Source organism: Algiphilus sp., assembly GCF_023145115.1.
Lineage (GTDB): Bacteria > Pseudomonadota > Gammaproteobacteria > Nevskiales > Nevskiaceae > Algiphilus.
The window spans coordinates 112,204-203,616 of the sequence record NZ_JAGLEJ010000040.1 but is presented as its reverse complement, the minus strand read 5'-3'; the positions used below and the strand labels follow the sequence as shown (position 1 = coordinate 203,616).

The following is a 91,413-nucleotide window of genomic DNA, read 5'->3' as shown; positions in this document are numbered from 1 at the left end:
CACCACGTCGTGGGACACGACCCGGCCTCGGCGTGTTCGCGCGTGGCTTCGGTCAGTCGTGCGCGCAGGCCCTCGGGCCCGGCATGCCAGGTCCGGTGCCGGAATCCCGCGACCGCCGGAACCGCCGCGTCCTTGCCGGGCCAGAGGGCTTCGAGTGGCTGCGCGATTGCTTCCATGCCGCGCGACAGCGCCGCCAGATAGGGCTGAACGCGCGCCACGTAGCGCTGCCGGAAGACCGTGTGCAGGACGCGTGCGCGTGGCGTCGGGCGTGCCTGCGGGCAGAGGCGGTCGGTATCGACCGCCGCGAGCATCGCCGCGGCAGCTTCCAGTGCCGCGAGACTGACCTGGGCCGATTCGATCCAGGCGCCGCCGTAGGGTCGGCGTTCGAGTCCCTGGTAGGCATCCGAGAACGCCGCCTGCGCCGCATCCATCTCGCCGGCATGCGCCGCGTTGCGCGCACGCACCAGCGTGCGCAGCGATGCCGCCGGATCGGCCTGCTGCACGGCCTCAGGCGTGAGCCCGCGCGCCGACGGGCTCCACCAGCCGGCGAAGGCCCCGGCACCGAAGGTGGCATTCCACGCCTGTGCCTCCAGCGCCGGCCGTTTCTGCGCCACGAGCTCGTCCAGGCGCGCCGCCAGCTCCGGTTCCCGCTTGGCATCGAGGCGCTGCCGGCAGGATTCCAGGCGCCGCAGCACGCGCCCGCCATTGGCGAAGTGGGTGGCGGCGTCCGCGTGCCGGCCGAGGATGCTGTTGCGCTCGGCGATCAGCTCGGCGACGTCGCAGCGCGCCAGCTCGAACAGCTCCAGCACGCCGCCGCGTACCGCCGGCACCGCACGGCGCCGCTCACGGGCGCGCGGGTAGCGCAGGGGTGGCGCGACCACCGCCGCGAGCTCGGGCGCATCGGCATCGATGACGTTCCCCAGCCGCCAGAGATAGTCCGCATACAGCGGGGTCGGTGGCTCGCCGCCGCAACCCGCCACCAGTGCCGCCAGCAGCATTGCCGTCCTGCGCATGCCGCGATGGTAGGTCAGCCGCGCTGCGGTGCGGCGATGGTTGCAGGGCTGTCGCAGGGGCGCGGGGCGACGGCGGAGGGGGCGCCGTGCCCACGAAAAAGGCCCCGGTGCCGCAGCACCGGGGCCTGATCGTCCGGCCGGGGTCGTGCGTCAGCCGGCGTCGGCGCTGCCGCCCTCGCCGTCACCGCCGTTCTCGGCGGCCTTGACCTCGATCAGCTCGACCTCGAAGACCAGGGTCTCGTTGGGGCCGATGCGGTTGCCCGCGCCCTGATCGCCGTAGGCGAGCTCCGGCGGGATGACGAGGCGGGCCTTGCCGCCTTCCTTCATCATCTGCAGCGCCTCGGTCCAGCCCGGAATGACGTTGCCGAGCGGGAAGGTGGCCGGCTCGCCGCGGTCATAGGAGCTGTCGAAGACGGTGCCGTCGATCAGCTCGCCCTTGTAGTGGACGGTGACCGTGTCGCTCTCGGATGGCGTGGCGCCGTCGCCGGCTTCCAGCGACTCGAACTGCAGGCCGGAGTCGGTGACCTCGACGCCTTCGCGCTGCGCGTTCTCCTCGCGGTAGGTCTCGCCCTTGGCGGCAGCCTCCTTGCTCTTCTCGGCCTGCTCCTCGGCGCGCTGCTGCTGGATGCGCTGGGCGACCTCGTTCTTGATCTTCTCGCGCTCGGACTCCTCGATGGCGAGCTCGCTGCCCTCGAAGGCGTCCTTGATGCCGCGCTCGAGCGCCGCCAGGTCGACGTCCTCCTCGACCGCCTGCAGCGAGGAGCCGAGATCGACACCCACCGAGTAGCTGAAGCGTGCCGCTTCGCTCTCCAGCGATGCCGGCTCGCCGTTCGAGGCGCCGGCGCTATCGCCGTTCTGCTGCTGCGGCTGACAGGCAGCGACCATGGCGGCCGCCGCCACGGCGGTGATATGCAGTTTCCACATGATTGATGGATTCCCCGTCGTGTGTGAATGCGTCGCTACGGGCGCGAGGCGCCGACAGCGGTCCGACAGCCTACACGGAATCAATCGCGGCTGTTGCGTCGTTTCCGCGCCCTCGGCGCGCCACCAGCTGCAGGATCGTCTGCTGGATCTCGGGACTCAGGAGCTCGAGCGCCGAACGCGCCAGCGCGTGGATCTCGTGCCCCACCAGGATGCGGTCGTCGGTCTCGCGCCGGATCAGGCCCAGCCGGATGAGCGTGTCGATGTAGCCGCGGAACAGGTTGCGGTCGAAGAACTCCGGCGCCATGCGGCCCGTCAGCACCGCGATGCGCTCCGCCAGGCTGCGGCAGTCCTCCTCGAACTGCTTGCGGGCGATCGCCTCGCTGCCCGCCTCGGCCGCGAGCATCACCACGGTCATGCAGTAGCGCTCCAGCGTTTCGCCCATGACGCGCGACAGCATGCTCAGCGCCGCGAAGGTGCTGCTGGTGACCTCGGGACGCACGAGGTCGTCACCATCGCGTTGCAGGAGGTCCAGGGCGACCATGCGCGAGACGGTTTCGCTCAGGACGGCACGGCGCTGTGCATCCGGCCAGTGCAGGAAGAACTCGGTGCGCAGGAAGGGATACAGCCCCTCGGCGGCGTCGAGGACCAGCGCCTCCGGCATGCGCGAGCGGCTGCGGAACATGCTCGCGATCAGCGACGGCAGCGCGAACAGGTGCTGGATGTTGTTGCGGTAGTAGGTCAGCAGGGTGGCCTGCCGGCCCTCGGCGAGCAGGATGTCGCCCCAGGTGTGCGGGATGCGCGACAGCCGCGCGATGGGGGTGGACCAGTCCAGGATCTCGCCGGCGTCGGTGGCCGGGATGCGCATGTCGGCGGCGTAGGGCTGTGCCTGCAGCAACCGGATCAGCAGGTCGATCTGCTCGCGCAGCTCCGATTCCGCTGCCGCCTTCTGGGGAGCGGCGAGCAGCGCCACCGAGGTGAGCGCCACCGGCGAGGCCACCACCGCGGCATTGATGCGGCTCATGATCTCGTCCGCGAGTGCTGCCACCAGCGCGTTGAAGCCTTCCGGACGGCGCGGCGAAAGCGGCGTGCCGAAGCCCTCCCGCCAGCCGGTGAGCTGCTGGTCGGCGAATTCCTGCAGGCGCACCGGCTCCCCGAACCCGATGTAGGGCTTGCCGAAGGACTTGGTCAGCACCTTGGTGGCCTTGAGCAGCCCCTGGGCGGATTCCTTCTCCTTGGCGGCGCCGCGCAGCTCGCTGGCATAGGTGTTGGCCTCGGGCACGCGGTCGTAGCCCAGATAGATGGGCACCACCGCCACCTTGCGCGTGCGCTGGCGCAGCGCCGACTCGGTGATCATCGCCATCAGTCCGGTCTTGGGCTTGAGCAGTCGGCCGGTGCGCGAGCGCCCGCCCTCCGGATAGAAGCTGATCGAGTAGCCGCGCGCGATGAGCATGTCCACGTAGGCGCGGAACAGCGCCGTGTAGAGGGCGTCGCCCTTGAAGCTGCGCCGGATGTAGAAGGCGCCGCCGCGCCGCAGCAGGCCGCCGATGGGCCAGAAGTTGAGGTTGACGCCGGCGGCGATGTGCGGCGGCACGATGCCGGCCTGGTAGAGCACGTAGGAGATCAGCAGGTAGTCGAGGTGGCTGCGGTGCGAGGCCGTGAACACGATCTCGTGGGTCTGCGCGTACTGCCGCACGCGTTCCAGACCGTGCACGTCGATGCCGCGGAAGATGCGGTGGAACACCGGTGTCATCAGCCGCTCGAGGACCGACAGCGTGGTGGTCGAGTAGTTGGCCGCGATCTCCTCGGCGATGCGCCGGGCGCGCTTGCGCACCTTGCCGGCGCTCTTCTGCGTGGCGGCGATCTCCTCCTCGATGGCGTGACGCACCGGCGGCGTGCGCAGCAGGCCCTCGATGAGCACCGAGCGCCGGATCAGGCTGGGCCCCAGCGTGGCGGTCCGCATGCGCAGGAAGTGGATGTTGAACACGCGTGCGAGCTTGCGCAGCGCCCGGCGCGGTCGGGGCGTCTCGCCCATGAAGCCGCGCAGCGACACCGAGGTCGAGAAGTGCGCGAGCAGGTTGCGGCCGTTGAACAGCGCGATGAGCAGCTTGTGCACGCGGCCGGCGCCGATGCTGTCGGCGAACAGGACGCGGAACAGCGAGGTCTCCTTGTCCGGCTGGCGGCCCCAGAACAGCGATACCGGCACCAGCTGCACGTCGTAGCCGTCGCGCGCCTGGGCCTGCGCGAAGAGGTTCTCGAGCGCGTCGATGTCGCGGCCCGGCTTGAGCAGCGCCGGCAGGTACAGGAAGGTGGCGCGGTCGGCCTCGGGCAGCGCCATGCCGATGCGCTGCGGCACCGGGAGTCCGTGCGCACGGCAGATGCGCTGCAGCGCGAAGACATCCAGCCAGCTGCGCTGCGCCAGCACGTAGCACACCGGTTGCCCGGCGCCGATGCCGAGACCCTCGGGCAGCGATTCCGGTGTGCTGCGATGGCGCAGCGTCCACATCAACGGCCGGCTCAGCAGCCAGCACAGCCAGAACAGCGCGGCTTGCAGCATTCCTCCCCCTATTCCCGGTCGTGGCGCCATGCCGGCGGGCCACGGTCGCCAATGATGCGCGCGTCGTCGCGTGGCTGCAGCGCTATCCTGCCCGCGCATCCGCCACGGAACCCCGCATGACGCAGCGCCACGCTCCGCCGCCACCGGCCGTCGATCCGGCCCGCATCGCCGCCTCGCGCCGCTTCGCGCGCCGCATGGCATGGCTGCTCGACGGCAGCATCCCGCTGCCGCTGGTGGGCTGGCGCATCGGCATCCAGCCGATCATCTCGCTGATACCGGTGGTGGGCGACGCCGCCGGTTTTGTCATGACCCTCGCCATCATCGGCGAAGCCGCCCGCATGCGCGCGCCGCCGCGGCTGCTCGCGCGCATGGCCGGCTATGCCGTGCTCGATCTCTTCGTCGGTCTGGTGCCGGTGGCCGGCGACGCGGTCGATTTCGTGCTGCGCGCCAACACCCGCAACTGCGCGTTGCTGGAGCGCCATCTCGACGATCTCGAGGGCGTGCAGCGCGAGCCGTCGTGGAGGCGCTGGCTGGAGCTGGCGCTGCTGGCCGGCGGGCTGGTGCTGGCGCTGTGGCTGGCCTGGCGCGCCGGTGTCGCCCTGATGGCGCTGCTGTTCGGGTAGCGCGGCGCTACAGGCCGAGCTGCTGCGCCATGGCCGCCGCCTCGGTGCGGCGGTGCACGCCCAGCTTTCCGTAGATCGCCTTGAGGTGGTACTTCACCGTGTTCTGCGAGATGCGGATGTGCTCGGCGATCTCGCCGTTGGAGCGCCCCGCGCACAGCAGGCGCAGCACCGTTCGCTCGCGCTCGGTCAGCGGCTCGGCGAACACCGGTCGCGGCGGCAGCGGCGCGATGTCGCGGCGCGGCGTGCGCCGCTGCTCGGCGTGGTAGCCGCGGCTGACCGCTTCACCGACCTGGTCGAAGTGCTGCAGGAAGAAGAGCGAGACCTTGGAAAGCAGTTCGTCGCGCACACCGTCGTGCTCGTGGCTGAGCGCGACGAGCTGCTCCCAGAACAGCATCGAGCCCACCCGGAAGGCCTGCATGACACTGCCCAGCGGCATGCCGATGCGGCACTTGTAGGCGCCGATCCGCGCCAGCTGCTCCAGCGCCTCGGTCGGCGGCGGACGACGGTCGCGCAGCGACTGGTGCCAGACCCGCGTGCCGAGCAGGCAGTGCTCGTGGATCTCGGCCGCATCATGGCCGTGGGTCCCGTTGCGATACTCCGGAATGCCGTGCCACACCTGATCGAAGACCTGCTCGGCGGTGGTCTCGGCGTCGGCGTGGAGCGGCGCGATCAGGCGCTGCAGCTGGCGCGAGGTGGTGACCGGACGCGCCCCGGCAATGCCCGCTGCAAGCGGGCCGGCAGGCGCGGCCGGTGCGCGCTCGATGCGGAGGCGCGCTTGTGCTGGTAGGCCCATAGGTTGTCTCCCCTGGAAGGCGGCCCCTCGTGGCTCCGGCGCCGGATGGCCCGGCGCATCAACGGTGCATGGCCGGCCACGGAAGGACGCATGCATCATAGCCGCTCCCGTCGTGGTCGGCCCCGGTGGTCGAATGCAGGGAACGCTTGACAGCCGCGGCGCGGCAGCGTGGAATACTGTACAAACGTACAGTCATCCGGTCGCCTCCCCGCCATGCTCACCCGACGTCAGGCCGAGATCCTCGCCTATATCCGCCGCTGCCTCGCCGAGGAAGGGGCGCCGCCGACGCGCGCCGACATCGTGCGCGCCTTCGGCTTCGCCTCGCCCAACGCCGCCGAGACGCACCTGCGCGCGCTGGCACGCAAGGGCGTCATCGAGCTGGTGCCGGGCGCCTCGCGCGGCATCCGCCTGGCCGCCGGGCAGCGCGGGGCCGACGGCCTGCCGCTGATCGGCCGGGTCGCCGCCGGCGCGCCGGTGCTGGCGGTAGCGCACATCGAGCGGCACGTGCCGGTGGCGCCCGGGCTGTTCCGCCCGCAGCCCGACTACCTGCTGCGCGTGCACGGCGAGTCGATGCGCGATGCCGGCATTCTCGACGGCGACATCCTCGCCGTGCGCCGTGCACCGGAGGCGCGCGACGGCCAGATCGTGGTGGCACGCATCGACGACGAGGTCACCGTCAAGCGCTTCCGACGCGAGGGGTACCGCGTCCGTCTCATCGCCGAGAATCCCGACTTCGCCCCCATCGAGATCGATCTGCGCGCGCGCGAGCTCGCCATCGAGGGGCTCGCCGTGGGCGTGCTGCGGCATCTCGGGGAGGGCGCGGCATGAGCGGCAACCCCGATCCGCTGGCACCGCTGCTCGACCGGGCGCAGGTCTGGCGCGGCGGCGCCCGGGCGCGCGTGCGCGCCCAGTCCACCGGCTACCAGGGCCTCGATGCGCTGCTGCCCGGCGGCGGCTGGCCGGTGGGCGCGCTCAGCGAGATCCTGTTCGCGGGCCCCGGCTGCGGCGAGCTGCAGCTGGTCACGCCCTGGCTGGCGCGGCTCACCCGGGCCGGCGGCCGCGCCGCGCTGGTGTGCCCGCCGCTGCTGCCCTACGCGCCGGCGCTGGCGCGGGCCGGCGTGGCGCTGTCGCGGCTGCTGGTCATCACGCCCGAGTCGACCGGGTCGGCGCACTGGGCGACCGAGCAGATGCTGCGCTCGGGCGGCTTCAGCGCCGTGCTGTGCTGGCCGGGACGGCTCGACCAGCAGGATCTGCGCCGCCTGCAGCTCGCCGCCGAGACCGGCGATGCCTGCGGCCTGCTCTATCGCGACCGGCGCGCCGAGGGGCAGAGCTCGCCGGCGGCGCTGCGCCTGCTGCTGGAGGGCGCACCGGACCGTTTCACCGTCACCGTCCACAAGTGTCGCGGCGGTCACGGCGGCATGCGCTGGCGGCACGCCGCCTGAGTCCACGGTGCTCTGGCTGGCACTGGCACCGAAGCGGCTGGCGCTCGATGCGCTGACGCTGGCATCGGCCGACGGCGTCGCGGTCACCGCGCGCCATGGCAGTCGCCGGTGGGTGGTGGCCACGCGCGAGGCCCTGTTCCCGGGGGTCGAGGCCGGCGCCGTGATGGCGGCGCGCCCCGAGCTGCGCCTGATCGACGCCGACCCCCACGCCGAGATCGGGGCCATGCAGGATCTCGCCGCGGTGGCGCACGACCTGGGTGCGCCGGTGCATCTCGAGCGTCTGTCTCCCGATCCCGAGCAGCCTGCCGGCCGCGCTGCGATCTGGGTCGAGGCCGGTCGCAGCCTGCGCGTCTTCGGCGGCATCGACGGCCTGCTTGCGGCGGCGCGTGAACGCCTCGCCGAGCAGCCGCTGGCATGCGGGCTGGCGGTGGCTCCCACCCTCGAGGGCGCGGCGCTGGCGGCGCGTCTCGACAACGGCTGCGTGCTGCAGACCCGGCAGGCGCTGCGCGACTGGCTCGACGGCGTGCCGGTGCAGGCGCTGCCGCTGTCGCCGCGCGCCCGCGACGGGCTGCGCGCCTCCGGCATCCGCCGCTGCGGCGCGCTGCTGGCGCTGCCGGTCGACCAGGTGGCGCGCCGCTTCGGCAGCGAGACCACGGTGCTGCTCGATCGTCTCACCGGCCGCGCGCCCGATCCCCGGCGCGCGCATCGCCTGCCGCTGCGCTTCCGGCGCCGCCTGCGCTTCGACGGCGACATCCATCGCGTCGAAGGGCTCGGCTTCGGCCTGCAGCGCCTGCTCGGCGCCCTCGAGCGCGACCTGCGCGCGCGCGACACCGGTGCGCGCGGGGTCACCATCCTGCTGCACCACGAGGACCATCCCGACACCGTGCTCGATGTGCCGCTGAGCGCGCCGGCACGCGACGCCGGCTACTGGCTCCTGATGGCGCGCGAGCGCATGAGCCGGCTGACGCTGGCCGGTCCGGTCGAGGCCATGACCCTGGCCTGCGACGACTTCGCCCCGCTGGACGCGCCGCAGCTCGACCTCTTCGACACCGGTCGCGCCCAGACCGACGCCTGGCGGCAGACCGTCGAGCGCCTGGTGGCGCGGCTGGGCGTCGACGCCGTCTGGCGCATGGGCGTGGCCGCCGACCATCGTCCCGAGCGTGCCTGGCGGCGTCTGCCCACCGAGGGCGTCGAAGCCTCCGACGCCCTCGACGCCGAGATCCCGGTCGACCGCCCGGTATGGCTCTTCGACCCGCCGCGCCCGCTGGCGCAGCCTCCCGAGCTGATGGATGCCCCCGAGCGCATCGAGACCGGCTGGTGGGACGGCGCCGGCGTCGCCCGCGACTACTTCGCCGCGCGCAGTCCCGACGGCACCCGCATGTGGGTCTTCCAGGACCGCGCCGACCGGCAGTGGTACCTGCACGGACTGTGGGCCTGAGCGGTGGCGCGGCCCCGCGTATTCCGGCATGTCCCCCGCCTACGCCGAGCTGCACTGCCTGAGCGCGTTCTCCTTCCAGCGCGGCGCCGCGCAGCCGGGCGCGCTGGTGGAGCGCGCGCACGCGCTGGGCTACACGGCGCTGGCGCTGACCGACGAGTGCTCGCTGGCCGGGGTGGTGCGCGCCTTCGAGGCCGCCCAGCGGCTCGACATGCGGTTGATCATCGGTTCGGAGATCCGCCTCGTCGACGGCCCGCGCGTGGTGCTGCTGGCGCCCGATCACGCCGGCTACGGTGATCTCTGCCGCCTCATCACGCGCGGTCGCCGGGCCACGGCCAAGGGCAGCTACCGCCTGACGCGCGACGACCTCGCCGCGCACGCCGGCCGCCTGCTGGCCTTGTGGGTGCCGGACGAAGCGCACGCGGGCGATGCCGACGTGCGCTGGCTGAAGGGGCTGTTCGGCGACCGGCTGTGGCTGGCGCTGCATCAGTTCCGCGACGGCCTCGATGCCGGGCGGCGCGCGCGCGTGCAGCGACTGGCGCGCGCGCACGCCCTGCCCATCACGGCCGCCGGCGGCGCCCTCATGGATGTGCGCGGCAAGCGCGCGCTGGCCGATGTCATGACCGCGCTGCGCCTGCGCAAGCCGCTGGCCGGATGCGGCGCGGCGCTGGCCGCCAACGGCGAGGCGCATCTGCGCGCGCGCGACGATCTGGCGACGCTGTTCGAGGCCGACTGGCTGGCCGAGAGCGCGCGGATCGCGGCGTGCTGCGCCTTCCGGCTCTGCGATCTGCGCTACACCTATCCGCACGAGTTGGTGCCCGACGGCATGACCGCCAGCGCGCACCTGCGCGCGCTCACCGAGGCCGGCCTCCGCAAGCACTGGCCGGAGGGCGAGCCGCCCGGGGTGCGCGCGCTGATCGAGCGCGAGCTGGCCATCATCGGCGAGCTGGAGTACGAGCACTTCTTCCTCACCGTGGCCGATCTGGTGCGCTTCGCCCGGGCGCGCAACATCCTCTGCCAGGGGCGCGGCTCGGCCGCCAACTCGGTGGTCTGCTACGCCCTCGGCATCACCGCGGTCGATCCGAGCGAGACCAGCATGCTCTTCGAGCGCTTCGTGTCGAAGGAGCGCGACGAGCCGCCGGACATCGACGTCGACTTCGAGCACCAGCGGCGCGAGGAGGTCATCCAGTACGTCTACGACAAGTACGGCCGCGAGCGCGCCGCGCTGGCGGCCACGGTCATCTGCTACCGGACGAAGAGCGCGCTGCGCGACGCCGGCTTCGCGCTGGGCATCGCCCCCGAGCTGGTCGACCGTCTCGGCAAGGCCATGCACTGGCACGACCGTGCCGAGACCGTGGCCGACCGCCTGCAGGGGCTGGGCGTCGATCCGGCGCGTCCCGACATGGCGCGCTGGCTGGCGGTCACCGAGCAGCTGGTCGATCTGCCGCGGCATCTGTCCCAGCACGTCGGCGGCTTCGTCATCGCCGACCAACCGCTGCACCACCTGGTGCCGGTGGAGAACGCGGCGATGGCCGACCGCACCATCATCCAGTGGGACAAGGACGACCTCGAGGCGCTCGGCCTGCTCAAGGTGGACGTGCTGGCGCTGGGCATGCTCACCGCCATTCGCAAGACGCTGGATCTGGTCGCGCAGCGGCGCGGGCAGCCCTTCGCGCTCACCGATATCCCGAAGGCGGACCCGGCGACCTACGCCATGATCCAGCGCGGCGAGACGGTCGGCGTCTTCCAGATCGAGTCGCGCGCGCAGATGAGCATGCTGCCGCGGCTGCGGCCGGCCAGCTACTACGACCTGGTCATCCAGATCTCCATCGTGCGTCCGGGGCCGATCCAGGGCGGCATGGTGCATCCCTATCTGCGGCGCCGGCAGGGGCTGGAGACGGTCACCTATCCGAGCGCGGCGCTGGAGCGCGTGCTCGGCCGCACGCTCGGCGTGCCGCTGTTCCAGGAGCAGGTCATGCAGATCGCCATCGTCGCGGCCGGCTTCTCGCCCGGCGAGGCCGATCAGGTGCGGCGCTCGATGGCGGCCTGGAAGCGCCACGGCGGGCTCGAGCACTTTCGCGACCGGCTGATGGCCGGCATGCGCGACAACGGCTACGACGAGGCCTTCGCCGAAGCCATCTATCAGCAGATCCTGGGCTTCGGCAGCTACGGCTTTCCGGAATCGCACGCCGCCAGCTTCGCGCTGCTCGCCTACGCCTCCGCCTGGCTCAAGCGCCATCACCCGGCGGCCTTCTTCGCGGCGCTGCTCAACAGCCAGCCGATGGGCTTCTACGGCCCCGCCCAGCTGGTCGCCGAGGCGCGCCGCGGCAGCGTCACCGTCCGACCGGTCGATATCGTCGCCAGCGACTGGGACTGCACGCTGGAGGACGCCGGCGCACAGCCGGCGCTGCGCCTCGGCATGCGGCTGGTCAAGGGGCTGTCCGAGGCCGCGGCGCGTCGCATCGTCACCGCCCGCGCCGGGGGCGCCTTCGTCGATACGGCCGACCTCGTGCACCGCGCCGGTCTCGACGCGCGCGACCGCGAGGCGCTGGCGCGCGCCGACGCGCTGGCCACGATCGCCGGCCACCGCCATCAGGCGCACTGGCAGGCCGCCGGCCTGCAGCGCCTGCCCGGCCTGCTCGCCGGCCACGGCGCTCCGGAAGCGCCGCCGGCGCTACCGCCGCCGGCCGAGGGCGAGGAGATCCTGGGCGACTACAACAACACCGGGCTGAGCCTGCGCCGCCATCCGGTGGCGCTGCTGCGGTCGCGGCTGGACCGCATGGGCGTCTGTCGCGCCGGGCGCGTGGCGCAGCTCGGCGACGGCTGCGCGCTGCGCGTGGCCGGGCTGCTCATCAACCGCCAGCGCCCCGGCACCGCCAGGGGTACGGTCTTCATGACGCTGGAGGACGAGGACGCCAGCTACAACCTCATCGTCTGGGGCGAGACCTTCCGGCGCTTCCGGGCACAGGCGATGGCCGACTTCGTCATCGTGCGCGGCATGCTGCAGCGTGCCGACGGCGTCACCCACATCGTCGTGCATCACATCGAGGACCGGGCCGACTGGCTCGGTGCGCTGAGCGTGCGCTCGCGCGACTTCCACTGAGGCGCGGCGCGCTCAGCGCGCGAAGGCCAGATGCCAGCCGAGCGCGTCGCGGTCGAGCGCGAAGGCGTCGTCGCACAGCCGCTCGTGGCAGAAGCGCGACTCGCGCGCGTCGGCCGGGCGGGTGCGGAAGCCGGTCCGGCGGTTGTCGGTGACGACGGGATACAGGCGCAGCGCCTCCAGGCCTTCGTTGCCCACATCGACATGGGCGACGGCGCTGTAGGGGTGGATGCCGAAGCGCTGGTAGCGCCCCGGCGAGTTGAACACCAGATTGCCCAGCGAATAGCACACCGGCACGCCGTCGATGCACTCGATCTCGGTCAGCACGTGCGTGCCGTGGCCGACGATGAGATCGGCGCCGGCCGCCACCCAGCGCTCGGCCGAGCCCCGCATGCCGTCGGAGCGCAGTTCGTAGTCCGTGCCCCAGTGCGGGAACACGACGATGAAGGCTTCGGGATCGTCCCGCCGCAGTGTCTCGATGCGCTCGACCATGGTGGCCGCGCGGAAGGCGCCGATGCCGAAGTTGCCGGTGGCCGCGAAGTGGTTGTAGCTGCGCGCATAGCGCGAGCGGAACCGCATCCCGCCGACGACGTGCACCCGGCGCCCCGTGTCCGCCGTCAGCGTGAAGGGCTTCTGTGCGCTGTCGCGGTCGCCGGCGCCGAAGAAGCCGATGTTGCCGACGGCCAGATGGTGCATGGTGTCGAGCAGCCCGCGATCGCCGAAATCGCGGGTGTGATTGTTGGCGAGGGACACTGCCTCCACGTGCAGTCGGTGCAGCAGCGCGACCGTGCGCGCGGGATCGTCGCGTCCCAGGAACTTCTTCTTGCCCTCGAGCGGGCTCTGCTCGGCATGGGTGAGCACGGTCTCGAGGTTGACGATGTTGCGCCGCCCGGCCGCGAAGAACGGCGCCACCGGGTCCACGAAGCGTTCCGGCGCGTTTTGCAGGCGCTCCAGCGGCTCGCGCCGCTGCGGCCGTCGGGCCCAGTCCGCCAGGTAGGTGTCGCCGAGGCTGAAGTCGCCCCCGAGGCAGAGCTTCATCTATCCTTCCCCGCTCAGTCGTCGACAACGCGATCACGGCGACGCGCCCGGGCCCCGGCCGGGCGCCGAAAGACACGCAACGGAACGCGAGGCCATGAGGCTCACCGTCATTGTAACCACCTACAACTCGCCGGCCTGGCTGGAGAAGGTGCTGTGGGGCTACAGCGCCCAGGATCACGGCGACTTCGAGATCATCGTCGGCGACGACGGCTCCACCGACGAGACCGGCGCGCTGCTGACGCGCATGCGCGCCGAGACCGGCATGGACATCCGCCACGTCTGGCAGCGCGACGACGGCTTCCGCAAGTGCCGCATCCTCAACAAGGCCATCCTGCACGCGCGCAGCGAGTACCTGGTGTTCACCGACGGCGACTGCATCCCGCGCCGCGACTTCCTCGCCGAGCACGTGCGCCATGCCGCGCCCGGCCACTTCCTGTCGGGCAGCTACTGCAAGCTGCCGATGGCCACCAGCGAGGCCATCACGCGCGACGACATCCTCGCCGGCCGCTGCTTCGACATCGATTGGCTGCGCGCCCACGGCCTGCCGCGCAACCGCAAGAATCTCAAGCTGGCCGCGCCGCCCTCGCGGGCCGGGCTGCTCAACCGCCTGACCACGGCGCGCTGCAACTTCAAGGGGTCCAACGGCTCGGTCTGGCTGGCCGATGCCATGAAGGTGAACGGCTTCGACGAGCGCATGGCCTGGGGCGGGCTCGACCGCGAGTTCGGCGTGCGCCTGCGCAACGCCGGCGTCAAGCCGCGCCACGTCCGCTACAACGCCATCTGCGTGCACCTCGATCACAGTCGCGGCTACCGCGACGAGGCCATGGTGCGCGCCAACAAGCAGTGGCGCGTCGACGTGGCGCGCAGCGGGCGCATCGAGACCGACCGCGGCATCCGGCAGCTGGTCGACGACGGCTACGAGGCCGCCGCCTGATGCCCGCCATCCCATTCCCGACACCGGAGTCCGCCGCATGAGCGCCGAGTCCACCAGCAAGCGCCTCCGCCGCTTCCGCACCGGCGGAGCGGTGCTCTTCCTCGGCAGCATCCCGGTCTTCTGGCTGCTCGGGCCGGCCGCGGCCTATACCCTCGGCGTGCTCGGCGTGGCGGCCTATCTCTACGCGCGCGACCGCGTCACCCGCGAGCAGTACCGCACGCTGCGCGCCCAGCACGAGGCCGCGCTCGACGCGCGCCGGGTCATCGATCACGGCGCCTTCCCGCTGCCGCGCGCCGGCGGCTGGGCGGCTTCCTCGGATCTGCTGGCGCTGCTCGGCGAGCTGACGCTGGCGCGGCGCCCCGCGCATATCGTCGAGCTCGGCAGCGGCCTGTCGACGGTGTTCCTCGCCGAGCTGTTGCGCCGGCACGGCCGGGGCCGCATCACCAGCATCGACCACGAAGCGCACTACGCCGAGCAGACCCGCGAGCGTCTGCGCGCGCGCGGGCTGGATGACCTGGTCACGGTGGTCTGCGCCCCCATCGCCGAGCAGGCCGTCGACGGCCAGCGCTATCCCTGGTACGACGCCGGGGCGCTGGGCGATGTCACCGACATCGACCTGCTGCTGGTGGACGGGCCGCTGGCCTCCTCGGCCAGCCGCAGCCGCTATCCGGCGGTGCCGATCCTGTGGGAGAAGCTGTCGCCGCGCGCCACCATCGTCATGGACGATGCCGACCGCGCCGACGAGCGCGCCATCGTCGCGCAGTGGTCGGCGGCCTATCCGCTCGATGTCGCCTGGCACCGCCTGGAGAAGGGCGCGGCCGTGCTCACGCGGCGCGACTGAGCACGCTCAGCGGCGCAGGGTGCGGCGCACCCACAGCTCGAAGTTGTTCCGCTTCTTGAGCCAGCTCAGCCCTTCCAGCGGATCGTAGGTCCACGGCGGCGGCAGCGCGTCGTCGCGCGTGCGCAGGAACTGCTCGGCGGTGGGCAGCACCTCCGGGTCGCGCCCGCGCAGGGCCGCGATCCCGTCCCCCGTCATCTCGGCGAAGGGAAAGAAGCCGCAGGCGCGGCGCTGCTCGGCAATGCGCAGCGCGCGCGTCTTGCGCTTGCCGCGGTAGGCCGGGCCGTTGGGCAGCCACATCAGGAAGGGCGCGAACAGCGTGCCGAGGCTCTCGAAGTGCGCGGCGGCCTGGCGCTGGTTGGCGGGCTCGCCCTCGAGGAAGCGCCAGTCGTGCGCCTGCAGGCGCGACAGCTGCGTGATGGCGACGTCGGCGTAGTGGATGCCGGCGCCCTGGCGGCGCTCGGCGCGGATGTAGCTGCCCGAATCGGGGTCGAAGCGCAGGCGCTCGGGGTCGCGCCGGCGCGGCCGGCCCTTGTCGAACTGCGGCAGCAGAAAGCCCGCCCGCGGGCGCGCCGCGAAGTACTGCGCGATGGCGGCATGGTCGGTCGGCGTGACCGGCCGCACCACCTGCATGTCGTCCTGCACGAAGCAGACCGTGTCCTCGCCGTCGGCCAGACCGGCCTCGCAGGCGGCCTGCATGTTGGCGTAGAGGCCGCCGAGCTTGTGCCGCGAGTCGTGGCCGCGCACCACCACCTCGTGGTCGCGCGCGAGTGCGTCGAGCACGCGCCGGGTGGCATCGTCGGTGCTGGCGTCGTCGTAGACCGCCACGCGGCAGTCGGGCGCGCAGCGCGCGATCGAGTCCACGCAGTTGGCGAGGAACTCGGCGCGGTTGAAGGAGAAGACGTAGAACTTCACGGTCGCCGGTGGCCGGCGAGGCGCTCGCCCAGCCAGGACTTGGCGCGGCGGATGGCGCCGCGCAGCCGGCTGCTGGCGCGGTCCTCGCGGTAGCGGCCCTTGAAGACGTGGCGGATGCGGTAGACGCCCGGCACATCGATGCCGTTGCCGCCGGTGCCCAGCAGCCAGCGGAAGGCGCGATCCTCGTAGGCCTTGCAGAAGTGGTCGGCCGGCGTCTGGTAGAGGCGCAGGGTCGGACAGTAGCCGCAGGCGCGTGCAACGTCGCCGTGCGTGATCTGCATGGGGCCGGTGGCGCGCTTCAGGGTCTTGACCGCGAACTGGCTGTCGTCGATGTCCACCAGGCGCGGCTCGGCGCCGCGCACCAGCATCGGGTCGTCCTCGGCCAGCAGCGGCGTGATGCGCTCCTCGCGCGGGAAGAGCAGCGCATCCCGGCGGCCCTGCAGCGCCCGCGCCAGCGCGTCGAGACAGCCGGCGCGGAACATCACGTCGCAGTCGGTGAACCAGATCCAGTCGGCATCGGTCTGCTGCGCGGCGAGATTGCGGCCGATGCCGCGGCGGAAGAGCTGCTCCCTGGGCAGCTCGCGCCAGTTCCAGGTCACACCCGGCACGTGCTGATCGGCGAAGTAGGCGAGCAGCGCTTGCGTGCGGGTGTCCTCGGGCGCGTGGAACACGGTCATCGTGACCGCCAGCCGCTCGGGCGGGAACTGCACCAGCGAGCTGAGCTGATAGGCCAGGAAGTGGCTGTAGTTCCAGCAGTGACTGACGATCTCCAGCGTCAGCGGCCCCTCGCGCGCCGCGCGTGCCGCCGGCGGTGGCGGCGGCGCCGCGAACCAGCGCGCGGGCAGCCAGCCGCCGGCCGCGAAGCGCAGGAACCAGCTCTGCAGCTGCTGACGCCAGGCGGTCGGGATCATCGCGGCGCTCCGCACGGGATCGGCGCCGGACGGCATCGGGCAGGGGCGGCGGGGGGCGGGATCAAGCCGGGCACGGATCGCGGGGTGAAGGGGGCGGCCAATGTAGCGCAGCCGTGCGCGTGTCGGGCTGTCCTGCGCGGGTCCACGAGCTCATCGCGGTGCCGGTGCGGCATCGGCGACGGCGTCGCGCAGCGGCGCGGCCAGGGAGCGGACGGCACGCGCGGCGGCGCCGGCATCGTGCTCCGGGTTCAGGCGCGACCATTCCGGGTGCGCTCGCGCGCGCAGGACCGCGCGCCGCACGGCGTCGGAAGGCCAGCCGTCCGCGGTGACCGGCGCCAGTGCCTGCTGACTGGCGTGACCCCGCCGCAGCAGCGCGAGCAGCAGCTGCGTCTGGCGGGTCGCCAGGACGGCCAGCGTGGTGGTGTCCGTGACGATGGTCTGGCGGCCGCGCAGCCGGTCCAGCCAGTCGCGCCCGACGTTCTCGCCCGCGCCCACCAGCGCGCCCACGCCGGCGCCGACGAGTGTGCCGGCACCCAGGCTCAGTCCGCCGGTGAGGGCGTCGACGCCGAAGCCGGCGACGCCGCCCGCGGCTGCCGCCGAGCCGGTGCGGATGCCGAGCACGCGCGCGCTCTCGGGGTCGAAGGGGTCGAGCACCCAGCGGCCCTCGTGCAGCGGCAGATCGGGCGGCCGGTAGGCGCCGAGCTCGAAGGCGAAGGTGTCGAGCAGTCGGTCCACGCAGGCCTGCTCGATGCGGCACAGCTGATCGCGCAGCGCGGCGTGGGCAGCGCCGGTATCGGCCCCGGCTGCCAGACGCCGCCGCGCGCCGGCGGCGTCCACCAGCAGCTGCGCGATGGCGTGGCAGGCATCGTCGATCTGCGCACGGCGCTGCTCGGCGCGGAAGGCGTTCAGGCGCGCGATGCGCGGGCGCTCGGTCTCGATCAGCGCTGCCAGCTTCTCGAACAGGCGCGTCTCGGCGTGCAGGTCGAAGACCACGGTGTCGAATTCCGCCAGCACGTGCAGGCCGCTGCGGGCGAGCTGCGCGCGCCAGCGCTCGGGCTCGGCATCGGCGGCGGCGACGAAGTTGAGCACGGGCAGCAGCGGGCGGCCGCAGTCCGCGAGCAGGCGGAGCTCGGCGCGGTGCTTGGCCAGCACCGGCTCGCGTGCGTCGATGACGTAGAGCGCCGCGTCCACCCGCAGCATCTGGCGGAGCACCTTGGCTTCCTGCTCGAAGCGCCCCGCGTCGTGATCGCCGGCGACGAAGGCCTCGATGCGGCTCACCGGGTCCTCGGCGGGGCTGCCGTCGGGCACCAGGTATCCGGCAAGGTCGACGGCGTCCTCCAGGCCGGGTGTGTCGAAGCAGCGCAGCACCGGCTCGTCCTCCGCGAGCAGCTCGATGGCGGCGACGCCGCGCGTCGTCGCCGGGCGGTCGGACACTTCGCCGAAGCCGCTGTCGCGCGCCAGCGTGCGCAGCAGCGAGGTCTTGCCGGTGTTGGTGTGACCGACCACCGCCACCTGCATGGGGTCGCGCCGACTCACGCGTCGCCGCCTTCGGCCGGCGGCCAGACACCCAGGGTCAGTCCGGCGTGCTCGGCCAGGCGCTGCCAGTCGGCGTGCCGCGCCGGCGGCACGGGGCCGGCCAGCAGCAGCACCGCGGGAGCGCCGGCCGCGTCGCGCAGCGCTTCCACCGCGTGCCGGTTGCCGCGGTCGGGCGTGGCGGCACCGCGCACGATGATGGCGAGGCCGCGCACCGTGTCGCGCTGCAGCTCGGCCAGCGCGCGCTCGCGGCTGTCGCGGTCGTCCACCGCGCCCAGCCAGATCCAGTCGGGCGGGAGGGGGTCAGCCGGACACTCCGTCTCCAGCGCCAGCGCGTGCAGGGCACCGGCGGGCAGCGCGACGCCGGCCGGCGCGGCCGCGACCGTCTCCGGTGCGGGCGGGGCATCGACCACGCGGGCCGTGCCGTGGTCGGGCAGCAGCCGGCTGCGCAGGCGCGCGTAGCCGGGCTGGTGCAGATCGTCGCTGCTCGCGCGCAGCGCCCGTCGCGCCAGCGCCAGCGTGACCAGCAGCGCCAGGGCCCGGGGCAGCACGCCGTAGACCATCACCGCCGCCAGCAGCCAGGCCGCCCAGGCCTCGCGCGCACCGTCGGGCATCGGTGGCCGCAGCGGCAGCGACTCGGCGCCCGCGAAGCCGAGCAGCGCCGGCACCGCCGAGAGCGCGTGCGCCCAGGCTGCCAGGGTTTCCGCGTCGAGCAGCGTGGTCTCCCAGCTCAGCGCATAGCTGCGCACGCTGAGCAGGATCAGCAGGGCGGCGCCGGTGCCGAGCGTATAGCCGAGCCAGGCGGCGTGGGCCACGCTCGCCGCGATCCAGCGGCCGCCGCGACCCAGCAGCAGCAGTCGCAGCGCGTCGCCCGCCGGTGTGGCGCGGTCGTCGAAGTGACGCGCGATCAGCGCCGACAGCGCGCTCGTCGCGCCGCCTCCGCGCAGCATCGGCAGCAGCGCCAGCCACAGCAGCAGCGTCGCGAGACTGGGGCCGACCACCACCAGCAGCGCGAGCGGCAGGCTGACCGGATCGGCGCTGCCGAGGGCACCGCCGGCAGCGAGGATGCCGGCAATGCCGAAGGCTGCCACCAGCGCGCCGGTGGCGGCCATCAGCACGATGCGCGCGCGTCGCAGCCCGGCGCGCAGCGGGCCGCAGTCGGGCAGGCGTCGCGCGCGGTGCGCGATGCGCGCCTGCAGCGGCCCTCCGGCTGCACGCGCCGCGGCGTCGGCCTCCATCGAATCGGCAGGATGGCCGGCGCATTCCTCGCGCCACCGAACCAGTTCCATCAGCAGGCGGTCGGAAACGGGGATGCGGGGACGCCGGGCGAGCATGCCGCGACTATACAAAAGCGACGGCGCGATGCCGTTCCACGGCGCCCGGACGTTTTGCCGGCCGGTAATGCCGCTGCCACCGATGTTTCGGTAGTCTGCCGACAGAGGCGTGCCGGTCCGGTAGCGCGGTCCGGCCAACAAGCGATGGATCCACGAACCGGAGGCGTGCCATGCCCGCTCTCAAGATCAACGGCGAGACGCACGACGTCGCGGTCGATTCCGACACCCCGCTGCTGTGGGTGCTGCGCGACGAGCTCGGTCTCACCGGCACCAAGTACGGCTGCGGCATCGCGCAGTGCGGTGCGTGCACCGTGCACGTCGGCGGCCAGCCGATGCGCTCCTGCTCGGCCCCGTTCAGCATCGCGCAGAACCAGGAAGTCACCACCATCGAGGGCCTGTCCTCGAAGACCGCGAAGGCGGTGCAGGCGGCCTGGGTGGCGCTCGACGTCGTGCAGTGCGGCTACTGCCAGTCGGGGCAGATCATGTCCGCGGTGGCGCTGCTGGAAGGCAACCCGGCACCCAGCGACGACGATATCGACAACGCCATGGCCGGCAACATCTGCCGCTGCGCGACCTATCAGCGCATCCGCGCCGCCATCCATCGCGCCGCCGAGCAGCTCGCGGCCTGAGGAGGACGCCATGCACTTCTCCGACCCCGCCCGCATCGTCGCCGCAGAGCCTGCCGCCGCGCTCGGGCGCCGCGACTTCCTCAAGGGCACGGCCGCCGCCGGCCTCGTGCTCGGCCTGCATCTCGCGCCCGCCGGCCGCGCGCATGCCGCCGATACCGCCGACACCGCGGGCGAGGCCTTCGCACCCAACGCCTTCGTGCGCGTGTCGCCCGACAACACCGTGACCCTGGTCATCAAGCACCACGAGATGGGACAGGGCGTGACCACGGGCCTGAGCACCATCCTCGCCGAGGAGCTCGACGCCGATCTCACCGCGGTCCGCGCCGAGTACGCGCCGGCAGATGCCGAACGCTACGGCAATCTCGTCATGGGCGGCATGCAGGGCACCGGCGGGTCCACCGCCATCGCCAATTCCTGGATGCAGATGCGCAGAGCCGGCGCCACCGCCCGCGCCATGCTGGTGGCGGCCGCTGCCGAGCGCTGGGACGTCCCGGCGTCGGGCATCGTTGTCAGCAAGGGAGTCGTCAGCGCCGGCGAGCGCTCGGCCACGTTCGGCGAGCTCGCCGAGGCGGCGGCGCAGCAGGCCGTACCCGGGGAGGTCGCGCTCAAGGATCCGTCGCGCTTCGTCTACATCGGCAAGCGCGACGTGCACCGCCTCGACTCGAAGGGCAAGACCGACGGCACGGCCACCTACGGCATCGACGTGCAGCTGCCGGGCCTGCTCACCGCGGTCATCGCGCGGCCGCCGGCCTTCGGCGCCACGCTCAGGTCCTTCGATGCAGCCGAAGCGAAGAAGGTGAACGGCGTCGAGGCCGTGCTCGAGATTCCCGAGGGCGTCGCGGTGGTCGCGACCGGCATGTGGCCGGCGATCAAGGGGCGCAAGGCCCTGGAGATCGAGTGGGATCTCTCGACGGCCGGGCCGGCCTCGAGCGAGGCACTGTACGAGCAGTACGAGAAGCTGGCCGATGCGCCCGGAACCGCGGTCACCAGCTCGCAGGATACCGAGCCGGGACTGGCGGGTGCGGCGACCACGATCGAGGCCGGCTTCCGCTTCCCGTACCTCGCGCACGCGGCGATGGAGCCCATGAACGGCGTCGCGTGGCTGCGCGACGGCCGGCTCGAGACCTGGGCCGGGCACCAGTTCCCGTCCATCGATCATCCCTATGCGGCAGAGGCGGCCGGGCTCGATGTCTCGAAGGTCGAGCTGAACACGCTGATCTCCGGCGGCAGCTTCGGGCGCCGCGCCAACGGCTGGGCCGATTTCACGGTCGAGGCCGTGCACGTGGCGCGCGCGCTCAAGGAACAGCACGACCGCGAGGATCCGGTGCGCGTGCAGTGGACCCGCGAGGACGACACGCAGGCCGGTCTCTACCGGCCGCTCTACGTGCACCGTGCCCGCATCGGGCTCGACGCGGACGGCAACATCGCCGGCTGGCGGCACACCGTCGTCGGGCAGTCGATCATGGCCGCCACCGAGGCGATGGCCGGCATGATCCACAACGGCGTCGACGAGTCCTCGGTCGAGGGCGTGTCGCCGACCCCCTACGCCATCCCGGCTTTCTCGGTGGCACTGCACTCGCCCGAGCAGCCGGTGCGGCCGCTGTGGTGGCGCTCGGTGGGTCACACCCACACCGCCTATGCCATGGAAACCCTGATGGACGAGCTCGCCGAGGCCGCCGGCAGGGATCCGGTCGAATTCCGGCTGGCGCTGCTCGGGGACGCGCCGCGCGTGGCCGGTGTGCTGAAGCTGGCCGCCGACAAGGGTGGCTGGAGCGAACCAGCACCCGAGGGCCGCGCGCGCGGCATCGCCGTGCACAAGAGCTTCAGCAGCTACGTCGCCGAGGTGGCCGAGGTCAGCATGGTCGACGGCATGCCGAAGGTGCACCGCGTGACGGTTGCCGTGGACTGCGGGGTGCCGATCAATCCCGACCAGATCGCCGCGCAGATGGAGGGAGGCGTCGGCTTCGCGCTGGCCGCTGCTCTCTACGGCGAGATCGGCATCGAGGATGGCAAGGCGCAGCAGGCCAACTTCGACCGCTACCAGGTCCTGCGCATGTCCGAAATGCCGCAGGTGGACGTGCACATCGTGCCGTCGCAGGAAGCGCCCACCGGCGTCGGCGAACCGGGCGTGCCACCGCTGGCGCCGGCGGTGGCCAATGCGGTCCATCGCCTTACCGGCAAGCGGGTGCGCCGGCTGCCCTTCGCGCGCGCCGGGCTCGGGTCCGCCTGATGCCGGATTCGGCCACCAGCGGCGATCCGCCCGCGCTCACCGACTGGCCGGACTGGCCCGAGTACGGGCTGGTCGACGACCTGCTGCCGGTGCTGGAGCGCTGGTCGGCGGCGGGGCGACGCTTCGCGCTCGCGACGCTGGTGGAGATCGCGGGCGCATCGCCGCGGCCGCTGGGGGCCGAGATGGCCATCGACGAGCGCGGCGAGTGCGCCGGCTACGTCTCCGGCGGCTGCGTCGAGGCCGAGGTCGCGCGCGAAGCGCTGGGCGTGCTCGCGGATGGCGAACCCCGCCTGCTCGACTACGGCGCCGGCAGCCCGGCGCTGGACATCCAGCTCACCTGCGGCGGCCGCATCGGCATTCTGGTGCGAACGCTCGACGATGCCGCCGGCCACGTCGCGGCCCGGCGTGCCGCGCGCGACGCCCGCCGCGTGCACAGCGAGCGCCTGACGTGGGACATCGGCGGGCGCGCCGGCGTCTTCGACCAGCACTATCCGCCGCCCACGCGGCTGGTGGTGGCCGGGGGCGATCCGGTGACCCTGGCGCTGGCGCGGATGGGCACCGCGCAGGGGTTCGATGTCGTGCTGCTGCGTCCGCGCGGTCCCGAGCGTCCGCCGGCCGGCATCCCGCTGGCCGGCTATGACCGGCGCCCCGTCGAGACCGCCCTCGCCGGGCTCGCGCTGGACCCCTGGTGCGCGGTCTACACGCTGACCCACGACATCGATATCGACCACGCCGTGCTGCTGCACGCGCTGCGCTCGCCGGCCTTCTGCGTGGGCGCGCTGGGCAGTCGCAGCAAGGCGGCGGTGCGCGTCGAGCGCCTGCGCGCGGACGGGATCGACGAGGCGCGATTGTCGCGCCTGCACACCCCGGCCGGCCTGCCCATCGGCGGCAGGAGCCCGCAGCAGATCGCGCTCTCCATCGTCGCGCAGGTGGCGGCCGAGGGTGAAGCCGCGCACGCCGTGCCCGCGACCCCAGCGTGACGCGCGTCGCCGCCGTCGTGCTGGCGGGAGGCCGCGGGCGGCGCTTCCGCGGCGACAAGCTGCGCGCCGCCTTCCGCGGCCGGCCGCTGGTGCTCTGGGCGCTGGATGCTGCGGCGCGCTCGCGGGCCGCGCCGGTCATCGTGGTGACCGGGCATCGCGCAGGACCGCTGCGGCGCTGCATCCGCGCGCGCTGGCGGCACCCGGTCCGCATGGCGCACAACCGGCACCATGCCGCCGGCATGGCGAGCTCGCTGCGGCGCGGGCTGGCGGCCGTGCCGGCGGACTGCGCCGGTGCGGTGATCGTGCCGGCCGACATGCCCGGTCTGCGCGCGCGCGACATCGATGCGCTGATCGCCGCCTTCCGGCCCGGTGACGAAGCGGTGGTGCCGGTCGCCGGTGGCCGGCGCGCCAACCCGGTGCTGATCGCGCGCGCGCAGTTTCCGGCGCTGCAGCGGATGACCGGCGATCGCGGTGGTCGGGGCGTGCTGGCCGCCGCGGCCGGCGTGCGCGAGATCCCCGGACGCGCGGCGACGTTGCACGATGTCGACACGCCGGCCCAGCGCCGGCGACTCGCACGCCGCCGCTAGCGCACGGTCGCGCGGCGCGCTGCATGATGGGCGGCGTTCCCCATCGTGCGCAGGGCTCCCCCATGCAGTACTGGCTCTATCTCGCGCTGGCCATCGTCAGCGAGGTGGTCGCGACCTCGGCGCTGCGCGCCACCGACGGTTTCACGCGCCTGTGGCCGTCGCTGATCGTGGTGGTCGGTTACGGCGCCTCGTTCTACTTCCTGTCGCTGACGCTGCGCGTCATCCCGGTGGGCGTGGCCTACGCCATCTGGTGCGGCGCCGGCATGGCCCTGATCGCGCTGATCGGCTGGCTGGTGCTCGGCCAGAAGCTCGACACGGCGGCGCTGGTCGGCATCGGTTTCATCACGGTCGGGGTGGCGGTGATCTACCGCTACTCGACCACGGTGGCGCACTGAGCATGACCGCAGCGCTGGAGGCCCTGCTCGGGCGTACGCGAGCCTGCACCCTGTGCCGTGAGCGGTTGCCGCACGAGCCGCGCCCGGTCCTGCAGGCGGGAAGCGGGGCGCGCATCCTGGTCGCCGGGCAGGCGCCCGGCCGGCGCGTGCATGCCAGCAGGCGCCCCTTCGACGATCCCAGCGGCGATCGTCTGCGCGCCTGGATGGGGGTCGACCGCGCCACCTTCTGGGACGCGCGACGCGTGGCGATTCTGCCCATGGGGTTCTGCTTCCCGGGCAGCGGCGCATCCGGCGACCTGCCGCCGCGTCCCGAATGCGCCCCGGCGTGGCGCACGCCGCTGCTCGCGCTTCTGCCGGACATTTCGCTGACCCTGGTCATCGGGCGCTACGCGCAGGACTGGCATCTCGATACCGTCGGCGCATCGGTCACCGACACCGTGCGTGATTGGCGGCGCCGCTGGCCGGCGGTGGTGCCGCTGCCGCATCCCAGTCCGCGCAACAACCGCTGGCTGCGCACCAATCCGTGGTTCGAGAGCGAGGTGCTACCCCGATTGCGACAGCGGATCGCGGCGCTGCTGGCAGAGCCCGGCGTCGCTGCGTGAGCGCGCTGCCGGTCAGTGCGCGGATGCCGGGCGCGACGGTCGCCACTGCACGAGGACGACGCCCAGCGCGGTGACCGCCAGCGCCACCCAGTCGGTAGCGATGACCGCGTCGCCGAAGGCCAGCCACGCCATCACCATGGTGACCGGCGGTCCGAAGTAGAACAGGCTGGCGACGCGGGTCGCGTCGGCCAGCGCGAGCAGCCGCCACATCAGCGCGTAGGCGCCCAGCGACACCGCGAAGGTGACCCAGCCGAGCGCGGCGATGAAGGGCGGGGTCCACTGCGTCGCGAAATCCTCCATCCACCACGCCGGCAGCATCAGGGCCAGCGCGGAGCCGCCGCACTGGTAGAGCAGGAGCGTGGCCATGGGCAGAGCCTGTCCCGAGTGCGCGCGCAGCCGCTGCGCCAGACTGGCAATGGTGATGGCCACCACCGACCCGAAGGGCAGCAGATAGCCCCACACCGGCGCGTCGCCGCCCGCCTGGATGCGTGCCACCACCGCGATCGCCACCCCGCAGAAGCCGGCGGTGAGGCCGGTCCACTGCAGCGGACTGGTGCCCTCCCCGGTGACGGCGCCGGACAACGCGCCGGTGAGCAACGGCTGCAGCGCGACCACCAGCGCGACGATGCCGGCCGGTACCTCCACCGCAATCGCACCGAGCGCGCAGCCCAGCCACACCGCGTGCGCCAGTATCCCGGTCCAGGTCGCGTGCAGTGCCTCGACGCGACCCGGCCAGAGCGGGCGCACGAACAGCGCCACCCACGCCAGCAGCACCGCGGTCAGCGCGAGATAGCGCCAGAACAGGAGGGTCAGCGGCCCCGCATACGGCAGGCCGTACTCGGCACCGATGAACCCCGAGTTCCAGAGCAGGACGAAGGCGCCGGACAGGATGGCGTAGCGGGCGGCGGGCTTCATGGGGCGCGAGGATAGCCGCTGTGGCGGGTCGCGGGGGTGCGTGTCCAGACCGGCCCCGGCGCGGGGAGGGCGCACGGCGGTGCCGCGGTGCGCGATAATCCGGCTTCTTCGAGCGACCCGAGAACGGCGCGCGGCGGCCTGCAGCTCTGGCGCAGGCTGCGGAGCCATGCCGCGGGCGGCAACGGTCTGCGCATCAGGGAGGATGCGAATGTCCAGCGGATTCAAGCGCGTGGTCGTCAACCGAGCGACGCAGCGGCTGATTCCCTTCTACCGGCGCTATCCGTTCACCAGCCCGGTATCGATCTGCAGTGCGGACGATCGCGGTTGCGTGGAGTTCGAGCTCGGCTTCTTCTGCAACCGCATACCGAAGGCTGCCAACTCGTCGGTGATGACGGCGCTGGCGCACTTCAAGCGCGGTCATCCGGTGCCGTCCAAGGAAGCCAAGAAGCTGTTCCGGACGCCGGCCGCGCTGTCGCCCACGGAGGTGGCCCGTTTCGACCGGCTCTTCAAGTTCGCCATGGTGCGCAATCCCTTCGCGCGCACGCTGTCCGCCTATCTCGACAAGGTCGAGCGCAAGGCGAGGATGCACGACCGGTCCAGCCGCTTCGAGGATTTCGTGACCTACCTGGAGAACGACGGGCTCTACCGGAACGCGCACTGGGCACCGCAGACCGCGCTGCTGCTGCTGCCACCCGAGCGCTTCGACTTCTTCGGCAAGGTCGAGCGCTACGCCGAGGACTGGGCGCAGGTGCTGCGCGGGCTGCAGGGACTGGAGCCGGGCACGGCATCGACACCGGGCATCTTCGACAATGCCACCGGCGCCAACGACAAGCTCGCGCGCTACTACACGCCGGAGCTGGCCGAGCGCGTGGCGCGGCTCTATCGCGCCGACTTCGCGGCCTTCGGTTACGACGCCGGCGCGCTGCCGGTGGCGGCCGTGGCGCAAGCCGGGTAGCCGCCGGCGCACCGGTAGAATGGGGGCCTACCTCGCGGCCTCCCACCATGCAGGATTTCGACCCGCGCGTTCTCACCGCCGACCTCAACGATGCCCAGCGCGACGCGGTGACGGCGCCGCCGGCGCATCGCCTGGTGCTGGCCGGCGCCGGTTCCGGGAAGACGCGCGTGCTCACCCACCGCATCGCCTGGCTGGTCGCCGCCGAGGGGGTGTCGCCGCATTCGGTGCTGGCGGTCACCTTCACCAACAAGGCCGCCGCCGAGATGCGCGGCCGCCTCGAGGAACTGCTCGACATTCCGGTGCGCGCGCTCTGGGTCGGGACCTTCCACGGCATCGCCCACCGCATGCTGCGCCTGCACTGGAAGGATGCCGGACTGACGCAGAACTTCCAGATCCTGGATGCCGACGACCAGCTACGCCAGGTCAAGCGCGTGCTGCGCGGCCTCGACATGCCCGAGGACCGCTGGCCGCCGAAGACCGTCACCGGCTGGATCAACAAGCAGAAGGAGGACGCGCTGCGGCCCGAGGACATCGGTGACGGCGGCGACATGGCGCAGCGAATGCTGGTGCGCGCCTACAGCGCCTACCAGCGGACCTGCGACGACAACGGGCTGGTCGATTTCGCCGAGCTGCTGCTGCGCGCCTTCGAGCTGCTGCGCGACAACGCCGAGCTGCAGGCGCACTATCACGGCCGCTTCCGCCATCTGCTGGTGGACGAGTTCCAGGACACCAACACGCTGCAGTACCGCTGGCTGCGCCTGCTCGCCGGCGACGCCGGCATCGTGTTCTGCGTGGGGGACGACGATCAGTCGGTCTACTCGTGGCGAGGCGCCAGAGTCGAGAACATGACCAAGCTCCAGCGCGACTTCTCCGGTCTGGAAGTCGTGCGCCTGGAGCAGAACTACCGCTCCACCGGCGTCATCCTCAACGCCGCCAATGCGCTCATCGGCCACAACGTCGAGCGCATGGGCAAGAACCTGTGGACCGACGCCGGCGAGGGCGAGCCCATCCAGGTCTACACCGCCTTCAACGATCTCGACGAGGCCGACTTCGTGGTCGGACGCCTGGCCTCGGAGTCGGCCAGGGGGCGCGCCTATACCGAGATGGCGATCCTCTATCGCACCTCGGCGCAGTCGCGCGTGCTGGAGGAACGCCTGGTGCAGTCGCGCATTCCGTACCGCATCTACGGGGGGCTGCGCTTCTTCGAGCGCATGGAGATCCGCGACACCTTGGCCTGGATGCGGCTGCTGTCGAACCGCGACGACGACACCGCCTTCGAGCGCGCCGTCGGCACGCCGCCGCGCGGCGTCGGCGCCACCTCGATGGAGAAGCTGCGTGTCGCCGCGCGCGACGCCGGGACCAGCCTGTGGGGCGCGGCCGAGCATGCCGAGAGCGCGCTCGGGCGCACCGCCTCCAAGCTGCGCGCGTTCACGCAGCTCATCGAGCAGCTCGCCGGCGAGTCGGCGACCACGCCGCTGTCGAAGATGATCGAGCGCGTCATCGTGGTGGCCGGCCTGCGCGAGCACTACCGCAAGGAGAAGGGCGAAGCCGGCGCGGCGCGACTCGAGAACCTCGACGAGCTCATCTCGGCGGCGAAGGCCTTCGAGGGCGACGATGTCGTGCTCGAGGGCATGGATCCGCTCACCGCCTTCCTGACCCACGCCGCGCTCGAATCCGGCGAGCAGCAGGCCGGCGAAGGGACCGACTGCGTGCATCTGATGACCCTGCATTCCGCCAAGGGCCTGGAGTTTCCGCTGGTCTTCCTGGTGGGCGCCGAGGAGGGCCTGTTCCCGCACCAGCGCGCGGTCAACGAGGGCAGCCTCGAGGAGGAGCGCCGCCTCTGCTACGTCGGCATCACCCGCGCCCGGGAACAGCTCACCATCAGCCACGCCGAATCGCGCCGCCTGCACGGCGTGCCGCAGGTGTGCGCACCCAGCCGCTTCCTCCGCGAGCTGCCAGGGGAATGCGTGCAGGAGCTGCGGCCGCGGGCCGGCATCCTGAAGCCGCGACTGGCCGGTCGCTTCGCCGACTCGGCCCCCGCCCCCGCCGCCGACCGCTCGCGGCCGCTGGTGTCGGACGCGCCACCACCGTCCAGCGGGCTCTATCTGGGTGCGCGCGTGCGCCACGCGCGCTTCGGCGAGGGCACCGTCACGGCCTTCGACGGCGAGGGCGACCGCGCCCGCGTCGAGGTCGCCTTCGCCGACGGCGGCAGCAAGTGGCTGATCGCGTCGATGGCGAAGCTCGAGCCGTTGTAGGCGCGCCGCTCCTCGTGCTCCGCGTTCGGGAGGCGGGGTGGAAACGCCCCGCCGGTGCGTCACGGCGTTGCCGGCGAGCCGCATAATCGGTGCGGTCCCGTTCACGCGCATCGGCTTCCATGAACCATCCGCTATGGCTGCTCGCAGCGGTCGCTGCCGTCGTTGCCTTGATGATCTGGCAGCGCGCGCGGCGGCGCCGCGCGCTGGACGAGCAGCAGGTGGCGCGGTGGCTGGACGCCGACCTGCCCTGGCGCGCCTGGCTGGACGATGCGCAGCGCGCGCGGCATCTTGCGCACACGCGCCGGCTGGTGCGGCGCGTGCACTTCCACGGCTGCGCCGGTCAGGAGGTCGACGCGCGCATGGCGGTGACGATCGGCGGCCTTGCCGCGCTGCTGACACTGCGCGCGCGCAGCCCGATGCCGAATCTGCACGCAGTGCTGGTCTACCCCGGACCCTTCTGGGTGCCGCAGGATCGGCCCGACGAGGACGGGCTGGTGGACGACGAGGTCGAGGTGCTGCACAGCGGCCTGTCCGAGGACAACGGCCGGGTGCTGCTCTCCTGGGACGACATCCGCCAGGCGCTGGCCGGCGCCGAGCACAACGTGGCGGTGCACGAATTCGCGCATCAGCTCGACGCCCTTTCCGGTGGCGAAGGGGCGCCCGCAGGGGCTCCGGCCGAGCGCTGGTCGCAGGTCATGCACGACGCCTGGACAGCCTTCGAGCGCCATCCCTCGTCGGTGATCGATGACTATGCGCTGGAGGGGCCGGCCGAGTTCTTCGCGGTGGCCGTGGAGGCCTTCTTCCAGCGTCCGGCCGTGCTCGCCGCGGAGCACCGCGCCCTGCACGATCTGCTGGCGCGCTACTTCGGGCTGATGCCCGGGCACCTGCCCTTCGCCTAGCGCTCAGGCCACCCGCGGCAGCTCCGGTGTCGCGGGCGCCGATGGCTCCGGAGCGCCCCAGTCCTCCGGCATGAGGGGCGGCAGCCCCCACCTGGCGCGGGCGCTGTCGCAGCGCGGGTTGTGCGCGCCGGTGCCGTCCTCGTAGGAGGGCGGGAAGTCGCGGCAGACGCTGGAGCGGCGCGGATGGATCGTGCAGCGCACCGATCCGCCGATGTCGCCCATCAATGCCACGCAGCGCGGCGCGCTGCCTTCGGTGCCGCGCATGACACGCAGCTGCGGGGTCAGCTTGCGCGTCATCGCTACCGGCACGCCGTCGGGTGTGGCGTCGTCGGCCTCGGCCCAGTAGAACGAGGCGCGGAAGTGCGCACAGCAGGCGCCGCAGCGCAGGCAGGGGTGGTCAGCGCTCATCCTCGTTCGCCGATCGGGAACCGGCGGGCTGCCGGCGGAGTGCTTATAAGCCTGCCGGCGCGAGCGCGCAAGCGTTCCCCGCCGGGTGGTGCCCGGCGGGTCGGTCACTGCGGTCGGTGCTGCCGTTCCGTTGCGGAACGGGGCGTCCTGCCGGAGCGGGCAATCCGCCCTTCCCGGCCGCGGTGGCTACGAAGACGGCTTGTCGCCGGTCCAGGTCATGACGGCGCGCTGCTGGCCGCCATCGTCGACGGTGATGCTGCGCTCGACGGTCTGGTCGTCGAAGCGCGCCTCGATGGCGTAGCGGCCGGGCTGCAGGTCGGCGAAGAGCCAGGGGCCTTCCGTCGTCGTCTCCAGCACGGTCGCGCCGTCGGCATCGCGGAGGGTGACGGCAACGCCGGACACATAGGCGCTGTCGTCACGCTGCGCGTTGACGATCTTGAGCGGCCAGTCGCCGAAGCGCTCGGACATCGCCTCGCGCTCCGTCGAGCCGATGCCGCCGGTGACGAAGCGCACGTCGCCGGCGCTCTCCTGGACGGCCAGCACGTCGCCGCGGGCGGCGGTGGCGGGTTCGGCCGCCATCGCCGGAACGGCGATGGTCAGCGATGCGAGGGTGAGCAGGGAAAGCCTGTTCGTCATGATCATCTCCTGAAGCGAGCGGCACCGACGTTCAGTCGTCGACCGTGAACCCGATCTTCATCGATACCTGCCAGTGCCCGACGCGGTCGCCCTCGATGTGGCCGCGGATCTCGGTCACCTCGAACCATTTCATGTTGTGCACCGACTTCGCGGCACGGGCGACGCCCTTGCGCACAGCGTCGTCGATGCTGTCCTGGGATGAACCGACCAGCTCGGTGATCTTGTAGGTGTGGTCCTGTGCCATCGTCGTCTCCGGTTGGGATCAGTGCGGCCGGTCCGCGACCGACCGCACGGACAGTCAAACGCCGCGGGCCTGAATGCCCACTGCACGCGGATCAGACCGAGGGCCCCCAGGCCCGTGGGAAGTACTGGTAGAGCCAGGTCTCGGTCAGCGTGCGCTTGCCGTCATGGACGTGGCAGCGCAGATCCACCGGCTCGCTGCCCGCGACGCTCAGGTCGAACGCGGCCCGCCAGTGGTCGGTGCCGACGATCCTGAGCGCGTAGGGATTGGTGATCTCGCCACGCGACGCCTCGACCGCCACCGTGAGGTCATAGCGCTGCGCCATGTCGGCGAGCGGTCCGCCGGCGAAATCGATGACGAACTTGCGGCCGTCCGGATCGCGCGCCTCGTGCTGACCCGGCACGCCGGCGCGTCCGATGCGCGTGGCGCGCACCCGGGCCACCGACGGCGGATGGGGCTCGTCCGCCACCCAGTGCAGGCGGTAGTCGAAGCGCCATTCGCGGCCGGCCTCGGCGTCGGCGTCGGGGACCCAGTAGGCCACGATGTTGTCGTGGATCTCGTCGTCGGTGGGCAGCTCGACCAGCTGCACCTCGCCCCTGCCCCAGTCGCCCCTGGGCTCGATCCAGACGCCCGGGCGCCGGTCGTAGAAGACGCCGTCGTCCTGGTAGTGGTCGAAGTCGCGGTCGCGCTGCAGCAGCCCGAAGCCGCGCGGGTTGTCGTCGACGTAGCTGGTGGTCTGGACGTGCGGCGGGTTGTTCAGCGGGCGCCATATGCGTTCGCCTGCCCCGGTCCACAGTGCAAGGCCGTCGCTGTCGTGGATCTCGGGGCGCCAGTCGTCGCCGGTGCGATGGTTGGTCTCGCTGTACCAGTACATGCTGGTCAGCGGCGCGATGCCGAGCCGCGTCACGGCACGGCGCTGGAAGAGTTCAGCGCGCACGTCCATGGTGATGGCGTCGCCGCGCGCGCAGTCGAAGCGATAGGCACCGGTGACATGCTCGCCTTCCAGCAGCGCATGGATGCGGATGGCGCTGCCGTCCGAGGGCTGCTCCAGCCAGAAGGCGGTGAAGCGCGGGAACGATTCCGTCGTTCCCGGGACCGCGGTGTCCACCGCGATGCCGCGCGCGGACAGACCGTACTGCCCGAGCGGCCCCGCGCTGCGGAAGTAGCTGGCGCCCTGGAATGCAAGCCAGTCGGTCTCGCCGTCGGCATTCAGCACCCGGAAGCCGGCGAAGCCGAGGTCGTCGGGCAGCTGCTCCGACAGCCCCGTGGCCGCGGTGTCGAAGTAGCCCGGCGCATAGTGCACGCGGCGGGCGACGCCGTCCTCGACGACATGGACCGCCACCGGCTGCTTGGCGTAGCGCCCGAGGTGGAAGAAGGCCACCGGCGTGTCGCTCTCCGCCCACAGCGCGTTCCCGGAGCGGAAGGCGATCTTCTGATAGGTATCGTAGTCGATGCGGTCCAGCAGCTCGGGGACCTTTTCCGGCGACGGCCGCGCGGGTGCGGCAGCGAGGGCGCGGGCGCGCTGGCGGAGGCGCTCGAAGTCGAAGGGCCGGGCCGTGCCGAGCGTGCCGGCTTCCATTGCGGCGAGTGCGGGGCGGATCAGCGGCGCGGCCGGCAGCAGGGCGAGTGCGCGCAGCAGTGCGCGGCGATTCCGGAAAGCGGTCACGCGGGACCTCCTGCGATCGGGGCGGTTCGGATACCGGGCATTCAAGTCGAGGCAGCCTGAGCGGGGGCTGACCGGCGCCCGGCGGTCGCGACGCGCTATCCGGCCGTGCGGAAGCCCGGCGGCGGCAGGTCGCCCGGCCAGTCGGCGGCCGCCGCCTCCAGCACCTCCCGGGCGTGGCGATAGCCCGTCTCGATGGTGGCGTCCAGCGCATCCCACTGGAACATGCCCACATCCGCCACCGGCATGCGCACGAACAGGTCGGCGTGCTCGACGTTCTCCTTGAGCCGCAGGTCGCTGGTCAGCGTGGTCATGCGCATGAGGATCTCGGAGAGCTGCGGGCGCTTCGAGCGCTTGGCGTTGAGCAGCCCCTCCGGATCCGGACCATCCACGCCGGGCAGCGCGAGCTCGCCGCTGGCGCCGACGTCGCAGGCGATGACCGGGCCGCGGTCGAGCGCGTGCATGGCGTCCACCGGCACGCTGTTGACGACCGCTCCGTCCGCCAGCAGCTCCCCCCGGTAGACCACCGGCGGCGCGATGCCCGGAACCGCCATGCTCGTTCCCACCCATACCGCCAGTTCGCCGCGTCTGTGGATCTGCGGCTGGCCGCGGGTCAGATTCGTGGACACGCAGAAGAAGGGCAGCGGCAGATCCTCGATGAGCCCGTCCCCCAGTGTCCGGCGCAGCATGCCGAGGAACTTGCGGCCGCGGATCAGCGATACCCGCGGCAGCACCCAGTCGTTGAGGTGGTTCCGGGCGACGAAGGCGTCGTGACAGACATCGCGCATTTCGGCCGGTGTCAGGCCGCGCGCGTGCAGGGCGGCGATGAAGGCGCCCATGCTGGTCCCGCCCACCAGATCGATCGGGACGCCGGCCTCCTCGAGCGCCCGCAGCAGCCCGATGTGCGCGAAGCCGCGCGCGCCGCCGCCACCCAGCACGAGCCCCGTGGCGCGTCCCGCCACGTGCCGCGCCAGGCGCTGCAGTGCGCCGGCGTCGCTGCCGGGGCACTGGTGCAGGAACGCCGCGCTGCTCTCGGCGAGCAGCCGCGAGGCCGCCGACTGCTCGCCGCACGACACCAGCTCGCGCGGTGCCTCCGCGCCGGCCGTTGCCAGCGCCTGCAGCGTGTCGGTGTGCAATGGGCCGTCGCCCGCCACCAGCAGGATGCGGTCGGCCTGGCGGGCGGCGCGCAGGGTCCAGGGCTCGGGGACGCCGTCGGCGCTGAGCACGACGTGCGCGGCCTCCGATTCCCGTTCGTGCAGCCAGCCCACCAGTCTGGCGTTGGGGCTGCCCGAGTCGAAGCGCGCCTGCGCCGCGCCCGGGCCCAGGTCGCGATCGACGGCCGCCCGGTCGATCAGCGGCACGTGCCCGTCCAGCACCGCCGCGAGCGCTGCCGCGAGGCGGCGCGCGAGGCCGTTCTCGTCGGCATCCTCGGTCAGCGGCAGCACCGCCACGGCGTGCGTCCGGCTGGTGCGGCGCGTGCGTCCGGGGTCGCGCAGACGCTCGACGATCTTGCGCCAGAGGGCGCGTTCGGCGGCCTCGCTCTGGCTGATGATGCGGCGGAAGGTGACGGCGTCGAAGCGCAGCAGGAGGGTGTCGCGCAGTGCCACCGCCGCGGCCATGCGCGGCTCGCCGGTGAGCACGCCGATTTCGCCGACCAGGTCGCCGACGGCGACCTCGTGCGGGTCGTCGGCGGCGAGATCGATGCGCACGCGGCCGAGGGCGACGATGTACAGCGCATCCGGCGCTTCGCCGCGCTCGAACAGGGTCTCCCCGCCGCGCAGGCCGAGCGGCTGTGCGTGTTCCGCCAGCCGGTCGATGGCGTCCGCGGGCAGACGTCCGAGGAGCGGGGATGCGGCGATCAGGGCGCGGGAATCCATGGGCGATGCTCGCGGCGGATTGGGCGCACTATGCCACTGCCGTGCGCCGGCGCCACCACCCGGGGCACCGGCGCCGGCTGTCGCGTCAGGCGGGCTGCTTCAGCAGATGGTCGCCGTACTCGTCGCGGAGCTTGTTCTTCTGCACCTTGCCGGTGGCACCCAGCGGCAGCGAGTCGACGAAGAGCACGTCGTCCGGGGTCCACCACTTGGCGATCTTGCCCTCGAAGTGCTTGAGCAGATCCTCCTTGGTCACGCTCTGGCCTTCCTTGATCTGCACCAGCAGCAGCGGCCGCTCGTCCCACTTCTCGTGGCGGGCGGCGATGCAGGCGGCCATCGCCACTGCCGGATGGGCCATGGCGATGTTCTCGATGTCGATGGAGCCGATCCACTCGCCGCCGGACTTGATGACGTCCTTGGTGCGGTCGGTGATGGTCAGATAGCCGTCGGGATCGATGTAGCCGACGTCGCCGGTCGGGAACCAGCCGTCGACCAGCGGCGACTCGTCCTTCTTGAAGTAGCGCCCCACGACCCAGGGGCCGCGCACGTGGAGGTCGCCGGTCGACTGGCCGTCCTGCGGCATCCGGTTGCCCTTGTCGTCGACGATCTTCATTTCGACGCCGAACACCGCCCGGCCCTGCGACAGGCGGGCCTGGAACTGCTCGTCCTCGGAGAGCTGCAGGTGCTTGGCCTTGGGGTGGTTGTAGGTGCCCAGCGGCGACATCTCGGTCATGCCCCAGGCATGCTCGAGCTGGACGCCGTAGTCGTTCTTGAAGGTCTTCATCAGCGCCGGCGGGCAGGCCGAGCCGCCCACCGTCATGCGCTTGACCGTGGACAGCTTGCGGTTGTTCTGCTGGAGATGCTGCAGCACCAGAAGCCAGACCGTGGGCACGCCGGCACTGATCGTGACCTTCTCGTTCTCGAACAGCTCGCAGACGCTCTCGCCGTCGAGCTTCGCGCCCGGGAACACCAGCTTCACGCCGGCCAGCGCGCCGACATAGGGCAGGCTCCAGGCGTTGACGTGGAACATCGGCACGATGGGCAGCACCACATCGGTGGCGTCCACGCCGAAGGCGTCCGGCAGACAGGCGGCATAGGTGTGCAGCACCAGCGAGCGGTGCGAGTACAGCACGCCCTTGGGGTTGCCGGTGGTGCCCGAGGTGTAGCAGAGCGCGGCGGCGGCGTTCTCGTCCAGTTCCGGCCATTCGTAGGCCGCCGACTGTTCCTTGATGAAGTCCTCGTAGCTCACCGGGGTGACGTTCTTCATCTCCGGCATCTTGTCCGGATCGATCATCGCCACCCACTGCTGCACCGTCGGGCACTGGTCGGCGATGGCGTCGACGATGGGCGCGAAGGTGATGTCGAAGAACAGGATGCGATCCTCGGCATGGTTCACGATCCACGCCACCTGCTCGGGGTGCAGACGCGGATTGATGGTGTGCATCACCGAGCCGATGCCCGAGATCGCGTAGTAGAGCTCGAAGTGCCGATAGCCGTTCCACGCCAGGGTGGCGGCGCGCTCGCCGCGCTTCAGGCCGAAGGCTTCCAGCGCGTTCGCCATCTTCCGGATGCGCACGGCGGCCTCGGAATAGGTGTAGCGGTGGATGTCACCCTCGAGACGGCGCGAGACGATCTCGGTATCGGCGTGGTTGTAGTCGGCGTGCCTCAGCAGGGCAGAAACCAGCAGCTGGACATCCATCATCTGGCCTTGCAGCGTGCTCATCGTGGGGGCCTCCTCTCGTGCGCGATGGCGGGGCGGCCTCGGGGCCGCGTCTGCGCGGAGGATAGCGTAGTGCGGGCCGGGCGATTGCAAGGGCGGTAACCCGTGTGCCCGCGTCCGACCGTCGTCGCGCGCCCCTACTTCTTCACCCGCACCAGCATGGCGTCGCGCATGCCGTGCTCCTCCAGCCGCATCATCAGGCTGTGCACGCGCGGTGCGTCGGCAATGGGGCCGACGCGGACCCGGTACCAGGTCTCCGACTCGTTGATGGTGACGGTCTCGACGCGCGCCTCCACGCCGATGAGCGCGAGCTCGGCGCGCTGCGACTCGGCATCGCCGCGGCTGCGGTAGGAGCCGATCTGGATGATGTAGTCGCCCTTCTCGGCGAGGGTCTGCGTGTTCCTGGGGCTGCTCTCGCGCGCATCGGGCTCGGCGCGGCGTGCCGCCTCCTTGCTGCCCTCGATCTCCTCGCGCGGGATGACGACCTCGTAGCTGGGCAGCATCTCGTAGAACGAGAAGCGGGCCTCCCGTTCCGGCGGCACCTCGATGCCCTTGTTCTCCGGCTCGGTCGGCCGGGAGGGCTCGGGCGCGGCCACCTGCGGACGCTGCTCCGGCGGCTGCAGCACCCAGTAGGCGGCCGCTCCGGCGATGCCGATGGCGACGCCCAGGATCATCCACACCCATCCCGGCGTGCCCGGTCGCCTGGCCTGGCGCTTGCTCGTGCTGCGCCGGCGTCCGTTGCTGCGCTTGCTGGCGTAGTCGCGCGCCATCGCTACATCGACTCCGGCGCCGACACGCCCAGCAGTCCGAGGCCCGAGGCCAGCACCACGCGGGTGGCGGCGAGCAGCGCCAGGCGCGCGTCGCGGACGGCGGCGTCGTCGATCAGTACCTTGTGGGCGTTGTAGTAGCCGTGCAGTGCGTCGGCGAGGTCGCGCAGATAGAAGCTGACGGTGTGCGGCGCGCGCTGCGCCGCGGCGGTCGCCACCGTCTCCGGATAGCGCGCCAGCAGCTTGAGCAGGGCCTGCTCGCGGTCCTCGGTCAGCGGCGCGAGCAGGTCGGTGTCGGCGCGGTCGGGCACCGCGACGCCCTGCGCCCGGGCCTGTCCGAACACCGAGCAGATGCGCGCGTGGGCGTACTGCACGTAGTACACCGGATTGTCGTTGGACTGGCTCTTGGCGAGTTCGAGATCGAACTCGAGATGCTGGTCCTGCGAGCGCGACAGGTAGAAGAAGCGCGTGGCGTCGGCGCCGACCTCGTCGATGAGGTCGGCCAGGGTCACGAAGTTGCCGCTGCGCTTGCCCATGCGCCCGGAGGACAGCGACACGAACTGGATGAGGGTGACCTCCAGCGCGTCGTCGCGGCCGGTGAGCGCCTGGATGGCGGCGCGCACACGGCCGATGTAGCCGTGATGGTCCGCGCCCCAGACATCGATGAGCGCGTCGAAGCCGCGCTCGATCTTGTCCTCGTGATAGGCGAGGTCGTTGGCGAAGTAGGTCGCCGCGCCGTCGGACTTGTAGAGCACGCGGTCCTTCTCGTCGCCCAGCGCGCTGGTCGCCAGCCAGGTGGCGCCGTCGGCCTCGTAGACGTGACCGGACGCGCGCAGCCGCTCCAGCGCGCGCGCCGGCGCGCCGGACTGCACCACCTCGCGCTCGGAGGCGTAGTGGTCGAAGGCGACGCCGAAGCGGCCCAGGGTGTCGCGGATGGTGGCGATCTGCGACTCCAGCGCGAAATCGCGCACCTGCGCGTAGCCGGCTTCGCCGAGCAGCGCGCGGGCGCGCCCGATCAGCGCGTCGAGATAGCGCTCCTGCCCCTGCTTGACGCTGTCCTTGTCGCCCTCGACGGGTTCGGTCGGCAGGTCCGCGAAGACGATCGCCGCCGGATGCCGGAAGGCGTCGCCGTGGACATCGCACAACGCCCGGCCCGTCGTCACCAGATAGTCGCCCGGATAGCCGCGCGCGGGCAGCGTCACGGTCTCGCCGCAGGCCTCGAGGTAGCGCAGCCAGGCGCTGACCGTCAGCACGTCGACCTGCCGGCCGGCGTCGTTGACGTAGTACTCGCGCGTCACTGCCCAGCCGGCGGCCGACAGGATGCGCGCCAGTGCGTCGCCGTAGGCGGCATTGCGGCCGTGGCCGACGTGCATCGGCCCGGTGGGGTTGGCGGAGACGAACTCGATGAGAATCCGGCCGCGCGCGCCGCTGCGGTCGAATCCCCAGTCGGCGCCGGTGTCGAGGATGGTGCGCGCGATGCCCTGCCAGGCGGCGGCGCTCAGGAAGATATTGACGAAGCCCGGGCCGGCGATCTCGACGCGTTCGATGCGCGGATCCTCGGGCAGCCGTGCCACCAGGTCCTCCGCGATCTGGCGCGGATTGCGCTTGAGCGGCTTGGCCAGCGTCATCGCCAGGTTGGTGGCGAAGTCGCCGTGCGCCGGGTCGCGCGTGTTCTCGATGTGCACGGCCGCGGGTGCGGCGTCGGCGGCGCCGGCATCGGCCAGCAGGCTCTGGCAGGCCGTGGAGAGCAGGGCTTGGAGGTCGGCTTTGAGAGGGGCTTTCATGGCGCCTGCGGGAGCTGGCGGTTCGCGGGCGCGCAAGTGTAATACGCGCGTACGCCAGCGGCTGCCTGCGGCGTGCCGACCGGGGCTACGTCAGTGTCCCATCGGGCGAAGAGCATGAACCGCAGATTGCGCAGATTCGGAAAAAGCGTGGGGCCACAGATTTCACGGATTGACACCGATTTTTCCGGTTCTGGTGTGCGCTGACCTTGTCAGCGCCACCAGTAGACCATCCCCTGAATCTGTGAAATCCGTGGTTCTATTGCTTATCTTGATATGCGCGATCTGCGCTTCGTGCCTCGGGTCCGATATGCGAGGTCAGAGCGTGTCGGCCGGGTCCACGTCGACGCCCCAGCGCACGCGGCGCGCCGCCGGCAGCGCCTCGATCTCGACGCAGGCCTGCGCCAGCGCCTGCTGCAGCGCCGCGCGACTGTCGGCCTGCAGCCAGAGCTGGGCGCGGTAGCGGCCCGCGCGCCGCATCATCGGTGCCGGCACCGGGCCTAGGGCCTCGGCGCCGCGGGCGCGCAGCACGCCGGCGGCAGCCTCGAGGAAGGCATCGGCGGCGCGCTCGGCCGCGCTCTCGGCGCGCAGCAGGGCGAGCGGTCGCGCCGGCGGCAGCGCGGCGGCGGCGCGTTCGGCGCGCAGCGAGGCGGCGAAGGCTTCGTAACCGTCATCGAGCAGCTCGCGCAGCAGCGGGTGGTCGGGCACGTGCGTCTGCAGCAGCACCTCGCCGGCGCGCGCGCCGCGGCCGGCGCGGCCGGCGACCTGGGTCACCAGCTGCGCCATGCGCTCGGTGGCGCGCAGGTCGGCCGAGAACAGCGCCTGGTCGACCGACACGATGCCGACCAGCGTGATGCCGGGGAAGTCGTGTCCCTTGGCGAGCATCTGCGTGCCCACCAGCACCTGCACCGCGCCGGACAGCACTTCGTCGCGCAGCGTGTCCCACGCGCCGGCGCGCTGCATGGCGTCGGAATCGGCGCGCGCGATGCGCGCCTCCGGCAGCAGCGTGCGCAGATGCTCCTCCACGCGCTCGGTGCCGTGTCCGGCGGCACGCAGCGTGGCGCTGCCGCAGGCGGGGCAGCTCTCGGGCACCGCCTGCTGTGCGCCGCAGTGGTGACAGAGCAGGCGTCCGCGCCGCTTGTGCCAGGTCATGCGCGCGTCGCAGGCGCGGCAGCTCGCGCCCCAGCCGCAGTCGTGGCAGAGCAGCGCCGGCGCATAGCCGCGGCGGTTGACGAAGAGCAGGGCCTGGCCACCGTCGGCGACGTGCCGCTGCAGCGCGCGCGACAGGTCCGGCGTCAGCCCGCCGCGCAGGCGCTGCCCGCGCGCGTCGACCACGTGCAGGCGCGCGCCCGGCGCTTCCCGTGCGCGCACGTCCAGGCGCACGAGCTGATAGCGGCCGGTCGACGCGTTGTGCAGCGACTCCAGCGACGGTGTCGCGCTGCCCAGCACCACCGGCGCGTCGAAGGCGCGTGCGCGCACCACCGCGACGTCGCGCGCCGAGTAGCGGAAGCCGTCCTGCTGCTTGAAGGAGACGTCGTGCTCCTCGTCCACGCACACCCGCATCAGCCGCCGGAAGGGCAGCCACACCGCCGAGCGCGTCCCCACCACCAGCAGCGGCTCGCCGGCATCGACGCGTCGCCAGGCGTCGAGGCGCGCGCTGTCGGTCATCGCGGAGTGATAGCCGATCACCGCGCCGCCCAGGCGCTCGCGCGCCCGCTCCAGCAGCTGCGGGGTAAGTCCGATCTCGGGCACCAGCAGCAGCGCCTGCCCGCCCGCGGCAATGTCGTCGGCAATGCGGCGCAGGTAGAGCTCGGTCTTGCCGCTGCCGGTGACGCCCTGCAGGACGGTCACGCCGAACCCTGCCCATGGCAGCCCGGCGAGCGCCGCCGTCTGCTCGGCGGTCAGTGCCACTGGCGCGCCGGGCTCGGGTGGCGGCGGTGTCGCCAGCGGGGCGGGCAGCGCCTGTTCGCAGTAGCCACGTTCGAGCAGCGCTTTCGCCTGTTCGCGCGGTGCTTCGCTGCGCGGCATCGCGCCCTCGGCCAGTCGCGCCAGCAGGCGCGCCTGGGCAGGGGCGCGCCGCGCGATGGTGTCGATCACCGCGCGCCCGGCCGCGGTGATGTGCAGCCAGGGCTGCTCGGCGGCATTGCGCGCCTCGCCCTGTCGCAGCGCGGTCGGCAGCGCCGCGGCCACGACCTCGCCGATGGGGTGGTGGTAGTAGTCGGCCGCCCACTTCAGGCTGGCGAGCAGCTCGGTGTCGAGCAGCGGCGCGTCATCCAGCACCTCGCCCAGCGGGCGGTAGGCGCGCGCGGTGCCGCCGTCATCGACGCGGCGCGGTGCATCGAGCGTCACGGCAATGGTCTCGCGCCGACCGAAGGGCACGCGTATCCGCATACCCGGTGACAACGTCGCAACCAGGGCCTCCGGCACCTGGTAATCGAACCGCCGCCGCAGCGGGCACTTGACAGCGGTCGCGATCAGCCACACGGCGTCACGGCCTGTGGATAAGTCTGTGCGGAACGTTGCGCACCCGGCGGTTCCGCGTGTCCCGCGCGCCGGTTCGGTCATGAACCAGAACTGAATGCTGCGCGAAAAATCCTTCTATAACAGCGGGTTGCAACTTACCCAGAGCGGTGCGCGGCGTCGGGGGCTTGCCGGTCGGCTGTCGACTGTGCTTGTGCAAAATCGCGCGTGCCGGCGTCAACGCGCCGCGGGCGTCCGGCCCGGGCGTGGTCAATGTGTCGATTGCGTGTCCAGTCAGCGGCTTGCGGCCGGAGGTCCCCATCCGGCCGGTCAGTCTTCGGTGCTGCCGGGCGCTGCGAACCAGTCGCGCGCCTGCTCTCCGGCATCGAGTCCGGCGAAATCGAACAGCGTCGGGTCGGCGAGCTGCGACGGCTTGACGTTGCACATGGCGCGGAAGATCTGCTCGACGCGACCGGGTGCGGTGCGCTCCCAGTCCGCCATCATGCGCTGCACCTGCTGGCGCTGGAGATTGTCCTGCGAGCCGCACAGGTTGCACGGGATGATCGGGAAGCCCCGGTTCTCGGCATAGGCGGCGATGTCGTCCTCGCGGCAGTAGGCCAGCGGCCGGATGACGATGTTGCGGCCGTCGTCGCTCTTCAGCTTCGGCGGCATGCCGGCCATGCGGCCGCCGAAGAACAGGTTGAGGAAGAAGGTGGCGACGATGTCGTCCTTGTGATGGCCGAGCGCGATCTTGTTGTAGCCGTTCTCGGCGGCGAAGGTGTACAGCGCGCCACGCCGCAGGCGCGAGCACAGCGAGCACATGGTCCTGCCCTCGGGGATCACGCGCGTGACCACCGAGTAGGTGTCCTGCTCGAGGATGGTGTACGGCACGCCGCGGCCGGAGAGATACTCGGGCAGCACGTGCTCGGGGAAGCCGGGCTGCTTCTGATCGAGATTGAGCGCGTGCAGCTCGAAGTCCACCGGCGCGGCGTCGCGCAGCTGCAGCAGCATCTCCAGCATGGTGTAGCTGTCCTTGCCGCCCGACAGACAGACCAGCACGCGGTCGCCGTCATTGATCATGGCGTAGTCGCCGATCGCCTGCCCGGTCAGTCGGCGCAGGCGCTTGGCGCGCTTGTCGGCCTCGCGCTTGCCGCGGCGCGTGTCGGCGCGGTCGGCGCCGGCCGGCGGGTGGAAGATCAGTGGCGTGTCGTCGGCCATGGTGCGGAGGGGCATGCGGGACGGATCATTCTAGGACAGCGCGGCGTTCAGGCGCGCGCGCAGCTCGGCGGCATCGAGGCCCTGCACGGTCAGCACCTTGCGCGGCCGAGTCGCGCCGCGCGCGATGTCGAGCGCGCTCACCGGCACCTGCAGGACGTCGGCGAGCAGCGCGAAAACCGCCTTGTTGGCCCGGCCTCGTTCCGGCGCGGCGGTGACCGCGAGCTTCAGCACGTCGCCCGCGAAGCCCTGGAGCGCGTTCTTGGACGCCCCCGCGGCAACCTTGATTTCCAGCCGTGCAGCGCGCTCCATGGGCACCATGCTGCAAAAGCTTCCCGACCAATTCAACGCGCTGGTGGTGGGCGCCAGCCGGGGCATCGGCCTCGGCATCACGCGCGCGCTGCTCGCCGATGCGCGCGTCGGTCGGGTCTACGGCGGCTGCCGCGAACCCGAGCAGGCACACGAGATCCACGCCACCGCGAGCGCCGACTGCCGGCTGCGCACACTGCGCATGGACGTGATGGACGAGCACACCGTCGAGGAAGCCGCCGGCGATATCCGCCGCTTCTGCGGGTACCTCCATCTGGTGATCGTCACCGCCGGGGTGCTGCACGATCCCCTCGGCATGGAACCCGAACGCCGGCTTGCGGCCTTCGATCCGGAGATCGCCGCGCGCAGCATGCAGGTCAACGCCTTCGGGCCACTGCTGGTGCTCAAGCACTTCGCGCCTCTCATGGCCAGCGGTGGCACGGCCTACTTCGCGAGCCTGTCGGCGCGCGTCGGCTCCATCGGCGACAACCGCATCGGCGGCTGGTACAGCTATCGCGCCGCCAAGGCGGCGCAGAACCAGCTGGTGCATACCGCCGCCATCGAGCTGGCGCGTCAGCACCCGGAGCTGGTGTGCGTGACGCTGCATCCGGGCACGGTCGACACCGATCTATCGAAACCCTTCCAGGGCCGCGTGCCGGCCGACAGGCTCTTCGATGTGGAGCGGGCCAGCGCGCAGCTTCTCGATGTGCTGGGCGGGCTCACCGCCGGCGACAGCGGCGGCTTCTTCGCCTGGGACGGGGCGCCCGTGCCCTGGTAGCGTCTCGGCATGACTCTGCTCGATGTCGTCCACCACGACGGCTACACCATCGCCCTGCCGCCGACGCACCCGTTTCCCATGCGGAAGTTCGCCGAACTGCGCGCGCTGCTCGACGGCGGCCCGTACCGCTTCCACGCCGCACCGGAGGCCACCCGCGCCCAGCTCGAGGCGGTGCACGATGCGGCCTATCTCGACGCGCTGGCCGGCAACGGCGTCGGCGAGCGCGAGCAGCGCCGGAGCGGCTTCGCGCTGACTCCGGAGATCTTCGCGCGCTGCCGGCTGGAGACCGGCGGCACGTGCCGCACGGTGGAGCTGGCGCTGGCCGCGGGGCTGGCCTGCAACGCCGCCGGCGGCACCCACCACGCCCACCGCGACTTCGCGTCGGGCTACTGCCTGCTCAACGACCTCGCGGTGGCCGTGCATCACGCGCGCACGCTGGGCGTGCGCCGGGTCATGATCGTGGACTGCGACGTGCACCAGGGCGATGGCACCGCACGCCTGCTGGCCGACGATCCCGACGCGTTCACGGTCTCGGTCCACTGTGCCGAGAACTTCCCGGCGCGCAAGGCGGCCTCGGACCGCGACATCGCGCTGCCGAGCGGCACCGGCGACGATGCCTATCTCCAGGCGCTGGAATCCGAGCTGCCGGCGCTGCTCGATCGCGTGCGTCCGGAGCTGGTGCTCTACGACGCCGGTGTCGACGTGCATGCCGATGACCGGCTCGGGCATCTCCGGCTCGGCGACGACGGCTTGTCCCGGCGCGACGCCTGCGTCATCGGCGCGGTGCGCGGGCGCGGCATTCCGCTCGCCGGCGTCATCGGCGGCGGCTACGACCGTGACGTGCTGCTGCTGGCCGCGCGCCACGCCCGGCTCTTCCGGGCGGCGGCGGACTATCTGGCGGCGGGCGCAGGGGCGAAGGCCGGCGCGATGTAGCGCACGAAGGCCAGCCGCACACCGCTGCGGTCGCGGCCGCGTTCATGGGCCAGGTAGCCCTCCGCGCGCAGCGCGATCTGGCCGCCCCAGTGCCACTGCGCGCCGCCGCGCAGCTCGTAGCGCTCGAACGTCGCGCCCAGTACCGGGCTGCGCGAGCTGCCTTCCAGCAGCAGCGATACCGCGGGATTCGGCTGCCAGAGCGCACCGGCGATGGCGCCGGCGCCCACGGTGTAGCCGTCGTCGAGGTCATCGGCGGCGTCCGCCGCGAGACGGCCGAACAGGTAGGGCGTGAGCGTGCCGATGCGGGTGGTGATGCCCGGGCCGCCGTCGACGTGCCCGCCGAAGGCGCTGTCCAGTCCGGACAGGCGCCGGCCGCCGAAGTGGACGCGCCACGAGATCGGGCGGAACAGGGTGCTGCGCGGCGACAGCGAGACGATGTCGACCACGCGCAGCTCGTCGATCTGCAGACGGTCCTTGCGCCCGTTCCAGCGCAGCTCGGCATCGCCGAAGGCGACCTGGCTGCCCGGATCGTAGCCCCCGGGCGGGTCGAGCAGGTCGTGATAGGCCGCGCGCAGGTTGATCGCCACGCCGGAGGCGTCGTCCTCGGCGAAGGCGCCGGCGCTCAAGCGCGCGGTGTCGTGCCCGTTCTGCGGCGGCGTGTCCGGCGGCGTGGCGTCGCGGAAGCCGCTCTTCACGCCGGTGGCCGCGCGTGCGCCCAGGATGCCGCGCGCCCGGGTCAGGGCCGGATCGCGCTCGGCGCCACCGCTCTGCACGCGGTAGTAGAGCCAGTCGTGCGCGACGTCGAGGATGCGTGCGGCGCGCACCGGGTCGTCGTCCGCCAGCGTCCCGGGGGCGCGCTCGCCCTCGCCGATCGCGAGCGCGGTCCGGGTGTCGGCGTCGCCGATCCGGGTCGCCCGGTGGCTGATGGTGGTGGACAGCGACGGGCGGTAGTTGGGCGCGCCGATCAGTCCCTGGTGCTGGAGCGCGCGGACGGTGTCGGTGGGGATGGCCCAGAGCTCGAGACCGGCGCGCAGGTCGCGCTCGGGCATGGCCGCCTCCAGCAGCGTGAGGAGCTGGAAGGAGCAGTTCTTGGTGAAGAAGTAGTAGTCGAAGCCGGCGCCGCGCATCTCCCAGAGATGCAGCATCAGGCGCTCGATGGCCGCGTCGTCCAGGCGCAGCGGGTACTCCCAGAGATCGCGGCTGTCGATGCGCGAGTACTCGCGCACCTTCTCGTAGTAGGGCATCACCGAGAAGCGCCCGGTGTAGCCGCCGGTGAGCCCCTTCACCGCGTACACCAGTCCGTTCTGCTCGCCGGTCTCGGCCGCGAAGTTCACCGCGTAGGCGAGCAGGGGCGCGTCCTCGGAGCCGCGGGTACCGTCGATGCGCAGCAGGGTGTGGCCGAACATCGACGCCGGACTGTTGAGGTAGGCGGAGGGAAACACCAGCCACAGGCGCTCCGGGTTGAGCGCCGCCAGCCAATCCGCGCGCCGCTCGCAGGCGGGCTGCGGGACGCCGGCCGCGGTCAGGTCCAGCGCCTCGTCGAGGATGCGCCAGCGCAGCCCGAAGACGCAGGCGGCCGGTTCCTCGCGGCGGTCGATGGTTCGGTTCCCGGCGAAGGCGCGCAGCGTGGCGTGCAGCTCGGCGCGCGCGTCGCGGTAGCCGTCCTCGGCCAGGAAGAACCAGTCCGAGTCCACCGCGCTGTGCGGAATGCCCGAGAAGCCCTTCTCGTAGTGCAGCGCCGTCAGCCAGGCGCGGCCGTCGGCGAGCCCGAGCGCGTCGGCGCGCGCCTGCAGGGCGGCCACGTCCGGCGTTCCGGCGCCGTCATCGGCGCGGGCGCCGAGCGCGGCAGCGCCCAGCATCAGGCCGGCAATGAGAATGGCGATGCGCATAAAAAAGCGGCGCCGATTCTACGGCGCCGCTCGTGACAGTTGCCTGTCGCTACGGATCAGACGTAGCGCGACAGCGACTGGTTCTGCGCCATGGCGGACTCGAGGCCGGCCAGCACGTCGGCGACGGTGACGTCGTTGGCGTCGAAGATCGACGCGTAGTGGGCCTGGGCCATCTCGGCGAAGGCGGCGCGGTCGGCGTCGTCGATCTCGTAGAGCGTGGCCAGCGCGTCGAGGGTCTCACCCTCGCCGGCGGCGATCTCGGCGGCGATCTGGTCCAGGTTCGCCGAGGCGAACATGCCGGTACGCGCATCGGCGGTCACCACGCCATCCGACGAGCAGCCCAGCGTCCCGGTGGAGATACCGAAGGTCTGGTTGCCGAAGGTGCCGTTGGTGGTCGCGCCGAGCACCTTGGGGACCAGGCCTTCCTGACCTTCCCAGATGATGGTGCCGGCACCGCAGCCGATGTCGTCGTCGGCGAGCGCGCCGGCGAGCGGAGCGGAAGCCAGAATCGCGGCAGCGATCGTTCTCTTGAGCATGCTGGTCCCCCTTATGGGATGTTGGTTCGATTACCCGTGTGGCCAATGCCACCAGGGCAATCTAGCGCAGGCCCGGGCCGGTGTCATCACGAATTTTGGGGGCATTGTGACCGGCGTCCCGCGATCTGGACCTACGAGGTGGCCGCATTGATTACTATTTGGCCTCGCGCGTAGACTCGCGCGCTCATCGCTGCTCGCCGCCTTTCCGCGGTGGCGCGATCTTGATGACAACGAGGGAGTTCCCAAATGACGGTGAAGATCGTCGCGCCCAAGGAGACGCGGGCCAACGAACGGCGCGTCGCGGTGGTGCCTGCCATCGCCGCCAAGCTCGACAAACTGGGCGTGGAGACCAGCGTGCAGACCGGTGCCGGAGATGCCGCGCGCATTCCGGATGCCTCCTACGAGGCGGCCGGCATCAAGGTCGGCAAGCTCGAACTGGGCAAGGCCGACATCCTGCTGCGCGTGCAGCCGCCGAGCCCGGCCGAGATCAAGAAGATGAAGGAGGGCAGCATCCTTCTCTCCTTCGTGCACGCCAACCGCGAGCCGGAAGCCGTGAAGGCCCTGGCGGAGCAGAAGATCACCTGCTTCGCCATGGAGCTGGTGCCGCGCATCACGCGCGCCCAGGCCATGGACGCGCTGTCGTCGCAGGCCGCGCTGGCCGGCTACTACGGCGCGCTGCTGGCAGCCACCAACCTGAATCGCATCCTGCCCATGATGACCACGGCGGTGGGCTCGATCCGTCCCGCCAAGGTCCTGGTCATGGGCGCCGGCGTCGCCGGTCTGCAGGCCATCGCCACCGCGCGCCGTCTGGGCGCGATGGTCGAGGGCTACGATGTCCGCACCGAGGTCGCCGAGCAGGTCGAGTCGCTGGGCGCCAAGTTCGTCGACACCGGCGTGTCGGCGGCCGGCGAAGGCGGCTACGCGCGCGAGCTCACCGACGAGGAGAAGGCCAAGGCCGCGGAGGTGCTCACCAAGCACATCCAGAATGCCGACGCCATCGTCACCACCGCCGCCATCCCGGGTCGTCCCAGCCCCAAGATCATCTCCGAGGAGCAGATCAAGGGCATGAAGCCGGGCGCGGTGATCGTCGATCTCGCCGCCGAGGGCGGCGGCAACACGCCGCTGACCAAGCCGGGCGAGACCGTGGAGGTGGGCAGCGTGACCATCGTCGCGCCGCTCAACATTCCCAGTCTGCTGGCCGAGCACGCTTCCGAGCTCTACGCGAAGAACCTGCTCAACTTCCTGGAACTGATCGTCGCCGAGGGCGAGATCAACCTGAACTGGGAGGACGAGGTCGTCGCCAAGTCGGTACTGACGCACGACGGCGAGATCAAGAACGAGGCGGCCAAGGCCGCCGTGGACGAGAACACTTCGGGGAGCTGACCATGGACGCCACTACCGCCATCACCGGCTTCGTCGCGCTCTACATCTTCATGCTCGCGGCGTTCACCGGCTACGAGATCATCGGCCGCGTGCCGGCGATCCTTCATACGCCGCTGATGTCCGGCTCCAACTTCGTGCACGGCATCGTGGTCGTGGGCGCGATCTGGGCGCTGCTCAACGCCGGCACCCTGCTGGAGCAGGCGATCGGCTTCTTCGGCGTGCTGCTCGGGGCGGGCAATGCCGCCGGCGGCTACGTCGTGACCGACCGCATGCTGGACATGTTCAAGTCCAGCGACAAGCAGCAATAAGGGGAGCCTCATGACCGCGAACTTTCTGATTGCGGCGTCCTTCTTCATCGCGACGCTGCTCTTCATCTACGGCCTCAAGCGCATGGCCAGCCCGGTCACCGCGCCTTCGGGCATCAAGGTGGCCGGCTGGGGCATGGTCCTGGCCGTGGCCGCCGCCTTCCTCTACGCCTTCGACGTGCGTCCGGCGGCCGAGGACAACCTGGGCATCAACATCTTCCTGGCGCTCATCGCGCTCGGCATCGGCGTGGTGTGGGCATGGCGGAGCGGCAAGACCGTCGCCATGACCGCCATGCCGCAGATGGTGGCGCTCTACAACGGCATGGGCGGCGGCGCGGCCGCGGCCATTGCCGCCGTCGAGCTGTATTCCGGCAACGCCCAGGAGCACGGCTTCGCCGTGACGGTGCTGGCGCTGATCGGCGGCCTCATCGGTGCCGTGGCGCTGTCCGGCTCCATCGTCGCCTGGGCCAAGCTGGACGGTCGTCTCAACAGGACCATCCGCCTCGGCGCGCAGCAGCTCATCAACGGCGGCCTGCTGGCACTGGCCGTGGCGCTGTCCATCTACGTGCTGGCGGTCGGCGACGACGGGATTCCCGGCTTCGCGATCACGCTGTTCTTCATCGCCTCGCTGGCGCTGGGCGTGCTGCTGACCACCCCCATCGGCGGTGCCGACATGCCGGTGGTCATCTCGCTGTACAACGCCTTCACCGGCCTGGCAGTCGCCTTCGAGGGCTTCGTGCTGCAGAACCCAGCGATGATCATCGCCGGTACCGTGGTGGGCTCGGCCGGCACGCTGCTGACCCTGCTCATGGCCAAGGCCATGAACCGCTCGGTGAAGAACGTCATCTTCTCGAACTTCGGTGCCGAGGAAGACGGCGGCGGCGAGATCGAGGGCACGATGAAGTCCGTGGAGCCCGGCGATGCCGCCATCTCCATGTACTACGGCTCGAAGGTCATCATCGTTCCGGGCTACGGCCTCGCCGTGGCGCAGGCGCAGCACAAGCTCTACGAGTTCGTGAAGCTGCTGCAGAAGAACGGTGTCGAGGTCAGCTTCGCGATCCATCCGGTGGCGGGCCGCATGCCCGGCCACATGAACGTGCTGCTCGCCGAGGCCGGTGTCCCCTACGACATCATCTTCGACCTCGACGACATCAACGAGGAATTCGCGCTGGCCGACGCCGCCATCGTCATCGGCGCCAACGACGTCGTGAACCCGGCGGCGCGCACCAACAAGTCCAGCCCGATCTACGGCATGCCCATCCTCAACGTCGACAAGGCCCAGCAGGCCTACGTCGTCAAGCGCGGCCAGGGCAAGGGCTACAGCGGTGTCGAGAACGAGCTGTTCTACGCCGACAACACGCAGATGGTCTACGGCGATGCGCAGAAGGTGATGGTGCAGATGATCGAAGCCATCAAGTCGCTGGGCTGATCGAAACCCGGTTCCCGCTCCTGCGCGCGGGAGCGGGAACCGCCCAAGCGGTCGCATTCGAAAGGCGAGTCGGAGACGGCTCGCCTTTTTCTCTGGCCGGCCGGTGGCGGGGTGGCTATGCGCGTCGGCGGGCCAGCAACCGGTCGAGCTGATTCGCGAAGGCCTGTCGCTCCGCCTGCCCCAGCGGCGCCGGCCCGTCGCCGTGGATCCCGCTGGCGCGCAGCGTATCCATGAAATCGCGCATGGTCAGCTTGGCCCGGATGGTGTCCGCGGAGTAGCGCTCGCCGCGCGGATTGAGCGCGTGCGCGCCCTTCTCCAGTACCTCCGCGGCCAGCGGGATGTCCGCCGTCACCACCAGATCGCCCGCTTCGGCGAGCCCGACGATGGTGTTGTCCGCGACATCGAAGCCCGCACCCACCTGCATCGCCCGGATATGGCGCGACTTCGGCACCCGCAGCGGCTGGTTGGCCACCAGCGTGAGCGGTACCCCGGTCCGTTCGGCGGCACGGAACAGGATGTCCTTGATGACGCCCGGGCAGGCGTCGGCATCGACCCAGATCTTCATGCCGGGAGTATGCCGGGGCGGCTGTCCGAAGGCGGGCCGGCTGCCGCTTGCCGCGCGCCGGAAGGCGCCGGTTTCGCCGTAGCGCCGTGCCGGCCTCCGGGCCGCGCGCGCCACCAGGGGTATAACGTGCACGAATGACGGTGGAAAGCCAGCAGGACATCGACGGAATCATGCGCGTGGGCGGGGTGGTTGCCCTGGTGCGCGACGCCATGCTGGGCGCGGTCGAGCCGGGGATGACGACGGCGGAGCTGGATCGGTTCGGTGCGGAGCTGCTGGATCGCCACGGCGCGCGATCGGCGCCCGGGGCCGTCTACGATTTCCCCGGCGCTACCTGCATCAGCGTCAACGAGGAAGCGGCGCACGGCGTTCCGGGGCATCGCGTGATCGAGGCGGGCGATATCGTGAACGTGGATGTCTCCGCGGAGCGGGACGGCTATTTCGCCGATACCGGCGGCACGGTCGTGGTCCCGCCGGTGACGCGTACCGCGCAGCGCCTCTGCCACGCGACCCGGATGGCCCTCGATCACGCGCTGGCGGAGGTCTGCGCCGGTGCGCCCATCAACCGGATCGGCAGGGCGGTACAGCGCGTCGCGCGGTCCCACGGCTTCAGAGTGATCCGCAATCTCGCCGGACACGGGGTCGGGCGCAGCCTGCACGAGGCACCCGAGGAGATCGTCAGCTACTTCGACAGGCGGGATGCCCGCCGATTCGAGTATGGTCAGGTGGTTGCCATCGAGCCGTTTCTGTCGACCCGGAGCCGTTTCGTCTCGGAGGCCGAGGACGGATGGACCCTGGTCGGGCATCCTGACAACCGGTCGGCTCAGTACGAGCACACCATCATCGTCACTAGGGGTGCCCCCATCGTGGCGACGCGCACCAACGCCTGACCGGATTCGCGGCAAGTCCCGACGCACCCGGCGCTATGCGCCGGTGCGGCGCGGCCTGCCGACACACGCCCCCACACGCGAGAAGCATTGCATGAGCGAGACGATGATCCTCCATCACTACGACAATTCGCCCTATGCCGAGAAGGTGCGGCTGATGTTCGGGCTGGCGGGCATGCGCTGGCAGTCGCTGCTGTCGCCGCCGTGGCCGCCCCGGCCCAACGTCGACCCGCTGGCGGGCGGCTATCGCAGGATCCCGGTGGCGCAGATCGGTGCCGATGTCTTCTGCGACAGCGCGCTCATCGCGCAGGAGGTCGCGCGCATGGCCGACAACCCGGCGATCGATCCGTCGAATGCGGATGAGAGCGCCCGCGAGTTGATGCAGCAGGCGGAAGGCGAAGCCTTCTTCGCCGCCATCGCCTCGGTGCCGCCCGTGCGGCTGCTGGGCACGATGCTGAAGACCTTCGGTCCGTTCGGGATGGTGCGCTTCATGAAGGACCGCACCGCGCTGTTGAAGGGCGGCTCCGCGAAGCCGCCGGGGGCCGCGAATGCCGGGGCGATCCTGCAGTCCCTGTTCGACGCACTGGATGCGCGGCTGCAGACGGCCCAGTGGGTGGCCGGTGCGCAGCCGTCGGTCGCGGACCTGGCGGCCTACCACCCGCTCTGGCTGCACGTGAACTGCAGCCGCGGGCCGCTGAAGGCCGGGCGCGCGGTGCAGGAATGGTTCGAGCGGGTCGAGGCGATCGGGCACGGCACGCGCGACGAGATCGCGCAGGCCGACGCGTTCGGCGCCGCCCGCGAATCGGAGCCCCGCGCGGTGCCGGACAGCGAAGCCGATGCGCCGGTGGCGGTCGGCGGAAGGGTGCATGTCGCGCCCGTCGACTACGGCGTGGTGCCGGTGACGGGGACGCTGGCGGCGGTCACCGTCGACCGCATCATCGTGGCGCGGGACACCGAGGCATTCGGCACGGTCCACGTCCACTTCCCGCGCGCGGGTTATTCGATCGCGCCCGCATAGGAACGGAGAGGCATGGCGCCCCGCTCGATGACGCGGGTGTCGATTCGCGCGCCGCTCGGTCGACTGCATGGTGGGAGCGGGTCACGCATGGCGGCCCGCTCGCCACGATGCCGAGCACGGGGAGCTGCCACATGACCGATCTGACCCTCACCACCTTCGACTGGGTACCGGAGCTGCCGCGCGGCTACGTCCGGGACCTGCGCGTGCGCTGGGCGCTGGAGGAGGCGGGGCTCCCGTACCGCGTGGCGAGCGTGTCCTTTCACGACCGGACGCCGGAGCACTTCGCGCACCAGCCCTTCGGACAGGTGCCGTGGCTGACCGACGGCGACGCGACCCTCTTCGAGAGCGGCGCGATCCTGCTGCATCTCGGCGAGCGCAGCGACGCGCTGCTGCCAGTGGACCCGCGCATGCGAAGCGACGCGATCGTCTGGCTGTTCGCCGCGCTCAACTCGGTGGAGGCAGCGGTGCTGCCGTGGTCGGTCATCCGCTTCTCCGGTGACACCACCGACAGTCCGGGACGGCAGCATATCGACGGCTTCCTCGAAGCCCGGCTCCGGCACATGGAGGCGGTCCTGGAAGGGCGCGACTGGCTGGCCGGGACCTTCTCGGTGGCCGATATCCTCATGGCCGACACGCTGCGCCTGGTCGACCGCTTCGACGGGCTGGCGGCGCGACCGGCGTGCCGGGATTACGTTGCGCGCGTCACGGCCCGCCCCGCATTCGCGAAGGCGCACGCCGACCAGCTCGCGCATTTCGCTGCGGCAGACTGACGGGCGCTCAGCCCGGCCGCCGTGGAGGCAGCGATGGACCGTAGCGTGGACACCTATCTGGCGAAGGCAGTGACGTGGCGCGACGAGATGAGCCGCCTGCGGTCGATCGCGCTCGACTGCGGCCTGAGCGAGTCGCTGAAATGGGGCAAGCCCTGCTACGGCATTGCCGCGGGCAGCGTCGCCATCATCCAGCCCTTCAAGGCGCGCTGCGGCTTCATGTTCTTCAAGGGCGCGCTGCTCGATGATCCGGATGGCCTCATGGAGGCGCCCGGCCCGAACGCGCGGGCGGCGCGCCGCATGATGTTCGACAGCGTCGACGCGGTGGAGCGCATGGCGCCGCATTTGAGCAACTTCATTGCGCAAGCCGTCCGGGTGGAGAAGGCCGGCTTGCGGGTAGAGCGCAGCCGGGCGCCGGAGCCCTATCCGGCGGAACTGGTTGTCATGTTCGGCGAGGTGCCAGAGCTGAAGAAAGCCTTCGAAACGCTGACCTCGGGGCGGCAAAGGGGATATCTTCTCCACTTCTCGGGCGCCAAGCAGTCGAAGACCCGCACTTCCCGCATCGAGAAGCATGTGCCGCGGATTCTGGAAGGCAAGGGCATGCATGACTGAGGGCGCGCGATTCGACGATGCGAGGGCCGGCGGCGGGTGGCCACGAGGAAACCGGGTGCGCGACGAATCAGTGAACGATCTCGGCCAGCCGGTCGGTGATGCGGTGCCGGATTGGCGGGCGCCGCCGCTGCCGGCGCGCGCGGCCCTGTCCGGGCGGACCTGTGTAGTCGTGCCGCTGGAGGCAGATACCCATGCGGTCGCGCTCTTCGAAGCCTTCTCGGCGGATCGCGACGGCGCGGGCTGGACCTACCTGCCCTACGGTCCGTTTCCCGACCGCAACGCGTTCGACGCCTGGCTGACGGAGCAGGCTGCGCAGGTCGATCCACGGTTCTTCGCGGTCGTCGATAAGGCGTCCGGGCTGGCGAGCGGTCTCGCGGCCTACATGCGCGTGCAGCCGGCGATGGGCGTGCTGGAGCTCGGCCATATCCATCTCGCGCCCCGCCTGCAACGCACCGTGGCGGCAACCGAGGCGCTGTATCGCATGATCGACCACGCCTTCGCACTCGGTTATCGCCGCTGTGAATGGAAGTGCAATGCGCTCAACGCCGCTTCGCGCAGGGCGGCGTTGCGACTGGGCTTCCAGTACGAGGGGACCTTCCGGCAGGCCGCGGTGATCAAGGGTCGCAACCGCGACACTGCATGGTTCTCGCTGCTCGATCGCGAATGGCCCGCGATCCGGCCGGGCTACGAGGCATGGCTGTCGCCCGACAATTTCACCTCCGACGGGCGGCAGCGATGTCGCCTTTCCGAGCTGATCGCGCGTCACCAGTCGGCATGCTGAGCGGCAGGCCTGCTGTTGCACCGGTGCTGCCCCGCGCCGGCGTGAATCTGCTCACCGGCATCGATCTGCGCACGCTGGGCTACCGGTGCGTGCAGCGTGCCGCCACCGATGCGGTCGCCCACATCGTGCTGGCACGGCCCGCGGCCCGCAGCTAGCGTCCCACCCCCTTCCGCGCAACACGGTGGCAGTATTCGGTGGTGCAGTCCGGACCGCCCGCCCGGGCCACTGTTCGAGGACGAGGAGACGGATCGATGACGGACGCCGGCTTTCTTGCACGTCGCGAGCGGCTCGTCCGGCTCTGGCCGTACGCGGCGATCGCGATGCTTGCGCTGCTCGTCGGGTGCGGTGGCTGGCTGTGGTGGAAGGCGCCGCTGCTGATCAACCCCCTGGCGGTTGCGGAAGCCGTCCGGGCAGGGACGCTGCCGGACGCCACGGCGGGGCTGATGGCTGCCATGCTTCCCGTGGTCACGCTCGGCCTGCTGGTCGTGATGGCCGTCTTCGTCGTATTCGTCACCGCGATGTTCCGCAACGAGCGGCGGCTTCTCGCCATCGTGCGCACGTGCCGTGCGGCGGGCGACCGTCCCTGAGTCCGGAACCCAGCACATCCCGCGTCAGGAGCGTCCTGCATGAAGCTCACCGACACCTTCGCCGTTCTCACGCCGCGCATGGACGTGGCGACCGTGCCCGTCACGCCTACCGTCTACCAGGAGCTCGATTCGCGATTCGACGGCTTCCGCGGCCACGCCCTGGTGGCGGTGTACACATTCGACCGCGACTGGGGCAACTGGGAGCGCCATCCGCATGGCGACGAGATCGTGGTGCTCCTGTCGGGCACGGCGGAGATGATCCTGCGCCGCGATACCGGCGACGAAGTCGTGGCGCTCTCCGAGCCGGAGTCCTGTGTCGTCATCCCGCGCAACACGTGGCACACCGCCCGCGTGCGCGAGCCCACCCGCATGCTCTTCGTGACGCCCGGCGAGGGCACCGAGCACGCTGACGCGCCGTGACCAAGGCCGGCTATGGTGGGCGCCACGACAACAGGGGAGACGACATCATGGGACCGACCGCGCGGCAGTGGATCTACGCCGTCATCGCCATCACGGGGGTGGCGGTAACCTGGTACTTCAATCTGCAGTTCATCGCCGAGCACGGCGGACTCCCGATCGACCGCTTCATCGCGGATGTCTACGTCAATGCCGCCGCGAGCTCGATCGGCAACGATCTCCTGGTGGTCGTGGCCGCCTTCCTGGTCTGGTCCTTCGCGGAAGCGCGCCGGCTGGGCATGCGTCACTGGTGGGTCTATCCGATCCTCACCTTCGGGATCGCCATCGCCTTCGCGATGCCGTTCTTCCTGTGGATGCGCGAGCGCCGGATGGCGGCGCTGGCCGCAACGGCGTAGCCGGAACGGGCGCGGGACGGCCGGTCGCGTCCCGCGCCGGTCCGGCGCGCAGTGCTCATGCGTGCACGATCTCGTCCTTCAGGCCGTAGATCGTGGCGAGCACTTCGTTGCGCGACTGCTCGTCGACGCCGTGGGCCGCCATCGTGCCCATGATGTCGTCCATGGCGGCCATGTACTCGGCGGTGTTCACGTTCATGCCGCGATGGGCCTCGAGCATGCTGCGGCCGGTGTAGGTCTCCGGCCCGCCGCTTCCGGCACCCAGGAAATCACGCAGGTGCTGCTTGGCCTGCGCGAATTTCTCCGGGTCGTCCTTGAGCGGCATGTAGCGCGCCTGGATGACCGGATTGCGCAGATGCGCATCGACGATGTCGTCCACCAGCGCCGCGATGCCGTCGGCCTTGCCGAGTCGTTCGTAGAGCGTGCTCATGACGGGATCCTCCTTTGAAGCCGTGGTTGCGCACTTCGCCATGCGCGGCAACGACCCTAGGCGGATGGCGCGCGGGCGCCTAGTACACGCCCTGTACTGGCGTAGCGCGCACGCGGGTGCCTAGACTGGCTGCATGGCAAAGGGGTACGGCCAGTTCTGTCCGCTGGCGAAGGCCGCGGAAGTGCTCTGCGAGCGCTGGACGATGATCCTGGTGCGCGAGCTGTCCGCGGGCAGCCGGCGCTTCAACGATCTGCGTCGCGGCCTGCCGCTGATGTCGCCGACCCTGCTCTCGCGCCGGCTGCGGCAGCTGGTCGACGCCGGCGTGGTAGGGCACGTCCGCGACGACGACGGGACGCAGACCTATGCGCTCACGCAGGCCGGGGACGAGCTGCGGCCCATGGTCGAGCTCATGGGCACCTGGGGGCATCGCTGGGTCGGCAGCCAGCTGCAGGAGGACGATCTCGACGTCGGGCTGCTGATGTGGGACATCCGGCGCGGGGTCGATGCCAGCCGCTTTCCGGCCCGCCGGGTGGTGGTGCAGATCCGCTTCTCGGACGCCCATGCGGCGCGGCGCGACTGGTGGCTGGTCTCCGAGGCGGGCGAGACCGACCTCTGCATGGAGGACCCCGGCCACGAGGTCGATCTGCTGCTGCATGCCAGCGTCCGGGCCTTGACGGAGGTCTGGTTGTGCCGCGCCACGCTGGCCGAGGCCGAGCGCCGCAATGAGCTGCGCATGCTGGGCAGCGACGACCTGTGCCGGCAGCTGCCCGAGTGGTTGCAGGGCAGTCCGCTGGCGCGCCAGGGCGAGGCCTCCCTGCGCGAAGTCCCGATCACGGCCTGGTAGCCGCCGGCGGCGCGCTGCTCCCTGCGGTCGGCGTCACAACGCCAGCACGTGATCCACGCCAATGCCGGCGATGAAGTCCTCGTCGTGCGACACCACCACGATGGTGCCGGCGTAGTCGGCCAGTGCCCGCTCCAGCAGTTCGCGCGAGTCCAGGTCGAGGTGGTTGTCGGGTTCGTCGAGCAGCAGGATCGCCGGCGGCTCGGGGCCGCCGGTGACCGCCAGCAGTGCCACCTTCAGGCGCTCGCCGCCGCTCAGTGCATCCAGCGCCAGCAGCGCCCTGTCACCCTCGATGCGCAGGCTGCCCAGACGCGTGCGCCAGGTCTGTTCGTCGATGCCGGGGTGCAGACGGCGCAGATTCGTCAGCGCGGACTGCCCGGGATCGAGCAGTCCGAAGTCCTGGTCGAGATAGACGCCGCGGCCGTGACGCCGGCACCGACCCGATCGCGGCTGGAGCGTGCCGGCCATCACCCGCAGCAGGGTCGACTTGCCGATGCCGTTGCGTCCGTGGATGCGCCAGCGCTCGCCGGCACGCACGGTGACCGAGAGCGCGGCGCCGGTGCCATGGGGCAGCACCACGGATTCGAGATGCAGTCGCTGCATGCCCGGGGCGGTCTCGGCCGACAGCGGCAGGCGCTGACCGCGCAGCCGGTCCTGGCGCGCCTGATCCTCGCGCAGTTGTCGGCCGAGACGCATCGCGCGCTGCTCGTGCGCGGCGCCGCGCCGGCCGGCGCTGTGCTGGGCCTTTTCGGTGCGGGCATCCAGCAGCAGCTTGCTCTGCGAGCCCGAGCGGCGCTCGCGCTCGCCCTGCTGACGGCGTCGGGCGGCGCGTTCGACGGCGGTCTGGTGCTGATCCTGTTCACGGCGCTGCTGCTTGCGGGTATCGGCGATCCGGCGCGCCAGCGCCTCGGCTTCGCGTTCGCGTTCGGCGCGGTAGGCGTCGAAGCCGTCGCGGTGCACATGCAGACCGTCGCACCGAAGCTCGGCGATGGTGTCGAGCGTGCGCAGCAGGGCGCGGTCGTGACTGGCGACGAGGGCGCCACCGCGATGCGCGCGCAGCCGTTCGATCAACCAGCGGCGGCCGTCGGCATCGAGATGATTGCTGGGCTCGTCGAGCAGCAGATAGTGATCGCGATGCAGGAAGGCGGCCAGCAATGCCAGGCGGCTCCGCTGGCCGCCGCTGAGCGTGTCGGTCGGCGTGTCGGGATCGAGTGGAATGCCGGCCCCGGCGAGTTGCCGCTGCCACTCGGCCGGGAGATGCCACAGCGTCGCGACGCGGTCGAGGTCGGCGGGCGTGCCGGCCCCCGCGCCGATGCGCCGGAAGCAGTCGTGCAGCGCGCCGATTCCCAGCGCGTCCGCCACGCGCCCGTCCGGCACGGCGCGGAGCTGATCGACGCGATGGCGCGGGCGATGCCAGAGCACCGTACCGCTGGCGGGTGGCAGATCGCCCGACAGCAGGCGCAGCAGCACGGACTTGCCGCAGCCATTGGGGCCGACGAGCCCAGTGCGGCCGGTATCGAATCCGGCATCGACACGCCAGAGCGGCGGATCGTCGTTGAAGGCGGCACTGAGGCCGGAGCATGCGCAAGCGATCGGCATGGCCTGATCTCCCGGCGAGGCGGGCGACGGGCATGCATGCGTCGGATCGATCGGGCCGTCCCTGCACGCCCACCGCCACGCGAAAGCGACATCCCCCTGCGGGGACGGCGAAACTCGGTGGGGTCGGGCGCTACTTCATTGCGGCGGCGGGCTCCGGTGGCGCGGGGTGCGCGTCGCGAGCATAGAGCGCCGCGCCGGGTGCCGCAACGCCGGGCCATGCCGCGGACGTGCCACTATGGCGATCACGGAACCGATCGGCGACGCCCGCGGCCAATGACACAGAGTTGCATCATCAAGCACTTCCAGGACTTCGCCGAACTCACCCGCGCGGAGATCGATCTGCTCAGGACGCTGGAGCGCGATGCCCGGCCCTTCGCGGCGGGCGATTCGCTGCGCAGCATCGGCGACTCGTCGGGATCCTTCTTCACGCTCACAGAGGGGTGGGCCTGTGCCAGCCGCTGCCTCGCCGACGGCGAACGCCAGGTGCTCGACGTCTTTCTGCCCGGACAGGTCATGGGGCTGCGCGAGATCGGCTACGACCACGCGCTCTCCGACTTCGTGGCGCTGACCGACATCAAGGCCTGCCCGTTCCCGAAGGAGCGCCTCACCGAGGTCTTCGATCGTGCACCCCGGCTGGCGGATCTCTTCATGCTGACGCTGGCCCGCGAGCAGTCGATCCTGCTGGAGCGGGTCATCAACCTCGGCCGTCGCTCGGCGGAGGAGCGGCTGGCGCACTTCCTGGTCGAGATGAAGACCCGCGTGGCGCCGAACGCGGCCAGCTTCGAGCTGCACATGAACCAGACCATCATCGGCGACACGCTCGGCCTGTCCACCGTGCATGTCAGCCGCACCCTGCGCGCGCTCAGCGACCGCGGCCTGATCGCCAAGGCCGGCAGCCGCGTGCGCATCCTCGACCTGTCGGCTCTGGTCGACTTCGCGGGGTTCAACCCCACCTATCTCGAGCGCAACGTCACCTGGGCGCGGCAGAGCCGGGCCGAGGGCTGCGAGGAACTGGCCGACGACTGACGCGCCGGTCGCCGCTCCGCTATACGGGTGGTCGGCGCCCGATCACCGCGAAGACCACCGCCATGACGATGCCAATGACGAACAGGATCCACGCGATGTGGGTGGCGGTGCCGGCAATGCCGGTGAGGCCGAACATGCCGGCCACGAGGCCGACGATCAGGAACAGCAGGGCCCATGCGAGCATGGTCATCTCCGGATCCGTGAATGGTCGTTCCATGCTGGACAGGAGCGCGGCGAACGGCATTAACCTGGGTTAAAGCTTTCCGCGGCCATAGTGTGCAGGCTGTGTTCTCGACATTTCCCGCACACACCCAGAAGGAGGTGCCATGAATCGGGATCAGCTCGAAGGCAAGCGTGACGAACTCGTCGCGCGTCTCAAGCAGGAATGGGCCGAGCTCACCGACGACGAGATCCGTCTCGCCGAAAGCAACGTGGACGAGCTCAAGGCCAAGATCCAGCAGAAGTACGGCGAGACGCGCGAAGCCGTTTCCGAGAAGTTCAACCGTATCGTCGAGGGGGTTAAGAACAATGACGCAGCTTGAGAAGGCACGCGACACCACGGACCTGCGCATGGTCGCCATCGCGCTGCTGCTCGCCGGCGGATCGGTCTTCTGCCTCGCCGGTTGCGAGGATCAGGGGCCGGCCGAGGAGATGGGCGAGTCCATCGACGAAGCGGCCGAAGAAGCCGGTGACGAGATGGAGGAAGCCACCGACGGCTGACGCATCGACGCAGGCCGTCCGGTCGCGTCCGTTACGTTCGGGCGCGGATGCGCCCCGCATCGGGACCGTCCCGGTGCGGGGCGCACTGCATTCGGGGCACGGAAGCCGGCCGCCTCCGCTACGCCGTGATCGGGTGCGGTCGGTATGCTGGGCGCCGGGTTCCGATCTCCACCTGCGCACCGCATGTCCGGCATTCGAACGCTCTGCGTCTACTGCGGCTCCAGCCGCGGGAATCATCCCGACTATCTTCACGCCGTGCGCGCGCTGGGCAGTGTCATCGCCGAACGCGGCATCCGGCTGGTATACGGCGGCGCCAGTGTCGGGATCATGGGCGCGCTCGCCGATGTGGTGCTGGCCGAGGGGGGCTCCGTGGTGGGCATCATCCCCGAGCACCTCGTGCGGCACGAGGTCGCGCATCAGCAGCTGTCGGACCTGCGCGTGGTTGCCTCGATGCACGAACGCAAGGCGCTGATGGCGGAGCTGTCCGATGCCTTCGTCGCCCTGCCCGGCGGACTGGGCACCATCGAGGAGCTGTTCGAGATGCTGACCTGGGCGCAGCTCGATCTGCATCGCAAGCCGTGCGGCGTGCTCAATGTCCGCGGCTACTTCGACCATCTGCTCGCCTTCCTCGACCATGCCGAGGCCGAGCAGTTCGTGCGCCCGCATCACCGCGCCATGCTGCAGGTGGCGGACGACGCCGAGGCGCTGCTGGCAGCGCTCGCGCGATACCGCGCGCCGGGGGCGCAGAAGTGGACCTGAAACGGCGTGCCGGGTGCGCAGCCGTGCCGGGAATCCTGCTGGTGCCGGTTCTGGTCGCCTGCGGCGGCAACGGTGGCGAGGCGGCGCCGCCGCCCGCGGAGCCGCGTACCGACTGGTCGCGCGCGGTGACGCACAGCCATCTCGATCTCGATCTGGCGGCGCTGACCGGGCGCGCGGTGGTCACGGCTGCCGATTCCGACTCCGGCGGCCTGTCGCTGGCCGCGGACGGTCTGAGCGTCGACGGTGTGCGCTGGCGCGGCGGACCGTTGCCGTACCGGGTGGTCGACGGTCGGCTCGATATCGGCATGCCCGACACCGATGGCGCTACCGACATCACCATCGCGTATCGCTTCGCGACCAGCGATGCCCTCGACGGCTGGAACGCCGCGGCGGGACACAGCTTCCTGTGGCCCGATTTCTGCGCCAACCTGTATCCGTGCCGTCCGGACCCCGCGGACGGACAGACCTTCTCGATGGAAGTGAGCGGTGGCGCTCCGGCGGAGACGGTGATACATCCCGCCAGCATCCCGGCACCCGCGCCGGGCTACGTTCCGGCGATCGCACGCGGCGACTACACCCGGCTGGATCTGGGTGCCACCGGGGCCGGTACGCGCGTTTCCGTCTGGTACCTGCCCGGTCAGGCCGAGGACGCGCTGGCCGGGGCCGCGCACCTTCCGGCGGTCGTGCAGTTCTACGAGACGCGGTACGGCCCCTATCCCTACGGCGACGAAGTCGGGTCGGTGTCGGTGGCATGGGGCGGCAACGCCTTCGGCGGCATGGAGCACCATCCGTTCTGGCACGTGGCCGCGGCGTCGCTGTCCGACCCCGCCGTGCACGCCCACGAAGCCGCGCACGGCTGGTACGGCAACGGCGTGCGCATGGCCTGCTGGGAGGACTTCGTGCTCTCCGAGGGCACCGCCAGCTACATGGCGGCGCGGGCGCTCGGTGCGCAGGGCGTGGATCTGTGGCCGGAGTACGCATGCAGCCTGCGGCGCATCTGCACCGACGATGCGCGCAACACGGTCGCCCGCCCGGAAGGCTGCAACGGCATCGCCATTCTCGATCACCCGATCTGGTCGCGCGTGCCCTACATGAAGGGCGCCTGGTTCCTGCGCGAGGTCGCTGCCGTGGTGGGAGCGGAGCCCCTCGACGACGCTTTGGCCGACTTCCATGCGGCGCGTGTCGGCTCGGCGGCGCGCATGGCCGACCTGGTCGATGCGCTGGCGGCCCGCTTCCCGTCCGAGGCGGCCGTGATCCGGCAGCAGGCCGACGGCTGGCTGCACCAGCGCACCTGCCCCGCGATTCCCGACGCCGGGTGCTGATGCCCGGCGACACGACCCCACTGCCGACAAGGGGGAAACGGCAATGTCCGAACGCGTTCTGAGAGCGAGCCTTTGGCTGGCATGTCCCTTCAATCTGCTGGCTGCGGCCATCGTGCTGCTGCCGGGCAGCTGGCTGGGGCAGCTCTACGGGCTGCCCGCCGACGTGCCGCCGCTGTATGCGGCGCTGACGGCGATGTTCATCGCCCTGTTCGGCGGCGCCTACCTGTGGCTGGCCGTCAGCACGACCATCGATCGCGCCCTGCTGGCGCTGGGTGCCATCGGCAAGCTCGCGGCCTTCGGGCTGTCGGGGGTGCTGGCTTTGAGCGGGCAGGCGCCGGTCCCCGTCGCGCTCGCGGCGCTGGGCGACCTCGGATTCGCGCTGGTGTGGCTGACATGGCTGCGGAGCGGCCGGCAGCCGGAGTGACGCCGCAGTAGCCCCGGCCCGCGCGGGCTGGTAGAGTGACAAATGTCAATAATCGACGACGCCGCGACACAAGCGGCGCGCGATGACGGCCGTCGGCATATCCGCCGGCCGTCATTCAGCAGCACATGCGAGGGAGGGAGACACCATGCGGATCGGCCTGGTCGTGGATTCGTCGTGCGATCTGCCGCACGACTTCATCGAGCAGCACGGCATCGTCGTGATGCCCATCATCGTGCAGGTCGACGGCCGCGCGTTCGTCGACAACCGGGATGACGAAACCACCGGCAACTTCTTTCGCGAGCATCTGGCGTCGCGCCACGACGCGCACACCGTGCCGTGCTCGCGCGAGCAGATCCTGGAGCTGTTCCTGTCGCGGCTGGTGCTGGAGTTCGACTACGTCTTCTGCGTGACCATAGCCAGCAGTCGCAGCCCCATCCACGAGAATGCGCAGGCGGCCGTCAACGAAGTCATCTCGCGCTACAAGCTGCCGCGCCGCGAAGCCGGCATCTCCGCACCCTTCGCGACGCGCGTGGTGGACAGCCAGAACGCGTTCGCGGCGGAGGCGCTGGTGGCCGCGGTCGCGGCGCAGGCCATCGCCGACGGTCACGGCTTCATGGCGGTGCGCGATCGCATGCATGCGCTGATCCCGCAGGTGCACGGCTACATGCTGCCGCGCGACCTGCATCATCTGCGCATGCGGGCCCGTGCCCGCGGCGATCGCTCGGTGAGCTGGCTGGGCGCCACCATCGGCAATGCCCTGGACATCAAGCCGCTGGTCAAGGGCTATCGCAACGAGACCTGGGCCTGCGCCAAGCTGCGGCACTTCGAGGAGGGCGCCGAGCGTCTGTTCCGCTACGCGGCGGCGCGCGTGGAGAAGGGGCTGCTGGAGCCCTTCGTGACCGTCTGCTACGCGGGCGACCTCGACGAGCTGCGAGCGTTGCCCGGCTACGCGCATCTCTCCGAAGCATGCGAGGCGAACGGCGTCGCGCTGCTCAGCGCCATGATGAGCATGTCGGGCGCAGCCAATGTCGGGGACGGCGCGCTGGGCCTCGCGCTCGCCGACGAGGAGCACGAATTCGAGGCGTGACCAACCCGCCGGGCCCCCCGGTGATCAGCTGATGCCGGCCATCGGCGGGCTGACCCGCACCGCGAAGGGCATGGTGATCTCGTAGGTGATGCCGGTCCCGCGGCCGCCGTTGCGCCCGCATCGCATCGACGAGCAGTAGAAGCGGCGACCGTCCGGGGAGAACGCCGGACCCGATACCTCCGATCCGCGCACGGTGTTGTCCGGCAGGCGCAGCAGCGGGATGGTGACGCCGTCCGGCATCAGCACCATGGCGCGCATGTCGCCGCCGTCCTCGACGCAGACGATGTCGCCGTCGTCGGTCATCAGCAGGTTGTCTACTCCGAACAGGGCGGGTTCGTCCGGATCGACCGGCGAGCCGTCCGGCTGCGCCTGCGGCGAGTAGATGCTCTCGACGGTCTGCCCGACGGTGTCGATGGCCCAGATGTTGTCGTCGCTCTTGGTGGAGAAGAACACGAATCCGTCGAGGAACCAGCAGCCCTCGTTGCCGGCGAACACCGTGGTCTCGTCACTGTAGACCTGGCGCTGGGGGCGGCCGTCGTTGACCGCGTCGACCCAGCGGATCGGAGCCGGGCCCTGGCGCGCCGCCGCGATGCCGCCCTCGACGACCAGTACCTGCAGCACCCCGTCCTCGAGCTGCGGCCGCTGCCCGCGCGGCCAGTCGGCCTCGCTGAAGACATTGCGGTAGAAGCGGTCGTCGCCGCCGAAGTCCTCGGTGTGATAGATCGTGCGGTGGTCGACGTCGATGGCGAACTGCTCGTGGCCCTTGCGGCCGAAGATGTCGAGTCGCCGGCCGGCGACATTGCCACCCAGGGGGTCGCACTCGAACACGTAGCCGTCGGTGATCTCCTCGCCGCTCAGCCAGGTGCCCCAGGGCGTGGCCACACCGGAGCAGTTGGTCGTGGTGTTCTCCAGCACCCGGTAGGCATCGACCAGGGTACCGTCCGCGGCGAAGCGCAGCGCGCCCACGCCGCCGCGCAGCCCGGTGCCCAGCGCGGCCACGTTCTCGCGCGAGACGATCGGTTGCAGGGGCTGGACCAGCCCGCCGCTGGTGGCGTCGCGCACCTCCGAGTTGGCGATGTAGATCCAGCCGCCGTCCGGCAGCGCGAAGACGCCGGCGCCGTCGGGGTCGCGGATCCACTCGAACGGCGAGCTGGCAGGCAGGGGCTGCTCGCCCGCCACCGCCACCACGCGCGACGTGAACCCGGCCGGCAGCGACACCCCGTTCTCGTCCGGCGCCTGCAGCGGGCCGATGTCCGCGAACCGGCTGCGCGCGACCCCGTTGCCGCGCGGTCCGTCGCTGCCGCACGCGGTCAGGGCGCTGGCCGCCGAGATGCTGCCGGCGGTGAGCAGCAGGTTGCGGAGGAAGGCGCGGCGCGGGAGGCCTTGCGCCTCGATGGTGCGGAGTAGCGGATGCATGCGGGTGCTCGTTCGCGAAGGGCGGGATGTTGCCGGGAACCGCACGCATATTGCCTCCGTCGGCGCGTCACCGCGACCCGCAGCCCGAGGCGCGGAGAGTGATCGAACCGCGTGCTCCCTCGCCGGCGTCCGGCAGCGCGCATTCCGTCGGCGCCGCCCCGAAAGGCGCGCGCCGGATCTGTAACCGGGCTGTCACACGAGCGGCATCAAAGTGTCATCACCGGGCTGTAGCCTCGCGCTCGTTTTCCGGGGGTCGGGGATTCCAGACCGGAGCTCACATGACAAGGACGTTCCCGATGCGGACGTCGGATGAGCGAGTCGCGTGACCGTGCTGCGCCGAGGCACCGCGCGCCGCCGTCACCTTGTGCGGCACCGGCAGCCCGAAGGCCTTCCCACCCCCACCGGATTTCGTCCGGGCGCACGCCTGAACGGCACGCGCTCGAACCGTCAATTGCAGCCTGAAACGAGGTCATAATGCGCCGGTTAGGTCTGAAAAGTGTCGCTGCAGCCGTTCTCGCGTGCTACGCCGCCATCGCCGGCGCCGACGACGAGCTGGTCATCTATGCCTTCAGCAACGGCCTGCCGGCGACCGGGACCATCGTCGTGCTGGATGGCGGCAAGCGCCGTCCCATCGACGAGACCGGCGCCGTCGATTTCGACCTTTCCGCCGGTCAGCACAGCATCTCGCTGACCAAGGGCGGCGCCACGCTCCATACCTTCCAGTTCACCTCCGCGCAGGGGCAGCTCGTCGACATCAACGTCGCGCTCTCCGATGATGCCGACCCGCAGGTCTCGGTGGAGACCTACTTCAAGACCGAGACCGCACGCGATCGTTCGCAGGCGCCGAAGGGCGCCATCTCCGGGCGCATCACGCGCGACGGCGAGACATTGAGCGGCGCGCAGGTGCGCGTGCTGGGCACCGACGCAACGGCCCAGACCGATCCGGGCGGCCGCTATCAGCTCGAGCTGGCGCGCGGCGTCTACCAGTTCGAGATCACGCATCCCGACATGCCGGAGGCGGTCACCGAGACCGTGCGCGTGGTCAGCGACATCGAGAAGACCGAGAACGTGCGCCTCGGTGGCACCGGCACCGCCGGTGGCCCGAGCCTGCCCGGCGAGATCGAGGAAGTGGTCGCGGTCGCCAAGTTCCAGCCCACCGCCTTCGGCGAGAGCGAGCAGTTCTCGGCCAACGTGCTGGAGACCATCAGCCTGGAGCAGCTGTCGCGCTTCGGCGATTCGGACGTCGCCGCTTCGGTGGTCCGCGTCCCCAGCGTCACCGTCCAGGACAACCGCTTCGTCTTCATCCGCGGCCTGGGTGGCCGGTACGTGACCACCACGCTCAACGGCGCAACGCTGCCCAGCACGGATCCGACCAAGCGCGAGGTGCCGCTGGATCTGTTCCCCAGCAACATCGTCAAGCAGCTCGACGTCAAGAAGACCTTCCTCGCGGGGATGCCCGGCGAGAGCACCGGCGGCAACCTGGTCATCAACACGCGTACCTTCCCTGACGATGCGGCCGGGAAGCTCTCGCTGAGCCTCGGGTACACCTCCGGGCTGACCGGCGACGATGTCGCGGCCGATCCGTCCGACGGCAGCTTTGACCTGTTCGGCTTCGACGACGGTTCGCGCGCCGTCCCGGGCGGGGTCAGGGCCATCGCCGCCCTGCTCAGCTGCGAGCCGTGCGAAACCGAGCTCACCACCGGTCAGCGGCGGGAGCTCAACCGGGTCGGCGCCGTGCAGCTCATGAACGATCTCGAGCTGGACACCGCGACCGCCACCCCCAAGGTGTCGCTGGGGGCCAACTACGGCGACGTCTATCAGGTCGGCGGCAATGAGCTCGGGTTCTTCGCGGCCGCCAACTACCGCAACGGCTGGGGCCAGAAGGAGTCCGGCATAAGCCGCACCTATCGCGGCGGCGGCGAGGGCTTCGTCTTCGACAACTTCACCTTCGAGGAATCGTCCAACACGGTCGATGCAAGCGGCCTGCTGTCCATGGGCCTGAATGTCGGAGACAGCAGCTATCAGGCGACGACGCTGCTCTCCCGCGCCACCGAATCGACGGTCCGTGTCTCGGAGGGCACCGGTGGTGACTCCGGCGCCGAGTCGGTTCGCTATTCCATCGACTGGGAGGAGCGCCAGTTCATCTCGCAGCAGTTCTCCGGCGAGCATTTCATCGGCGGCATCAGCGGTCTCGCGGCCGACTGGCAGGTCACTGCCAGCAATGCGCGGCGCTATGCGCCCGATCGCCGCGAGGTCCGGTTCGACCTCGAGGGCGAGGACGGCGTCTACGACCTGCTGATCGCGAACCTCAGCCGCACCTACGAAGAGCTGTCCGACGACAATCTGGACGCGTCGGCGGATCTGGAATATCTGTTCGACAACGCCCTCGGCGACGCCACCGTCGACTTCGGTGTGCAGTTCATCCATCGCGAACGCGATGCCGACTCGGAGTCGTACGGCTTCAGCGGGAACGAGAGCGCTTTCGACTCGAACGCCCCGAATCTGCTGGTCAGCGATGTCGTCAACATGGACAACATCACCGGCAATCCGGGTACCGGGCTCGCGTTCTCCAATCTGACCTCGCCGAGCCAGAGCTACGAGGCCGAGCTCGATCTGAACAGCGTGTATGCCTCGTTCTCGCAGCGCTTCGCCTCGGCCTACCAGGCCATCATCGGCCTGCGCTACGAGGATTATCAGCAGGTCACCGACACCTTCAGCGTCTTCGGCGGCGGCGGTCCCGTGCAGTCGAAGATCGACGAGGGCGCGGTCCTTCCCAGCCTGGCGCTGAACTATGAAATCAGTGATCGCCAGCAGGTCCGCTTTGCCGCCAGTCGGACGGTGTCGCGGCCGGACTTCAAGGAGACCGCGAACTCGGCCTTCGTGGACGATCAGTTCAACTTCCGCGTTCGCGGCAACCCGCTGCTCAAGGTTTCGGATGTCACCAACCTGGACCTGCGCTGGGAGATGTACTGGAACGACACCGAAACCGTAAGCGTGGCGCTCTTCCAGAAGACCATCGACAACCCCATCGAGCGCGTGCTGCTCGCCGCATCGGGTACCGCCAGCAACTCGCGCACCTTCGAGAACGGCGAGGAAGCGGAGCTGTACGGCATCGAGCTCGACGGGCGCAAGGACTTCGCGTTCAACGAAGCCGCCACCCGCAGCATGTTCGTGGCGCTGAACACCAGCCTCATCGACTCCGAGGTCGAGCTCGGTGGTGGCGAGACCCGTCGTCTGCAGGGGCAGCCGGAGTACACCTTCAACCTGGTGGTGGGCTACGACGACTTCACCGGCAGCACGCGTCACGAGGTCACCGCGCTCCTGAATCAGTCGGGCGAGACGATCGTCGACGTCGGTGTGCAGGGGCAGGCCGACGTGGTCGAGGAGCCGCGCCTGGCCCTGGACCTGAACTACAAGTGGTTCCTCAGCGACTCCCTGACGCTCAAGGCGAAGGCGGGGAATCTTTTGGACGAGGTCGTCCAGTTCACTCAAGGCGGCCGTGTGTATCAGGAGTACAGGCAAGGCGTGACGCTTGAAGCGGGCCTCGATTGGAACTTCTAGCCCACTGCTGTCGCCTGCGAGTCGAAGCGTTCTACGCAGTCATTTAATGAAACCTACGGAGTTGTTATGAAAGTCTCAAACCTGTTGCTTATTAGCACCGTCGCTGTAGGCGCTTTGGGCGGACTGTACGGTTGCACCGAAGGCGACGAGACCTCGATCGTGGTCGAGGGCGATACCAGCAATCCGGACAACGGCAACGGCGGCAACGGCGACATCTCGCAGAACTGCCCGCCGGAGTTCTCCGACGCACGTCCGCAGACGGCCGACGGCACCGACGTGTGCGAGCTCAACGCCAACATCGTCAGCGACGTGACCCTGACCAGCGACATCATCTGGCGCATCGACGGTCGCGTCACCGTCGGCAACGGTGATCGCGAGCTCGCGAGCGAGACGCAGCTCGCCAATGGCCAGGACCTGCTGAACGTGACGATGACGATCGAGCCGGGCACCCACCTGGTCGGCGCCGATGCGTTCTCGCCGGACCTCTTCTCCAACCTCGTCATCACCCGCGGCTCGCGCATCATCGCCGACGGTACCGCCGACGCGCCGATCGTCTTCTCGTCCGAGGACGATGACTTCGAAGGCAACCAGGAGTGGGGCGGTCTGATCCTCTCCGGCTTCGCGCCGCACAACGCTTGCGAAGGCGACTTCTGCAACGTCGACGGCGAGGGCAATGCGGGCTTCATCGGCGGCGACAATCCCGATGACAGCAGCGGCATCCTGCGCTACGTCGTGCTTGCCGAGGGCGGCGAGATCATCAACGACGATGGTGACGAGATCAACGGCATCTCCTTCAACGCGGTCGGCTCGGGCACCACGCTCGAGTACATCCAGGTGCACGGGAATACCGACGACGGCATCGAGTTCTACGGCGGTACCGTCGACGCCAAGTACGTCGTGCTGACCGCGAACCAGGACGATTCGCTCGACTGGGACGAGGGCTACCAGGGCAATATCCAGTTCATGCTGCTCATCCAGGATTCCGAGAACGGCGACCATTGCATCGAGGCCGATACCTTCGGCAACCCGGTGCCGCCGGAGTCCAAGCCGACCATCGCGAACGCGACCATCGTGTGCGCCGGCGACCCCGAGTACGCGTCCTTCCGCATGAAGGAAGGCACGGGCGGCTTCTTCCACGGCACGGTTCTTTCGAACCTCGCCGGCGGCCCCGAGAACTGCGTCGGCGTCGAGGACGATGCGCGCGACAACCGCAACTCGTCGCTGGTCTTCGATCAGTTCATTGCCGACTGCACGAACTTCGAGATCGCCGGCCCGAACAAGGACCAGATCGGCACCTCGGAGCCCGCGCTCAGCACCGAGAACGTCTTCCAGGTGGATGCCGCGCTGAACGCCCTCTACGGCTCGCAGGCCGCGGAAGCGCGTCTGGCCGAGACCATCAACTGGGGGCAGTACAGCGTCGACAACTACGAGGAGAGCGTCGCCGACCCGTCGTTCTTCACGCCGACCAACTACCTCGGCGCGGTCGATCCGGACGCCACCGAGGCCTGGTGGCAGGGCTGGACGCTGGAAGGCACGGTGCCGTAAGCCGGGCGATCCGCCTCGGCGGATGGATCCAGCATTCTGTTGTACGCGGACGGCGGCCTTCGGGCCGCCGTTCTCGTTGGGCCTCGCGATGCGTGCACGGCTGGCGAAGCGCGCGTCGGCGCGCAACACTGCGCATTGCGCCGTCGCGCGAGTGCGCAGGCTGCCGTTCCCATTCATCCCCGGGGCTCCCATGCATCTGTCCGCCAGCGACATCGCGGCACTCGCCGTGCAGCACAAGGTTCACTTCCTCAACGAGCGGGCTATCCGCGACAACCGCTCGCTGGGCGATGCGGCTGGTCTGCGCGGCCTCGGCATCCACCTCATCACCGTGCAGCCGGGCGACGCCTCCACCGAGCTTCACGTGCATCGCTGCGAGGAGGAGGCCATCTACGTGCTGTCCGGCCGGGGAACGGCGACCGTCGGCGACGACGTGGTGGCGATCGGGCCGGGGGACTTCATCGGCTGTCCGGCCGGCGGTGCCGCGCACGACATGCACGCCGAGGGCGACGCACCGCTGGTCTGCCTGGTGATCGGGCAGCGGCTCGAGCACGATGTGGTCGACTACCCGCGTCTCGGCAAGCGCCTGTACCGCAACAGCGGGGAGTGGAACCTGGTCGAGCATTCGGCCATTGCGCGCATCGCGCGCTAGTGGTCCGCGTCTGCCTCCACGGGCACGATGGCCTCGTCGGTGCTCGTGCCGATGCGCGCGATCAGCGCTTCCAGCAGGTGCCGCTCGTGGGCGGCGACATCTCCGGCGTCGCCGGTGACCGCGCCGCTCCAGATCATGGGCAGCTGCTCGCGATCCGGTTCACGCGCCCACATGCGCAGCAGATAGACGCGCCATCGGCCCCTGCGGTCCGCATCGGTGCTGTCCGGATCGCCCTCCAGCGTGCGGTGTTCCACCTGCAGGACGTAGTCGAAGCGGTCGGACACCGTGGTGGCGATGCCGGCCTCGCCGAGGAGCGTGTCGATGGTCTCGCAGGCGCGCGCCTCCGCGGTATCGCCGATGACCCGCGGGATCACGGCCACCGAGCCGCTGCGGTCGAATGATCGAACCGGGTCCGCGTCGGCACGGACGTAGCCCACCGGCTTGGGGCCGATGCAGGCGGTGAGCAGGACGGCCACCAGCACCGCACACGGCACGCCGGCGGGCGCACGTCCGCGGTGCGCGGTACGGCCGGCCCGTTCAGCGCGGAGTCGCCCGGCAGTGCGATAGTGCTTGCCGGCCGCTCTCGGCAGTGCGTTCGTGGCGGCAGACCGCAGTGCAGGCATCGCGCTGTATGGAAAGGGGCGTCGGGCAAGATTGATGTCCCGCCGGCCGCGATGCAAGCACCCCGGAATCGCCGACCAGGACCATCATGCCCGAGCCACGTGCCCTCATCGCGGAGCGCCCATTCCAGAGCGTGCCCATCCTTCTGCTGCTGGCCGCCGCCGCCTGCGCGTTCGCCTACGGCATCACCACGCCGACGCTGACGCTGGAGAAGTTCGTGGTCGTCGAGAAGACGTACTCGATCCTCAACGGCGTCCGCGGCTTCTGGCAGAACCAGCAGTACTTCCTGTTCGTCGTGGTGGGCGGGTTCAGTCTCTGTCTGCCGGTGCTCAAGATGATCCTGCTGAGCGCGATCCTGATACTGCCGCGTCGCCCGGGTGTCTTCGCGCCGCTGGTCGATTTCGTCGACCGCATCGGTCGCTGGTCGATGCTGGATGTCTTCGTGGTGGCCACGCTGGTGACCACGGTCCAGCTCGGTGCCCTCGCCAAGGTGACCATTCACAGCGGCATCTATGCCTTCGGCGCCTGCGTCATCGCGACGCTGGTGGGTTCCACCTGGACCTCTGCCCTCCTGCGTGACGCCAACCGTCGGGCGCTCGCCGCGGCCGCCTGAGAAGGCTTCCGCGGACCGCACGGGATGCCGGATCGCGCATTAATTTGACAGCATTAAATTAATAGCGTTAACTGTATCCATGCCACGCACTCCCTATTCGGACGAAGAAGTCGCCACCCGGCGCAACGCCATCCTCGATGCAGCCATGGAACTGCACGACGACGGCGGCGTGGCGGCGCTGAGCTTCCGCAATATCGCCGCGCGTCTGGGCTTCAGCTACGCCACGCCGTACCGCTACTTCGCCAGCAAGGAGGCGCTGCTGACGGCGCTGCGCGCGCGTGTCTTCCGCTGGATGGAGGGCATCCTGATGGATGCGGTCGAGCGGGCGCCCGACCCCATGCGCAAGCTGGAAGCCCTGGCCGGGGCCTATGTGCGCGCCGGCATCGACAAGCCGAGCCGTTACGCGCTGATGTTCTTCCGGAACGACGAGCTCTCGCGGGAGCCGCGCTCGCTGGAGCTGGTCGCCGCCAAGCGCGACGCGCTGGATGTCTGTACCCGCGTGGTTGCAGCGGCGCAGGAAGCCGGTGTCCTGCGTCTGTCGGTCGACCCGCTGACCGCGGCGCATCTGTTCTGGGCGAGCGCGCACGGCATGGTCTCGCTGCAGGTCGCCGGCCAGTTCGTCATGGGCCGTTCGCTGGAGGCCCTGATCCCCGAGATGATCGCGACCTTCCTGGCCGGGCTCGAACGCCGTGCCGACCAGGATGCCGTGGACGCACCCCGTTACCGCATGACGTAGCCGACGAGACGCCGCCCGAGAGCGGCAGGAGGAGATCATGAACGCACCGCACGCCTGTCCCGAAGTCCGCCGCATTCCCTTCGACTATCCGTCCGACATGTCGGCCGACTGGAATCCGCGCGATCCGGAGTTGAGCGCGCTGCTCAACGGTCTGTCGCTGACCATGCCGTACCTCGAGCCGTACCTCATCCGCACCATGCGCGAGGCGGCAGCCCGCATCACCGACCCCGCGCTGCGCGCCGAGGCGGAGGCCTTCATGGGGCAGGAGGGGCAGCACTTCCGCGCGCACCGTCGCTTCAACGACATCATCAAGGCCAAGGGCTGCCCGCGCCTCGCCGAGGTCGAGGACGAGATGGAGCGCTCCTACGCGCGGCTGCAGCAGCGCTCGCTGCCGGTGCGCATGGCCTATTCCGCAGGCTTCGAGGCGATGACCATCGGCCTGTCGCGATGGCTCATCGAGGATCGCGTCCGGCTGTCCGCCGGGGCCGACAGCCGCGTGGTGTCGATGGTGCTCTGGCACATGGTCGAGGAGACCGAGCACAAGCTCGTCGCCTTCGATGTCTACCAGGCCCTGCACGGTCGATACTGGCGCCGGATGATCGGTGTCTTCCACGGTTCGTTGCACGTGCTCTACTACGGGATGCGCGGCTGCATGATGCAGATGCGCGAGAGCGGTCGTACCGGGTGGCGCCCGCGCTGGCGCCTGCTGGTGCGTTTCGCCTGGATGGCGCGCAGCGTGCTGCCGGCGCTGCTGCACGCCGCGCTGCCCGGCCACGATCCGCGCAAGACGCCCGATCCCGCCTGGGTGACGGCCTGGCTGGCTGCCTACCGCGCCGAGGGTGGCAGCGGCGTGCCGCTGGTCGACACCGCCGATCCGGACATGCCCATTCCATTCCGGTCCACCGTTCAGCGGGCCGCATCGTGACGGATGGCGATGCACTGGACGGCATCCGCCGCCACCTGATCGGTCACGGCGCGCTGCTGCTGTTCGTCGGCGGCGTGATCGGCTTCGGCTTCCTGTTCTTCCTCATCGGCAGGCTCGAGCTCTGGCCGCTTCCGGGCGCGATCGACTACCAGATGCCCGGTACCTACGACGCGTGGCGCATGGCGCACATGGAAGCCATCGTCAACGGCTTCGGCCTGTGGCTGGCAGCGGCCATACTGCCCATGCTGCCGCTGGGCCTGAAAGCCCTGCGCGGCGTCGGCTATGGTCTGATCGTGGTGGCGTGGACCTTCGTGGTGGCGTCGAGCCTCGATCCGCTCTTCCCGGACAGCCGCGGCCTGGCCTTCGGCGGCCCGTGGACGAACACGACGGCGTTCTTCCTGTTCTACGTCGGTGTCCTGCTGATCATGGTGATCACCGCCGCCATCGCGTGGCGCTGCCTGCGGCCCGGGGCGGGCGCAGCTTCCTGACGGGGATAGCGTCTCAGGCGCTGGCGTCCAGCCCCAGACCGCGGGCCGCGCGCGACAGCTCCGTTTCCAGGTAGGCCACGCACAGTCGCAGACGCGCGGGGGAATGGCGGCGGTGCGGGTAGACCGCGTGGATCGCGACGGCCGGTAGCGGATGCGCCGCGAGGACCGTCTCCAGGCGCCCGGCGGCGAGATCCTCGTGCACGTCCCAGATCGACTTCTGCACCAGGCCAGCCCCCTGCAGAGCCCACAGGTGCGCGGTCTCGCCGTCGCTGCTCGCCAGGGCGCCCGCTACCGGCACCACCGTGCCGTCGGCGAAGCGCCACTCCGAGGTCGGTGGATAGCCCGTGCGGATGCAATCGTGAGCCGCCAGATCGGCAGGCGTCCGCGGCCGCCCGCGGCGCGACAGATAGGCCGGAGATGCGCAGATCACGCGCCGGTTCGGTGCCAGCTGGCGGGCGATGAGTGTCGAATCGGGCAGCGCCCCGAAGCGCACTGCAAGATCGAACCCGTCATCCACCAGATGGACCAGCGCGTCGCTGGTGTGGAGCTGGATGCGCAAGCCCGGATGCATCGCCTGGAAACGATGCAGCAGCGGCGCGAGTCGGCGCCCGAAGGCCACCGTGGAGGTCATGCGCAAGGTACCCGACGCCGTGGCGCTGCCGCGCGCCACCTCGGTCTCGGCATCGTCGATCTCGGCGAGTATGCGTGCGCAGTGCGCCCGGAAGGCGGCGCCTGCATCGGTCAGGGCGATGCTGCGCGTCGTGCGCTGCACCAGCCGCGTGCCCAGACGCTTCTCCAGCCGCGCCAGTCGTCGGCTGACCACCGCCGGGGACACGCCGAGCCGGTGCCCGGCAGCGGCCATGCTGCCGGTCGCGGCGATGGCGGCGAGTGTTTCCATGTCGACCAGGCGGTCGGTCACGCGCGGGTGATGGCTGGCATTTCAGCAATTATTGCAAATTGCGCAATGAATGATTGACCGAAACGCTGTTTATCGCGAACGGTTGCAATATTACGGTGTGCATCCATTTGCATGCGGGTGCGCAGTCATGGAAATCAGTCTGAAGGGACACACGGCCCTCGTCACCGGCTCGACCGGCGGCATCGGCTTCGCAACGGCGACCGCCCTGGCGGGCGCTGGTGCTGCCGTGATCCTCAACGGACGCGACGCCGCGCGCGTGGACGCAGCGCTGACGCGTCTGCAGGCAGCCGTTCCGGGCGCCGAGGCGCGCGGCGCCGTAGCCGATGTCGGCACGGCCGAGGGCTGCGCCGCCCTGGTCGACGCCGAGCCCGCGGTCGACATCCTGGTCAACAACGCCGGCATCTTCGGTCCGAAGGACTTCTTCGAGACGCCGGACAGCGACTGGCAGCAGTTCCTCGATACCAACGTGCTGTCGGGCGTCCGGCTGGCGCGCGCCCACGCGCCGGCGATGGTGGCGCGCGGCTGGGGCCGGGTCCTGTTCATTTCCTCGGAGTCGGCCCTCAACATCCCGGCCGACATGATCCACTACGGCGTCACCAAGACCGCCAACCTGTCGGTATCGCGCGGTCTGGCGAAGCGGTTGGCCGGCACCGGGGTCACGGTCAACGCGGTCCTGCCGGGACCGACGCTGTCCGAAGGCGTCCAGGCAATGCTGGGTGGCGACGACGCCGGGCAGGACATCGCGGCGGTGGCGGCTGACTTCGTGCGGCGCGAGCGGCCGAGCTCGATCATCGGGCGCGCCGCGACCGTCGAGGAGGTCGCCAACATGATCGTCTACGCGGCATCCGAGCAGGCATCGGCGACCACCGGCGCCGCGTTGCGCGTGGATGGTGGCGTGGTCGACACCATCGCCTGAGCGCGGTCAGTCGTCGGCGTTGTAGCTCTCGATGATGTAGCCGCCCGACTTCTCGTCGTGCCGCATGGCGATGAGCTTCTTCGCCTGCGCCGCCTCCAGCAGCTGGCTGAAGCTGCGGAAGCCGTGGTAGCTCTCGTTGAATCCCGGGTTCCGTCGCTTCAGCGCCTGCTTGACCATCGAGCCCCACACCTTGTCCTCGCCGGTGCGCTCGCGGAACAGGTCCTCGACCGTCTCCAGCACCAGGTCGAGCGCCTCCTGCTCGCGATTGTCGGCCGCCTTGGTTGCGGCCGACTTCCTGGCCGCCGACTTGGTCGCTGTGCGGCGCTTGCGGCGCGCGGGCTTCTCGGAGTCGCGCACCAGGTCGTCGTAGAAGATGAACTCGTCGCAGTTGGAGATCAGCAGATCGGAGGTCGAGTTCTTGACGCCGACGCCGATCACCAGCTTGTTGTTCTCGCGCAGCTTGCTCACCAGCGGCGAGAAGTCCGAGTCGCCCGAGACGACGACGAAGGTGTCGACATGTCCCTTGGTGTAGCAGAGGTCCAGGGCGTCGACGACCATGCGGATGTCGGCGGAGTTCTTGCCCGCCTGGCGCGTGTGCGGGATCTCGATGAGCTCGAAGGACGCCTCGTGCATGGCGGGCTTGAACTCCTTGTAGCGCGCCCAGTCGCAGTAGGCCTTCTTGACCACCACGTTGCCGCGCAGCAGCAGGCGCTCGAGCACGCGACGGATGTCGAAGGCGGCGTACTTGGCCTCGGTCACGCCCAGCGCGATGTTCTCGAAGTCGCAGAACACGGCCATGTTGTACGTCCGGGTCGTCTCGTGCATCGGGCTTCTCCTCCGGGAACCGCACCCAGAGTACCGCTCTCCGGCCCGTCAGGCCGCGCCGGCGCTGCCGGCCGGCACGGCCGCGTCGCCCGGGTCAGGCGCCGGCGCCCTGCTCGATGGTGCCGCAGGCCACGCGGGCGCCGGCATCGCCACTGGGCTGGCTTTCCAGGTCATCGGCATCAGCGTGCACGATCACCGCGCGGCCGATGATCGACCGCTCCCCGTGCAGCTGCAGGTGGGGGACCACCACATCGACGGTGGCGCGGCCGTCGGCATCGGCGCGGATGTTGCCGAGGTCGCCGACGTGGTGGTCGGCTTCACGCGGTCCGCCGTGCCGCTCGTCGGTGGGATTGAAGTGCCCGCCCGCCGAGGTGGCGTCCGGTGCCGAGCAATCGCCTTTCCGGTGGATGTGGAAGCCGTGCTCGCCGGGCGCGAGGCCGGTGATCGTGCCGGATACGCGGATCAGGCCGTCCTGCTCGCCCTCGAAGCGGACCGAGCCGCTCGCCTCGTGGCCCCGGGTGGCGGACAGCGCCGCCTGCGCCGACTTTCCGTCGGACGGCGCCGATGCGCTCTGCGCCTGTTCGGGCGGTGGCTCGCCGGTGTCGGGGCTGCACGCCGCGAGCCCGGTCAGGCCGAGCGAGAGCAGGGAGATCGCGATGATTCTGGACATGATGTTCTCCGTGTCGGGTGACGCGGGCCGGGAGCGCCGTCGATGGCGCACCCGCGACCCGCTCGGCATGTCCACCGTGCGCGCCCGCCTCTGAACGACGACTTAGCGCCCCGGTCGCGTCGGCGTGCCCGTGTCCGCCCTAGCGGCTGCCGCCGAACCGTCTCCCTAGCGACAGCCCCGCCTGCTTGGCGTGATAGCCCACGTCGGCTTCACCGCCACCGAGTTGCACGGGGATCGAATCCTCGCCACGGATGGTCTCGTGGGGCACGTAGGTCCAGTAGCCGCTCACCGTCCAGGGCCCGAAGCGGTAGCTCGCGCCGGCGGTGTAGTGGGTGGTGGACATCACCGGTCCCAGGAAGGCGAAGAGCGTATCGCCGGCGCGCACCGGCTGGCGCGAATCGATGTAGCCCGCGCGCAGCGCGAGCCGCTGCGTGGCGCGCCATTCGACGCCGATCTTCAGCGCGTTGACGTCGCGCCAGCCGAAGCCGGGGCCGTTCGCCGAGCCCAGTCGGTTGCCGTCGACGAGCCGGGCGATGCCGTTGCCGAAGGCCTTCTGGTCGGAGAACACGAAACGCTGCAGGTCGATCGCGATGGTGACCGAGGACAGCGGCTGCAGCGCGATGCCCGCCCCGTAGATGGCGGGCAGCTGCAGCCGGCCGCCCTCGGGCAGCAGGCCGCGGTAGCGGTCGTGCTTCTGCGTCCAGGTCGGGGACCGGTAGGCCGCACCGGCCGACAGCCAGTCGGTGATCCGGCCGTGCCAGCCCACCGCGACGTTGGCGCCGAAGGCGCCGTCGGTACCGCGGTCGGTCACCGCCCCGGGGGCCACGGAGGCGTTCGCCGGCGAGCCTTCCGGCGCGGTGAAGCCCTGGAGCCCTTCGACCGCGAGCGTCTGATACCCGACGCTGATCGATGCACCGACGTGATGGCCCGGCGCGGGCCGGAAGGCCAGGACGCCGACCAGGCCGATCTGCCCCAGCGACAGTCGGGCGGTGGGGCCGCCACCGAAGCGCTGGAAGGGATTGCTGCGGTATTCCGGGCCGACTCCTGCGCTCTGGAAGGTCGCGCCCGCGGACCAGCGCTCGCCGAGGTCGAATGCGGTGCCGAGCTGCGGCACCGGGAGAATCACGGGCTTGCTCAGATGGACCGAGTCCGGTCCGGCTGCATTGCCGGTGATCTCGCCATTGGCGTCCGGATCGATGAGCGAGATGCCGATGTCCGCGCGGCTGCCGAGCGTGCCGGCATGGGCCGGATTCGCGCCCAGCGCGCTGGTATCGCGCGCGAAGCTGTAGGCGACCCCGGCCATGCCCATCGACGGGATGCCGTAGCCGTGCTCGAACGGGCCGAGGGAGGCCGGGGCGGCAGTGCTCGACAGGACGGCGAGGACGGCTGCGAGGGCGCGCAGCGGCGCCGGGCAAAGGCGTTTCTGGGTCATGCAGGTCTCCCCCGATGGGTTCGGGCTCGGGCCCGAAATAAGTTGTACAGCGTTCAATTTAACTGCTACAAACACCTCGTGTCCCCCTCCGAGGGGGTGGGAAGAACCGGTGCCGGCCACACTCGGGAGCGTCATCGCCCGGCACAGAGCGATTGCGGGTCTGCACGAGCGCCGTCTGCGCGTGCGATCGTCGTGCGCCGTGCGCGACCGCAGCCCGCCCGATCGCCGCCATCCCGGCCAGGCCGGACAAGGAGACCCATCGATGCATCCGCCACTGTTCCGCGCCGTCCTGATCGCGCTGGCGATCGCCTTCGCCATGGCCTTCGTGATCGTCGTGGTGCCGCCGCTGTTCGCGTCCGGGGACGTGATCGGCGCCTTCGCCGCCGGCTTCGTGAATCCCTTTGCGTCCGGCTACGCGATCGACGTCATCCTGTGCTGGTGCGTGCTGGCGGCATGGGTGGTGCACGACGCCACCGCCAACGGCGTCCGCCATGGCTGGATCGCGCTGGTACTCGGGGTGGTGCCGGGCGTGGCCACCGGCTTCGCGCTCTATCTGCTCATCCGCATGCGCCAGCGCCCGCTCTAGCGCCGGTCGCTGCTATCGCGCTCGGCGGCCGAAGCGGTAGCGGAAGAAGCCGGGCACGATGTGCGGTGCGCACATCATCTCCGCGAGCAGGGCGAACTGGTCGAACCAGACGCGGCGTTCGGTCCCCAGATCGCCGTCGAGCAGGAACCGGTCGACCGCCCTGATGCCCGGGCGCGTGTTGCGGGTGCGCTTCATGCGCCACTCGATGAACACCACCGCATCGTTCCCGCACGCCCGATCGACCTCGCCGTGCAGATCGGGCATCCAGCGCAGCAGGCGCTGCAGCTCCGCGTGAGCGGCGTCGCGGCCGTGCACGGGCGGAAGGTGCGGTTGCAGCAGCGTGACGTCGGGATGCAGGAGCGCCACCAGCCGCTCCGGCGTGGGAGCCGACCAGACGTCGGCGAAGGCGGCAGCAAAGGGATGCACGGCGACCTCCGGAGATCGTGATGGGGCGTACCAGAGGTCAAACCGCCCCGGTACCGCAGCCTAGTCCGCCCGGGCGCGGCGTGCCACCGCGGGGCGGCTATTGCTCCGGATAGGCGGTCCAGCCCAGGGTCCAGTCCGCCGCTTCGCCCGGGAGCATGGCACCGATGAAGGTGGCGCCTTCGTCCCAGAACTCGTCCTTGGGCAGCGGCGCCGGGATGACGCCGGCAACCTCGGACTGCATGGTGAAGACCGGTCGCACCGGGTCCAGCGCGCGCGGCGTCAGGCCGTTGGCGCCGACCAGCCCGCCACGCCGCTGCGTGAGGATGAAGTCGTTCTCGCTGAAGCCGCCGTCGTCGTCATCCGCGCCGCGCTCCGCCGGCAGCGGGCGGTCCGGCGTGGGCCCGCTGGCGTGCAGCGCGATGCCGGCGAAGTCCAGGCGCCGGTCGGCCACCAGACGGCTGACATCGGCGCCACGCAGATCGATGGCCTCGCCGTTGAAGCCCGAGATCAGCACGTTGCGGAAGTGGCCGGCGCTGCCGCGGCGGATCACCATGGCACGATGCAGCGCGCGCGAGCGCCGGCTGGCGAGCAGCGTCACGTTCGAGAAGTGCGGTTCGGAGCGCGGTTCGGCGTCGGGGTCGTCGCCGTCGTTGTCGGCCTCGAATGCGTTGTCTCCGATATCCGGATGCAGCTGCACCAGCAGGAACTGCACGCGGCCCTGCCAGCCCATGTCCCAGTCGAAGGCATCGTCGTCGGCACCGGTGATGACGATGTGCGACAGGTCGACGTTGCCGCCGAAGATCTCGACGCCATCGTCGAGACCGCGGTGCACCTGCACGTGGCGGACGATGGTGGCCGACCCGCAGCCCCCCAGCGTCAACCCGTTGAGCTCCACGTTCCGCGCCAGCTCGAAGCCGGCGAACTCGACGCGCACGAACTCCAGCACGCCGCAGCTGTCGTCGGCTGCGTCGCCGCCGAAGTCGCCGCGCGCGTCATCCGCGCTGATGCCCTCGACGTGTGCATCGGCGCGATTCACCGGGGCGTTGCCCAGCAGCACCAGTCCGCCCCAGTCGCCGGCGGCGCGCGTGCCGGGCGGATGCACGCTGGTGAAGACGATGGGCCGCTCGCGGGTGCCGCGAGCGAAGATGCGCGCGTCGCGGGTGATCACCAGCGCCGATCCGCTGTCGCCCTTGATGGTGACGCCGGGCTCGATGGTGAGCTCGGCACCGTTCTCCACGAAGGTCTGCCCGGCAAGGATGTAGGCGTTGCCCGATTCCCATACCGTGTCGGTGGTGATGCGCGTGTCGACGACGTGCTCGCGGTCGCCGCTCAGACCGTAGAGCAGAAGGCTCCCGGCGATCATCAGCGCGGCGAGCGCCATCGAAGCCATCGTCGCCGGACGCTGACGCGCGGCCGCGAGCGGCGAGTGCCGCGGCGCACGCGGTGGCTCCGAACCGACCGTTGTCGCGGCGTCGCCTATGCCATCGGTGGCCTGGCCGTGTCCGAAGGCGGCACTGCGGAACTCCGCAGTCGTCGTGGTGATGTCGTCGGGAATGCGACCGGCCGCGTCCATCGCCTTCAGCTCGGACGCGATGCGGCGCATGTCCGGGTCGGCGAATTCCAGGGCGCGGTCGAGCATCGATCGCCGATAGGTGGCATCACCGGTCAGCAGCCGGAAATGCACCATCGGCATGCCGTCGTTGATGTGACGGTCGCAGGCCCGCTTGAAGGCCCAGAGCAGGTCGACCGCGCGCACGCGGTCCGCCAGCGTGTCAGCTGCCATGGCGTCAGCACGTAGAACCGGGGACGCGAAAGGCTACGGCGCACGTGTGACGCTAGTATGGCGTCCCGATGTCAGCGGGCCCGCCAGCCGATGCCCGAATCGATCCGCGCCATGCGCGAAGCGGAGCTTTCCGCCGTCGCGCGGCTGTTCACCGATGCCGTACACGCGCTCGCCGCCGGCCACTACGATGTCGCCCAGCGCCACGCGTGGGCGCCGCGTTCGCCGGACCTCGCGCAGTGGCGCGAGCGCCTGCGCGGTCGCACGGTGCTGGTCGCCGTCGCCGAGTCCCGCGATCTGCGCGGCTTCATCGCGTACCAGGACGACGGCCACATCGACATGCTGTTCGTGGCCCCCGCGGCGGCGCGCTCCGGCGTCGCGACGCGCCTCTGCGCGTGCGCCGAGGCGGCGCTCGCGGACGCCGGTGTGTCGGTGCTCAGGACCGAAGCCAGCCTGGTGGCGCGGCCCTTCTTCGCGCAGCGGGGGTTCGCGGTGGTGGCCGAGGAGCACGCCGTTCGCGGCGGCGTGACGCTGCGCCGCTTCGCCATGCGCAAGGCACTGGCCTGAATCCGGCGATGGCGCCGCGCCACCGTGACGTCATCGTCCGCGGGTGACGGAATCCGCCGCTGTCGACCCGCCACCGGCGAACCCGGCCAGCGCCGCGTCGCAGTCGGCGGCGATGCGCAGGTCGAGCAGCGGGTCGGCGCGCGTGCGGCCGAGATTGACCGCGCAGCACGGCATGCCGAGTTCGCGCGCGGCGCGGACGAAGCGGTAGCCCGACCACACCATCAGCGACGAGCCCACCACCAGCAGCGCATCGGTCTCGGCCAGCGCCGCCATCGCCGCATCGACGCGCGGTCGGGGAACGTTCTCTCCGAAGAAGACCACGTCCGGCTTGATCATGCCGCCGCAGTGCGGACAGTCGGGTATGCGGAAGCCGGGCGGGATACTCTCGAGGTCGGCGTCGCCGTCGGGTGCGGAACGCGCGTCGGGGCGCGGGAAACGCCGGTCCAGCCAGTCCTGCAGCTCGGCGCGCGGCCAGGTGCCGGCGCATTCAAGGCAGATCAGCCGATCGATGCGGCCGTGCAGGTCGATCACGCGCCGGTGGCCCGCGGCCCCGTGCAGCCCGTCGACATTCTGTGTCACCAGCGCATGCACGCGGCCGGCTGCCTCCGCCGCCGCGAGCGCGCGATGCGCGGCCGTTGGCTTCGCCCGCGAGACCACCGGCCATCCGGCATGGCTGCGCGCCCAGTAGCGCCGGCGCGCGCCGGCGTCGCTGCGGAACTGCTGGAAGGTGATCGGGCGGGCACGCTTCCAGCCGCCGTCGCCGTCGCGATAGTCGGGGATGCCGGCGCCGGTGGAAATGCCCGCACCGGTGAGCACGAAGAGGCGTCGATGCGGGCGAAGCCACGCCGCGAGACGCGCGCTGCAGTCGGTGACCTCGGCCACGGCCGGTGTATCCATGGCGGCAGCCTACGCAGCGCGCGCGGCCGATGCCACGGGACCGGCATACTCGTCGCACACGGATACGCGGAGAGCGGCATGGCGAGCACCGGGCAATGTCTCTGCGGGGGCGTGGCGTTCAGCATCGATGCGCCGCTGGCGCCCATCCAGATCTGCCACTGCAGCCAGTGCCGCCGCGCCCAGGGCACGCCGCTGGTGACCAACATCCCGGTGCCCGCGGAACACTTCTACATCGATCGCGGCGCCGACCTGCTGCGCGCCTACGAATCCTCGCCGGGCAAGCGGCGCGTGTTCTGCAGCAACTGCGGCTCACCGATCTACAGCCAGCGCGACGCTGCGCCCGACGCCGTGCGCGTCCGTGCCGGTCTGCTCGACGAGCCGGTGGAGGCGCGCCCCGCGCTGCACATCTTCGCGGCATCCGCCTGCGGGTGGTGGCCGATCAGCGACGACCTGCCGCAGTACCCCGGCGCGGTGCCGTTGACCGCAACCCGCTGAGCCGGCTGCGCGATGCGCGCGAGCGATGATGCGCCGGCTCGGCGGCGCGTGTTCTTCGCATTGTGGCCGGACCCGTCGTTGCGCGAGGCGCTGGCCGCGCATGCCGGGTGCGGCGATGCCGGCGGGCGGCCGGTGCCGCGCGCGCAGCTGCATCTGACCCTGGTCTTTCCCGGCTCCGTGCCGGCCGAGCGGATTCCCGTGCTGTGCGAGCGCGCCTCGGTGGTACGGGGCACCGCCTTCACGCTGACGCTGGACCGCATCGATTGCTTCCCGCGCGCCGCGGTTGCCTGGATCGGTCCGTCGGTGACACCGCCCGCTCTGCAGGCACTGGCCGGCGCGCTGTCCGATGCCTGCGCGCGCGCCGGCACGCCCGGAGAAGGTCGGCCGTTCCGCCCGCATGTCACGCTGCGCCGACACACCGCGCAGCTGGTGCGGGCGGCCGTGCCGCCGGTGACATGGCCGGTGCGCGATTTCGTGCTGGTGGAGTCGGGCAGCGGCGGCCGGCCGGGCGCCTATGCGGTCCTGGCTCGGTGGTCGCTGGAGCCGTGATCGGGGGCGGCGAGGGGGCGGGCGCGTAGCCTCCGGATGGTGTCGATGACCACTTCGGGTGCCTCCTCGGCGACGAAGTGCCCGGCCTCCGGCAGCAGGCGCAGCGTCGCGCCGGGGATGCCGTGCGCCAGTTCGTGCGCGGTCGACAGCGGGATGAACGGGTCGCGTTCGCCCCAGACGATGGCGGTCGGGCAGTCGATGCGGGCAAGGCCGTCCACCAGCCCGTTGCGCGTGGCGACCCGGTAGTCGGCGAAGAAGCGCGCCAGGTAGGCGCGGCCGGTCGGATCGCCGGTGACCCAGCCGCCGTACTCGGCGAGGGTTGCGTCGTCGAGGATGCCCATGCGCCGCTCGCGCCGCACCGCGTGCCGGTGCAGCGCGGCGATGGGCAGCATGCGATAGGCGCCGGCGGCGCCGGGCAGACGTCCGAGTGCGCCCATGAAGCCGAACACGGCGGCCCACGCCGGCACGAAGCTGCGCTGGGCGCGACTGTTGAGCAGGCACAGGCGCCGCACGCGATGCGGGTAGGCCAGACAGAAGCCGAGGGCGAGATGTGCGCCGTAATCGTGCACGACCAGATCGGCCGCCGGAACGTCGCAAGCGTCGAGCAGCAGCGCGATGCGTGCCACTTCGCGGGCGTAGTCGTAGCGTGCCCGCGGACTGCGTTCCGATTGCCCCCAGCCGGGCCAGTCCGGCGCGATGACGCGGTTGTTGCGCGCCAGCGCCGGAACCACGTGCCGCCAGGTCGCGGCGCTGCCGAAGTAGCCGTGCAGCAGGACAATGGCGTCGGCGTCGCGCGGGCCGGTGTCGACACAGGCGACCCGGAGGCCATCCACCCATCGTGTCGCCCGCGGCATCGTTGCGGGAGAATTCCCGGCGAGCGGCGTTGCTGGGGACGGCGGGATGGCGATCATGGCGGCAGCGTGCGTGCCGCTCGCGGGCTCCCGCAATGACCCGCGACGTCATCGCGCTCGCAGTCGTGGCATGGGGCGGGCATGATGCCGGCGGGGACCCGCTGCGGGGGACACGATGGATCAACTGGTGACGGCACTGTGTGTGGTGGCCGCGGTGGGGTGCGGCCTGATCGGGGGCGTCTTCTTCGCGTTCTCGTCCTTCGTGATGGGGGCGCTCGGGCGTCTCGCACCCGGCGAGGGCATGGCGGCCATGCAGGCGATCAACGTGGTGGTGCTGAACCGGCTCTTCCTGGGCAGCTTCTTCGGTACCGGGCTGGTCTGCCTGGTCGTCTCGGGAGGCGCCATCGCCGTCGGGCGCGCGGACACGGTCCTGATCCTGGTGGCCTCGATGGTCTATCTGCTCGGGGTCATCGGTGTGACGGTGGCGTGCAATGTCCCGCGCAACGAGCGTCTCGCCGCCGTTTCGCGCGAAGCGCCCGAGGCGACCGACGTCTGGCGACGCTACCTCGTCGAGTGGACGACGTGGAATCACGTCCGTACCGCCGCCGGGCTGCTGGCATGCGCGCTGTTCGGCGTCGCGCTGTCCGGCTGACGGCGCGCCGCCCGCGGGGCGGCACGCCGTCGCCGTCCGGGGCTCAGGCGCAGCTCGCCGCGTCCGCCGGCTCGTGGTCCACGGGCGCGGTGTTGGCGGCGCCCGCCGGCACCATGGGCAGGACGCGGGCGTCGGGATCGATCGGTGCGCGCACCAGCTTCGGTCCCCGCATGGCGAGCGCGGCGGCGAGCGCCGACGCCGGGTCGTCCGCGGCGGCGAGGTCGATCGCCCGCACGCCGTAGGCGCGCGCCAGCGCGCACAGGTCCGTGCCGCGGGCGTAGCCGGAGGCGCTGTAGCGCCGGTCGTAGAACAGCGCCTGCTGCTGACGCACCAGTCCGAGCCCGCCGTTGTCCATGACGAGAACGGTGACGTCGAGATCGCGCTCGGCGAGCGTCGCCAGTTCCTGGGCGTTCATCAGCAGCGAGCCGTCGCCGGACACGCACAGTACCGGGGCATCCGGTGTCGCCAGCGCGGCCCCGATGGCGGCCGGAAGGCCGAAGCCCATCGTGCCGAGGCCGCCGGAGGTCAGCCAGCGGTCTGGACGCGTGAAGGGATAGTGCTGCGCCACCCACATCTGGTGCTGCCCCACGTCGGTGGTGACGACGGCGTCCGGGCCCAGCGCCGCCGCGCAGGTGCGCACCAGCGTATCGGGCGAGAGCCGTCCGGGCGGTGCGACCGGCGGCGCGCGATCCTGTTCCCGGAGGGTCGCGATGCGCGCGCGCCACGCGGTGCGTCGGCACGCGGCCACGCGACCGGTCAGCGCCCGGAGCGCGGCACCGGCGTCGGCCGCGATGGCCAGCTCGGGGCGCCGGATCTTGCCGTGCTCGCGCGGGTCGATGTCGATGTGGATCACGCGGGCGTCGGGCGCGAAGGCATCCGTGCGGCCGGTTGCCCGGTCGTCGAAGCGCGCGCCGACCGCGATCAGCAGATCGCACTCGTCGATGGCGCGGTTGGTCGAGCGCGCACCGTGCTGCCCCAGCATGCCGAGCGCCAGCGGATGGTCGGCGGGCAGCGCGCCCAGTGCCATGAGGCTGGTCACCGCCGGGATGTCGCCGTGCTCGGCGAGCGCCCGGGCATGCGCGCTCGCGGCGCGGCTGCCGCCGCCCAGATAGAGCAGCGGGCGGCGGGCGCGATCGATCATGGCGGCGGCCTCGGCCAGCGCCGCCGGGTCGGGCGGCTGCGCGGCGGCACGCTCGGGTGTCGTCCCATCGGCATCGGGCACGACGGCCATCTGCAGATCCTTGGGCAGCTCGACCACCACCGGCCCGGGCCGGCCGCTCTCGGCGACCCGGAAGGCCTCGTGCATCCAGCCGGGCAGGTCGTCGGGATCGCGGATCTCGATGCAGGCCTTGGTCACCGACGCCACCAGCGCCGCGGTATCGACTTCCTGGAACGCATCGGTACCGCGCAGGGCGCGCGGCACCTGACCGACGATCGCGACCATCGGCACCGAGTCGGCGCGGGCGTCGGCGAGCGCGGTGAGCAGGTTGGTCAATCCCGGGCCCGAAGTGACGATGCACACCCCGGCGCGGCCGGAGGCGCGTGCCATGCCCTGGGCGACGAAGCCCGCACCCTGCTCGTGACGGGTCAGGATGTGGTCGATGCCGGCGTCGGCGAGCGCCCGGTAGAGCGGCAGCACGGCGCCGCCGGGTATGCCGGCGACGCGCTGCACGCCGCGCGCCTCGAGAAAGCGGGTGATCCATTGCGCGCCGGTCGGTGAAGCGGTTTCGGTGTCCATGTCGGTTCCTTGAGAGAACCCGCGGACGCTTGCCGGCAGCCACAAAAAACCCCCGCCGGCCGCGCCGGCGGGGGTCTGGAGATTGATGCAGGCAGCCCCTACCGCGCGACGTCCGTGACGACGGCGACGGCTACCAGAATCATGCTGTGCGGGGTTGCTGAGCGCATGCGCGAAGAATAGGGCGGGCGTGCGCGACCGTCAATCCAGCGCGCCGAGCCGCTACCATCGCGCTGCCGGATCGACGTGAGGCAGGGCCATGACGCAGCGCGAAACCATCGAGTGGCACGATTTCGAGCGCGTCGAGCTGCGCGCCGGCACCATCGTCGAGGCGGCCGTCTTTCCCGAGGCGCGCAAGCCGGCCTACCGGCTGCGCATCGACTTCGGGCCGGAGGTCGGGGTGCTGCGATCCAGCGCGCAGATCACCGACCACTACCAGCCCGAGGCGCTGATCGGCCGTCAGGTGCTCGCAGTGGTCAACTTCCCGCCCAGGCAGATCGGGCCGGTGCGTTCCGAGTGTCTGGTGACCGGCCTCCACCGCGACGACGGCACCGTGGTTCTGGCGGTGCCGGACGCACCCGTGCCCGACGGCGCGCGCCTGGCCTGAACGCCCTCCAGCGCCGCCCGCGACGGGCTGAAGGGGCGAGGCGCCGCGCCCCGATGCGGCAGTGCAACAAAGCCGCTACGGCGCTGTCACGAAACCGTCACAACCGCTGCCTAACATGCCCTCCGTTTCGACGGCGGATGGTCGGCAGCGCCGGGTTCGCTCGACGCGAGCGCGGCTCGGGGGCGGCTCATCGTGATGCTTGCGGTATCACTCCAGACAGCGCTGTGCCGCGTTCGGCATGCCGTTCCGGCAGAGGCGCCGCAGCGATGACGTCCGTTTTCCGCACGCGCCTGCGGCCGGCTCCCCGCCACCGGGGCGAGGCCGGACGCGCACCGACCGCGCCGCCGAAGACCTTTTCAATCACACAGGGGCATGCAGGCATGATGCGAACAGCAACCGCGGGGGCCGCGATCGCCATCGCCGCCGTATCGGCGACCGGCGTCGCGTGGGCGCAGTCACTCGACAGCGCCATCGATCGCGGGGTCCAGCGCACCGCGCAGGCGCAGAGCCAGCAGGATCAGATCGACGAGGTGTTCGAGCAGACCCAGGAGCGGCTGCGCGAGTACCAGGACGTCCAGAAGCAGATCGACAATCTCGAGGTCTACCTCGCGCAGCTCGAGCGCCAGGTCGCCAACCAGGACCGCGAGCTCACCTCGATCAACACCTCGATCGAGAAGGTGACGCTGATCGAGCGCCAGGTCACGCCGCTGATGCTCAAGATGGTGGACGCGCTCGATCAGTTCGTCGAGCTCGACGTGCCCTTCCTGCTCGACGAGCGCCGCGGCCGCGTCGACAAGCTGCGCGACCTCATGGACCGCGCCAACGTCACGGTGGCCGAGAAGTTCCGCACCGTCACCGGCGCCTACCAGACCGAGATGGAATACGGCCGTACCATCGAGGCCTACCGCGGCGTGCTGCCCGGCGAGACCGAGCGCGAGGTGGATTTCCTGCGCTTCGGTCGCGTCGCGCTGCTCTACCAGACCCTCGACCAGACCCGGGTCGGCATGTGGAACCCGGTGAGCGGGAGCTGGGAGCAGCTCCCGCGTGAATACGTCGGTCAGGTCACGCAGGCGATCCGCATCGCCCGCGAGCAGGCCGCACCCGATCTCGTCCGTCTGCCCATCAAGACCGCGGAGACCGCCGAATGAAAGCGCTGAAGCAACTCATCGCCGCCGCGGCGATCGCGGCCAGCCTGACCCCGTTATCGGTGTCGGCCCAGGATGGCGAGCCCGCCAACAGCATGCGCGAGCTGCTCGATCTGGTCGAACAGGGCCTGGCCCGCGACGCCAGCGAGTTTCGCAGCCGCATGCAGGCGTTCAAGGACGAGCGCCAGAAGCAGGAAGCGCGCCTGTCCGAGGCGCGCCGCAGGCTGGAGCAGCTCGAGGCGCGCAGCACCGAGCTCGAGGAAAAGTTCCAGTCCAACGAGACCGAGCTGTCCGAGGCGCAGGCGCGGCTCGACGAGCGTCTGGGCACGCTGCGCGAGCTCTTCGGCGTCCTGCAGCAGGTGGCCGGCGATACCCGCGGCGTCTTCCGGTCCTCGATGATCACGTCGCAGTATCCGAGCCGCGACGATTTCCTGGATGACCTCATCCAGAAGGCCGGTTCCTCCAGCGAGCTGCCCGAGATGGCCGAGCTGGAGCGTCTCTGGTTCGAGATGCAGCGCGAGATGGCGGAGTCCGCCAAGGTCACGCGCTACACCGCGCAGGTCACCGGCCCGGACGGCAACAAGTCCGAGACCGAGGTCGTGCGCGTGGGCAGCTTCAACATCATGAAGAATGCCGCCTACCTCGACTGGGAGGCCGACACCCAGCAGCTGGTCGAGCTGCCGCGCCAGCCGTCGGGGCGCTACCTGTCGTCGGTGGACAGCTTCGTCCACGCCGGCGGCGACGATGTGGCGCCGCTCTACGTCGACCCGTCGCGCGGATCCATCCTCGGCCTGCTGATCCAGACGCCGGATCTCGCCGAGCGTGTCGATCAGGGCGGCGTCGTCGGCTACGTCATCATCGCGCTCGGTGTCTTCGCGCTGCTGATCGCGATCTGGCGGCTGATCGCGCTGTCGCTGGTCAGCATGAAGGTGCGCGCGCAGCTCGGCTCGGACCAGCCCAGCGAGGGCAATCCGCTGGGCCGCATCATGGGCACCTACAGGAAGTACGAGAACACCGACAACGAGACCCTGGAGCTCAAGCTGGGCGAGGCCATCGCCAACGAGACGCCGCGTCTCCAGCGCTTCCTCGCGGTGCTGAAGATCATCGCGGTGGTAGCGCCGCTGCTCGGCCTGCTCGGCACCGTCACCGGCATGATCAACACCTTCCAGGTGATCACGCTCTTCGGTACCGGCGATCCCAAGCTGATGGCCGGCGGCATCTCGCAGGCGCTGGTCACCACCGTGCTCGGCCTGTGCGTGGCGGTGCCGACGGTGCTGCTGCACACCTTCGTGCAGGGCCGCGCCAAGTCGGTGACGCAGATCCTGCAGAAGCGTTCCATCGGCATCATCGCCGAGCACTCGGAGCGCGGGCACGGTCATGTATCTGCTGCTTGAGTCGATCCAGGACGTCCGCCT

Annotated in this window: 93 protein-coding genes (1 of these 93 only partly in view); 55 read left to right on the top strand and 38 right to left on the bottom strand. The window is 70.8% G+C overall.

Annotation, left to right across the window (positions count from 1 at the left end; translation table 11 throughout):
- The 3 genes from KAH28_RS14545 to plsB all read right to left on the bottom strand — a co-directional run.
- Window positions 1-1,013, bottom strand: a 1,013-nt coding sequence (locus tag KAH28_RS14545; RefSeq protein WP_290577799.1) for a DUF3080 family protein, incomplete at its 3' end; no start/stop codon positions are given.
- 150 nt (window positions 1,014-1,163) lie between these two features.
- Window positions 1,164-1,937 carry an FKBP-type peptidyl-prolyl cis-trans isomerase gene (locus KAH28_RS14540; RefSeq protein WP_290577797.1) on the bottom strand — a complete coding sequence of 258 codons (774 nt, stop codon included), beginning with the start codon at window positions 1,935-1,937 and terminating at the stop codon, window positions 1,164-1,166.
- Between the two features lie 70 nt (window positions 1,938-2,007).
- Window positions 2,008-4,491: a glycerol-3-phosphate 1-O-acyltransferase PlsB gene (plsB, locus tag KAH28_RS14535; protein WP_290577795.1), complete on the bottom strand. Its 2,484-nt coding sequence runs from the start codon at window positions 4,489-4,491 to the stop codon at window positions 2,008-2,010.
- Between the two features lie 116 nt (window positions 4,492-4,607).
- Between plsB and KAH28_RS14530 the strand changes: the two genes are divergently transcribed.
- Window positions 4,608-5,114, top strand: coding sequence for a DUF4112 domain-containing protein (locus KAH28_RS14530; RefSeq protein WP_290577793.1), 507 nt, complete (start codon window positions 4,608-4,610; stop codon window positions 5,112-5,114).
- A 7-nt stretch (window positions 5,115-5,121) separates the two neighbouring features.
- Here the strand turns inward: KAH28_RS14530 and KAH28_RS14525 are convergent, their stop codons facing one another.
- Window positions 5,122-5,907 carry a response regulator transcription factor gene (locus KAH28_RS14525; protein WP_290577791.1) on the bottom strand — a complete coding sequence of 262 codons (786 nt, stop codon included), beginning with the start codon at window positions 5,905-5,907 and terminating at the stop codon, window positions 5,122-5,124.
- Window positions 5,908-6,120: 213 nt separating this feature from the next.
- On the opposite strand from KAH28_RS14525, the gene lexA reads away from it, so the two are divergent.
- Genes lexA through KAH28_RS14505 form a run of 4 tightly spaced genes read left to right on the top strand, consistent with a single transcriptional unit; the run spans window position 6,121 to window position 11,887 of the window.
- Entirely contained in the window at window positions 6,121-6,735 is a 615-nt protein-coding gene (gene lexA / locus KAH28_RS14520; protein WP_290577789.1) for a transcriptional repressor LexA, read from the top strand.
- Entirely contained in the window at window positions 6,732-7,349 is a 618-nt protein-coding gene (gene imuA / locus KAH28_RS14515) for a translesion DNA synthesis-associated protein ImuA (RefSeq protein WP_290577787.1), read from the top strand. The genes lexA and imuA overlap by 4 nt, the downstream gene beginning before the upstream one ends.
- 7 nt (window positions 7,350-7,356) lie before the next feature.
- The gene (locus KAH28_RS14510; protein ID WP_290577785.1) at window positions 7,357-8,787 is read left to right on the top strand and encodes a DNA polymerase Y family protein; all 1,431 of its coding nucleotides are present in this window, start codon (window positions 7,357-7,359) and stop codon (window positions 8,785-8,787) included.
- 28 nt (window positions 8,788-8,815) lie between these two features.
- Complete coding sequence (locus KAH28_RS14505; RefSeq protein ID WP_290577783.1) at window positions 8,816-11,887, top strand: error-prone DNA polymerase; 3,072 nt, start codon at window positions 8,816-8,818, stop codon at window positions 11,885-11,887.
- A 12-nt stretch (window positions 11,888-11,899) separates the two neighbouring features.
- Here the strand turns inward: KAH28_RS14505 and KAH28_RS14500 are convergent, their stop codons facing one another.
- The gene (locus tag KAH28_RS14500; protein WP_290577781.1) at window positions 11,900-12,922 is read right to left on the bottom strand and encodes a CapA family protein; all 1,023 of its coding nucleotides are present in this window, start codon (window positions 12,920-12,922) and stop codon (window positions 11,900-11,902) included.
- Between the two features lie 94 nt (window positions 12,923-13,016).
- Between KAH28_RS14500 and KAH28_RS14495 the strand changes: the two genes are divergently transcribed.
- A complete protein-coding gene (locus KAH28_RS14495; protein ID WP_290577779.1) occupies window positions 13,017-13,856 on the top strand; it encodes a glycosyltransferase family 2 protein in 840 nt (279 codons plus the stop codon).
- A gap of 37 nt (window positions 13,857-13,893) precedes the next feature.
- On the top strand, window positions 13,894-14,697 hold the full coding sequence (locus KAH28_RS14490; RefSeq protein WP_290577777.1) for a class I SAM-dependent methyltransferase: 804 nt from the start codon (window positions 13,894-13,896) through the stop codon (window positions 14,695-14,697).
- A 6-nt stretch (window positions 14,698-14,703) separates the two neighbouring features.
- On the opposite strand, the gene KAH28_RS14485 is transcribed toward KAH28_RS14490, so the two are convergent.
- The 4 genes from KAH28_RS14485 to KAH28_RS14470 all read right to left on the bottom strand — a co-directional run bounded on the left by KAH28_RS14485 (window position 14,704) and on the right by KAH28_RS14470 (window position 19,342).
- Window positions 14,704-15,609 (bottom strand): glycosyltransferase family A protein, encoded by a 906-nt coding sequence (locus KAH28_RS14485; protein WP_290577775.1) that lies wholly within the window; start codon window positions 15,607-15,609, stop codon window positions 14,704-14,706.
- Window positions 15,606-16,520, bottom strand: a complete 915-nt coding sequence (locus KAH28_RS14480) for a glycosyltransferase family A protein (RefSeq protein ID WP_290577773.1) — start codon at window positions 16,518-16,520, stop codon at window positions 15,606-15,608. The genes KAH28_RS14485 and KAH28_RS14480 overlap by 4 nt, the downstream gene beginning before the upstream one ends.
- Window positions 16,521-16,670: 150 nt before the next feature.
- The gene (locus KAH28_RS14475; protein ID WP_290577771.1) at window positions 16,671-18,056 is read right to left on the bottom strand and encodes a GTPase/DUF3482 domain-containing protein; all 1,386 of its coding nucleotides are present in this window, start codon (window positions 18,054-18,056) and stop codon (window positions 16,671-16,673) included.
- Window positions 18,053-19,342 (bottom strand): DUF2868 domain-containing protein, encoded by a 1,290-nt coding sequence (locus KAH28_RS14470; RefSeq protein WP_290577770.1) that lies wholly within the window; start codon window positions 19,340-19,342, stop codon window positions 18,053-18,055. The genes KAH28_RS14475 and KAH28_RS14470 overlap by 4 nt, the downstream gene beginning before the upstream one ends.
- 215 nt (window positions 19,343-19,557) lie before the next feature.
- Between KAH28_RS14470 and KAH28_RS14465 the strand changes: the two genes are divergently transcribed.
- The 6 genes from KAH28_RS14465 (at window position 19,558) to KAH28_RS14440 (ending at window position 24,810) form a co-directional block, all read left to right on the top strand.
- Window positions 19,558-20,016 carry a (2Fe-2S)-binding protein gene (locus tag KAH28_RS14465; protein ID WP_290577768.1) on the top strand — a complete coding sequence of 153 codons (459 nt, stop codon included), beginning with the start codon at window positions 19,558-19,560 and terminating at the stop codon, window positions 20,014-20,016.
- A gap of 10 nt (window positions 20,017-20,026) precedes the next feature.
- The gene (locus tag KAH28_RS14460) at window positions 20,027-22,246 is read left to right on the top strand and encodes a xanthine dehydrogenase family protein molybdopterin-binding subunit (protein WP_290577766.1); all 2,220 of its coding nucleotides are present in this window, start codon (window positions 20,027-20,029) and stop codon (window positions 22,244-22,246) included.
- Window positions 22,246-23,226 carry an XdhC family protein gene (locus KAH28_RS14455; RefSeq protein ID WP_290577764.1) on the top strand — a complete coding sequence of 327 codons (981 nt, stop codon included), beginning with the start codon at window positions 22,246-22,248 and terminating at the stop codon, window positions 23,224-23,226. The genes KAH28_RS14460 and KAH28_RS14455 overlap by 1 nt, the downstream gene beginning before the upstream one ends.
- On the top strand, window positions 23,223-23,813 hold the full coding sequence (locus KAH28_RS14450; RefSeq protein WP_290577762.1) for a nucleotidyltransferase family protein: 591 nt from the start codon (window positions 23,223-23,225) through the stop codon (window positions 23,811-23,813). Before KAH28_RS14455 ends, KAH28_RS14450 begins: the two co-directional genes overlap by 4 nt.
- A gap of 62 nt (window positions 23,814-23,875) precedes the next feature.
- A complete protein-coding gene (locus KAH28_RS14445; RefSeq protein ID WP_290577761.1) occupies window positions 23,876-24,208 on the top strand; it encodes a multidrug efflux SMR transporter in 333 nt (110 codons plus the stop codon).
- Between the two features lie 2 nt (window positions 24,209-24,210).
- Window positions 24,211-24,810 carry a uracil-DNA glycosylase family protein gene (locus tag KAH28_RS14440; protein WP_290577760.1) on the top strand — a complete coding sequence of 200 codons (600 nt, stop codon included), beginning with the start codon at window positions 24,211-24,213 and terminating at the stop codon, window positions 24,808-24,810.
- A gap of 12 nt (window positions 24,811-24,822) precedes the next feature.
- On the opposite strand, the gene KAH28_RS14435 is transcribed toward KAH28_RS14440, so the two are convergent.
- A complete protein-coding gene (locus tag KAH28_RS14435; protein ID WP_290577759.1) occupies window positions 24,823-25,725 on the bottom strand; it encodes a DMT family transporter in 903 nt (300 codons plus the stop codon).
- Between the two features lie 208 nt (window positions 25,726-25,933).
- Here KAH28_RS14435 and KAH28_RS14430 point away from each other — a divergent pair, with 208 nt between their 5' ends.
- From KAH28_RS14430 to KAH28_RS14420, 3 genes are all read left to right on the top strand, one after another.
- The gene (locus KAH28_RS14430) at window positions 25,934-26,680 is read left to right on the top strand and encodes a sulfotransferase family protein (protein WP_290577757.1); all 747 of its coding nucleotides are present in this window, start codon (window positions 25,934-25,936) and stop codon (window positions 26,678-26,680) included.
- Window positions 26,681-26,727: 47 nt separating this feature from the next.
- Window positions 26,728-28,935: a DNA helicase II gene (gene uvrD, locus KAH28_RS14425; protein ID WP_290577755.1), complete on the top strand. Its 2,208-nt coding sequence runs from the start codon at window positions 26,728-26,730 to the stop codon at window positions 28,933-28,935.
- 119 nt (window positions 28,936-29,054) lie between these two features.
- Window positions 29,055-29,834: a zinc-dependent peptidase gene (locus KAH28_RS14420; RefSeq protein WP_290577753.1), complete on the top strand. Its 780-nt coding sequence runs from the start codon at window positions 29,055-29,057 to the stop codon at window positions 29,832-29,834.
- A 3-nt stretch (window positions 29,835-29,837) separates the two neighbouring features.
- Here the strand turns inward: KAH28_RS14420 and KAH28_RS14415 are convergent, their stop codons facing one another.
- The 11 genes from KAH28_RS14415 to KAH28_RS14365 form a co-directional block, all read right to left on the bottom strand.
- Window positions 29,838-30,242 carry a YkgJ family cysteine cluster protein gene (locus KAH28_RS14415; protein WP_290577751.1) on the bottom strand — a complete coding sequence of 135 codons (405 nt, stop codon included), beginning with the start codon at window positions 30,240-30,242 and terminating at the stop codon, window positions 29,838-29,840.
- A 186-nt stretch (window positions 30,243-30,428) separates the two neighbouring features.
- The gene (locus tag KAH28_RS14410; RefSeq protein ID WP_290577749.1) at window positions 30,429-30,878 is read right to left on the bottom strand and encodes a hypothetical protein; all 450 of its coding nucleotides are present in this window, start codon (window positions 30,876-30,878) and stop codon (window positions 30,429-30,431) included.
- A 31-nt stretch (window positions 30,879-30,909) separates the two neighbouring features.
- Window positions 30,910-31,122, bottom strand: a complete 213-nt coding sequence (locus tag KAH28_RS14405; RefSeq protein ID WP_290577747.1) for a dodecin — start codon at window positions 31,120-31,122, stop codon at window positions 30,910-30,912.
- Window positions 31,123-31,213: 91 nt separating this feature from the next.
- On the bottom strand, window positions 31,214-32,785 hold the full coding sequence (locus KAH28_RS14400; protein WP_290577745.1) for a glucan biosynthesis protein: 1,572 nt from the start codon (window positions 32,783-32,785) through the stop codon (window positions 31,214-31,216).
- 95 nt (window positions 32,786-32,880) lie between these two features.
- Window positions 32,881-34,659, bottom strand: coding sequence for a patatin-like phospholipase family protein (locus tag KAH28_RS14395; RefSeq protein ID WP_290577743.1), 1,779 nt, complete (start codon window positions 34,657-34,659; stop codon window positions 32,881-32,883).
- A gap of 85 nt (window positions 34,660-34,744) precedes the next feature.
- Window positions 34,745-36,379, bottom strand: a complete 1,635-nt coding sequence (locus tag KAH28_RS14390) for a 3-(methylthio)propionyl-CoA ligase (protein WP_290577741.1) — start codon at window positions 36,377-36,379, stop codon at window positions 34,745-34,747.
- A 134-nt stretch (window positions 36,380-36,513) separates the two neighbouring features.
- A complete protein-coding gene (locus KAH28_RS14385; protein WP_290577739.1) occupies window positions 36,514-37,146 on the bottom strand; it encodes an SPOR domain-containing protein in 633 nt (210 codons plus the stop codon).
- A gap of 2 nt (window positions 37,147-37,148) precedes the next feature.
- Window positions 37,149-38,927 (bottom strand): arginine--tRNA ligase, encoded by a 1,779-nt coding sequence (gene argS / locus KAH28_RS14380; RefSeq protein WP_290577737.1) that lies wholly within the window; start codon window positions 38,925-38,927, stop codon window positions 37,149-37,151.
- A gap of 315 nt (window positions 38,928-39,242) precedes the next feature.
- Window positions 39,243-41,408, bottom strand: coding sequence for a primosomal protein N' (locus tag KAH28_RS14375; protein WP_290577735.1), 2,166 nt, complete (start codon window positions 41,406-41,408; stop codon window positions 39,243-39,245).
- Window positions 41,409-41,714: 306 nt separating this feature from the next.
- On the bottom strand, window positions 41,715-42,602 hold the full coding sequence (gene ttcA / locus KAH28_RS14370; RefSeq protein ID WP_366918204.1) for a tRNA 2-thiocytidine(32) synthetase TtcA: 888 nt from the start codon (window positions 42,600-42,602) through the stop codon (window positions 41,715-41,717).
- 30 nt (window positions 42,603-42,632) lie between these two features.
- Window positions 42,633-42,911, bottom strand: coding sequence for a DUF167 domain-containing protein (locus KAH28_RS14365; RefSeq protein ID WP_290577733.1), 279 nt, complete (start codon window positions 42,909-42,911; stop codon window positions 42,633-42,635).
- A gap of 7 nt (window positions 42,912-42,918) precedes the next feature.
- Between KAH28_RS14365 and KAH28_RS14360 the strand changes: the two genes are divergently transcribed.
- Window positions 42,919-43,686, top strand: a complete 768-nt coding sequence (locus KAH28_RS14360; RefSeq protein WP_290577732.1) for an SDR family oxidoreductase — start codon at window positions 42,919-42,921, stop codon at window positions 43,684-43,686.
- A gap of 9 nt (window positions 43,687-43,695) precedes the next feature.
- Window positions 43,696-44,619 carry a histone deacetylase gene (locus KAH28_RS14355; protein WP_290577730.1) on the top strand — a complete coding sequence of 308 codons (924 nt, stop codon included), beginning with the start codon at window positions 43,696-43,698 and terminating at the stop codon, window positions 44,617-44,619.
- Here KAH28_RS14355 and KAH28_RS14350 read toward each other — a convergent pair.
- A complete protein-coding gene (locus tag KAH28_RS14350) occupies window positions 44,577-46,508 on the bottom strand; it encodes a DUF4105 domain-containing protein (protein ID WP_290577729.1) in 1,932 nt (643 codons plus the stop codon). The genes KAH28_RS14355 and KAH28_RS14350 overlap by 43 nt on opposite strands.
- Before the next feature lie 56 nt (window positions 46,509-46,564).
- Window positions 46,565-47,044: a DUF3015 domain-containing protein gene (locus tag KAH28_RS14345; protein ID WP_290577728.1), complete on the bottom strand. Its 480-nt coding sequence runs from the start codon at window positions 47,042-47,044 to the stop codon at window positions 46,565-46,567.
- 246 nt (window positions 47,045-47,290) lie between these two features.
- Between KAH28_RS14345 and KAH28_RS14340 the strand changes: the two genes are divergently transcribed.
- From KAH28_RS14340 to KAH28_RS14330, 3 genes are read left to right on the top strand one after another with little or no spacing between them, the layout of a single operon-like run.
- On the top strand, window positions 47,291-48,427 hold the full coding sequence (locus tag KAH28_RS14340; protein WP_290577727.1) for an NAD(P) transhydrogenase subunit alpha: 1,137 nt from the start codon (window positions 47,291-47,293) through the stop codon (window positions 48,425-48,427).
- Between the two features lie 2 nt (window positions 48,428-48,429).
- Window positions 48,430-48,735 (top strand): NAD(P) transhydrogenase subunit alpha, encoded by a 306-nt coding sequence (locus tag KAH28_RS14335; protein ID WP_290577725.1) that lies wholly within the window; start codon window positions 48,430-48,432, stop codon window positions 48,733-48,735.
- Window positions 48,736-48,745: 10 nt separating this feature from the next.
- The gene (locus KAH28_RS14330) at window positions 48,746-50,161 is read left to right on the top strand and encodes an NAD(P)(+) transhydrogenase (Re/Si-specific) subunit beta (RefSeq protein WP_290577723.1); all 1,416 of its coding nucleotides are present in this window, start codon (window positions 48,746-48,748) and stop codon (window positions 50,159-50,161) included.
- A 115-nt stretch (window positions 50,162-50,276) separates the two neighbouring features.
- Here KAH28_RS14330 and KAH28_RS14325 read toward each other — a convergent pair whose 3' ends face one another.
- Window positions 50,277-50,726, bottom strand: coding sequence for a YaiI/YqxD family protein (locus KAH28_RS14325; protein WP_290577721.1), 450 nt, complete (start codon window positions 50,724-50,726; stop codon window positions 50,277-50,279).
- A gap of 134 nt (window positions 50,727-50,860) precedes the next feature.
- On the opposite strand from KAH28_RS14325, the gene map reads away from it, so the two are divergent.
- The 9 genes from map (at window position 50,861) to KAH28_RS14280 (ending at window position 56,187) form a co-directional block, all read left to right on the top strand.
- Window positions 50,861-51,613, top strand: a complete 753-nt coding sequence (gene map / locus KAH28_RS14320) for a type I methionyl aminopeptidase (protein WP_290577719.1) — start codon at window positions 50,861-50,863, stop codon at window positions 51,611-51,613.
- 91 nt (window positions 51,614-51,704) lie between these two features.
- The gene (locus KAH28_RS14315) at window positions 51,705-52,628 is read left to right on the top strand and encodes a glutathione S-transferase family protein (RefSeq protein WP_290577717.1); all 924 of its coding nucleotides are present in this window, start codon (window positions 51,705-51,707) and stop codon (window positions 52,626-52,628) included.
- A gap of 131 nt (window positions 52,629-52,759) precedes the next feature.
- The gene (locus KAH28_RS14310) at window positions 52,760-53,398 is read left to right on the top strand and encodes a glutathione S-transferase family protein (protein ID WP_290577715.1); all 639 of its coding nucleotides are present in this window, start codon (window positions 52,760-52,762) and stop codon (window positions 53,396-53,398) included.
- Between the two features lie 45 nt (window positions 53,399-53,443).
- Window positions 53,444-54,007 carry a YdeI/OmpD-associated family protein gene (locus KAH28_RS14305; RefSeq protein ID WP_290577713.1) on the top strand — a complete coding sequence of 188 codons (564 nt, stop codon included), beginning with the start codon at window positions 53,444-53,446 and terminating at the stop codon, window positions 54,005-54,007.
- A 55-nt stretch (window positions 54,008-54,062) separates the two neighbouring features.
- Window positions 54,063-54,788, top strand: coding sequence for a GNAT family protein (locus KAH28_RS14300; protein WP_290577711.1), 726 nt, complete (start codon window positions 54,063-54,065; stop codon window positions 54,786-54,788).
- Entirely contained in the window at window positions 54,782-54,943 is a 162-nt protein-coding gene (locus KAH28_RS14295; protein WP_290577709.1) for a hypothetical protein, read from the top strand. Before KAH28_RS14300 ends, KAH28_RS14295 begins: the two co-directional genes overlap by 7 nt.
- Window positions 54,944-55,039: 96 nt before the next feature.
- Complete coding sequence (locus KAH28_RS14290) at window positions 55,040-55,375, top strand: hypothetical protein (protein ID WP_290577707.1); 336 nt, start codon at window positions 55,040-55,042, stop codon at window positions 55,373-55,375.
- A 39-nt stretch (window positions 55,376-55,414) separates the two neighbouring features.
- Window positions 55,415-55,795, top strand: coding sequence for a cupin domain-containing protein (locus KAH28_RS14285; RefSeq protein WP_290577705.1), 381 nt, complete (start codon window positions 55,415-55,417; stop codon window positions 55,793-55,795).
- 47 nt (window positions 55,796-55,842) lie between these two features.
- Window positions 55,843-56,187 carry a DUF2834 domain-containing protein gene (locus tag KAH28_RS14280; protein WP_290577703.1) on the top strand — a complete coding sequence of 115 codons (345 nt, stop codon included), beginning with the start codon at window positions 55,843-55,845 and terminating at the stop codon, window positions 56,185-56,187.
- A 55-nt stretch (window positions 56,188-56,242) separates the two neighbouring features.
- On the opposite strand, the gene KAH28_RS14275 is transcribed toward KAH28_RS14280, so the two are convergent.
- Window positions 56,243-56,614, bottom strand: a complete 372-nt coding sequence (locus KAH28_RS14275; protein ID WP_290577701.1) for a group 1 truncated hemoglobin — start codon at window positions 56,612-56,614, stop codon at window positions 56,243-56,245.
- Between the two features lie 133 nt (window positions 56,615-56,747).
- Here KAH28_RS14275 and KAH28_RS14270 point away from each other — a divergent pair, with 133 nt between their 5' ends.
- A complete protein-coding gene (locus tag KAH28_RS14270; protein ID WP_290577699.1) occupies window positions 56,748-57,458 on the top strand; it encodes a helix-turn-helix domain-containing protein in 711 nt (236 codons plus the stop codon).
- Between the two features lie 33 nt (window positions 57,459-57,491).
- Here the strand turns inward: KAH28_RS14270 and KAH28_RS14265 are convergent, their stop codons facing one another.
- Window positions 57,492-59,054 (bottom strand): ATP-binding cassette domain-containing protein, encoded by a 1,563-nt coding sequence (locus KAH28_RS14265; protein ID WP_290577697.1) that lies wholly within the window; start codon window positions 59,052-59,054, stop codon window positions 57,492-57,494.
- Between the two features lie 273 nt (window positions 59,055-59,327).
- On the opposite strand from KAH28_RS14265, the gene KAH28_RS14260 reads away from it, so the two are divergent.
- Window positions 59,328-60,080 carry a Crp/Fnr family transcriptional regulator gene (locus tag KAH28_RS14260; RefSeq protein WP_290577695.1) on the top strand — a complete coding sequence of 251 codons (753 nt, stop codon included), beginning with the start codon at window positions 59,328-59,330 and terminating at the stop codon, window positions 60,078-60,080.
- Window positions 60,081-60,099: 19 nt separating this feature from the next.
- Here KAH28_RS14260 and KAH28_RS14255 read toward each other — a convergent pair whose 3' ends face one another.
- Window positions 60,100-60,264 carry a DUF1328 domain-containing protein gene (locus tag KAH28_RS14255; protein WP_366918203.1) on the bottom strand — a complete coding sequence of 55 codons (165 nt, stop codon included), beginning with the start codon at window positions 60,262-60,264 and terminating at the stop codon, window positions 60,100-60,102.
- Window positions 60,265-60,406: 142 nt separating this feature from the next.
- On the opposite strand from KAH28_RS14255, the gene KAH28_RS14250 reads away from it, so the two are divergent.
- The 6 genes from KAH28_RS14250 to KAH28_RS14225 all read left to right on the top strand — a co-directional run bounded on the left by KAH28_RS14250 (window position 60,407) and on the right by KAH28_RS14225 (window position 64,392).
- On the top strand, window positions 60,407-60,622 hold the full coding sequence (locus tag KAH28_RS14250) for a CsbD family protein (protein ID WP_290577693.1): 216 nt from the start codon (window positions 60,407-60,409) through the stop codon (window positions 60,620-60,622).
- Window positions 60,609-60,800: a hypothetical protein gene (locus KAH28_RS14245; RefSeq protein ID WP_290577692.1), complete on the top strand. Its 192-nt coding sequence runs from the start codon at window positions 60,609-60,611 to the stop codon at window positions 60,798-60,800. The genes KAH28_RS14250 and KAH28_RS14245 overlap by 14 nt, the downstream gene beginning before the upstream one ends.
- A gap of 192 nt (window positions 60,801-60,992) precedes the next feature.
- Window positions 60,993-61,559, top strand: a complete 567-nt coding sequence (locus KAH28_RS14240; RefSeq protein WP_366918202.1) for a TIGR00730 family Rossman fold protein — start codon at window positions 60,993-60,995, stop codon at window positions 61,557-61,559.
- Between the two features lie 23 nt (window positions 61,560-61,582).
- The gene (locus KAH28_RS14235) at window positions 61,583-62,881 is read left to right on the top strand and encodes a M1 family aminopeptidase (RefSeq protein ID WP_290577690.1); all 1,299 of its coding nucleotides are present in this window, start codon (window positions 61,583-61,585) and stop codon (window positions 62,879-62,881) included.
- A 43-nt stretch (window positions 62,882-62,924) separates the two neighbouring features.
- Entirely contained in the window at window positions 62,925-63,305 is a 381-nt protein-coding gene (locus tag KAH28_RS14230; RefSeq protein ID WP_290577689.1) for a hypothetical protein, read from the top strand.
- 145 nt (window positions 63,306-63,450) lie between these two features.
- The gene (locus tag KAH28_RS14225) at window positions 63,451-64,392 is read left to right on the top strand and encodes a DegV family protein (protein WP_290577688.1); all 942 of its coding nucleotides are present in this window, start codon (window positions 63,451-63,453) and stop codon (window positions 64,390-64,392) included.
- A 24-nt stretch (window positions 64,393-64,416) separates the two neighbouring features.
- Here KAH28_RS14225 and KAH28_RS14220 read toward each other — a convergent pair whose 3' ends face one another.
- Window positions 64,417-65,808: an alkaline phosphatase PhoX gene (locus KAH28_RS14220; protein ID WP_290577687.1), complete on the bottom strand. Its 1,392-nt coding sequence runs from the start codon at window positions 65,806-65,808 to the stop codon at window positions 64,417-64,419.
- Window positions 65,809-66,282: 474 nt separating this feature from the next.
- Between KAH28_RS14220 and KAH28_RS14215 the strand changes: the two genes are divergently transcribed.
- From KAH28_RS14215 to KAH28_RS14205, 3 genes are all read left to right on the top strand, one after another.
- Window positions 66,283-69,369: a TonB-dependent receptor gene (locus tag KAH28_RS14215; protein WP_290577686.1), complete on the top strand. Its 3,087-nt coding sequence runs from the start codon at window positions 66,283-66,285 to the stop codon at window positions 69,367-69,369.
- A gap of 66 nt (window positions 69,370-69,435) precedes the next feature.
- The gene (locus KAH28_RS14210; protein ID WP_290577684.1) at window positions 69,436-70,914 is read left to right on the top strand and encodes a hypothetical protein; all 1,479 of its coding nucleotides are present in this window, start codon (window positions 69,436-69,438) and stop codon (window positions 70,912-70,914) included.
- Window positions 70,915-71,104: 190 nt separating this feature from the next.
- On the top strand, window positions 71,105-71,563 hold the full coding sequence (locus KAH28_RS14205; protein WP_290577682.1) for a cupin domain-containing protein: 459 nt from the start codon (window positions 71,105-71,107) through the stop codon (window positions 71,561-71,563).
- Here KAH28_RS14205 and KAH28_RS14200 read toward each other — a convergent pair.
- Window positions 71,560-72,045, bottom strand: a complete 486-nt coding sequence (locus KAH28_RS14200; protein ID WP_290577680.1) for a hypothetical protein — start codon at window positions 72,043-72,045, stop codon at window positions 71,560-71,562. The genes KAH28_RS14205 and KAH28_RS14200 overlap by 4 nt on opposite strands.
- Before the next feature lie 227 nt (window positions 72,046-72,272).
- Here KAH28_RS14200 and KAH28_RS14195 point away from each other — a divergent pair, with 227 nt between their 5' ends.
- The 4 genes from KAH28_RS14195 (at window position 72,273) to KAH28_RS14180 (ending at window position 74,946) form a co-directional block, all read left to right on the top strand.
- On the top strand, window positions 72,273-72,797 hold the full coding sequence (locus KAH28_RS14195) for a paraquat-inducible protein A (protein ID WP_290577678.1): 525 nt from the start codon (window positions 72,273-72,275) through the stop codon (window positions 72,795-72,797).
- Window positions 72,798-72,876: 79 nt separating this feature from the next.
- Entirely contained in the window at window positions 72,877-73,533 is a 657-nt protein-coding gene (locus tag KAH28_RS14190; RefSeq protein WP_290577676.1) for a TetR/AcrR family transcriptional regulator, read from the top strand.
- Window positions 73,534-73,570: 37 nt separating this feature from the next.
- Entirely contained in the window at window positions 73,571-74,458 is an 888-nt protein-coding gene (locus KAH28_RS14185) for a metal-dependent hydrolase (RefSeq protein ID WP_290577674.1), read from the top strand.
- On the top strand, window positions 74,455-74,946 hold the full coding sequence (locus tag KAH28_RS14180; RefSeq protein ID WP_290577672.1) for a hypothetical protein: 492 nt from the start codon (window positions 74,455-74,457) through the stop codon (window positions 74,944-74,946). Before KAH28_RS14185 ends, KAH28_RS14180 begins: the two co-directional genes overlap by 4 nt.
- 13 nt (window positions 74,947-74,959) lie before the next feature.
- Here the strand turns inward: KAH28_RS14180 and KAH28_RS14175 are convergent, their stop codons facing one another.
- Complete coding sequence (locus tag KAH28_RS14175) at window positions 74,960-75,865, bottom strand: LysR family transcriptional regulator (RefSeq protein ID WP_290577670.1); 906 nt, start codon at window positions 75,863-75,865, stop codon at window positions 74,960-74,962.
- A 127-nt stretch (window positions 75,866-75,992) separates the two neighbouring features.
- Between KAH28_RS14175 and KAH28_RS14170 the strand changes: the two genes are divergently transcribed.
- Window positions 75,993-76,781: an SDR family oxidoreductase gene (locus KAH28_RS14170; protein ID WP_290577668.1), complete on the top strand. Its 789-nt coding sequence runs from the start codon at window positions 75,993-75,995 to the stop codon at window positions 76,779-76,781.
- Between the two features lie 6 nt (window positions 76,782-76,787).
- On the opposite strand, the gene KAH28_RS14165 is transcribed toward KAH28_RS14170, so the two are convergent.
- The 3 genes from KAH28_RS14165 to KAH28_RS14155 form a co-directional block, all read right to left on the bottom strand.
- Window positions 76,788-77,606, bottom strand: coding sequence for an NYN domain-containing protein (locus KAH28_RS14165; RefSeq protein ID WP_290577666.1), 819 nt, complete (start codon window positions 77,604-77,606; stop codon window positions 76,788-76,790).
- A gap of 94 nt (window positions 77,607-77,700) precedes the next feature.
- Complete coding sequence (locus KAH28_RS14160) at window positions 77,701-78,276, bottom strand: superoxide dismutase family protein (protein WP_290577664.1); 576 nt, start codon at window positions 78,274-78,276, stop codon at window positions 77,701-77,703.
- Between the two features lie 139 nt (window positions 78,277-78,415).
- The gene (locus KAH28_RS14155) at window positions 78,416-79,708 is read right to left on the bottom strand and encodes an outer membrane protein transport protein (protein WP_290577662.1); all 1,293 of its coding nucleotides are present in this window, start codon (window positions 79,706-79,708) and stop codon (window positions 78,416-78,418) included.
- 262 nt (window positions 79,709-79,970) lie between these two features.
- Here KAH28_RS14155 and KAH28_RS14150 point away from each other — a divergent pair, with 262 nt between their 5' ends.
- Complete coding sequence (locus KAH28_RS14150; protein WP_290577660.1) at window positions 79,971-80,294, top strand: DUF2834 domain-containing protein; 324 nt, start codon at window positions 79,971-79,973, stop codon at window positions 80,292-80,294.
- Window positions 80,295-80,306: 12 nt separating this feature from the next.
- Here KAH28_RS14150 and KAH28_RS14145 read toward each other — a convergent pair whose 3' ends face one another.
- Together KAH28_RS14145 and KAH28_RS14140 are read right to left on the bottom strand one after the other, a co-directional pair.
- On the bottom strand, window positions 80,307-80,720 hold the full coding sequence (locus KAH28_RS14145) for a nuclear transport factor 2 family protein (protein WP_290577658.1): 414 nt from the start codon (window positions 80,718-80,720) through the stop codon (window positions 80,307-80,309).
- A 97-nt stretch (window positions 80,721-80,817) separates the two neighbouring features.
- Window positions 80,818-82,503, bottom strand: a complete 1,686-nt coding sequence (locus tag KAH28_RS14140) for a hypothetical protein (RefSeq protein WP_290577656.1) — start codon at window positions 82,501-82,503, stop codon at window positions 80,818-80,820.
- A gap of 111 nt (window positions 82,504-82,614) precedes the next feature.
- Between KAH28_RS14140 and KAH28_RS14135 the strand changes: the two genes are divergently transcribed.
- Window positions 82,615-83,067: a GNAT family N-acetyltransferase gene (locus KAH28_RS14135; RefSeq protein ID WP_290577654.1), complete on the top strand. Its 453-nt coding sequence runs from the start codon at window positions 82,615-82,617 to the stop codon at window positions 83,065-83,067.
- Window positions 83,068-83,097: 30 nt separating this feature from the next.
- On the opposite strand, the gene KAH28_RS14130 is transcribed toward KAH28_RS14135, so the two are convergent.
- Window positions 83,098-83,964, bottom strand: a complete 867-nt coding sequence (locus KAH28_RS14130) for an NAD-dependent protein deacetylase (protein ID WP_290577652.1) — start codon at window positions 83,962-83,964, stop codon at window positions 83,098-83,100.
- 78 nt (window positions 83,965-84,042) lie between these two features.
- Between KAH28_RS14130 and KAH28_RS14125 the strand changes: the two genes are divergently transcribed.
- Together KAH28_RS14125 and thpR are read left to right on the top strand one after the other, a co-directional pair.
- Window positions 84,043-84,459, top strand: a complete 417-nt coding sequence (locus KAH28_RS14125; RefSeq protein WP_290577650.1) for a GFA family protein — start codon at window positions 84,043-84,045, stop codon at window positions 84,457-84,459.
- 48 nt (window positions 84,460-84,507) lie between these two features.
- Complete coding sequence (gene thpR, locus KAH28_RS14120) at window positions 84,508-85,008, top strand: RNA 2',3'-cyclic phosphodiesterase (RefSeq protein ID WP_290577648.1); 501 nt, start codon at window positions 84,508-84,510, stop codon at window positions 85,006-85,008.
- Here thpR and KAH28_RS14115 read toward each other — a convergent pair.
- Window positions 84,972-85,841, bottom strand: coding sequence for an alpha/beta hydrolase (locus tag KAH28_RS14115; RefSeq protein WP_290577646.1), 870 nt, complete (start codon window positions 85,839-85,841; stop codon window positions 84,972-84,974). The genes thpR and KAH28_RS14115 overlap by 37 nt on opposite strands.
- Window positions 85,842-86,046: 205 nt before the next feature.
- Between KAH28_RS14115 and KAH28_RS14110 the strand changes: the two genes are divergently transcribed.
- The gene (locus KAH28_RS14110) at window positions 86,047-86,511 is read left to right on the top strand and encodes an anthrone oxygenase family protein (RefSeq protein WP_290577644.1); all 465 of its coding nucleotides are present in this window, start codon (window positions 86,047-86,049) and stop codon (window positions 86,509-86,511) included.
- A gap of 43 nt (window positions 86,512-86,554) precedes the next feature.
- On the opposite strand, the gene ilvB is transcribed toward KAH28_RS14110, so the two are convergent.
- Window positions 86,555-88,249, bottom strand: coding sequence for a biosynthetic-type acetolactate synthase large subunit (gene ilvB / locus KAH28_RS14105; RefSeq protein WP_290577642.1), 1,695 nt, complete (start codon window positions 88,247-88,249; stop codon window positions 86,555-86,557).
- 256 nt (window positions 88,250-88,505) lie between these two features.
- Between ilvB and KAH28_RS14100 the strand changes: the two genes are divergently transcribed.
- The 4 genes from KAH28_RS14100 to KAH28_RS14085 all read left to right on the top strand — a co-directional run.
- Complete coding sequence (locus tag KAH28_RS14100; RefSeq protein WP_290577640.1) at window positions 88,506-88,853, top strand: tRNA-binding protein; 348 nt, start codon at window positions 88,506-88,508, stop codon at window positions 88,851-88,853.
- A gap of 380 nt (window positions 88,854-89,233) precedes the next feature.
- Window positions 89,234-90,001 (top strand): DUF3450 domain-containing protein, encoded by a 768-nt coding sequence (locus KAH28_RS14095; RefSeq protein WP_290577638.1) that lies wholly within the window; start codon window positions 89,234-89,236, stop codon window positions 89,999-90,001.
- Window positions 89,998-91,392 carry a MotA/TolQ/ExbB proton channel family protein gene (locus KAH28_RS14090; protein ID WP_290577636.1) on the top strand — a complete coding sequence of 465 codons (1,395 nt, stop codon included), beginning with the start codon at window positions 89,998-90,000 and terminating at the stop codon, window positions 91,390-91,392. The genes KAH28_RS14095 and KAH28_RS14090 overlap by 4 nt, the downstream gene beginning before the upstream one ends.
- Window positions 91,376-91,413: the beginning of a MotA/TolQ/ExbB proton channel family protein gene (locus KAH28_RS14085; protein ID WP_290577634.1), read on the top strand. It continues 490 nt past the right edge of the window; 38 of the gene's 528 nt are visible here — the first part of the coding sequence; it begins with the start codon at window positions 91,376-91,378; its stop codon lies beyond the right edge, outside the window. Before KAH28_RS14090 ends, KAH28_RS14085 begins: the two co-directional genes overlap by 17 nt.

Coding starts and splice junctions, on each gene's coding strand:
- KAH28_RS14540 (WP_290577797.1), bottom strand. CDS start 1,937: ATGTGGAAACTGCATATCACCGCCGTGGCGGCGGCCGCCATGGTCGCT.
- plsB (WP_290577795.1), bottom strand. CDS start 4,491: ATGCTGCAAGCCGCGCTGTTCTGGCTGTGCTGGCTGCTGAGCCGGCCG.
- KAH28_RS14530 (WP_290577793.1), top strand. CDS start 4,608: ATGACGCAGCGCCACGCTCCGCCGCCACCGGCCGTCGATCCGGCCCGC.
- KAH28_RS14525 (WP_290577791.1), bottom strand. CDS start 5,907: ATGGGCCTACCAGCACAAGCGCGCCTCCGCATCGAGCGCGCACCGGCC.
- lexA (WP_290577789.1), top strand. CDS start 6,121: ATGCTCACCCGACGTCAGGCCGAGATCCTCGCCTATATCCGCCGCTGC.
- imuA (WP_290577787.1), top strand. CDS start 6,732: ATGAGCGGCAACCCCGATCCGCTGGCACCGCTGCTCGACCGGGCGCAG.
- KAH28_RS14505 (WP_290577783.1), top strand. CDS start 8,816: ATGTCCCCCGCCTACGCCGAGCTGCACTGCCTGAGCGCGTTCTCCTTC.
- KAH28_RS14500 (WP_290577781.1), bottom strand. CDS start 12,922: ATGAAGCTCTGCCTCGGGGGCGACTTCAGCCTCGGCGACACCTACCTG.
- KAH28_RS14495 (WP_290577779.1), top strand. CDS start 13,017: ATGAGGCTCACCGTCATTGTAACCACCTACAACTCGCCGGCCTGGCTG.
- KAH28_RS14490 (WP_290577777.1), top strand. CDS start 13,894: ATGAGCGCCGAGTCCACCAGCAAGCGCCTCCGCCGCTTCCGCACCGGC.
- KAH28_RS14480 (WP_290577773.1), bottom strand. CDS start 16,520: ATGATCCCGACCGCCTGGCGTCAGCAGCTGCAGAGCTGGTTCCTGCGC.
- KAH28_RS14470 (WP_290577770.1), bottom strand. CDS start 19,342: ATGGAACTGGTTCGGTGGCGCGAGGAATGCGCCGGCCATCCTGCCGAT.
- KAH28_RS14465 (WP_290577768.1), top strand. CDS start 19,558: ATGCCCGCTCTCAAGATCAACGGCGAGACGCACGACGTCGCGGTCGAT.
- KAH28_RS14460 (WP_290577766.1), top strand. CDS start 20,027: ATGCACTTCTCCGACCCCGCCCGCATCGTCGCCGCAGAGCCTGCCGCC.
- KAH28_RS14455 (WP_290577764.1), top strand. CDS start 22,246: ATGCCGGATTCGGCCACCAGCGGCGATCCGCCCGCGCTCACCGACTGG.
- KAH28_RS14445 (WP_290577761.1), top strand. CDS start 23,876: ATGCAGTACTGGCTCTATCTCGCGCTGGCCATCGTCAGCGAGGTGGTC.
- KAH28_RS14440 (WP_290577760.1), top strand. CDS start 24,211: ATGACCGCAGCGCTGGAGGCCCTGCTCGGGCGTACGCGAGCCTGCACC.
- KAH28_RS14435 (WP_290577759.1), bottom strand. CDS start 25,725: ATGAAGCCCGCCGCCCGCTACGCCATCCTGTCCGGCGCCTTCGTCCTG.
- KAH28_RS14430 (WP_290577757.1), top strand. CDS start 25,934: ATGTCCAGCGGATTCAAGCGCGTGGTCGTCAACCGAGCGACGCAGCGG.
- uvrD (WP_290577755.1), top strand. CDS start 26,728: ATGCAGGATTTCGACCCGCGCGTTCTCACCGCCGACCTCAACGATGCC.
- KAH28_RS14420 (WP_290577753.1), top strand. CDS start 29,055: ATGAACCATCCGCTATGGCTGCTCGCAGCGGTCGCTGCCGTCGTTGCC.
- KAH28_RS14415 (WP_290577751.1), bottom strand. CDS start 30,242: ATGAGCGCTGACCACCCCTGCCTGCGCTGCGGCGCCTGCTGTGCGCAC.
- KAH28_RS14410 (WP_290577749.1), bottom strand. CDS start 30,878: ATGACGAACAGGCTTTCCCTGCTCACCCTCGCATCGCTGACCATCGCC.
- KAH28_RS14405 (WP_290577747.1), bottom strand. CDS start 31,122: ATGGCACAGGACCACACCTACAAGATCACCGAGCTGGTCGGTTCATCC.
- KAH28_RS14395 (WP_290577743.1), bottom strand. CDS start 34,659: ATGGATTCCCGCGCCCTGATCGCCGCATCCCCGCTCCTCGGACGTCTG.
- KAH28_RS14390 (WP_290577741.1), bottom strand. CDS start 36,379: ATGAGCACGCTGCAAGGCCAGATGATGGATGTCCAGCTGCTGGTTTCT.
- KAH28_RS14385 (WP_290577739.1), bottom strand. CDS start 37,146: ATGGCGCGCGACTACGCCAGCAAGCGCAGCAACGGACGCCGGCGCAGC.
- argS (WP_290577737.1), bottom strand. CDS start 38,927: ATGAAAGCCCCTCTCAAAGCCGACCTCCAAGCCCTGCTCTCCACGGCC.
- ttcA (WP_366918204.1), bottom strand. CDS start 42,602: ATGGCCGACGACACGCCACTGATCTTCCACCCGCCGGCCGGCGCCGAC.
- KAH28_RS14365 (WP_290577733.1), bottom strand. CDS start 42,911: ATGGAGCGCGCTGCACGGCTGGAAATCAAGGTTGCCGCGGGGGCGTCC.
- KAH28_RS14360 (WP_290577732.1), top strand. CDS start 42,919: ATGCTGCAAAAGCTTCCCGACCAATTCAACGCGCTGGTGGTGGGCGCC.
- KAH28_RS14355 (WP_290577730.1), top strand. CDS start 43,696: ATGACTCTGCTCGATGTCGTCCACCACGACGGCTACACCATCGCCCTG.
- KAH28_RS14350 (WP_290577729.1), bottom strand. CDS start 46,508: ATGCGCATCGCCATTCTCATTGCCGGCCTGATGCTGGGCGCTGCCGCG.
- KAH28_RS14345 (WP_290577728.1), bottom strand. CDS start 47,044: ATGCTCAAGAGAACGATCGCTGCCGCGATTCTGGCTTCCGCTCCGCTC.
- KAH28_RS14340 (WP_290577727.1), top strand. CDS start 47,291: ATGACGGTGAAGATCGTCGCGCCCAAGGAGACGCGGGCCAACGAACGG.
- KAH28_RS14335 (WP_290577725.1), top strand. CDS start 48,430: ATGGACGCCACTACCGCCATCACCGGCTTCGTCGCGCTCTACATCTTC.
- KAH28_RS14330 (WP_290577723.1), top strand. CDS start 48,746: ATGACCGCGAACTTTCTGATTGCGGCGTCCTTCTTCATCGCGACGCTG.
- KAH28_RS14325 (WP_290577721.1), bottom strand. CDS start 50,726: ATGAAGATCTGGGTCGATGCCGACGCCTGCCCGGGCGTCATCAAGGAC.
- map (WP_290577719.1), top strand. CDS start 50,861: ATGACGGTGGAAAGCCAGCAGGACATCGACGGAATCATGCGCGTGGGC.
- KAH28_RS14315 (WP_290577717.1), top strand. CDS start 51,705: ATGAGCGAGACGATGATCCTCCATCACTACGACAATTCGCCCTATGCC.
- KAH28_RS14310 (WP_290577715.1), top strand. CDS start 52,760: ATGACCGATCTGACCCTCACCACCTTCGACTGGGTACCGGAGCTGCCG.
- KAH28_RS14295 (WP_290577709.1), top strand. CDS start 54,782: ATGCTGAGCGGCAGGCCTGCTGTTGCACCGGTGCTGCCCCGCGCCGGC.
- KAH28_RS14290 (WP_290577707.1), top strand. CDS start 55,040: ATGACGGACGCCGGCTTTCTTGCACGTCGCGAGCGGCTCGTCCGGCTC.
- KAH28_RS14285 (WP_290577705.1), top strand. CDS start 55,415: ATGAAGCTCACCGACACCTTCGCCGTTCTCACGCCGCGCATGGACGTG.
- KAH28_RS14280 (WP_290577703.1), top strand. CDS start 55,843: ATGGGACCGACCGCGCGGCAGTGGATCTACGCCGTCATCGCCATCACG.
- KAH28_RS14275 (WP_290577701.1), bottom strand. CDS start 56,614: ATGAGCACGCTCTACGAACGACTCGGCAAGGCCGACGGCATCGCGGCG.
- KAH28_RS14270 (WP_290577699.1), top strand. CDS start 56,748: ATGGCAAAGGGGTACGGCCAGTTCTGTCCGCTGGCGAAGGCCGCGGAA.
- KAH28_RS14265 (WP_290577697.1), bottom strand. CDS start 59,054: ATGCCGATCGCTTGCGCATGCTCCGGCCTCAGTGCCGCCTTCAACGAC.
- KAH28_RS14260 (WP_290577695.1), top strand. CDS start 59,328: ATGACACAGAGTTGCATCATCAAGCACTTCCAGGACTTCGCCGAACTC.
- KAH28_RS14255 (WP_366918203.1), bottom strand. CDS start 60,264: ATGCTCGCATGGGCCCTGCTGTTCCTGATCGTCGGCCTCGTGGCCGGC.
- KAH28_RS14250 (WP_290577693.1), top strand. CDS start 60,407: ATGAATCGGGATCAGCTCGAAGGCAAGCGTGACGAACTCGTCGCGCGT.
- KAH28_RS14245 (WP_290577692.1), top strand. CDS start 60,609: ATGACGCAGCTTGAGAAGGCACGCGACACCACGGACCTGCGCATGGTC.
- KAH28_RS14230 (WP_290577689.1), top strand. CDS start 62,925: ATGTCCGAACGCGTTCTGAGAGCGAGCCTTTGGCTGGCATGTCCCTTC.
- KAH28_RS14225 (WP_290577688.1), top strand. CDS start 63,451: ATGCGGATCGGCCTGGTCGTGGATTCGTCGTGCGATCTGCCGCACGAC.
- KAH28_RS14220 (WP_290577687.1), bottom strand. CDS start 65,808: ATGCATCCGCTACTCCGCACCATCGAGGCGCAAGGCCTCCCGCGCCGC.
- KAH28_RS14215 (WP_290577686.1), top strand. CDS start 66,283: ATGCGCCGGTTAGGTCTGAAAAGTGTCGCTGCAGCCGTTCTCGCGTGC.
- KAH28_RS14210 (WP_290577684.1), top strand. CDS start 69,436: ATGAAAGTCTCAAACCTGTTGCTTATTAGCACCGTCGCTGTAGGCGCT.
- KAH28_RS14205 (WP_290577682.1), top strand. CDS start 71,105: ATGCATCTGTCCGCCAGCGACATCGCGGCACTCGCCGTGCAGCACAAG.
- KAH28_RS14195 (WP_290577678.1), top strand. CDS start 72,273: ATGCCCGAGCCACGTGCCCTCATCGCGGAGCGCCCATTCCAGAGCGTG.
- KAH28_RS14190 (WP_290577676.1), top strand. CDS start 72,877: ATGCCACGCACTCCCTATTCGGACGAAGAAGTCGCCACCCGGCGCAAC.
- KAH28_RS14185 (WP_290577674.1), top strand. CDS start 73,571: ATGAACGCACCGCACGCCTGTCCCGAAGTCCGCCGCATTCCCTTCGAC.
- KAH28_RS14170 (WP_290577668.1), top strand. CDS start 75,993: ATGGAAATCAGTCTGAAGGGACACACGGCCCTCGTCACCGGCTCGACC.
- KAH28_RS14165 (WP_290577666.1), bottom strand. CDS start 77,606: ATGCACGAGACGACCCGGACGTACAACATGGCCGTGTTCTGCGACTTC.
- KAH28_RS14160 (WP_290577664.1), bottom strand. CDS start 78,276: ATGTCCAGAATCATCGCGATCTCCCTGCTCTCGCTCGGCCTGACCGGG.
- KAH28_RS14155 (WP_290577662.1), bottom strand. CDS start 79,708: ATGACCCAGAAACGCCTTTGCCCGGCGCCGCTGCGCGCCCTCGCAGCC.
- KAH28_RS14150 (WP_290577660.1), top strand. CDS start 79,971: ATGCATCCGCCACTGTTCCGCGCCGTCCTGATCGCGCTGGCGATCGCC.
- KAH28_RS14140 (WP_290577656.1), bottom strand. CDS start 82,503: ATGGCAGCTGACACGCTGGCGGACCGCGTGCGCGCGGTCGACCTGCTC.
- KAH28_RS14135 (WP_290577654.1), top strand. CDS start 82,615: ATGCGCGAAGCGGAGCTTTCCGCCGTCGCGCGGCTGTTCACCGATGCC.
- KAH28_RS14130 (WP_290577652.1), bottom strand. CDS start 83,964: ATGGATACACCGGCCGTGGCCGAGGTCACCGACTGCAGCGCGCGTCTC.
- KAH28_RS14125 (WP_290577650.1), top strand. CDS start 84,043: ATGGCGAGCACCGGGCAATGTCTCTGCGGGGGCGTGGCGTTCAGCATC.
- ilvB (WP_290577642.1), bottom strand. CDS start 88,249: ATGGACACCGAAACCGCTTCACCGACCGGCGCGCAATGGATCACCCGC.
- KAH28_RS14100 (WP_290577640.1), top strand. CDS start 88,506: ATGACGCAGCGCGAAACCATCGAGTGGCACGATTTCGAGCGCGTCGAG.
- KAH28_RS14095 (WP_290577638.1), top strand. CDS start 89,234: ATGATGCGAACAGCAACCGCGGGGGCCGCGATCGCCATCGCCGCCGTA.
- KAH28_RS14090 (WP_290577636.1), top strand. CDS start 89,998: ATGAAAGCGCTGAAGCAACTCATCGCCGCCGCGGCGATCGCGGCCAGC.